The following is a 115343-nucleotide window of genomic DNA, read 5'->3' on the forward strand; positions in this document are numbered from 1 at the left end:
AATACCACTGTGGTGAATTTTGACAATACTATCAACAATCAAACACAAAGCAGAAATTTACTTCAAATGGATTATGTTTTACCTTTTGGAAAAGGAAGCCAGTTTGAAGCAGGTTACCGTGGTGATTTCTCAGAATTACTAACTGATTATAGCGTCGAAAATGATGGAGTAATCAATAACAACTTCACAAACACATTAGAATACAAGGAGAAAGTAAATGCAATTTATACACAATATGGTGTAAAGATTAATAAATTTTCAGCCCTTTTCGGATTGCGTTTTGAGGATTCCAATATTGAAATCAATCAATTAGCAACCAATGATTTCAATACTAAAAAATACAATAATTTTTTTCCAAGTGCATTCTTCACTTATGAAATATCAGACAAAAGCAGCGCTTCGGTAAGCTATAGCAGAAGAATACAAAGACCTAGAGGAAGAATGTTAAACCCGTTCAGCAACCTGTCCAGTAACATCAATATTTTTGTTGGTAATCCAGATTTAGATCCTGCATTTTCAGATGCAATTGATTTTGGTTACATCAAAAGATGGGAAAAATTAACCTTCAATACTTCCTTATATGTAAATAAAACAACTGATGTTTTTCAATTTGCAAGAAGAGAATCTGGTGATTTTGTTAACGGAACTCCTGTAATTATTAGCTCTCCAATCAACTTGGCAACTGAATATAGAACAGGATTTGAATTTACATTAAACTATTCTCCATACAAATGGTGGAAATTAAACAGTAATTTCAATTTCTTCAGAAACGAAACGCAAGGAGATTTTACCTATACTGATTTTAACAATAATGAAATTGTACAAAATTTTGATAACATAGCAACATCTTGGTCCACAAGACTAACTTCAAAAATTACATTACCATACAAAATTGACTGGCAGACTAACGCATCCTACAATGGCCCACAAAATAATGCACAAGGAAGAAGCTTAGGGATTTTTGCAGCAAATATAGCATTCAGTAAAGACGTCTTAAAAGACAAAGGAACACTTTCGTTTAACGTTAGTGATGTATTCAATTCCAGAAAAAGAATGATAGAAAGTAATCTTCCAGGAATTGTAAGTTCGTACAGCGAAATGCAATGGAGAGAAAGACAGTTTAGCTTATCATTCACGTATCGTTTTAACAAACCAAAAAGCGAAAGAGAGCAACCTAAACGAAATCAAAATGAAAATGAAGGTGACTTTCAAGGATAAAAATAAGGACTCGTGAAAACGGGTCCTTCTCTTTTTATATAAAAAGTAAAATAGTAGATGGGTATGAAACATAAAAAAAGGACTCATTTTCACGAGTCCTTTTTTTATTTAACAAACAGATTAAACTGATTGTTCTTTCTTTGCTTTTCTTTCTTTATATATTTCCCATAAAGCGCCGCCAATCCAATATTGAACGAAACCTACAAGAAAAAACATTAACCAAAATCCTATAGTAAGAATGGTTAAGAAAAGTAAAAAGCCTAAGTACTGTGAAAATTCAAACATGTTTTCCGGAATTTTTGAATGTAGCCACAAATGTAAGTTTAATTCCTTTTCGTACCAATAAAAAAACATAAAAACTACCAATCAATTTTTATAAAAAAGGAATTATCCGTATTTTTGAGCTCAGAATTTGGAGCTGTTTCCCGCTGTTCACTCTAATCTTTTCTTTTTGAAAGCAAAAAGAAAAGGATTTCCGTTGCCATCGGGGCTAAACACCTAGTAAACGACATAATTATTTTTAAATAACAACAAATGAAATTCAGAATAGAAAAAGACACCATGGGTGAAGTGCAGGTTCCCGCTGATAAATATTGGGGCGCACAAACAGAACGTTCCAGAAATAACTTCAAAATAGGTCCATCGGCTTCCATGCCAAAAGAAATTATTGAAGGTTTTGCATATCTTAAAAAAGCAGCGGCTTATGCCAATTGTGATTTAGGTGTTTTACCTGCAGAAAAACGCGATGCTATTGGTGCCGTTTGTGACGAAATTCTAGCCGGAAAACTAGATGATGAATTTCCATTAGTAATTTGGCAGACTGGTTCAGGTACGCAAAGTAACATGAACGTAAATGAAGTAGTTGCAAATCGCGCGCAAGTTTTAAAAGGATTCAACATTGGCGAAGGCGAACAATTCATTAAGGCCAATGATGATGTCAATAAATCACAATCTTCAAATGACACCTTCCCAACAGGAATGCACATCGCAGCCTACAAAGCAGTTGTAGAAGTTACTATTCCAGGAGTTGAAAAACTAAGAGACACGCTGCATGCTAAAGCCCTTGAATTCAATACTGTAGTGAAAATAGGTCGTACGCATTTAATGGATGCTACTCCACTTACATTAGGACAGGAAATTTCAGGATATGTAGCGCAATTAAACTACGGATTAAAAGCAGTTAAAAATACGTTGGCACACTTATCAGAAGTCGCTTTAGGAGGAACTGCGGTAGGAACTGGATTGAACACACCAGAGGGGTATGACGTAAAAGTAGCAGAATATATCGCTGAATTTACAGGACATCCGTTTGTAACCGCTGAAAATAAATTTGAAGCTCTGGCAGCACACGATGCCATCGTAGAAACCCACGGCGCCTTAAAGCAACTGGCGGTTTCATTGAATAAAATTGCCAATGATGTACGCATGCTAGCTTCTGGACCACGTTCAGGAATTGGAGAAATCATTATTCCAGAAAATGAGCCGGGATCTTCTATTATGCCAGGAAAAGTAAACCCTACACAATGTGAAGCCTTAACGATGGTTTGCGCACAAGTTATGGGGAATGATGTTGCAATATCTGTTGGAGGAATGCAAGGTCATTATGAATTGAATGTTTTCAAACCATTGATGGCTGCAAATTTCTTGCAATCAGCCAGATTATTAGGGGATGCTTGTTTGTCTTTTGACGAACATTGCGCACAAGGTATTGCACCTAACTACAAACGTATCAAAGAATTAGTTGACAATTCATTGATGTTAGTTACGGCTTTGAATACTAAAATTGGGTATTATAAATCAGCCGAAATTGCTCAAACAGCACATAAAAACGGAACAACATTAAAAGAAGAAGCCGTTCGTTTAGGATATGTAACTCCAGAAGATTTTGATGCTTGGGTTAAACCGGAAGACATGGTAGGAAGTCTTAAATGATGAATTATCAATGATGAATTGTTAATTGAGTTATAAATTAGAAACCCTGCAATGTAACGTTGCAGGGTTTCTAATTTATATGTATATTAAATAGCGAAATCATATAATTTAGCTTTGCAGGACTTATAAGGTTAAAATTTTTTAACATGTAAGTCCTGTAAGTTTTTAAAGTCCTACAGATTCTATTTCTTATTAATTGTATCCATAACTTCTTTCATGATTCGAATGTTTTTCAATTTATCGTCATGATTAAAAATTGGACTAGTAATCATCAATTCGTCTATTTGTGTATACTCTATAAATTGCTTCAATGCTACAACTATTTTTTCTTTGCTGCCTACAAACGAACAAGCGGTCATTTGGTTTACATGAAAATGTTCTTCTTCACTCATAATTCCATCCATAGAATCAACTGGCGGTTGTAACGGTTTTCTATCATTCCGAATCAAATTCAGAAACATTTGAGTTAAACTGGACGACAATTTTTCGGCTTCTTCATCAGTATCAGCAGCTATTGCGTTTACACAAGCCATAGTTTTGGGTTGGTCTAAATATTCAGAAGGTTCAAAATTATCTCGGTAAAATTGAAATGCCTGCTGCATTTGTTTGGGTGCAAAATGTCCTGCAAAGGCATAGGGCAACCCATTGGCTGCAGCCAAAGCAGCACTATCCATACTGGAACCCAAAATCCAAATGGGAACATTAGTCCCTTCTGCAGGAAAAGCTCGTACTTTTGCAGTAGCATTATCCTCCGAGAAAAATTCCTGTAGTGCGGCAACATTTTGAGGAAATCGCTGCGACTGTTCAAAGAAATCTTTCCGGATCGCTTGTGCGGTTAAACCATCTGTTCCGGGTGCTCTTCCCAATCCTAAATCAATCCGATTGGGATATAGTGTTTCAAGTGTACCAAATTGTTCTGCAACGATTAATGGAGCATGATTAGGCAACATGATTCCGCCGGAACCTACACGAATATTCTGGGTTTGACTGGCAATATAACCTATCAAAACAACCGTGGCAGTACTCGCTACGTGCGCCATATTATGATGTTCAGCTAACCAAAATCGTTTGTAATCTAAACTGTCTGCCAGTTGTGCCAGTGCGTTTGTTTTTTGTAATGTTTCGCTTGCATTGCTATCTTCGGTAATTAGTGCTAATTCTAGCAGGGAAATTGGAATATTTTTAGTCATTATAAATTTTGAATTTTGAACAAAATTAGGCAATTCCACAAACTCATTAAATTCTGAGGTGTTAATTGATTTATAATATTTTAAAACGAAGCTGTTTCTTGGTCTATAAATTTCCATAAAAAAACCTGCAACGTTACAGTGTAGGTTTTGTATTACTTGAAAAAGAGTTTATTTACCGTCGACATAATCTTGTAAATAACTAAATCTTGGAGTCAGTTTTCCATTTTCGGTAATTTTGGCTCTTTGTAAAATTCCTTCTTTATCTCCATTAAAAAATGCAGGGATTACATGTTCCATGAACATTTCTCCAAATCCTTCACTGGCATCTTTTGGCAATTCACAGGGCAAATTATCAACTGCCATCACCACAATTGCTGCCGGATGAAAAACATCAACTTCTTTATTTTCAGTTGGTAAATACCCGTATAAAGGTTCTGCAATTGTTGATGATCTTAGCGTGCAGGCTATTGGACCATTGACATCACAAGAAACATCTGCAACAACCTTAATTTTACAATCTTTGGATTGAAGCATTTCTTGTGTAAGAATTACTGGAGCTTCATTGGCATGAAAATGTCCTGTAATATAAATATCCGAAACTTTACTAAATCGTTCAAAATCAGAAATGTATTCCTGTGGATTATCATAAAAATCCGTAAAATCCAATACTTGTCCGTCTTTACGTTTGTTATATCCTAATACATCAATCTGAGTGTAAACGGGTTGTGTGTAGTTTTTTGTTAAATAATTTTCAACTGAAACTTCTTTAACTTTTATGGCATCCAGAATCTCTTTTGCCCCATTGCCTACTTTTCCTGTTCCTGTAATCACAAATTTTAAAGGAGGCAAAACCAATCGTTTTAGATGTGTAATTAAAGCTTCTTTACCGGACAATGTTTCCGCTTTTGGCAATTTAAATAATTCGAATTTTATTCCAAAAGCTCTTGTGCTATTGTACGCACCCACAATTCCGGCATAACGTCCAAAACCAATTAGCCTGTGATTATGAGAATCTACAATGGTTTCATGATCATATAAATCAATTTTTTTTTCTAAAATGGCTTGTAATAACTTTCTATTGTATGGTTGTTTTTTTATAGTGTGCGAAAAAAAGAAATATGCTTTGTTAGCAATTAAATCTTCCACAGGAACTTCTTTTACCCCAAATAAAACATCACAATCACTGATATCATTAGTAACTTCTATTCCTACATTTTTATATTGATCATCCGTAAAAACTCGAATATCAGAACTTTCTACTTTTATAGAAGCACCTTGATATAGCTGTTTTAATCTCGCCAATTCATCTGGTGAGAAAATAACTCTTCTGTCAGGCGGGTTTTTTCTTTCTTTTAAAATTCCGAATTTCATATTAATTTATACTTTTAATTTGTTTTTATTATAACTTTATTTAGTTAATTTGTTACAAATATAACAATTTAAACTAAAAATCCATTTATTTTTTTTTATAAAAAAACCAGCAAAAAACTATTATAAGCTGATGTACAAAATAATACAAAAATTGCTTTTTTTAGTTACTGATAAAATAGTGTTAAGGTTTCAAAAAAACAACGTCTCAAAAGACATTGATTCTATATATTTGCCTTTCTAGCACTACAGAAATGAATTTTATAAAAAAAACAAATATACTACATATATTTCTCCTCTTTTTGGTTTTAAGCTCTTGCAATAAGGAGAAAAAGAAAATAGAATTAAGTGATGCGCAACTCCCGAAGAGTACATTGCCTAAGATGAAGCCGTTACGCAAACCCGAGACAAAATTAACGACTGAATACATCAATTCAAAAAAGACTTCCATTGACTCTTTTTATAAAAAAAACTGGCCCAACAATAGTGCAAACGGTAGCTTTCTGGTTGCTAAAAATGGTCAAATTATTTATGAAAAATATGAAGGCTACTCCAATTTTAGAGATAAAACATTAATTACTAAATCTACTCCGCTACACATTGCTTCTGTAAGTAAAGTGATTACGGCAACGGCTATTTTAAAACTAATAAATGCTAAAAGACTTGACTTAGACCAAAAGGTAAATACCATCTTGAAAGAATTTCCGTATCCTGATGTTACGATAAAAACATTGTTAAATCACAGAAGTGGTATGCGTAATTATGCCTATTTTACAGATCGTGATAAAACGATTTGGGATAGGCACAACATACTTACCAATCAAGATATACTGACTATCATGGCTACAAAGGATATTGGTTTAGAATTTAAAACCGATACTCGTTTTAGTTATTGCAATACTAATTATGCCATGTTGGCATTAATAATTGAAAAAATCACAAAACTTGCTTACAAAGATGCCATGAAACAAATCATTTTTGAGCCATTAGGAATGAAAAATACTTATGTTTTTGACTATGAGAGAGATAAAGATACCGCTGTAACTTCTTATAAAGGAAATAAAGTAGAGATAGGGAAAGATTACTTAGATGCGGTTTATGGAGATAAGAATATCTACTCTACACCGCGTGATTTATTAAAATTTGACAGAGCGAGAAATAGTTCTGATTTTTTAACGCCTAAACTGCAAAGTCAAGTATACAAAGGATATAGTAATGAGCGCAAAGGCACTAAAAACTATGGTCTTGGCATTAGAATGGTCAATTGGGAGACTGGGCAAAATTTTTACTTTCACAATGGTTGGTGGCACGGTAACACATCGGCTTACATTACTTTAAGAAAAGAAAGCGTTACCATCATAGCGTTATCCAATAAATTTACCCGAAAAACATATGACGTCAGGAAATTAGCCGTTTTATTTGGTGACTATCCGTTTAAATTAAAAGACGAATAAAAAAAGGAATGATTTTTGAAATAGAGTTGGAAGTTTAGCACTATTAATTCAAGTTTAAAAGTGTACATTTGCAAACTTAGAAATCCATATTTAGATTTTGAAATAAAAAAGGGGTCGACTGGTTTTGACAGCAAGTCGAATTGAGAAGTAAGCACGTCGAGAACTGGGACAATTCTCGTTAATAAAAGGTTTCAAAACACATACACGGCGAAGGAAACTACGCTCTTGCTGCATAATCTGAATCATAGTAAGATTAGCCTCGTCCCTATCAGATAGGGAAGCAGGATTTACCTCGAAAGCTTTGGTTTATAGCGGTCGACAAAGGTGAATCGTAAATTTAAACCTAGATTTCCATAAGCTTCGGGTGGATTTCGAAATTAAGAAGATACGTTTTGTGCGACTGTTTCTGGTCAAACACAAAATCGAAAATCTAATCAGGAAATAAACGCGTAGAAAGCTTTTTAGTTGCTTGTTTGGACCCGGGTTCGATTCCCGGCGACTCCACTAATTCATTTTCAATTGAAACCAAAAGCCTGTAAATCTTAGGATTTACAGGCTTTTTCGTTTTTATTAATTTCAAATATCATCATTAAATCATAATCGGAAGGGGGCTTATTCGGTTACCCGGGAAAAAGTGATTTTTAGGCATCCGAATTTCAAACAAGACCTTGTTTAACTAGTAGTTTAAATATTGGATATACTAATTTAGTATGAAGACCGATTTATTGAAGAAGAGAGTCGAATAAAAAATAACATAAGATCTATTCTTCAGATCAAAGGTAGATTGTATCCGATTTTAATGATAAAATATTTAAATTTGTAATCTAATATTTGACACAAAAGCCATTTTGAAAAACATACTTATCATTGATGACGAAGAAAAATTACGTCTTCTCCTGTCTAGAATAGTAAGATCCGAGGGGTTCGAAGTTTTCGAAGCACCGAATTTAAAAACAGGTTTCAAAAAATTGGAACACAATGATATTGACGTAGTATTATGTGACGTAAAACTTCCTGATGGCAATGGCGTTGATTTTGTTCAAAAAATTAAAGCACGGTTTCCTTTAACCGAAGTGATTTTACTGACCGCCTACGGCAAAATTTCCGATGGTGTTCAGGCAATGAAAAACGGCGCTTTCGATTATATCGTGAAAGGCGATGATAATGATAAAATTATTCCATTATTGTACAAAGCTTTAGAAAAAGTGATGTTGCAAAAGAAAGTCAAACAACTCGAGAAGAGAATTTCTGATAAATATTCCTTTGATAGCATCATTGGTAAGTCAAAAGTACTGGAACAAGTTATTGATTTGGCTAAAAGAGTATCCAAAACAGATTCCACCGTACTTTTAACGGGTGAGACTGGAACTGGAAAGGAAGTTTTTGCGCAAGCCATTCATGAAAACAGCAATCGGGTTGGAAAATCCTTTGTGGCGTTGAATTGTAGCACTTTCAGCAAGGAAATTCTGGAAAGCGAATTATTCGGACACAAACAAGGTGCCTTTACAGGTGCACTAAAAGATAAAAAAGGATTTCTTGAAGAAGCCAATGGCGGTACCTTATTTCTGGATGAAATCGGTGAAATGCCTATAGAATTACAAGCCAAATTATTACGGGTTTTAGAAACCAACGAGTATATTCCAATTGGTGATACTACCCCAAGAAAGTCTAATTTCCGGCTGATAGCAGCAACTAATCGCGATTTAAAAACCGAAAGCGAAGAACACCGTTTTCGTTCGGATCTATATTTCAGGCTAAATATTTTCGAAATCAAAATTCCACCTTTAAGAGAAAGAATAAAAGATATTGCGCCATTGGCTCATAGTTTTGTCTCTCAATTTTCGGCTAAAACCAATAAAAAAACAGTGAGTATTGATACTGAATTTCTCCATAAACTAGAAACCTATCACTGGCCAGGAAATGTCCGGGAACTTAAAAATGTGATTGAACGTTCCGTTATTTTGGTGAACGGTGAACTATTAACACAAGAGTTGCTCCCGTATGAAATACAACAGCAAACTGACAAAGTCAATAAAATAGTATCCGCTTTTTCCATGGGAAGTGTCGAGAAACTGCACATTCAAAAAGTATTAAATTATACAAAAGGAAACAAAGCCGAAACAGCGCGCCTGCTTGAAATAGGAATTGCAACACTTTATCGGAAATTAGACGAATACAACATTCATTAAAATCATATTATTTTGAGAAAAGCCTATCATTATGATAGGCTTTTTTTATGGCTTTTTTTGGCATAAAAACATCAAAGCTTTGTCAATTAAAGCTTTGATGTTTATGATGACTTTTTGGAATGCATTTTGGCATAAGCGATGAAGAACAAAAAAAAACATACTTATGAAAAATCAAGTCACTACAATTTACAAACAAGCAGAACGCTTTGCCGAAATAACCAAGACTGCCATTATTACGGGGAATATTTCCAGAGCAAAAAAATGCTTGGCACTTGCTGAACAGTTATTGATAACGGGAAGCAACGAAACAAGAATTGCTATTTCGAATGTGTATCTTTTTTCCGTTTCCTCTTTTATGGAACTGCGGCACTGTAACATCTCCAATTTATTTCCAAAATCGTTGAAGGCAGAATATCTCAAACAAATAAATGCCTCAGGAGTTTAATCTTAATTTTTAATCCATGATAGTTACTATTCTTTTAATCGCACTAGCCATTTTGTTATTTGCGATTTGTTTTAAAGCCGTCGAATTTTTTGAAAAAATCTAAATTATGACAGCACTATTTATTATCGCACTTGCCGTTTTCGGCTATTTAGTTTATGTATTAATCAAACCGGAAAAATTTTAACTCAATTAACCTATTTTTTATGAACACAGAATTATTTGGTGTCATTAGTATTTTTATCGTCTCGATCGTTTTGGCTATTCCTTTTGGACGATATATTGCCAAAATATATTCCGGCGATAGAACACTGCTTGACCCGATTTTCAATCCAATTGAAAAATTTATTTTCAAAATCAGCGGCATTAATGCAATTGAAGAAATGAACTGGAAACAGCATTTAAAAGCACTATTGAGTGTCAATATGGTTTGGTTTTTCGTTTGCTTTTTCATTTTATTATTTCAAGGATCTTTATTTTTAAATCCTGATAATAATCCAAATATGTCGCCCGATTTGGCTTTCAATACAGCCATTTCGTTTGTTGTAAATTGCAATTTACAGCATTACTCAGGCGAGAGCGGCGTTTCTTATTTGTCGCAACTGTTTTTAATGTTTTTGCAGTTTGTATCTGCAGGTGTAGGAATGGCAGCCGCAGCGATGGTTTTCAATGCAATGAAAGAAAGGACTACTGATAAATTAGGTAATTTTTATAATTATTTTATCAAAAGCTGTACCCGTATTTTATTGCCGCTTTCTGCTATTGTAGCAATCGCTTTGTTATTTAGCGGAACACCAATGACTTTTGAAGGAAAAGATACGATTACTAATTTACGAGGAGATTCAGTAGAAGTTTCTCGTGGACCAGCCGCAGCATTTATCGGTATTAAACATATAGGAACTAACGGCGGAGGATTTTTTGGAGCCAACTCGGCGCATCCATTAGAAAATCCAACGTATTTCACCAATGCGGTTGAATTGTGGGCACAATTAATCATGCCGTTTGCAATGATTTTTGCACTCGGATTTTATTTAAAGAAAAGAAAATTTTCGTATGTCGTTTTTGGAGTAATGACCGTTGGTTTTTTGCTTTTAGTGGTACCAACCGTTATCAGCGAAATAAACGGAAATCCTGCCATCGAAAAAATGGGGATTTCACAAGTAACCGGAGCCATGGAAGGCAAGGAAGTCCGTTTTGGGCCTGCTATTTCTGGATTTTGGAGTATTGCAACAACGGTAATTTCCACAGGATCAGTCAACAGTATGCACGATAGTTCTATGCCGGTTTCTGGTTCCATGCAATTGCTGGCTATGATGGTCAATGCATTTTATGGCGGTTGTGGAGTAGGATTTTTGAACTTCTATATTTTCATCATTCTGGCAGTTTTCATATCCGGATTAATGGTGGGACGAACACCGGAATTTTTAGGAAAAAAAATTGAAGCTCGCGAAGTCAAAATTGCTGCTTTCATTGCTATTCTTCACCCTTTATTGATATTATCAGGAACGGCTTTGGCTTCTTATTTTGCTGCGAATGATACAGCAATGGGCTATTGGTTTAGCGGTAACGCGACAGGCTGGCTCAACAATCCTAGTCATCATGGTTTTTCGGAAATGCTTTATGAATATACCTCAAGCGCAGCCAATAATGGTTCTGGTTTTGAAGGCTTGGGAGATAACAATCCGTTTTGGAACATCACTACCGGAATTGTGTTGTTATGGAGTCGTTTCCTTCCGATTATTGGTCCTTTGGCTATTGCAGGATTATTAGCGAATAAAAAATACATTCCGGAAAGTGCAGGAACTTTAAAAACAGATACAACCATTTTTGGAATAATGGTTTTTGCCGTAATCGCCATTATTGCAGCGCTATCTTTCTTCCCGGCATTAGCACTTGGACCTTTAGCGGAGTACTTTACATTAAAATAGATTCAATGATTTAAACCACAAACTAAGATGAATTTAATATAAAACCATTAAGATATTAAGGTTAGTTAAGTTAACTAAGGCTTAATTCCTTAATGGTTTAAAGAATATTGAAAACTAAATTAATTTTGAAAAAAGACTAAAAAAATGACTAAAAACAAATCCAAGTCATTATTCGAAGAAAAGCAGGTAAAAGATGCCTTGGTGCAATCTTTTGTAAAGCTTAACCCGAAAATAATGTTCAAAAATCCGGTAATGTTTACCGTAGAAATAGGAACTGCCATTATGCTTGCAGTGTGTATTGCCATATTATTTGGCGCACAAAATCAAGGCAGTTTTATTTATAATTTCATTGTCTTCTTAATTTTGTTAGCAACGTTATTGTTTGCCAATTTTGCCGAGGCTATTGCCGAAGCAAGAGGGAAAGCACAAGCGGACAGTTTAAGGAAAACACGTGAAGAAACACCGGCGAGACAGGTTTTAGCCACTGGTGAAATCAAAAATATCAGTTCTTCTGAATTGAAGAAAGGCGATGTTTTCATCTGTGAAACCGGCGATTTAATAGCCACAGATGGCGAAATTATTGAAGGGTTAGCCACTATCGATGAAAGTGCCATCACTGGAGAAAGTGCGCCTGTCATTCGGGAATCAGGAGGTGATAAATCGTCTGTAACCGGTGGAACGAAAGTATTGTCTGATAAAATTAAAGTTATCGTGACTAATGAACCAGGCGAAAGTTTTTTGGACAAAATGATTGCTTTGGTGGAAGGTGCCAGCCGTCAAAAAACGCCAAATGAAATTGCATTAACCATTTTGTTAGCAGCATTTACCTTAATATTCGTGATTGTTTGCGTGACCTTAAAGCCTTTTGCGGATTATGCCCATGCGCCGATTACCATTGCGGCTTTTATTTCCCTTTTTGTCTGTTTGATTCCAACAACCATTGGTGGTTTGCTTTCCGCCATTGGAATTGCAGGAATGGACAGGGCTTTGCGTGCCAACGTTATTACTAAATCAGGAAAAGCGGTGGAAACTGCCGGAGATATTGATGTATTGCTTTTGGATAAAACAGGAACAATCACGATTGGAAACCGAAAAGCAACTCGTTTTTATCCTTCAAATGGAGTTCCTGAAGCCGATTTTATCAAGGCAGCTGTTTTAAGTTCGCTAGCCGATGATACACCGGAAGGTAAAAGTATTGTAGAACTGGCAGGAATTGAAGTGGCGAATAAATTATCTATCGAAGGAGCTACTTTAATTAAATTTACTGCCGAAACCAGAACGAGCGGTGTTGTTTTAAGAGACGGAACTGATATAAGAAAAGGAGCTCAGGATGCCGTAAAAAATATTGCAAAACAAGCCGGAAATGTATTTCCGGAGGATACAGCACAACAGGTTATCGAAATATCCTCTAATGGAGGAACGCCTTTAGTAGTGGTGAAAAACAACCAAGTTCAAGGGGTTGTAGAATTGCAGGACATCATCAAAACAGGCATGAAAGAACGTTTTGACCGTTTGCGAAAAATGGGTGTAAAGACGGTAATGGTTACCGGAGATAATCCTTTGACAGCAAAATTCATTGCTGAAGCTGCTGGTGTAGATGATTTTATCGCCGAAGCCAAACCGGAAGATAAAATGAACTATATCAAAAATGAGCAACAAAACGGTAAACTCGTAGCGATGATGGGTGACGGAACAAATGATGCTCCCGCTTTGGCGCAAGCCGATGTAGGCGTCGCCATGAATAGTGGAACACAAGCCGCAAAAGAAGCTGGAAATATGGTCGATTTAGACAATGATCCCACCAAGTTAATTGAAATCATAGAAATAGGGAAACAATTATTGATGACCAGAGGAACGCTTACTACGTTCTCAATTGCGAATGATGTAGCCAAATATTTTGCCATTGTTCCTGCACTTTTCATCACGGCAATTCCTGCACTTGAAGGGTTGAACATTATGCGTTTGCACAGTCCGGAAAGTGCCATTTTATCGGCGGTAATTTTCAATGCGATTATCATTCCGATATTAATCCCGCTGGCCTTAAAAGGAGTTGATTATAAACCAATCGGTGCGAGTGCCATTCTAAAAAGAAATTTATTGATTTATGGACTTGGAGGATTAATTATTCCATTTATCGGAATCAAGTTAATCGATTTGGCTGTGGCGTTATTCATGTAAAATCAGACTTAACCCATTTTAAAAAGGGGTTAGGTTTAAAAAAATAAACAAATGAAAAATATATTTTCAATACTTAAATTTACACTCTTTATGGTGGTTTTGTTAGCGGTCATTTACCCAATGGCGATTTTTGGAATAGCACAATTAGCTCCAAACAACGGAAAAGGAGAAACGGTTACCGTAAACGGAAAAGTGGTGGGTTATCAAAAAATCGGACAAGAATTCGATAAATCCAACTACTTTTGGGGTAGACCTTCAGCGGTTGATTATAACGCAGCGGGAAGTGGGGGAAGCAATAAAGGATCGAGTAATCCGGATTATTTAGCTTTAATTCAAAAAAGAATCGACACCTTTTTAATCGTGCATCCTTATCTCAAAAAATCAGAGATACCCTCGGATATGGTTACAGCTTCCGGAAGTGGTTTAGACCCGAATATTTCACCGCAAGGAGCGTTGATTCAAGTAAAACGAGTAGCGGCGGAAAGAAAATTATCAGAAGAAAAAGTTAAAGCTTTGGTAGAAAGCAAAATCAATACACCAACAGTAATGGGAATAGCAACGGTAAATGTTTTAGAGCTGAATGTGGCTTTGGATGAATTGAAATAAAAGAATAAAGTATAAAACAAATTTTTTAGCCCCGATAGAAGGGAAAATCCTTTTGTTTTTTCCTTAAAAAACAAAAGATTTGGAATGATAGCGGGATTAGCTTCAAAAAATAAATAATGAGAATGAGATTACTTCGTTCCTCGCAATGACAAAAAAATGAAAAAAATAATAGGTACCGCTTTAATAGCTTTCGGACTTACAACAGTTAATGCACAAGAAACTGAAAAAACACCAAGTCCTTTCACGTTTTCGGGTTATATAGAAACATATTACAGTTATGATTTTGGCGAACCTGACAATCACATCAGACCCGGATTTTTTTACAGTCATAACAAACACAATGAGGTTAATTTGAATTTAGGATTGGCAAAAGTGAATTATTCGAAAGACAATGTTCGTGGGAATTTTGCCTTGATGGCTGGTACGTATCCCGAATATAATTTGGCCGCAGAACAGGGCTTATTGAAAAATGTATATGAAGCCAATGTGGGAGTGAAAATCTCAGCAACTCACAATCTGTGGGTAGATGCAGGAGTGATGCCCTCACATATTGGTTTTGAAAGCGCGATAGGTAAAGACTGCGCTACTTTGACCAGAAGCATTTTAGCGGATAATTCTCCGTATTACGAAGCAGGAGTAAAAATTGGGTATACGTCAAAAAGCGAAAAATGGTATTTAGCTGCCATGTATTTGAACGGATGGCAACGCATCCAGAAAATTGAAGGAAATCAGACGCCAGCTTTTGGGACACAAGTGACCTACAAACCGAATTCAAAAACAACGTTGAACTGGAGTACCTATGTTGGAAATGAGCAACCTGACTATGACAGAAAATGGCGTTATTTCAGTAATTTTTACGGCCAATTTAAAGTGTCTGAAAAAACAAGTATAACAGCTGGTTTTGATATTGGAGCACAACAGACATTGAACGGAAGCAGTGATTACGATGTTTGGTATTCGCCGGTAATAATCGCACAATACAAGCCTCTAGCTAAAATCCAACTAGCGGCCCGAGCTGAATATTATGGTGATGAAAAAGGAGTTATTATAGCAACGGGAACACCAAACGGATTTAAAACTTATGGTTTTTCGGCTAATTTTGATTATTTGGTTTCTGGAAATGTAATGTTTAGAGTAGAAGCCAGAAATTTGAATAGTAAGGATGCGGTATTTTTGAAAGATAATTTGCCTAGCAATGAAAATTTATTTTTAACGACTTCATTAGCGATTTCGTTTTAGGATTTAAAAATTGATTATTTTTCACCATTGAGAAACGAAGTTGCAGTAAGCTTAATACATCTTAATTTCTTAATGGTATAAATACTAGAAGATTGCTTCGTATCTCGCAATGCCAATGGAACAAGAAAAAGAAAATAACGTTAAGCACTTTCTGGATTTAATCCAAAAATCACGTAAAGGAAAGTTTAAAGTCTACATTGGGATGAGTGCCGGTGTGGGCAAAACTTTTCGCATGCTACAGGAAGCGCATACGCTGTTGAAAAATGGGATCGATTTAAAAATAGGCTATGTAGAAACGCACAATCGTAAAGAAACACACGAATTATTAGAAGGTTTGCCTGTAATTCCAAGAAGGACCCTTTTTTATAGAGGAAAACTATTGGAAGAGATGGATTTGCAAGCCATTATCAATTTGCGTCCTGAAGTCGTTATTGTAGATGAATTGGCGCATACGAACATAGAAGGAAGTAAAAACGAGAAACGCTGGGAGGATGTTTTGGAGATTTTGGAAGCGGGAATCAATGTGATTTCGGCAGTAAATATTCAGCACTTAGAAAGTTTAAATGCTGACGTAAAGAACATTACAAATATTGACGTTCAGGAACGCATTCCGGACAATGTCTTGAAATTAGCAGATGAAGTGGTCAATATTGATTTGACTTCAGATGAATTGATTGCCCGTTTAAAAGAAGGGAAGATTTATACTTCGGATAAAATTCCCACTGCCTTAAGTAATTTTTTTAAATCGGATCAAATATTACAATTGCGGGAACTGGCTTTGAAAGAAGTTGCGAGTCAAGTGCTTCGAAAAGTAGAGAATGAAGTTCCAAACAATAGTGCTTTTAGACATGAAAAACTGCTGGCTTGCATCAGCAGTAATGATAAAACAGCAAAAATTGTAATCAGAAAAACAGCTCGTTTGGCCAGTTATTACAATAGTAAATGGTATGTTTTGTATGTGGAAACGCCAAAAGAAAGCAGCGATAAAATTGCATTGGACAAGCAACGTCATTTGATAAATAATTTCAAATTAGCGACACAACTTGGAGCAGAAGTGATTAAAGTCCAAAATCCTAATATTACAAATGCAATGCTGAAAATTGTGGAGCAAAAAAACATTACAACGGTTTGTATAGGAAAACCACACTTCAATTTATTTAAAGTAATTTTATCTACAACAATTTTCAGACGCTTGTTGAATAGTCTTTCGTCATCAAAAGTTGATTTAGTGATTTTGTCATAAAAGAATGTAGCCACAAATTTATAATTGCAAATAATAGTGCTAAATAAAAAACTAATTAAATAAAAGAGGATGGGATTACTTCATTTCTCGCAGTGACAATATGAAAATTAAAACTAAATTAAATCTGGGTGTCGGCTTACTTTTTCTAATGATAATTATTTTGTCAATAGTAGCTTCGTTTTATATTTTTTCGATAAAAAAAGATACCGAAAATATTCTCAAAGCAAATTATAATACCTTGGAATATTCTCGGAACATGCTTCTTTCATTAGATGAAATTAATGTCGATGAAGGAAAGGCAATTGTTATTTTTGAAACGAATCTTACGAATCAAATTGCCAATATTACGGAGATTGGCGAAGATAAAGTGACGTATAATTTGCAAAAAAGTTTTGATTTTTTAAAAAAGTACAGAACTAATGAAAACATAAAAAGTCAAATACGTCAGGACATTTTCGAAATCATGAAATTGAATATGATTGCGATAAAAGAGAAAAGTGATATTGCTAAACATACTGCTGAAACCGCTAATTTGTGGATAGCCGTTACAGGGACACTTTGTTTTCTGATTGCGTTTAATTTATTAGTGAATTTACCCAATAATATTGCCAATCCAATAAAGGAGCTTACGGCAAGTATTAAAGAAATTGCCAATAAAAACTATTCGCAACGCGTACATTTTATGAATCATAATGAGTATGGCGATTTGGCCAAATCCTTCAATACGATGGCACAAAAACTTGAGGAATACAGCAATAGCAACCTACATAAACTATCTTTTGAAAAGAAACGATTGGAAACGCTGATTAATAATATGCATGACCCGATTATTGGATTGGATAATGATGGTCTTGTATTATTTGCGAATGATGAAGCCTTGAAAATTATGGGATTGAAATCAGAAGATGTGATTGGCAAACTAGCTTCTTCTTTAGCTTTGACAAATGATTTGATGAAATCGTTAATCTTCAACGAACTGGAAAGTAGTAAAACGCATCCTATAAAAATTTTTGCCGATGGAAAAGAAAGTTATTTCGAAAAAGAAACTGTGAATATTACTATACAACCAACAGGAGAATACCAAACAATAGATATTGGAGATGTTCTTATTTTGAGAAATATTACCCTTTTTAAAGAATTAGATTTTGCCAAAACCAATTTTATTGCGACTGTTTCGCATGAGTTGAAGACTCCTATTGCTTCGATTAAAATGAGTTTGCAACTGCTTGAAAAGCCTGAAACGGGAACAATCAATACCGACCAAAAACAGCTTATTGCTGGGATCAAGGAAGACAGCCAGCGATTGCTTAAAATTACTGGAGAATTATTGGAACTGTCGCAGCTGGAAACCGGAAATATTCAGCTGAATATGGAAAAAAGCAATCCGTACGAGATTGTGAATTATGCCATTGAAGCGATAAAAGTTCAAGCTGGACAAAAACAAATTGAACTAATAGTTGACGCTGAGCAAAATTTACCAGATATAAAAGCGGACAGTGAAAAAACAGCTTGGGTTTTGATTAATTTTTTAACTAATGCCATTACTTATTCCTCTGAAAATAGCACCATCACTGTAAAACTTAAAAACGAAAATAATCACATTCTATTTCAAGTAATTGATACTGGAAAAGGAATTGATAACCGTTATAAAAATAAAGTTTTCGATAAATATTTTCAAGTTCCTGGGAGCCATAAATCTGGAACAGGACTAGGTTTAGCAATAAGCAAAGAATTTATTGAAGCGCAAAACGGAGCCATCGGTGTGCAAAGTGAATTGGGCTTAGGAAGTACTTTTACCATTGCATTAAAAACTTTTTAATATTTTTATACATAGTATGAAACTACTGAGCGATACAGACAATTGTACTTTCTAAAAAGTGGCGCCTCAATTAGTATAGACTATTTTTGTTCTCATCCAATTCCGTATCGATAATTTGCATTAATCTTGTCTAAGATCCTGAATTAATGGTTTCTAATTGTCCGATTAAAGCTCCTTCAAATACTATTTTTTGTAAAATACTTGTAACAGTATTTACTAGGATTTTCGAATAGACATCGGAGCCTATTTCACCATGTACATTCTCACGATATGTATTAAATAACAAATGATTATTTACTTAAAAAAAAGGTGTTCGACAGTCAATACCTTGAGTTATTTTGGCAGCGCAATGTTTCACTTTAAAAAGACTATTATAAAAGAATTGTGATAGTAACACTCCGTAATTCTAAATTAAAACTATTCTATAAAAATTTTTAAATCTAAAGTCTAGAAAAAAATAGTACCATAAAATAAACACATAACATTCTCTTAAATGAATTCTATTCTTTTTTTTCTATCCTTGTACCGTTTGAAAACATTAAATACACCTAATTTAAAATCTTCAATGAGTCGAATAATCATCTATTTCTTCTTTTTTCTATGCCTTTTTACTACAGTTTCAAAAGGACAGGCTCCTCCTGAGGAATTAAAAATCGCTTTTCTGGCAGATGTCCATTTTCAGGATTTATATGGGACTTTACACGACAGCGACTACAAAGGAATCATTAATCCTAAAAACGGTAAGCATACTTTATTAAGAACAATGGAATCGCAGTTACATTCGACTCGGATTTTTAATGAAAACTATTTTGCGTTTCTCGCAGCCCTTGATGATATTGTACAACGAGGTATAAAAATCGTGGCGTTTCCGGGTGATTATAGTGATGACGGACAACCGCTTCACATTCGAGGATTGAAGCAAATTCTTACTGATTATACTGTAAAACACGGTATCCAATTCTTTATCACCACAGGCAATCACGATCCTGCTGGACCTTTCGCTCAGGAATCCGGGAAAAATGATTTTTTGGGTATTGGAGGAAAACGCCAACCTATTTTCAGTAAAAAAGGATTCTATGAGCCTAACAGCAACAATGAAAACGCAGTAGTAGTAACCCCGGATATTGCCAAAATGGGATATCTCGGTATTACCAAGGAACTGAAAGATTTTGGTTTTTATCCCAAAGAAAACGATACATTCTGGGCCACTCCTTTCAGCACTTATTCATTAGATACTTACAATTTTGCAAAAGCAACAGAAGCCGCTTCTTTGACTAACAGAACGTATTCCGTAGCACCGGGATATTCCGTACCCGATGTAAGTTATGTGGTAGAACCCGTTTCTGGGCTTTGGTTGATGGCCATTGATGGAAATGTTTATATTCCAAAAAAAGAGGCTGCTAAAAACTCAAAGGACTCCAAAGAGTATTCTGATGCCGGTCAAGGTTATAACAAGGTCCTTTCTCATAAAAAACACCTGATAACATGGATAGAGAAAATAAGTGCTGAGGCTAAAAAAAGAGGAAAAACTCTGATCGCATTCAGCCACTTTCCAATGGTAGAATATAATGATGATGCTTCCCCTGAAATTGAAGAATTAATGGGTAAGGGAAAATGGCAATTAGACCGAGTTCCTAAAGAAGAAGTCGCCCAAACTTTTGCTGATGCCGGATTGAAAATCCATTTTGGCGGGCACATGCACATCAACGATACAGGTATTCGAAAAACAAAAAAAGGAAATACGCTGGTAAACATTCAAACCCCTTCTTTGGCAGCCTACATTCCTGCCTACAAACTACTCACTATCAAAAAAAATGAGGTCATGGAAATTGAAACGATACCAATCAATGAAGTGCCCCGATTTAATGAACTGTTTGATCTTTATAAAATGGAATATGATTTTTTGAAAAGTCAGAACACAGCAGACATTTGGAATACCGGAATTTTAGAAACAAAAAACTATCTTGATTTTACCGATTTTCATTTGAAAGAATTAGTTCGATTGCGTTTTTTACCAGATGATTGGCCTGAATTATTTAAGAATTTTATGTTGAATGTTTCAGGTGAAGACTTACTGATACTCGCTAATTTAGAATCTAAAGCAGATTATGACACAATTATAAATCACAAAAGCAATTTTGAACAGGCTTGGAAAAAAGCAGAAAACAAAGTAAAGCAACAATTAAAAAACAATGATTTCAAAGAAAGTGATTTTAAATGGTCTGGTTTAGAGCTTATCACCGACTTTTATCGCATTCGAAGTGCCGATGAACTCGCTCTTGCCGCCATTGGAAAAGAAAGAATAAAACAATATCAGTTTATTATTGCTTCGTATCTTGACTCTCAAAAGGAAAGAAACTTAAATCCAACAGAAAAAAACACAATACTTTTTCTAACCATTCTGAACAAATTTTTAAACGGAGCTCCGGCAGATCATTTTTTTATTGATTTGAAATCTGGTACAATTCAGAAATAAAAAACAATATTTTCCATAAAAAAAGAGATTTTCCCAACTGGAAAATCTCTTTTTTATTGACTGCTGATACATTTAATCTTCCTATAGAAAGAATAGCACTATTGAAGTTTCAAAACTTGCTTGATTTTATGAAAGACTTCATTGTTTTCATACACTCCCGAAAAAATATCCGATTGAGGTCCATAAGTAAATATTGGTACCATAATTCCAGTATGATCATCGGTTGTAAAATTGCCTTCAATCATTTTCTTTTTTAAATTCCCCTGCGGTAGCGTAAACCCCGAAGTCTCATGATCTGCAGTAACAATGACTAAAGTGTTGCCTGTTTTATCTGCAAATTTAATCGCTTCGGTTATGGCTCTGTCAAAATCAATTCCTTCAGAAACAATTCCGGGTACATTATTGGCATGACCATAGGAATCTATTTGAGCGCCTTCAACCATGAGGAAGAACGGTTTATTCTTGGCATTCAAAAATTCGAGTCCGTTTTTTGTGGCTTCAGCCAATAGGTTTCCACGTCCTTTTAAAACATTGGGAACCTTATTTTCAGAGAAAAAAAGACCAACTTGATTCTTGTTACTTTTGGCAACATCTGCAATGGAATTTAAAATTGAAAAGTCCGTTTTAGAAAAATCAGCAGCAAAATCTCTACTTCCACCCCCCATAAAAAGAGAAACTTTACTGTTTGTAAGTTCATTAGCGATTGCTACTGTCAGATCACGCTCTTTTTGATGGGCGTAAAACGAAGCGGGTGTAGCTCCTGTAATATGATCCGTTGTAATCAAACCCGTACTAAATCCCTTTTTAGTAAGAACTTCCATAATACTTTCGATAGGTTTCCCTAAAGAATCTACTCCAATGGCTCGATTGTAAGTTTTTTGACCAGTAGCAAGAGCCGTTCCTGCTGCAGCTGAATCGGTAGTAAAATCATCTGAAGACTGTGTTTTTAGAAACCCAATAGATTTTAATTGCGTCAGTGTCAATTGTCCGCCGTTAGCCAAAACAGCACTAGAAATTTGAGCAAGTCCATTCCCATCGCCTATAAGCAGAATAACATTTTTTATGGGCGTGTTTTTCTTGTCAGATAAATAAGTAGGCGTGTAAACTGATGAATCAATCGTATTGTAAAAAACTCTGCTGTCTAATGTATTCAGATAGCGGGAACTCTCGTAAGGCATATCGGTGTTTATAAAATCGACTCCAAGATCCTTGAACGTTTTCCATGCGGTTTTAGAATCTGGACATCCCCAAAAACGAAATGGTTTTCCATAACTATGGACCTTTTTAATCGCTTCGGATACCTTTTTATAATCTTCGGCAGTAAGTCGTCCTTTTCCATTCCAAGATGAAAATTCGCCGAAACTTTTACTGATTAGCGCGACCTTTTCCCATTGTTCCTTTTCAGGAATAGAATCTAAACTCTGATAATCAAATTGAATGTAATTGGGGTATTGGGTATATGTTTTTGCTTCTGGTCGGTTTCCCGATATCACAATAGAGAAAATTTTATTGTTTATGACATTAGGATAGGTTTTTAAAATAGCTATCAGTTTTTTCAGCGTAGCAACAGGCTCGGTTTTAATATCAATCAGTAATTGTATCGGTTGCTGATTCCCTAATTTAAGAGCCATTACTTGTTGCAAAGGATCTAAATAAAGCTTTTCCAGAGTGCGTTCTGTTTTGATATCGGTCTCGTTGTGACTTACGTATAAGTGGTTATCCTTTAAAAGAATATCTGCTTCAATCGAATTTAAACCATTGGCGTAAGCACTCCAAAACGGAACTTTTTGCTCATAATCATTATGAGAATGTATTTTATATGTTTGAACTTCTTGTGCCTGAATGAACTGCAAAGAAAACAACACGGCAAGAACTGAAATTTTAATAGATTGGGTCATAGTATAAATTGTCAAGAAAGAGTAGTAGAAATAAACGTATTTAATTATGTAGACCTTTCGGCTACTATTACAGTTCACCGAAAGGCCTTTAATAAAATTATATTTTTGGACGTGAATTCAGTAGTACAGTTAAATTTTTTCCTTCAAAAAAAGCACTAGAAATCACCCTTTTTAATCCAATTAATATCCTGCATTTTGAACCAAATACCCAGGTTTGTCTGAAGCTCCGTCAATAGCAGATTGCGGGATTGGAAAAAGACGTTTCTGAACATTGCCATCCGTTTTTTCTGTCCAAGTTCCTTCATATTTTCCAAAACGAATCATATCAGTACGTCTCAGCGTTTCCCAATAAAATTCAAATCCACGTTCTCTGTACAAAAGATCAAGTGTCATAGCTGTTAATGCTGGCGCTGCAATTCTAGCAGTTCTTGAAGCTCTTACCACATTCACATCTGCAAGTGCACCACCCATATCATTTGATTTACGCAATTTTGCCTCAGCACGCATCATGTAAATATCGGCCAAACGCATGATAACAATATCAGCATCTCCTTTGTTTCTTCCGGTATCCGATTTTTTACTGAACTCATATTTCAATACTCTATACCCGCTGCTGTATCCACTTCCTGCAGCTGTAAAATCTACAAACTGCGTATGGTTTACCAACTTGGTTTTATCCGATCTTGTTATATTTCGAAGTTTACTTATTTTATAGCCTACACCATCCGCACAACGCGCAAATGGTTGTCCGTTTGCAGTAGTTATTAATCCATATTGTTGTCCTCTCAATATGCCTCGATTCACTTCAAAATCTTTTGCAACGATACAGGAATCTGAAGGTATTCTAAGATTTTCTTTAAAAAAACGAGGATCGGCAGTTGCAGGATCTTTAGCTCCATAGGCAGAAACCCATGTTTGATAAAAATCAGAGGTAATTGCGGGTCCGTCAGTTCCATTTGCTCTCGGAAATGTAGGATTAGGGAACATATCACCAGACAAGGAGAAATAAGCCAAACGATTGTGTCCATTTAATTCAGCACGTTGATCAACAGCAAAAATTAATTCTTTATTAGTATGATTTTCATCATCAAAGATTTCAAAATATTCCGAAGAAAGGTTGTATTGACCAGATGTAATAATTTTATCGGTATACGAAATAACTTTATTCATATCCTCTGATTTAAAATCAAAATTAGTCGCATAAGGCTGACGGTAAACTGCAGCATTCAAGTGCAAACGAGCCAGAAGCCCCCATACGGCACCTTTGGTAATACGACCTGGACCTGCCGTTGTAGTCACTTCATTCTCAATTGCTAAAAGTTCCTTTGCGATATACTCTACCGCATCATTGCCACGTACAATAGCGGAAACTTCAGTCGGATTTTCTTTCACAAAAATCAACCCGAATAAGTCCAAACTCAACATCGAATAATAGGCTCTTAATCCTCGGGCTTCTGCTAAATAAATTTTAGCTATTGGATTTGTTTCTGCCAAGGGAGCCAGTGCATTTATTGCAGTTACGGATCGTGAAATCCCTTGAGTAATGGAACCCCAAGTATCTTTTATACGAATATGAGCGCTAGAATAAGTATGGCGGTGCATATCAATAAAGATTCCGTTATCACCCCAATCTGTTCCGCCTCTATACGGCAAAATAGCTTCATCTGTTGATATTTCCTGAAGTGTAAAGTAACTGGTATGCAAAAACAGATTGGGCAAAACTGCGTAAGCCGGCGAAATACTTCCATCTGCAACTGCATCCATTGTTGCTCCTCCAGTCAAGGATTCGTCTAATACCTCTTCCTCAAGATCAGAACACCCAAATTGCAAAAAAGTAGTTAATACTGTAAGTACTATTAAAAATTTATTTTTCATGTGAATTGTATTTTATTAAAATGAAACATTGAATCCGAATAGGAATGTTCTTGCTTTTGGATAACTTAAATAATCGATTCCATAAGAAGTGACACCATCTACTGATCTATCTGTATTAACCTCTGGGTCGTAACCATCATAACCTGTAATGACAAATAAATTTTGTCCTGTTACAGAAAACCTCATCGAACTAACCCAATCTTGGATACCAATCGTTTTAGGATTTAAATTGTACCCTAATGAAAGGTTGTTCAAGCGAACAAAAGCACCATTTTTTAAGTATCGTGTTGAAATCGAAGCCGGATTTGTTATCGATTCCGATGGGTATTGAGCTGCTGCTGCAGTTGTATTCAACGATTTTGCTAAGCGGGCTTTGTAAAAACTAGAATTGGCAGTATTATCATAGATTTTATTTCCTGATACACCATTGAAATTAAAATTCAAATCAAATCCTTTGTATGCGATGTTACCATAAAAACTGTATAATTTGTCTGGTAATGCGCTACCGGCTACTACTCTATCAGCATCGGTATCTAAACCATCACCGTTTACATCTCTAAACATGCTCATTCCTTGATCATTGATACCAATAAATTCTTTCATGTAGAAGGTACCAATGGGTTGTCCGTTCACGTATCCATTAATAGTAGCTGATGAAAGACCGGAGCCTGACGCACTTCCTGTTGTCAAAACTGTAAAAGGAGAATTTTCGATTTTGTTATCTATGAAAGAGACATTGCCGCCTAAACTAAATGAAACTCCATTTTCGTTTTTGTATTCATAAGCAAGCGCTAATTCTAAACCTTTATTTGTGATGGTCATATCCTTTACATTTGTCCAATACGTTGAAGCGGCTTGAATTGGGTCTGACGGTACTACTTCTAATAAAATATTATCTGAAACCTTTTTAAAATAATCTACCGTTCCCGATAAAGCGCCATCAAACAATCCAAAATCTAAACCAACATTGGTTTGTGAAGATACTTCCCACTGAATATCTGGATTAGCAAAACGAGCATAAGTGGTGCCCCCAGGAAAAGTTCCTACTGGATTAAGAGGATAACTCGTGCTTCCTGTGACTGATGTTGTGGAGGATGCCTGTGTTATTTTGGATGGTATTTCCTGATTGCCTGTTCGTCCCCATCCTGCCCTAAGTTTTAGGTTGCTAAACGGTGATGATTTCATAAATTCTTCTTCTGAAATTCTCCAACCAGCGGCAAATGAAGGAAAGTTTCCGTATTTATTGTTGCTCCCAAATTTTGACGAACCATCCCTACGGAAAGTAGCCGTCAATAAATAGCGATCTTTAAGACTGTACCCTACTCTTCCAAAAAAGGATTGTAGTTCATTTTTAACGGCAGATCCTGATGGTAAATTATCTATTAAATCCAATTCTTGTCCCAAACCAGGATTGTATTTTGGGTCAATACCATTATCTTTAAATTTATCAATACTCCAATGTCTGTATTGTACAAATGTCTTTTGATACGAATGACCAGCCAAAAGAGAAAAATTATTCTCTGCTAAATCAAAGTTGTAGGTGATATAGTTTTCAATCAGATTATTTTTATTACTGATATAATACGAGTCTAATCTTCCGTCCTGTTGCGGTAAAGTGCTTGGTCGATTTTGTATGTCTCGGTCAGAATTAGAGTTGTCAACACCTAAATTTAACTTATAGTCCAATCCTTTGATAATTTCAAATGAAGGAGAAATATTAGCAATAATTCGGTTTGTATTAGTCAAATCTTCATACAGATTAAGACGGATCAACGGATTAAAAACATCTGCAAATATGGATGGAGCACCATTTTCATCATACGCAGGATATGTTGGATTCAAGCTTAATGCTGTACCTATAAGGCTTTCTATCGCAGGTCTCTCACTTTTTGTATTGGTGGCATTTAAGTTTAAATCAATCTTAAGCCTGTTGTTAAACATTTTTTGGGTTAGATTAATTCTACCGGAAAGTTTTTTCAGTTCACTATTTTTTAGAATACCTTGTTGATCTTGATGACCAATAGAAGCAAAATAGGTTAGATTGTCAGCACCACCGCTTAAATTTAAGTTATGGTTTTGAGAGAATGCTGTTCGAGTTATTTCTTTCTGCCAATTGGTAGATCCACCCAAATCAATTAGTTGTCCGCCTATTTCAACCACTTTTGCTCTAAAAGCATCTGCACTATAAACAGGGATTTCTTTAGCCATACTAGATGTCCCAAGACTAGTGGAATAGGATACTTTAGATTGTCCTTTTTTACCTCTTTTTGTAGTAATCAAGATAACTCCATTAGCTCCCCTTGATCCATAAATAGCCGTAGCAGAAGCATCTTTCAACACATCGATAGATTCTATATCGTCAGCATTAATAAAACTAAGCGGATTTGTTGCTCCGCCTGTACTTGAATTGTCAAGAGCAAAACCATCAATAACAAATAAAGGTGTACTTCCAGTACGAACTCCACCTTGACCACGTATGCTTATGGCTTGGTTGCTTCCTGGTTCTCCACTTGCAGATGTGATATTAACCCCAGAAACCTTACCTTGTATCAATTGTTCCGGTGAGGTAACTATACCTCGATTAAACGCGTCATTTTTAACTGAAGTGACTGCACCTGTAACATCTTTTTTTCGTTTTGAACCATATCCCACTACTACCAAATCTTCCAGTTGCATAGCGCTAGATTGTAACTTTATATCTAATTTATTATAGTTTTTAAGGGTTACTTCTTGTGTTTCTAAGCCTATATAAGAAAACTCAACAACATCTCCAACTGATGCTTTAATACTAAAACGACCATCAAAATCGGTTACTATCCCTTTTTTACTTCCCTTCACTAATACATTAACTCCCGGTAACGGAAAATTGGCATCATCTAATACTACTCCTGTTACTTCTGTTTGAGCCCAAGCAGCAACAGAGAAAACGGTTAAAAAGAATAGCATCAAAAATCTAATTTTTTTCATATTTTATCAATTTGTTTATAATGGACAAATAGAGTCGTTATTCGCTAAATTTATGTTAATTAGGAAATAACAAAAAGTAAATTTTTCAAAAACAAAAAGTATATTTTGGTACAAAAAGAAAAAAAGAGAAAACATTAAATCATTGCTAAACTGGATAGAAATTAAGTGTTTAAAAAGGCATTTTAACCGCTATTTTTTTTAGATGGATTGGATTAAAATAGAATTTTCGAACACTAATTCAACGCTACTAAAAATTGAATTAAACTAAAAAAAATCAGCAAGCAACTGATTAAAAGAACCTATTCATACATTATAAATATTTACCTGACTAATAAAGAAACCTTCCTTAGGACTAATTCGGTCTGTTTCTGATTTAAAAAAAGTATTTAATATCATGATAATGATAAAAATACTTGATGAAAAATGGCTGGAAATTAAATACAAAGAGCACCATCAACAAATATTTTTCAGATAACAAAGAGTTAACATTTGTATAATACAAACCCTCGTTTTATAATGGAATAACTTCTTTATTTACTGTTAAACGTTACCAATAATCTAAAGGATTAGATTTTACAACCGAGAAAAAATAATCAAATTGACCAGCACTTTTCATTGGAAATTGAATATCCAATTTTAGGACGATACACCAAACAAAAAAGCCAGTCAAAACGGACTGGCTTTTCTGCTACGGTATTTTTTTATTTCCAACCACCTCCTAAATCCCTGTAAACATGGACTACAGCATTAAGCTGCTCTTTTTTGGTTTCTATAAGTTCAAGTTTAGATTCCAGTGCATCGCGTTGGGTCATCAGCACCTCAAAATAATCAGCTCTGGCCGATTTAAACAAATCACCTGCGATATCAATCGATTGATTCAGAGCATCAACTTGTTGCGATTTCAGGTCGTAACTTTTCTCTAGATTGTTAATTCTGGAAAGCTGATTAGACACTTCCAGATATGCATTTAAAAGTGTGCGCTGATAATTATACATCGCCTGAAGTTGGCGCGAATTGGCGTTATTAAACTCGGCTTTAATCGCATTCCGGTTGATCAACGGCCCTGCTATATCTCCCGCCAGTGAATAAAGTATTGACTCTGGAAACTTAAAAAAATAAGAAGGTTTAAACGCCTGTAATCCTAATGCTACCGAAATATCAAGTGAAGGATAAAATTCTGCCCGAGCCACTTTGACATCCAGTTTTGCAGCAACCAATTCTAATTCCGCTTGTTTAATATCCGGACGATTCGCTAATAATTGCGATGGAACTCCTGAATTAATTCCCGAAGACTTTACACTTAAAAAATCACTTTTATCTCTGGTTATTTCTTGTGGATAACGCCCCAGCAAAAAGTTGATCCTGTTCTCCGTTTCGTTTATCTTCTGAAGGATTTCAAACTCCATACTTTTCGAAGTCAACACTTCGGCCTTGAATTTTTGAACGGCCAATTCAGTGGTTCTGGCGGCTTGTTTCTGAATTCTAACAATTTCCAAAGCATTGTTTTGCAAATTGATATTCTGTTTTACAATTCCCAACTGGCTATCCAGTGCTCGCAATTCGTAATACGAATCAGCAACCTCTGATATCAGGTTCGTTATCACAAAATTTTTCCCTTCCACGGTAGACAAATACCTGTTTACGGCAGCTTTCTTGGAATTGCGCAGTTTCTTCCAGATGTCTACCTCCCAGTGTGCGTAGGCGGCCACAGTATAATCCTTCAACGGATCTGGTACTTCGATACCCGGAGCAATTTCTGTAGAAGCGTCTCCAGCTCCTTGGCTGGTATACCTTCCTACCTTTTCAACACCTGTACCAGACCGAATACCAACAGCTGGCAACAGCGCTCCTTTTTTGATTCGAATATCATTCCTTGCAATTTCAATTTCCTGCAAAGTGATCCTCAATTGCTGATTATTCTTTAAAGCAGTATCGATCAAATTTATCAGATACTTGTCCTTGAAAAAATTCTCCCACTGAATGGTTGCCATATTAGTGGTATCCCGAGTACTTCCGAAAGATTCCGGAACATTCCCATTGGCTTGAGAAGTCGCAATTGCAGGAGCCTTACAATTTACCAGTGTCAAACAAATACCTGCCACAACGAGGTATCGATATAGTTTACATTTATACATTATGATCAATTTCTTCGGTTAATGGATTTTCTTTTTCGTTTTTTACCAACTTATATTTTTCTGAGATTCTACCAAATATATAATACAACCCTGGAATAACAAATACGCCACAAATGGTTCCGATAAACATCCCTCCTGCAGCGGCTGTACCAATGGTTCTGTTTCCTATTTTGCCTGGACCCGATGCAAAAACTAACGGGATTAAACCCGCAATAAAGGCAAATGAAGTCATTAATATAGGACGAAATCTGGCTTTAGAACCTTCCATAGCTGCCTCCAGTACCGATTTTCCGGCTGCATGCCGCTGTATGGCAAATTCCACAATCAGAACTGCATTTTTACCTAACAACCCAATAAGCATCACCATGGCAACCTGAGCATATATATTATTTTCCAATCCTGTAATTTTCAGCAAAAGGAATGCGCCAAATATACCCGCAGGTAGCGAAAGCACTACTGCCAATGGCAAAATAAAACTTTCGTATTGTGCTGCTAACACCAGATACACAAATCCCAAACAAATTAGGAAGATATAGATTGCTTGATTTCCTTGTGCCACCTCATCAGCAGAAATACCCGCCCAATCAATGCCAAAGCCTCGAGGCAGTTTTTTCTCAGCTACTTCCTGAATAGCTTTAATGGCTGAACCACTGCTGTATCCAGCGGCTGCAGAGCCACTAATTTCAGCAGAATTATACATATTATGCCTTGTAATTTCCGAAAGTCCATAAACTTTTTCCATCTTCATAAAAGCAGAAAAAGGCACCATTTCATCCCGATCATTTTTTACATAGAGTTTTAATATATCTTCCGGCAAAGCCCTGTATTGTGGTGCAGCCTGAACAATAACCTTGTAATTAAATCCATATTTAATAAAGCTAATTTCATAATTACTGCCCACAAGAGTAGACAGCGTATTCATGGCATTATCAATTGAAACACCCTTTTGCTGAGCCAAATCATTGTCGACTTTCAACATAAACTGTGGAAAACTAGCACTATAAAAACTAAATACCGATGCTAATTCCGGGCGTTTGTTCAGTTCTTTTACAAAATCATTATTAACCCTTTCCATTTTTTTATAATCCCCTGAACCCGCTTTATCCAGTAAACGTAGTTCAAACCCACCAGCAGCTCCATATCCTGGCACTGCAGGCGGCTGAAAAAATTCGATATTAGCACCCGGAATGTCTTTAGACTTCTCCTCAAGCTCTTGCATAACCTCTTGTACAGAATGTTTTCTTTCGCTCCAGTCTTTAAGATTTATCAAGCAAGTCCCAGCGTTAGCACCAGTACCTTCTGTAAGGATTTCATAACCCGCCAGAGCCGAAACTGATTGGACACCATCAACCTCTTCTGCAATTTTCTGTAGTCTTTCAGCAATATTATTTGTTCTTTCTAAAGAGGAACCGGGTGGCGTTTGGATAATTGCATAAAACATCCCCTGATCTTCATTAGGAATAAATCCAGAAGGCACAGTACTACTGATTAGCCACGTTCCAGCACAAAATACCAGAAGCGCAATAAAAGTGATTGACCTTCTGCTGATGATACGTCCCAATACGTTTTGGTACTTCTCTGAAATAATACCGAACTTATTATTAAAACCATCCAATACCCTATTTATAGGTGTTTTCTTTTTTGGCTTTCCGTGATTATTTTTTAACATCATGGCACACAAAGCTGGAGTAAGCGTTAATGCCACAACACCAGACAAAATAATCGCCGTTGCCATAGTGATCGAGAACTGACGGTAGAAAATCCCTACTGGACCGGACATAAAAGCAACCGGAACAAACACAGCCGCCATCAAAAAGGTAATCGCAATAATAGCCCCGGCAATTTCATGCATGGCTTTTTTAGTTGCCTTTAAAGGCGAAAGGTGTTCTTCTTCCATCTTGGCGTGTACGGCTTCAATGACGACAATGGCATCATCAACCACAACACCGATGGCCAATACCAATGCGAATAGCGTAATTAGGTTTAGTGTAATCCCAAAGAACTGCATAAACATAAATGTCCCTATCAGCGATACTGGAACTGCAATTGCCGGTATGATAGTTGATCTCCAGTCTCCCAAGAAAAGAAACACGACCAAACCAACCAAAATAAAGGCTTCTACCAAAGTGTGAATTACTTTTTCGATAGAGGCATCCAGAAATTTAGAAACGTCATAACTGATTTCGTAGTCCATCCCTTTAGGGAAAGAACTTTTCTTGATTTCTGCTAATTTTGCCTTTACATCCTTGATAACCTGACTTGCATTACTACCGTAGGATTGTTTTAATACAATTGCTGCAGAAGGCTTCCCATTTAAATTTGAATAAATATCATACATCGAGCTTCCTAACTCAATAGTGGCAATATCTTTTAGGCGTAAAATTTCACCAACTGCACTAGCTCTTAAAACTACATTACCATACTGCTCTTTTGTGGTAAATCGTCCGGAATATTTCAACACATATTCAAAAGACTGCGACCGTTTACCTGAACTTTCACCTGTTTTACCTGGCGATGCTTCTAAACTTTGACTAGCCAAAGCTTCCATAACTTCATCGGCAGATATTTTATAGGCTAACATGCGATCCGGTTTTAGCCAGATTCTCATCGCGTACTCACGTGTACCGAGAATATCAGCATATCCAACCCCATTTACCCTTTTTAACTCTGACAGAATATTAATATCCGCAAAATTGTATAAGAATTTTTGGTCTGTTTTTGGGTCCTTACTAAAAAGATTTACATACATAAGCATGCTGGATTCTTCTCTGGTAATTTTCACCCCCTCTCTTACCACAAGTGGCGGTAACTTGTTAATTACTGAGGCCACACGGTTTTGGACGTTTATCGCAGCCTGATTAGGATCCGTTCCAAGATTAAATATTACTTGTATACTGGCTTCACCGTCATTACCGGCATCGGAGGTCATGTATTTCATTCCAGGAACACCATTTAGGGCTCTTTCTAAGGGAATAATTACCGATTTAATCATAAGTTCTCCATTGGAACCGGGATAATCTGCTGTCACATTTACCTTTGGAGGAGAAATAGATGGAAATTGAGTCACCGGCAGATTTGTAATGGCCAGGGCTCCCAGAAAGACTATTATCAGCGATATTACTATCGACAACACAGGTCTTTGAATAAATTTATTAAACATTTATTTATTTTTTAATGGTTAAACCAAATTGAAAATTAGGAACCTATTCTGCTTTTAATTGTAAATGGGCAATAACCTCTTTAGGTGATTGGTATTCATATTGGATTTTTTCATCCTCTTTTACTTTCTGAATACCATCCAACAAGATTTTGTCATTCTCAGTAATACCGCTGCCTACAACATACAAATCTGATATTTCACTACTGATGGTAATCTCTCTGGCTTTAACAACATTTTTTTTATCAATCACAAAAACATATTTTTTATCTTGAATTTCATACGTTGCTTTCTGCGGAATTACAATTGCATTTCGAAGCGGAACAAGCATCTGAACCTCTCCCGTTTCACCGTTTCTTAACAGCTTATCCGAGTTTGGAAATTTGGCCCTGAACGCTATATTCCCTGTCTCATTATTGAATTCCCCTTCAATAATCTCAACTTTTCCTTTGTATTTAAAAGGCTCATTATTTGCTAAAATCAAGACTACATCCGTTACTGCTCTATTCTTCACATTAGTCTGATAATCAATATATTCTGGTTCGGAAACATTAAAATAAGCAAACATCTGACTGTTATCTGAAAGGCTGGTCAGCAATTCGCCTTCTTCAATAAGACTTCCTATTTTCAGGGGAATGCGGTCAATAGTTCCGTCAAATGGGGCTCTGATTTCAGTAAATGACAAATGGAGTTTTGCTAACGATACCACGGCCCTGGCCTGGTCTAGCTTAGCTTGTGCCATAGCCTGCTCATTTTTTGAAACCACATTTTTATCGGCTAAGGTTTTGGCATTCTGTAATTCAATTAATGCTGCTTTTTCTTCTGCTTTTGCTTTAAGCAATTCAGCCTCATACATTTTTGGCATGATTTTAAACAACAGTTGGCCAGCTTTAACAAACTGTCCCTCATCTACATAGATATTTTGTAAGAATCCTTTTTCTTGTGCCCGGATTTCAATGTTTCGAACAGATTTTATCTGTGAAACATATTCCTTAGTAAAGGAAGTATCAATTTTTATTGGATTGGTAACCGTAAATTTATCGGCTTCTTCTTTTTCTTCTTTTTTAGATGTACAGCTTGTAAGGCACAACAAGGCAATTAAGCCCGTGAAAACGAGTATTTTATTCATGATGTAAAAATGGAAATTAAGCGATTTAATACTTGGAATTAAGAATTCCTTCGGACGTAAAAGTCATCAGTTTCCGGAAAGGATCACAACTATATTATAAACACAAAACACAAGGGTATTATGCATTCATAATGTAGGCAGCATCAAAAATTTGGCAACTGATTGCGGTAAGAATCAAATTCTTAAAACTCGTTGTGTAATATAAATAGGGTTTGACTGGCCACAGGATGGCGCGAAGATTTTAAAATTCTTGTAATAATAGTTTAAAACAGACTGGCACGAAAATGTCAGATACCAACCTTTTGATACCTCGAATTTTTTAGTAAAAATTGTTTTTGAATCCCTGTTTTTTAATCGATCTCCATTGGAGCATTCCTCTTCTAGATCAAAGCTCGCTCCAATAATTATAATACTGCCTTGACTGGTTTTTGCAAATTTTACGTGCTCGGTTTTTACAAGATTGGATATTTCAGCCTTGCAAATATTAGTGTCATGCAAAGCTGCATGCATATAATTTACTCCGCCGAGCAGGAGGAAAAACAGGTATAGAAAAAATACAGTTACTCTCATTTGGAGGCCAAAAGTAATGAAAGTAATGAAAGAAAAAAAAAATTTAAATTATGTTTAACAAGTAAAAGCAAACGAAAACGATTGCATTGCTTTGACAAAAAAAATAATTGCAAAAGAGTTGACATAATTTCAACGTATTAAATATATAAGGCACAGCGAACCGCATTTCTTTGTTTTTAAAATAGTTTACACAAATCATTTATAAAGAACACATTTTCTTTAGATTAGCTGTAAAATAGTTTAAACTTGTTTTTACAGTTTCTTATTATGAAGATACTTTTGATGGAATAGATTTACTGCTTACACCAGTTTCCTGCAAAGCATTTAATTTCATACAGACAAAATATTGGGAACAGTGTACAAACTGTAAAATGGATTTTTTATATCATCAATACTCATCAAAGTATTATTTACCAAACAAAATAAAGGCAATAAGAAGTGTAATAATAATGTTGAACACCTGTGCAATTAGGAAAGCATAAAGCGGTTTTTTGCTGTTTTTACTGAATAAATCTTTAAAATTAGTTTCTAAACCAATACTGGTAAACGCTAAAGCAAACCAAATCCCTTGTAAATTCTTTAATCCTTCTTTGACTTCATCGCGAACATCAGATGTAAGTAAAAAAGAAAAAAGTAATGAAGCGGCAATAAAGCCTATGACAAATTTTGGAAAACGTTCCCAAATCACTTTTAAAGTAGGTTTAGACACAGTAGTTCCATCAGATGTATTTTGCCTGTACGTCCAATAAACCGAAATAGCAAAAGCGGCTAAACCCAGTAATACATTCTGAGAAAATTTAACAATAGTACTAATTTTCAAAGCCGTTTCTCCCACCAATGAACCTGAAGCTACAACAGCTCCCGAGGTATCAATACTACCTCCTAGCCATGCCCCGGTAACTTCTTCGGGAAAATTAAAATATTTGGCAATAATGGGCATAAAAATCATCATTGGTATCGCTGTTACCAAGACCATTGAGATAACATACGAAAGTTTTTTTGAGTCTCCCTTAATGGCACCTGAGGTGGCAATAGCTGCCGAAACTCCACAAATGGAAACCGCACTGGATATCATCATGGTCAACTCGTCATCTACTTTTAGTTTTTTACACAACCAAAAAGCAAAATACCAAACCGATAATACTACTATCAAAGCTTGTATAAGCCCCAAAGAACCAGCTTTAAGAATATCTGAAAATATGACACTAGTTCCTAATAATACCAATCCAATTTTTACAAAAATTTCTGTAGAAAGGGCTGTGCGAAACCATTCTGGAAGTGGAAAAAAATTACCTATAGACAAACCGATAATCAAACTAAAAATCACAGCTTCTAAATTGAGTGCTTTTATTTGACTGTTTCCTGCAATAATCAATGCAATGACAGTTAATAAATAAACAGCAGGGAAACCCATCAAGAAATTTTTTACTGACTTTCCAGTCAAAAAAGCCCCAATACTCCCAATGGAAATAAGATAAATAAATTGCAATAGGATGATTTGTAAGTTCCCAAAATCGAAGACATCATTCCGTAAACCCGATGCATTTGTCCACTTGAATACAGGAACTGAAGGGAGGAAAATAAAAAGGGATAACCCAATAATTAGGAAACCTAAAAGTACTACTGTCCAATCTTCATGAATTATAAATTGTTTTTTTTTTTGTGACATTCTGATAAATAGTTATTGTTTTTTGTGTCAAAATACAAATTATTTATTTGTAGATACCTAAACAACGTTAATTTTTGTTGACCACTCAGGGAACTACCTCATTTTCAGATATAATTGCGCTAAACTTTATAACTATAGTCGCAAAAGAGTTTTTCCTTCAGAAGATCCTGTAGCACTATCAATAAAACCGTTGAATATTGTACACCTGACAAATCAATACAATGTCCTGTTACTTTATCAATTTTCCAACTTTAATCTTACATGAATACCATGCTATCAAAGGGAAACTGAATCCATTTCCCAATATATTATTTCATACCTGCGCAATTGCATGTTCGATAAATAATCCCCATTTAAATTTTCAAAAATCATCTTTCATCATAGGTTTGATATTACTACAAGATAAAATTTTCTGTTTTATACAGCACTTTATAAATTCATTTTTTAATTCAAACCAAAAGCCTATAAACAATAGCGTTAACAAGCTTTTTTATTTGCATTATGCTACAAAATTAAAAAAAACAGGAAAAATTTTTCTTGTAAAAATAATTGGCAGACAAAAAATCCACGATCCTATTTCTTAAATATTACTTAAAATTTTTTTAATAAATTGATATATCGGGAAAAGTCGATATATTTGCACTATGGATCACATAGAAATATTTAAGGCACTATCAAACAAGTCGAGATTACAAATGCTCGAATGGTTAAAAGATCCTGAAATAAACTTCCCGGAACAATTGTCTGTCGGTTTTGAACACGGTGTTTGCGTAGGACAAATACAGGCCAAAGCAGGACTAACCCAATCAACGGTTTCAGAATATTTATCAATTTTACAACGCGCTGGATTTATAGAATCTACTCGTGTTGGACAATGGACCTATTACAAACGCAACGAAAAAGCATTTACAGCACTGAGTAAAATAATTGAATCTAATCTATAAAACAATATGAATACAAATAGCTTATTTACGCCCTTCAAATTGAAGACGCTAAATCTTAAAAATAGAATTGTAATGGCGCCGATGACGCGTTCTTTTTCTCCAAATGGAGTACCAACAGATGCCGTAGCTGCTTATTATCAAAAAAGAGCTGAAGGCGAAGTAGGTTTAATATTATCTGAAGGAACTGTTATTAATAGACCTTCTTCCTCCAATGATGCGAATGTACCTCACTTTTATGGTGACCAATCTTTGGCGGGATGGAAACAAGTGATTGAGGGCGTACACTCCGCTGGTGGCCAAATGGGACCACAAATATGGCACATGGGTATTATGGACAACCATCATTCCGGTTGGGTTCCACCAGTTCCATTTGAAGGACCATCAGGATTAAACAGACCGGGTTTTAGCAACGGTACTACGATGACAACAAATGATATCGAAAATACTATTATAGCTTTTGGAAAAGCTGCGGCTGATGCCAAAAGATTAGGTTTTGATTGTATTGAAATTCATGGCGCTCACGATTATCTGATTGATCAATTTTTCTGGGATGCCACAAATTTACGTACTGATAATTATGGTGGTAAAACCTTAGCAGAGCGTACTCGTTTTGCCGTAGCTGTAATTAAAGAAGTTAGAAAACAAGTAGGTGAAGATTTTGCCATAATCATGAGACTTTCTCAGTTCAAACCATCTGATTATAACTTCAAATTAGCAAAGACACCTCAAGAAATGGAAGCTTGGCTTAGCCCTTTAATTGATGCTGGTGTCGATGTTTTACATTGTTCACAACGCCGTTTTTGGGAACCAGAATTTGAAGACAATGACCTTAATTTTGCAGGTTGGGCAAAAAAAATAACTGGAAAACCAACTATTACAGTAGGCTCCATTGGACTTTCAGGAGATTTCTTCGGGGCATTTGCAGGCGAAAGTTCACAGCCAACACCTTTAGATGAATTAACAAGACGTTTAGACAGAGGTGATTTTGACCTTATAGCGGTAGGAAGACCACTTTTATCTGACCCGAATTGGGTTACAAAAATTAAAGCGGGAAAAAACGATCTACTAAAAGGTTTTAGCAAAGAAGCTTTGAATGAATTAGTTTTAGAATAAATTTACGATCCAAAATAATATTTATAAGAAAGTCTTCCAGTGATTTCAATAATCAAATAAATGTCTTCATTGGGTTCTAAATGACTAATTTCTGTAAATAAACACACACCATTTTACCAATTAATATAATGACAATAACTGAAAGAGAGAAATTTTAATAATTTCTCTCTTTTTTTATGCTTTACAAACTATTTAACAAGTACCCTAGCTTATTCTCTTTTAAACGTAGTGTTTTTTATATTTGAAATTCGTAATTTTATAAAATGAACAAAGTAGAAACAATTGAGGCCTTTTATCATCGAAATTATACCTTCATGCCTGACAACCTACACAAAGAAATCGGGCATTTTAATGTGTTCAAACTAGAACCTTTTACTGGTAATAGTACTAAACCAGTTCCTTATAAAAAAAGAGATTATTTCAAAATAACTTTATTAGTAGGCAAAAGTACTATTCAATATGCCGATAAAGCGATACAAATACAAAAACAGGCAGTAGTATTTTCTAATCCTCAAATTCCATATAGTTGGGAACATACGGATAAAATTCATCATGGATACTTTTGCATTTTTGATCAGGCTTTCTTCCATCAATATGGAAACCTCAACCAATATTCCCTTTTTCAACCGGACGGCAACCACGTTTTTGAAATCACTGATGAGCAATTAAAACTTTTAAGTGCAATCTATAAACGTATGTTTGAGGAAATCAATTCTGATTACATCCACAAACACGATGTCCTTAGAACCATTATTTTTGAAATCGTACACTTTGCTTTGAAAATGGCTCCTTCGGATAATGTAACTAAGCATCCGATTAATGCTGCCCAACGCATTTCTACCTTATTTTTAAAATTATTAGAACGTCAATTTCCTATTGATGATACACATCAAATATTAAGTTTCCGCTCTGCTTCTGATTATGCCGAAAAATTAAACATCCATGTCAATCATCTGAACAGGGCCATAAAAGAATCTACTGATAAAACGACTTCTCAAATTATTGCGGAACGTGTCGTGCAGGAAGCCAAGATTCTTTTAAAACAAACTGTTTGGTCAGTATCCGAAATTGCTTACGCTTTAGGTTTTACTGAAGTAACTCATTTTAATAATTTTTTCAAAAAACACGTCCAACTGAGTCCTATGAAGTTTAGAAATGTTTGATTTTCGTAACTTATAGTTTCTTTTTCGTTATTCTATTACCCTGTCCCACTCTATTTTTGTATTCTAAGTATCTACTTGAAATTGTAAGGATATGGAGTTGGCAGCAGTTTACAAACGATAAAAGAACTTTGTCCTAATAGTATAATACTCGATCGTTTTGTAATGGAGGGCGGAAAAGAAAAAGAGGGAAAACTTTTAACGATTCACATAAAAAAAGAAATGAAGCCGAAACTGGAGTAAAGAAATGGTTAGAGAAACTAAAAAAATGAACAACGTAGAAACCATAGCTGATTTTTATACTCAAAAATACGATTGGATGCCCGAAAATATCCTTAACGAAACAGGACATTTTAATGTATTCAAACTGGAGAATTACATAGGAAAACAAGCAAAACCAGTACCTTATAAACGTAGGGATTATTTTAAAATAACGTTGCTTATTGGCGAAAGCAAAATAGAATATGCCGATAAAGTAATCGAATTGACAAAACAAGCATTGGTATTTTCTAATCCTCAGATTCCATACAAATGGGAACACACTGACGGAATCCGGAGTGGCTTTTTTTGTGTATTTGACCAAGCCTTTTTTCATCAATATGGAAACCTGAACCAGTATTCTATTTTTCAACCTGAAGGCAATCACGTTTTTGAACTAAACGATGAACAAGTAAAACTATTGAATGACGTATACCTGCGGATGTTTGATGAAATCGATTCTGATTATATTCATAAATATGATGTCCTTCGAACGGTAGTAAGTGAGATTATTCATTTTGCAATGAAAATTCAACCTGTTTCACCGATGAACAAACAGCCGTTCAATGCTTCGCAAAGGATTTTAGCGCTGTTTTTAGAACTATTGGAAAGGCAGTTTCCTATTGACGATGCCCATCAAAGTGTAAACCTGAAATCGGCTTCTGATTTTGCCGAAAAATTGAATGTACACGTGAATCATTTAAATCGTGCCATCAAAAAAACTACCGATAAAACTACGTCAAAAATTATTGCTGAACGGGTATTGCAGGAAGCAAAAACACTTTTGAAACAAACCTCGTGGTCGGTATCCGAAGTTGCTTTTGCATTGGGTTTTAATGAATTAACCCACTTTAATAATTTCTTTAAAAAACACGTTCAAATAAGTCCCGTCAAATATAGGAATGTTTAATTTTCATACAAACAATATATTTTTTATTACACTAATAATCAAACTATTTACTAAATTTATTTTTTATAAACTAACCGAACAAACTATAACCTATAAACACTTTTTTTTAATAAAACACTTTAAAAATGAACGCAACAACAAATGTGAAAGCTTACGGTACAGTAGCTGCCGATGCTCCTTTAAAACAAATGGATATTCCACGCAGAAATGCTACTGCAAAAGACATTGAAATCGAAATTTTGTTTTGTGGTGTTTGTCACTCGGACTTACACACGGCAAAAAATGATTGGAAAAACACCATTTATCCTGCAATTCCCGGACATGAAATTGTTGGAAAAGTGATCAAAGTAGGAAATGAAGTTACTAAACTAAAAGTAGGCGATTTTGCTGCTGTAGGTTGTTTAGTAGATTCTTGTAAGACCTGCGATAATTGCAAGCAAGATTTGGAACAATACTGCTCTAACGGTTGGGTTGGTACCTATAATGGAGAAGACAAGCATTTAGGCGGAATGACTTTTGGGGGTTATTCTGAAAAAATTGTGGTTGACGAAGCCTACGTTTTGAAAGTACCTGCTAATCTTGATTTGGCTGCTACAGCTCCTTTATTATGTGCTGGAATAACCACTTGGTCACCACTTCGCCATTGGAAAGTTGGAAAAGGCAGTAAAGTTGCCGTTGTAGGTTTAGGAGGACTAGGACACATGGCCATAAAACTAGCCAAAGGTTTGGGTGCCGAAGTAACACTTTTCTCCAGAACACCAGACAAAGAAAAAGACGCATTAGAATTAGGCGCAGATGCTGTTGTTATTTCAACTGATGAAAATCACATGAATTCAGTAAATGGGAAATTCGATTTAATCATTGATACCGTTCCTTATGTTCATGATGTAAATCCGTATGTAGGAACTTTAAACACTAATGGAACTTTGGTTTTAGTAGGTTATTTGGGTGGTTTGGAACCAATTTTGAATACTGTTCCAATGATTATGGGAAGAAAATCCGTAGCCGGTTCTTTAATTGGCGGAATTGCAGAAACTCAGGAAATGCTTGATTTTTGTGGGGAACATAATATTGTATCCGAAATCGAAATAATCAAAATCCAGGATATCAATGAAGCCTACGAAAGAATGCTAAAAAGCGATGTTCGCTATCGTTTTGTAATTGATATGGCTTCGCTAAAAAGCTAAAATAAAATACTTTTAGCAATATGCTACAGTAAGAATTGTAAGAAGAACGATGGTACTAATTAGTATTATCGTTCTTTTTTATTTTAAAAATAATACGCCTGTCCATTAAACGGATCCTGATTATTTTTTTTCTATAATCGACAAAGAGATTAAGAGATTTAAAAGTCAATATTATCAAAAAAATCTAAAAAAAATACTGAATGTCGCGAATGCCGCTTAATATCTTTATTTTTTTGTTTAAAAAAAAGCTAAACCTCATTGTTAAAACAGAACAAAGCCAGCATCTCTTAACCTCACTGTTTAAAAATCATACTGTTTTCTTTATTAAATTAAATATTTAGAAGTCGTTACAAAGTGGTTCTCTGAGTTTTTAATTAAGAGATTGAACTATTTTTTTGGTATAAGTAACGGACAGTAATAAAAATAATATAAAAACATATCTTTTTATTTGGTTTAAAACCAACGTTTTTTCAAATTTTGAATTGTTTGATTTTAGTAATATATTGTTTGAATTGTATAAATTTTAAATTATTAAATTCATTAACTTGCAATAACAGAAGCGTTGATTTTCATTTACTTAAAAAAAATAATATTATATGGCATTAATTAATCTTAAAATCAATAGTAAGGAGTATTCAATAGATGTAGACCCTCAAATGCCACTTCTTTGGGCAATCAGAGATTTTGTTGGCTTAAAAGGGACGAAATACGGTTGTGGTATAGCGCAATGTGGTGCCTGCACGGTTCATTTAAACGGTCAGCCAGTTCGCTCCTGCTCCCTGCCTGTTGCAGCGGTTGCAAATAAAAACATAACGACCATAGAAGGATTATCAGAAGACAATTCGCATCCGGTTCAAAAAGCTTGGATAGAAGAACAAGTCCCTCAATGTGGGTATTGTCAATCGGGTCAAATCATGGCTGCCGTAGCATTATTATCCAAAAATGCTTCTCCTAATGATGCCGATATTGATGCCGCAATGCAAGGGCATATTTGTAGATGTGGAACGTATCCGCGCATCAAACGCGCTATCAAGAAAGCATCCGAAAACAAGCCATAAAAAGAGTGCTAAAATAACCTATTCTTATATTTTATATGGACATAGATACTATATCAAGAAGAAAATTCTTAAAACTATCTGGTTTAACAGGAGTTGCTCTTACTTTAGGGTATTATTTGCCTGTGGATGCCAAAGAACCTAAATTAATCACTGCCTTTGATGCTGAGAATCTTGGAATTGAGCTTAATTCATGGATATTTATTGATGTTTCAGGTAAAGTAACACTCTATAGCCATAAAGCCGAAATGGGACAAGGAGTCTATCAATCCATTCCTCAAATAATCGCCGAAGAACTTCATGTTGATCTTGATAAAGTAAATATAGTTTTCGCTCCAGGCAATAATGTGAAGTATGGAAGTCAGATTACAGGAGGTAGTTCTAGTATTAGAGGATCCTATAAGAACCTTTTGAATCTTAGTGCCACTGCTCGAGTAATGTTAATAAAAGCAGCCAGTAATAAATGGAATGTTTCTGAATTGGAATGTTATGCTGAAGATGGTCGTGTAATTCACAAACCAAGTGGTAAAAAATTACATTATGGTGAATTAGTCTTGGAAGCATCAAAACTTGATATTCCGAAAAATGTTGTTTTAAAGAACAAATCCGAATATAAATTAATTAGAAAACCACTTCAAAGACAAGATACGCCTTTGAAAACAAATGGCACAGCCGTTTTTGGCATCGATAAAATGATTCCGGGAATGCTATATGCCATGGTGGAACGAAATCCCAGACTTCGTGGAAAGGTAAAGAGTTTTGACGCTACTGAAACGCTTAAAATTCCGGGAGTAAAACAGGTTTTTGTAGTTCGCATGGGCGTTTTTAATACGTTCAGAGAAGGTGTAGCGGTTGTGGCTGATTCTGTTTGGGCTGCTATGAAAGGGAAAAAAGCCTTAAAAGTGGACTGGGACGATACCGGATTTGAGCATTTGAATACAGAGGATATTTATCGTCGGATGGAAGAAGCGCTTGAAAAAGACGAGGGACTTTCTTTTATTTCAAAAGGAGATCCAAACGCCATTATAAAATCTGCAGTAAAGAAAATTGATGTTGTATATACAACACCGTATCAATCGCACAGTTGTATGGAACCACTGAATTGTATTGCACATTATCAAAAAGATAAAATAGAAATATGGGGACCAATACAAGCACCGGAATGGGTTCAAGATTACATCAGTAAAGAGTTAGGAATTGCCAGAGAAAAAGTCATTGTGAATATGACTTTCCTTGGAGGCGGATTTGGTAGAAAAGCCTTTATGGATTACCCTCATGAAGCCACGATGATTTCTAAAGAAATAAATGCGCCGGTTCAGATTATCTGGTCCAGAGAAGACGATGCCACGCAAGGTCCTTATAGACCTGGCATTTCATACCGTTGTCAAGGCGTAGTTGCAAATAGTGAAATAAGTGCTTTCAAAGTATCTATTGCAGGGCAGAACAATAGTCACTGGAGGGGCGGAGCAAAAGATATTCCCAACAGAAGTGCTACGGAAGGGTTTTTAAAACCATACGTAGACAACATCCAGAATTTAAGTATTGTTGATATTCCTTTTGAAACACCAATTCCCACAATGTGGTGGCGTTCCGTATATGCTTCTACCAATGGTTTTGCGTATGAAAGTTTCATGGATGAGTTGGCCGCTGAATCAGCGGAAGACCCAATAACTTTTAGAAGAACCTATCTTAAAGACGAGAGAAGTCGGGAATTACTGGATAAACTGGAAGAGGTTTCCGGATGGAAAAACAGAAGCAAAGGATATGGTGTCGCTGTAACGGAATGTTTTGGCAGTACCGTGGGACAAATTGTGAAAGTTTCCAGAAACGCAGAAAATCAAATTCAAATCGATCAAGTTTGGGCGGTAATTGATTGTGGATGGTATGTAAATCCAGATATAATTAAAGCGCAAGTAGAAGGCAGTATTGTAATGGCATTGGGCGCTGCAACGATTCATGAAATCACCTTCAAAGATGGAAAAACGGTTCAAAATAATTTCAATACGTATAAAATGCCCCGCATATCAGATATTCCACCAATAGAAGTGCACATCATGGAAAATGATGCAGATGCCGGGGGTGTTGGAGAACCTGGATTACCTCCATTTGCTCCAGCTTTAACAAATGCAATATTTGATTTGACAGGAAAGCGTATTAGAAAGCTTCCTTTCGAATTAGCAAAAGTTTAATTTTAAAAAATAATAACAAATGAAAATAATTTTTTCAATAGCAGTCCTTTTCATATTGGCGTTTACGCTGCAATCATTCAATCAGAATTTTGATTTGAAAGCAAGTATTGTTCGCGGTAAAACGATCTATAATACACAATGTGCATCCTGCCACATGGAAGAAGGCAATGGTATAGAAGGTGTTTTTCCAACATTAGTAAAATCGGATTATTTTGCAGATAAAAATCGATTGATAAAAGTTGTCACAACTGGATTACGTGGACCAATAGTAGTTAACAGTGTAAACTATGATGGACAAATGCCCGCTACTGATTTAACTGATGAACAAGTGGCTGATGTTTTAAATTATGTCAGAAATTCATGGGGGAATGAAGCTAAGGCCGTTTTGCCAAGTGAAATACAACAAGCTAAAAAAGCGGTTTCTAAAGATTATCACGCCTATTAGTTTAATATATTTTAAACCGTTGGGTTTAATTTTTTAACCACATAGAAACATAGATTTTAAAATTTTGGAAGGCATTTCACTTTTTTAGAGAAATTCATAGGCTATGTGAACCCTAGAATTGGGCTATCTAGCTCTTTTTTTCTATGTTTCTATGTGGTTCAGTTTTTTTATTTTAACATTAATTGAATTTTTTATTAATTACATCCAACGGGTTATATTTTAATTCGTTGCATAACAGAATTATAAATTCTAAATACTAACTAAATGGTATCAAGACGTCAATTTATTAAAAATACAGGTAAAGTAAGTTTTGCATTGTGGTTAGGAGCTACTTCTAATGGTTTTGCAAACGCAGCTTTTATTACAGATGCTCCCAGTAATTTTACTCCTTTTATAAAGATCGAGAAAAGTGGAAAAATAACAATTTTCAATACTAAACCTGAAATGGGTCAAGGTACTTTTCAATCTGTTCCAGCTCTTATAGCCGAAGAATTAGAAGTTTCGCTTGATGCAATAACCATTGTTCAAACTAGTGGCGAGAAACAATTTGGCGGTGGTCAATCTGCTGGAGGAAGTTCTTCCATCAGAGGAAATTATGATGCGTATAGAAAAATTGGCGCTGCCGCAAAAGAGATGCTGATTAAAGCAGCCAGTATTAAATGGGGAATTGGAATTGAGTCTTGTTATGCCGAAAATGGAAGTGTACATTCCAAGTTATCCAAGGAACATCTTTCTTATGGCGAGTTAATCGAAGAAGCTTCTAAATTAGAAATCCCTAAAGAACCGAAACTTAAAAACAAAAGTGATTTTAAGATCCTCGGAAAATCCATTCAACGACCAGATATACCTTTAAAAGTTTCTGGAAAAGCGGAGTTTGGAATCGATGTAGAATTACCTAACATGGTTTATGCTACAGTAGTTCGTTCCCCTGTAATTGGTGGTACTTTAAAAAGTTTTGACGCTGATGCAACTTTAAAAATTCCCGGAGTCATCAAAGTTGTGGAAGCCAAAAGAACGGTTGGGAAATATCAATATTCCGGAGTGGCAGTTATTGCTAAATCGTACTGGTCTGCCCTTCAAGGCAGGAAAGTATTAAAAGTGGAATGGGATACAAATGGGTATGAAAATTTCAATTTATCCGAGTATGAGGATAAGTTGCGAAACCTTTCTAAAGAAGCCGGTGTAGTGGATAAGAATATAGGAAATGTAGAAAGCGTTAAAACGGAACCTGAAAATTCTGTTGAATCCTTTTACGAAACTCCTATGGTGGCTCACCATACTCTTGAACCGATGAATTGTGTAGCACAGGTAAAGGGTGAAAAGGTAGATATATGGACCTCTACTCAGGTTCCTAGCGCTATTACCGGTTCAGGACCAAATGACCTTCATAGCCAAATTGGCATAAAACCAGAGAATATTACCTTGCATTCCAAATTTATTGGCGGCGGATTTGGAAGAAGATTGTATACGGATTATGTCATTGAAGCCGTAAATATTGCAAAGCAAATAGAGCAACCGGTAAAAGTAATTTGGTCTCGAGAAGATACCACACAACATAGTGCGTTACGCCCTATGACTTTCTCACAGTTGAAAGGTGGTTTCTCAAAAGAAGGGGAATTAATTAGCTTTCAACATAAAGTGATAAGCCCTTCTTATTTTGATTCGGTAGGTTCAAATTTCGATAAAGCAAAAGTCGATGCGATCATGGTGGAAGGAATTGGAGAACAAGCTTATCAAATTCCAAATATTAAAACGTCGTATGTGTATGCTGATTTTCATATTCCTGTGGCTGCATGGAGATCGGTAACCAGTTCAACAGTCGCTTTTGCCCACGAATGTTTTATTGATGAATTAGCGCATAAAGTCAAAAAAGACCCTTTGGAATTTAGATTGCAAATGCTAAACAAAGATTCCGATACCAAAAGAGTTTTATTGAAATTAAAAGAAGTTTCCAGTTGGGACAAACCATTGCCAAAAGGAAAAGGACGAGGTGTTGCGCAATGGGAATTTTTTGCGGGATTGTGTGCCCATGTAGTCGAAATATCTGTTACAAAAGACAATACTATAAAAATTGACAAAGTGTATGCAGTAATTGACTTGGGAGAAGTCGTAAACCCTGATAATGTAAAAAATCAAATCGAAGGATCTATCGTAATGGCTTTGACTGCTGCTATAAAAACAGGAATTACCATTGAGAACGGGAAAATAAAGCAAAGTAATTTTAACGATAATCCAATGATACGAATTCATGAAACACCCGAAATTGAAGTACACATTCTTGCAGATGGCGGAAAAATAAAAGGTGTGGGTGAACCCGGCTTACCTCCTTTTGCACCAGCATTAGCAAATGCAATATTTTCAATTACCGGAAAACGCATAAAAAAGATGCCTTTTGATCTTAAATTATCCTAAATATTTATTTATAATTCCATTAATTTTCACATGAAAGAACTTCAAGAAATTATTAAAAAATATGACGTTGCCAGTCAGAAAAATATAAAATCAGCTCTAGTAACCGTAGTTCATTTAGATGGTTCTTCCTACAGAAGACCCGGAGCAAGAATGTTAGTGAATGACGATGGAAGAATTACCGGTGCCATAAGTGGCGGTTGTTTAGAAGGTGATGCGTTAAAAAAAGCCTTATTTGCTATTTCTGAGCAAAAAAACACACTTTTTACTTATGATACTTCAAAAGAAGATGACTCAGAAATGGGAATTCACTTAGGATGTGAAGGTCTTATACAAGTATTGTTCGAAAGCATCGATTCTGAAAAAGAAGAAAACCCAATACAATTGCTGAGTAAAGCATTAGCCGTTCGTCAAAAAGCGGTTCTGGTTACTTTATTTGATTTGAATAAAAATCAAAATGTTCAGCATGGTACTTGTTTACTTTTAGAAGAAAATGGCACACTTTCCGGTAAAATACCGCTACAACAATTTGAAGATGCGGTTTTAAAAGACACAGCGGATGTCATGCAAAACGGCGAATCCGTTTTCAAACAATATAAATCAGGTGACCTATCAGTAACCGCTTTTTTTGAATTCTTACATCCGCCTGTGTCGCTTGTGGTATTAGGAGCAGGAAACGATGCCATTCCGCTGATGAAGTTTGCAGATGTCTTGGGATGGGATTTTAGAATTGTAGACCGAAGAGATACCCATGCTAACAAAGAAAGATATCCTACAGCTTCACAGATTTTAGTGGCTAATCCAGATGTTGCTTTACAGCATCTTACGTATGATAATCGTACTTTTTTTGTTTTAGTAACGCACAGTTACAAATGTGATTATTATATGTTAAAATCATTATGTGCAGCTGCTGTTCCTTACATAGGTATTTTGGGACCTAAAAAGAAGTTGCATCGCATGCTGGAAGAAATACAACATAATGAAGGCATCCATTTAAATGAGGATAAAGTGGCCACAATTTATGGTCCAACAGGTTTAGATATTGGAGCAGAAACTCCCGAAGAAATTGCACTTAGCATCATAGCGGAAATTCAAGCCGTATTGACTGGAAAAATGGGTGGCATGCTAAAAACGAAAAATGAAGTCATACATTCCAGAGACTCATTAGACATTCAAATAGAAGATATCAAAATTTATAATGCATCATAATATAAAACAATGTGGCATAATTATTTTGGCAGCAGGTTCAAGCAGTCGCATGGGGAAACCCAAACAATTACTCGAATTTGATGGTATGACACTTTTAACACGGGTCTCAAAAATGGCTTGTCAATCAAAATTATATCCTGTAATTGCTGTTCTGGGTGCCAATGCTGATATGATTCAAGCTCATCTCGATGTTCCGGGACTTGATATCGTACTTAATGAAAACTGGAAACAAGGCATGGCCAGCTCTTTAAGAAAAGGGCTTCAGGCCATGAATGAAATGCATCTTCATGTTGATGCTGTAATAATACTCGTTGGGGATCAACCATACATAAACAATCAGCATATAGAACAACTGATTGATGCTCAAAAAAAATACGGATTACCCATTTCTGCCTGTTCCTACGCAGGAATTATGGGAACTCCTGCCCTTTTTTACAAAACGATTTTTCCAGAACTGATGTTGCTTGAAGGAGATATTGGTGCGAAAAAAATCATCGAAAAAAGAAAACAGGATGTAGCTACAGTATTTTTCGATAAAGGAGTTATTGATATTGATACTGAAGAAGATTATGAAAAATTACGCAACGAAAAAAAACAAATATGCTAGTCGATACATTCAATAGAAACCATGATTACCTGCGCATTTCGCTGACCGATAAATGCGATCTTCGTTGTTTTTATTGTATGCCTGACGAAGATTATGAATTTACTCCTAACAGTCATTTGATGCAGGCCGATGAAATAGATGCAATTGTAAAAATATTTGTTGACCAAGGGGTTAAAAAAATACGATTAACAGGCGGAGAACCTTTGGTTAGAAAGGACGCAGCTGCTATCCTACAACGATTATCAAAATTTGACATCAATCTCACCATGACAACTAATGGTACCCGATTGCATCATTTTGTTGAGGTCATTAAAGAATCTGGTATTCGTTCCTTGAATATCAGTTTAGATACGTTGAAAAAGGACCGTTTTAAGGCAATGACGCGACGCGATGTACATGACAGAGTGATGAGTAATATTGAGTTAATGATTTCGATTGGGATTTATGTTAAAGTCAATATAGTTTTGATTAAAGGAACCAATGATGATGAAATCAATGACTTTATTCGTTGGACTAAAGACAAACCGATACAGGTTCGTTTCATTGAATTTATGCCGTTTGACGGGAATCGATGGAATAGCGAAAAAGTGGTGAAATTACAAGAAATCCTTGAAATCGTTTCTAATGAATTCGATTTAATACCATTAGAACGAAAACAACATGAGACTGCCAAGAAATTTATGATTCCGGGGCATAAAGGAACATTTGCTGTTATTAGCACAATGAGTGCACCGTTTTGCGGAGATTGCAATCGAGTGCGTTTGACCGCAGATGGCAAAATGAAAAATTGTCTTTTTTCACAGTCAGAAACAGATTTATTGTTGCCTTTTAGAAACGGAGAAGATATTCTACCTTTAATTCACCAAAATATAAGCACAAAAAAAGAAGCTTTAGGAGGTCAATTCACCACTGCATTAGAAAAAATTAAAACTTCTCAATTACAAAACAGAAGTATGATTAGTATTGGAGGATAATTGATTTTATTTGCATCTTACACCTATTAAAATATAGTATAAATGGAAACAATGATTTCGGTACATAGCGCTTTGGAGTTAATAACGAAGCACGTTAAAGCACTTCCAATTGTAGTAATGCAATTAGAAAAGGCAAACGGATTGGTTTTGGCTGATGACATTTACGCTCCAGAAAATGTACCTGCATTTCCTCAGTCTAGTATGGATGGATATGCTTTTGCCTTTGACGATAATCGTTCGGATTATAAATTAGTGGGAGAAATTGCTGCTGGCAGTAAACAAACTTTTGAATTAAAGCCGGGCGAAGCTGTCCGGATTTTTACCGGAGCGGCCGTTCCGTTAGCAGCTGATACGGTTTTAATGCAAGAAAAAGCATTCGTAGTATCAGATAAACTAACTGTAAATGATGAAAATCTAAATAAAGGAACTAACCTCAGAAGTATTGGTTCTGAAATAAAAAAAGGAACAAAAGCACTTGAAAAAGGAACCGTTTTAAGACCGACAACTATAGGTTTTCTGGCGAGTATGGGCATTGCTAAAGTCAAAGTACATCCTAATCCCAGCGTTGGGATTTTAGTCACTGGTAATGAATTGCGATTACCTGGAGAAGATTTAGAATATGGTCAAGTATTTGAATCCAACTCATTTACCTTGTTATCCGCATTAAATCAAATGAATATTAACAACATAACTATTTACAGATCCGGGGACAATCTGAATCAATTACAGACTCTTTTATCACAAATATTGGAAGTAAATGATCTCGTTTTAATTTCGGGTGGCGTAAGTGTTGGAGATTATGATTTCACCATGGATGCATTGGAGAAATGTGCTGTAAATACCATTTTTCATAAGATAAAACAGAAGCCCGGTAAACCATTATTATTTGGAATAAAAGCAGAAAAAGTTATTTTTGGTCTTCCTGGAAATCCAGCATCTGTATTAACCTGTTTTTATGAATATGTGCTTCCCGCCATTGGAATTATGACCGAACGCAATGTTACATTGCAAACCAAAAAAATGACTCTTAAACAAGAATATCAAAAACAGGCAGGAATGACCCATTTTTTAAAAGCGTCGCATGATAATGATTTGGTTTATCTTGAAACTGGTCAAGAATCTTATAAACTTTCATCGTTTGCTAACGCTAATTGTCTGGCAGTAATTCCAGAAAACGCATTAAAAATTGAATCAGGTCAGGAAATAGAAGTACATTTATTTCCTTTTTAAAATTACAAAATGACATTATCCGTTTACTTTTTTTTAGTATTGTTTGTTATAGCATTTTTATACGCAGCTGTGGGTCATGGTGGAGCAAGCGGTTATTTAGCACTAATGGCTATTTTTAGTTTTGATCCAAATTTTATGAAACCTACCGCTTTGATATTGAACTTGTTTGTATCGCTGGTTTCGTTTACGTTGTTTTTTCGAGAAGGGCATTTCAAATGGAAACTATTTCTCCCCTTTGCCCTTGCCTCTATTCCTTTTTCCTTTTTGGGGGGAATGATATCAATAGACGGAGATATTTATAAAAAAGTGTTGGGATTAATTCTATTAATACCAGTTATAAAATTTTTTGTATATCCTAATACAAATGATTCAGAATTAAAAAAAAACACGCTTGGTTTGACAATTCTTATCGGAGCCAGTATAGGATTTCTTTCTGGTCTTATTGGTATCGGAGGGGGAATACTTCTTTCTCCAATACTTTTAATGTTGCATTGGTCAAACCAAAAACAAACTGCGGCCATTAGCGCATTGTTCATTTTTGTAAATTCAGCATCCGGTTTAGCGGGACAAGTATCTAAGGGTGTCAAATTTGAAAACGATATGCTCACTTTTGTTGCTATCGCTTTGATTGGCGGGTTGCTGGGTGCTTGGTTAGGTGCAAAAAAGTTCAATCAGTCAGTCCTTAAATATATTTTAGCAACAGCTTTATTAGTGGCTTCCATCAAATTATTACTCACCTGATTAATTTTACTTTATGAAAATAGAAGTGCTTTTTTTTGGACAATTAACGGATAGTACCGGTTGCTCAAAATTAGTGATTGATTATGTCGACACTACTGACAACTTAAAAAAAATAATACTAGAGAAATTCCCGGCTTTATCATCCTCTAAATTTGCAATAGCAGTAAATAATCAAATGATAACAGGCAATATTTCAATAGCAAAAAACAGTAGCATCGCCTTTATGCCTCCATTTTCTGGGGGTTAAAATAATAGTATATGAAACATTTACAAGAACGATATCAACGCCAACTCCTACTAAATGAATTTGGAATTGAAGCACAAGAAAAACTTTCAAACGCTAAAGTATTGGTTATTGGAGCGGGTGGTTTAGGCTGCCCTATTTTACAATATTTAGCTGCTGCAGGTGTTGGTCATATTGGGATTGCGGATGATGATATCGTAAGTTACTCCAATTTGAACCGACAGATTTTATTTGGTCAACAAGATGTGGGACGCTTCAAAGTGGATATTGCCAGAGAAAAACTTCTTTTGATCAATGATACAATTGCTATTAAAACCTGGAAACTGCGCTGGTCGCAAAAGGACTGTATCAATCATTTCAAAGATTATGATATTATTGTTGATGCTACAGATAATTTTGCCAGTAGGTATTTGATAAATGACGCTTGTGTATTATTTGGAAAGCCATTAGTATTTGGAGCAGTTTCAAAATTTGAGGGACAGGTGGCTGTATTTAATGTTCCAATAAATGAAAAGGAAAAAACAGTCAATTACAGAGATTTATTTCCTGAACCGCCAAACAATAATGAAGTTTTAAATTGTTCCGAAGCTGGAGTTTTGGGAGTCTTACCCGGTATGATTGGAGTTTTACAGGCAACCGAAGTGATTAAACTTCTAACAGGCATTGGAAAACCATTAACAAATAGAATCCTGACATATAACGCATTAAATCAGGATTTTTTTACCATGTATTTGACTCCAAATCCCGAAGCTTACAACTCTATTCCTGCTTCTATTGAAGCATTTGAAAATACGGATTATGAATGGTTGTGCAACTATAGCCCAATCAACGTTACAGAAATTGAAACGGAAAAATGGCTGAAAATTAGAGAAAACACTATTTTAGTTGATGTACGGGAACTTATAGAAAAGCCCCGTTTAGATTGCTATCCGCATTTATCGATCCCTTTGGCAACACTACCTTCTAATTTGGATAATTTATCAAATAAAGAGATTGTATTTGTTTGTCAGTCTGGAAAGAGAAGTTTAAAAGCCGCATCATTATATTTGTCATTCCTGCCAAATGCAAAAGTATATTCACTCGCAGGTGGAGTTAATGAACTGGTAAAAAACAAATTAATTTAATTTTATGGAACATAAAAAGGAGAAAAATATTTTTGTTGATGGAGCAATACCTGCTTCATTTATTAGTGATAGTATTGTAAAACATGCTACCAAAACCACAATTGGTGGTCACAGTATATTTTTAGGACAAGTAAGAGCAGATGAAATAAACGGTAAAAAGGTAGCTGCAATTGAATATACAAGTCATACAGAAATGGCACTTGAAAAAATGACTGAAATCAGAGAAGCCATTTTTTCGAAATATCCATTAACATGTATGCATATATACCATAGCATTGGGACTGTAAAAGCTGGCGAAATTTGTCTTTTTGTATTCACTTCATCGGCACATAGAAAACCCGCAATAGACGCTTGTGCTGAATGTGTTGAACGCATCAAAGCAGAACTGCCAATATGGGGCAAAGAACTGTTTGAAGGCGATTCCTATCAGTGGAAGGTAAATTCTTTATAATTTATATCATTAGCAATCTAGTCTGATAAAAGCCATTGCAATAGTTGTTTTATTATCCAATGATTATTTACATCACGACCTGCTTTAAATTATATATTTTGTAGTTTTACCCGTCTCTATTAGAACCTTCATGAAACTTAAACAGATTAACATTCCCCCTTTACCTGCCGTACTTTTAGCAATAATAAGCGTGCAATCTGGGGCAGCTATCGCGAAAGGTCTTTTTCCTGCTATTGGCGCTGCCGGAACGGCTTCTTTGAGAATTGGCATCTCCGCATTGCTATTATTGGCCGTTTATAGACCAAACGTAAAAAAAATAACTGTTAACCAATGGAAATTGGTAATCCCTTACGGTTTATCATTGGGAGCTATGAATTTAATTTTTTATCTTTCCATTGAAAGAATTCCAATTGGACTTGCTGTTACGCTGGAATTTATAGGGCCATTATTAGTCGCTGTTTTTGGTTCAAAACGCATAATAGATTTTTTTTGGGTACTTCTTGCTGCAACTGGAATTGTTTTGATTGCTCCATGGTCAAATAATGGATTAGACCTCTTAGGCGTACTTTTTGCACTATTAGCAGGAAGTTTATGGGCGGCTTACATAGTATTAGGAGGTAAAATTTCAAAAATAATGAAAGGTGGAGATGCTGTTACCATAGGAATGCTATTTGCTTCTATATTAATTGTCCCTTTTGGAATTTTAGGAAATGGATTAAGCAACCTTACGCCTCAACTTTTAGGTTTAGGTTTTGCTCTTGCATTATTATCAAGTGCAATTCCTTTTACATTGGAGATGAAAGCGCTCGGACAACTTCCTGCACGTACTTTCAGTATTTTAATGAGTTTAGAACCTGCTGCTGCATCAATTTGTGCTTTTATTTTTTTACAAGAATACCTTACTTTTAATGAAATTTTAGCGGTTTTTTTTGTAATAATCGCTTCAGCCGGATCCACAATTACATCAAAAACACAAGAACATTAACTTTTGTAGCCTAATTTACTGAATACTGCCGATGATTTAATTTAAGAAAAATCTAAATGTTTTAATTTTCCACCGCAACAAATAATATGTAATCAGGTGCTTTTATTTGGTTTAAACAAATAAAATAAAGACCTTTTTGATGACCAATGTTTTGTGACAATATAAAAATAGCTACTTACCATTTAAGCAGCTGGAACTATAGAAATCTTCATTGGTACTGCAGTATCAGAAAAAATTAATGGTGACAAACTGAGACCAGCACTTCATTGGTTTGTTTTGGAGACGGTGCGCTATACTATCACCAAAGCCCTTTTTCTAAAATAAAACTTTACTACAAAAAGTCTAGTCTAAATTGAATTTTGAAAGTCACTTTTTGATTCCATATTCATTTATTTTTAATACTAAAACGGATTGAATTTTTAGTTTCAATTGCGTTTAAAATAAAAATTAAAATATTCATTTAAGAAGAAAAACATAGCTAAGTGATAGGTGAAATTTAATGAAGTATTTTATTAAAACTCTAAATTTATTTGCTAAAGGTTTCAAAGATTAGCACTGATTAATTCGTCAAGTTACTTTAAAAATCTTTTTTAATCCTTCCCATCTGTTGCAAAAAAATCTTTTTAAATAGTGCTACATTATATCTTTTATGCTACTTATCTGTCTATTTTGAAAATAATTAATTAAAAAAATATTTTATTTAAACATCTCATTAACAGTACTATATATGCTTTAATACTTGTGAAATCTTTTTTTAACAGCATGTTAAAAGCAACCTTTCATTCTCTTTTACATCCTTAGAGCAACAAATAAATTTAATAATTATGAAAAATTTCAGATTACAAGCAGCAGTCATTGTACTATTAATTTCAACAGCTTTCGCATCATGCAGCGATGATGACAACACACCAAATACGGTGACCAAAAGTTCATTGGTAACAAATGTTGAAGGCGCTGTAACCGGTGACATTAATGTTGAAGTGCCGCTAACTGTGACTTTTTCAGTGGACAATAATTGTGGTTCTTATAACAATTTTATTGAAACTACTGAAGCGAACACAAAAACGATTGAAGTAGAATCAAAGTATGAAGGAACAGATTGTGGAACGACTCCAACAAGCAAAACTGTAGTTTACAAGTTTAAATCGACTACTGTGGGAACTTACAATTTAAAATTCAAAAAAACGGCTACTGAGTTTGTAACACACACTATAGTTATTGATTAGTTTTTTTAGTTTGGTTAATTAATGATATAAACACCAGTTAATAGCTGGTGTTTTTTATTTTTTAAAAGTAATGATGCGTTTCAATTCCCAGAAAACTCAAAATTATATTTTAAAAAATTTACAATTACAGAAGCTATTTTTGTTGTGTAACATTTGTCACCATCAACCTTAAATTGATGCTATATCTTTATATTATAATTTATTACCAAAAAAGTAAGAATATGAAAATAGAGCAAATATATACAGAATGCTTAGCTCAAGGTGCTTATTATATTACTCCAAATAAACAAGCTGTCATTATTGATCCGCTTAGTGAAACAGAACCTTACATGAAAAGATTGGAAAAAGACGGTATGAAACTGAAATATTGAAGAAAGTTTGATTTTTCATTCTTACAGAGGTTTTTAATATGCCTCGATAACAATTAGAAGGTTTTGACGTGCTACTATTGTATGTACACAAATTCAAACTGGTTGAAAATTAAGGCTATAAAAGTTGTATTTTCAATAAAACGAATTTGAGTATAATCAATTTTATACTCAATTTTAATTTTTAAAACACCTTTATTTTAGTCCAAATGATAAAATTTCATTATCAAATAATTTAGGAGTAAATACAATAATGTCCCTACCACAGCAAGTGTAATGACACAGCTAATCAAGTTGAGTACAATATTAGGTATAAATTTCAATCGAGAATGTGTAATGAAAGGTTCCCGATGCAACCTTTCATGAATATTTTCCTTTACTATTTTGATTTTCTTTTTGATAGCTCTCGAGTTTTAAAGACAATAGTGATAAATGATTTCCTATTTTGAATACTCTAAATTACGTATTATTATTAAGATAAAGAAGTTACACAAGTAAAAAGAGCATTTCGGATTGAAATGCTCTTTTCAGTTTATCATTATTATTAAATAGCTTCGATGTGTTTTAAGTATTTATGTACTTGAATTACCAATTTATATTCCTTTAATGTTGCCTTTATTTTTTAAGAAAATTACTTCAATTATTTTACTAGTCATTTCAGCCTCTAATTTTAGTCGGTTTGATAAAATTTCAATCACGTTTTTTTCTTCTTTTTCCAATGTTCCGTCAGCAAGTAAGACTTCTAATGCAAGCGCAAATACTGTTTCTTTATCTTCTTCGTTAATCAGTTCACAACAAGCAGAAATGTATTTTAATTGTCCCAGTTCTATTCTTAAATTGAATGATTTTGCATAAAGAGGAGCAATATCAATTCCAATAAATTTCTGTTTCGAATGCAATACTCGGGATAACGATGCTGTTTCCGAATCCGTAATTTGATTATCCGCAGAAATACAAGAATATAAAATACCAACCCAAGCTTCAAACTCAGAGGTTACAGGATTTTGATCCGTATTATTTTTATCTTCAAATGAACTCATGTTTTTTTTGTTAAAGTTACTCCTAACCATTTCAAGGATTACAGGATTTAGTACTAAATTATGATTTATTTCTTAATTATCAATAAACTTCTCAATTCTAGCCCAATATTCCATTACAGTTTTATAACTATCATAGAAAAAACAATAAAAATCTGGAGTATGATTCTCAATAATTTGCCAACTTAATATTTACGAATTACACCTATGTTATTAGAAAACAGATATTTAAAAATTATTAATGAATTTATGCATCTAATACCACTAGTGACTATAGTTTTTATCTATTAAAAATACAATTAGGTGAGGATAGTTTTTGGTAAATTCGCTTACAGTAAATAAAAAATCAATCATAATATGGAAAATAACACAAACACAGGAACAACGTCCTATAATGTGAACAGTGAAAGTAAATGCCCGTTCAATCATGGAGCTAGTGCTGGTACTCCTGCAAAGCAAGGTGCAGGTTCAGCTCCTACAAATCGGGAGTGGTGGCCAAATCAATTAAAATTGAATATTTTACGCCAACACGGTGCATCATCTAACCCAATGGGAGAAACCTTCAACTATGCGGAAGAGTTCAAGTCTTTGGATTTTGCTGCTTTAAAGCAAGATATCTTAGATTTAATGACGACCTCTCAGGATTGGTGGCCAGCAGATTATGGCTTTTATGGAGGATTATTTATTAGAATGGCATGGCACAGTGCGGGAACCTATCGCATCGCAGACGGACGTGGAGGTTCTGGAGCTGGTACACAGCGTTTTGCCCCATTAAACAGTTGGCCGGATAATGCTAACTTAGATAAAGCACGTTTGTTATTATGGCCAATCAAACAAAAATATGGTAGAAAAATTTCTTGGGCTGATTTATTAATCCTAACTGGTAACTGTGCTTTAGAGTCGGCTGGTTTTAAAACTTTTGGTTTCGCTGGCGGACGTGAAGATGTGTGGGAACCAAATGAAGATATCTATTGGGGTTCAGAGCGAGAGTGGTTAGGAGACAATCGGTACAACGGAGAGCGTGAATTAGAACAACCTCTTGCAGCGGTTCAAATGGGGTTAATCTATGTAAATCCGGAAGGACCTAATGGAAATCCTGATCCTGTATTAGCAGCTCATGATATTCGTGAAACTTTTGCCCGTATGGCAATGAATGATGAAGAAACAGTAGCATTAAGTGCTGGTGGTCACACCTTAGGAAAAACTCATGGCGCAGCAGATCCAGAGAAATACGTTAGTGCTGAACCAGCAGGAGCACCTATCGAGGAGCAAAGTCTAGGTTGGAAAAACAGTTTTGGTACAGGTAATGCTGGCGATACAATTACCAGCGGTCTAGAAGGAGCTTGGACTACTACTCCGTCAAAATGGAGTAATAATTATTTTGAAAATTTATTTGGATTCGAGTGGGAATTGACAAAAAGTCCAGCAGGTGCACATCAATGGAGACCAAAAGATGGCGCAGGAGCTGGTTTAGTTCCAGATGCACATGATCCTTCAAAGACGCATCAGCCGTTTATGTTAACAACAGATCTTTCCTTACGTTTTGATCCAGCTTATGAAAAAATTTCAAGACGTTTCTTAGCCAATCCATCTGAATTTAATGATGCATTTGCTAGAGCATGGTTCAAACTTACACACCGAGATATGGGTCCAAGAACTCGTTATTTAGGACCTGAAGTTCCTGCTGAAGAATTAATTTGGCAAGATCCTATTCCAGCAGTATCGCATGAGTTGATAGATAATGAAGACGTTGCTTCTTTAAAGGCAATCATTTTAGCTTCAGGATTATCCGTTTCTCAATTGGTATCTACTGCTTGGGCATCTGCATCTACTTTCCGTGGTTCAGATAAACGTGGGGGGGCTAACGGTGGCCGTATTCGTTTAGAACCTCAAAAAGATTGGAAAGTTAATAATCCATCTCAATTAGAAAAAGTTCTAGAAATACTTGAGAAAATTCAAAAAGATTTCAATAGTGCTCATTTTGGTGGTAAGCAAATTTCAATTGCTGATTTAATAGTTTTAGGTGGTAGTGCAGGAATTGAACAAGCAGCAAAAAATGCTGATCATGAAGTGAGAGTACCTTTTACCCCTGGAAGAACTGATGCTTTACAAGAACAAACTGATGTAGCATCTTTTGCAGTTCTTGAGCCACAAGCTGATGGTTTTCGTAATTATGTTAAGACAAAATATACGGTTTCAGCTGAAGAACTGCTTATTGATAAAGCACAATTGTTGACATTGACAGTACCGGAAATGACAGCTCTGGTAGGTGGTATGCGTGTGTTAAATACAAATTTTGATCACTCCCAAACTGGAGTTTTCACAAAACGCCCAGAGGCTTTAACAAATGATTTCTTTGTAAACTTACTTGATTTAGGTACTACTTGGAAAGCAGTTTCAGAATCTGACGATGCATTTGTAGGTACTGATCGCAAAACAGGTGCAATCAAATGGGTTGGAACTCGTGTCGATCTTATTTTTGGTTCTAACACAGAACTAAGAGCTATTGCTGAAGTTTATGGCTGTGTAGATTCACAAGAAAAATTTGTGAAAGACTTTATTGCGGCTTGGACTAAAGTGATGAACTTAGACCGTTTCGACTTAGTTTAATTTTAGAATTTATAATTTGTATAAAAAGGTGGTCTGGTAACGGATCACCTTTTTTGTTTTATAGTTTGATTTAAAGGTTGATCAAAATTTTATAAGTTGAAATTAATTCAGATTTATCATTTTTACTAATAATTCTATACGGGGCTTACAGACTGTAGTGCTAAAACTTATTCCTTCATAATTATTATTTTTATGGTGAATAATTTAAGGAAATTCTTCCCATATATTTTCAACCAACAAAATAATCAAATTTGTATCAAAAGTTGAATTGGATTCAAAATTTTACTTTTTATCTTCTTTAATAAAAACTCCTAAAATCACATCAGCTCCAATATATTTTAATTGTTTCAAATGTTTATTTTCAATGATAAATTTAGGATTTAATGTTTCCCATTTACTAACTAGTAATATACTAAACGATTCAGGATTATTCACATCATAAGAAAAATAGAATTTCGGGTCGAATAATCCATATTTCTTGAATCTCTTTTCTATCAGCCATAAAGTGGCACTAATCCCTCTTTTTTGGATGGCTTCGTGCCATTAAATGACTTCTGCTAATTATAGATAATTAACCATCAATTAATCTATATCAACAAATCTAAATAGTTTCATTTTCATTACTTTACGGTTTCCCGTAAAGTAATGAAAATTTGTAATTATTTAAAAAGACTAGACACACTACATATTTTTTGAGAATAAATATTTCATCACCAAACTAAATCCCATAAAAAACCACGTCTCATTATAATAAACAAGATGGTTTCTTTATATTTTCAAACGTATGCATCAATCTGTTATCTTATAAAAAAATAGTTGAGGAGTGCCTTCAACACCGGCATCCATCATCAGTTTCTTCTTTGCTTCGGAGGTGATATTTTCTTTTGCTTTTTTCATATCCGTAATGGCAAATACCAGCGTCACCATATTGGGATCGTCAATACTCCTGGCCATTCCTCTGTCTATGAATCCTTCTTCCATTCTTTTGGCAGTTCCTTCGGCATCATACACTTTAAGCCAAGCATCAAAATCTTTTACACGATGCGTTACCATTAATCGGTCTTTTTGATTAATCGGTGAGTCGTCATTTCGTATTACCTCATAATATGTAAATTCAGGTTTACCGGTAACCCCTGCTTTTTTCATCTTCTCTTTGAGATCCGCAAGCATACTAAACTCTTTTGCTTTTTGGACATCATTAATTTTATCTATTATCATAATCATATTTGCATCATCAATTCCTCTTCCTACCATATAATGTGTGATTCCATAAACCATTCGCATAGAATCATGTGCATCATATTCCTTTCTCCATTTTTCATAATCCGCTATTTTATGCTTTATTCCAATTACTTTAAAAGGTTCAAATACAGTAACAGCCGTAGCAGTATCTTTTTGCATAGCTTCTTCAGGTTCTGTTTTCTCCGTTTTATTGTTTTTACAAGATAAAAATGCAACAGTAAAAACTAATATCAAAACTGGTTTCAAAAAAAAATTAATGTTTTTCATAGTCTTATTATTTAAGTTATTTTTATTACGTAAATATAATAATAAATACTGATAGTCAGGTTATTACAAATAAATTAGTGTTTAAAAAAAATATAAAAACACGTTTTACGATTCTTTTACGTTTTATTTTTCTTTAAAATAGAATTTATTTGACACAGAATCCCATAAAAAAAGCCGTATCGAAAAAACGAAACGGCTTAAATTTTTTAATAATAAAAGATTACAAAATATAATCGGTATTGATGAAATTAGATTCTTTGCTGCTTAATAATTCCTGCAAAATAGCATTGTTATACTCATTGTCTTTTGAGGCTACAAAAGTTCTAATCGAGAACGAACGTAAGGCATCGTGAATACTCAATGTTCCTACAGCTGAATCTTTTCGTCCCGTAAATGGGAAAACATCCGGTCCTCTTTGGCAAGAACTGTTCAAGTTTACCCTACACACTAAATTGACCAAAGCATCGATAAGTGGTGCAATTGTTTTAATGTCTTTTCCAAACAAACTCACTTGTTGCCCGTAATTTGATTCGGCCATATCGTTCAAAGGCTCTTGAATGTCTTTGAAAGCTATAATAGGCACAACCGGACCAAATTGCTCTTCGTGATACACACGCATTTCTTTATTTATAGGGAATAAAACTGCCGGAAAAATATAATTAGACGAATGCTTTCCTCCTTTTTCATTGATTATGGCTGCTCCTTTACTGGTTGCATCATCAATCAATTCCTGAATGTAAGCCGGTTTTTCTTTTTCTGGTAATGGCGTAAGAAATACAGATGCATCCCACGGATTACCAAAAACCAACGCATCAACTTTGGCTGCAAAACGTTTGTTGAACTCATCTGCGATAGACTCATGTACATACAACACTTTCAAAGCCGTACAACGCTGTCCATTGAACGATAAAGAGCCAGCAATACACTCTTGGATAGCCAAATCTAAATCAGCATCTGGAAGGATTATCGCAGGGTTTTTTGCCTCCAAACCTAATATCAAACGCAATCTGTTTTTATTAGGATGTTGGTCTTGTAATGCAATCGCTGATTTACTGTTTCCTATTAAAGCCAAAATATCTACTTTTCCGGATTTCATTATTGGCGCAGCTACTTCACGTCCGCGACCATACACAATATTGATGGCTCCTTTTGGAAAACTGCTTCGGAAAGCTTCCAATAAGGGAGAAATCAATAAAACACCGTGTTTAGCAGGTTTAAAAATCACTGGATTCCCCATAATCAAAGCAGGAATCAACAACGAAAAAGTCTCATTTAATGGATAATTATAAGGTCCTAGACAGAGAACAACACCAAGCGGTCCTCTACGAACCATGGCATTTATTCCTTGTACTTTAGAAAAATGAGCGCTGCGACTGTTTAATTCTTTTAAGCTGTCGATTGTATCATAGATATATTCAACGGTTCTGTCAAATTCTTTTTCAGAATCACCCAATGATTTTCCAATTTCCCACATCAATAATTTAACAACTTCTTTACGGGTTGTTTTCATTTGAGTAACAAAATTTTCCATGCATTTGATACGATCCGCCACTTTCATGGTGGGCCATAATCCTTGACCATTATTATAGGCTGCACTGGCTGCATTAACTGCTTCCAGCGCTTCAGTTTCTCCCATAAACGGGATTGAACCCAAAATTGTTGGGCCGTATTCTTCCGTGGATGAAATTGTTGAAAAAACCGGAGTAGTCTGGCCAGTCCATTTTTTTAATTCTCCATCAACTAAATACGTATCTTGATTTAATAAAGTACTGATTTGAAATTCTTCTGGTATTACATTCATACTAAAGTATTTTATGTTTTTAATTTAATTTTAAATAAACAAAGAGGAACCAGCCTCTTAGTGTTTTATGGAGCAATTACTTCTCCATCCCATTCTACAATACCTCCAACTAAGTTATATGCATTTTCAAAACCCAGCTCATTCATTATTTCGCAGGCTTTTGCACTTCGCATTCCGGAGCGGCAATACACATAATAATTTTTTGTTTTGTCCAAAGCTTCAATTTCAGAGATAAAACCTTGTCCCAAATGAATATCAATATTGATGGCATTGGCTATAATTCCTTCATTAAATTCGGCTTCGGTTCTCACGTCTAAAATTACTGCGTTTTCGTCAGTTTCAAATTGAGAAACCCAATCTTCTTGTGTTAAATTCATAGTGATGTTTTTTGTAAAAATACAAAGATTTTAGCTAATAATAAACGCACGATTTGTTAATTGAACAATATTTATAAGAAAACGTTTTCGCAAAACATTAACTATCAATAAAGTATAAAATGAGCATCTATTTTTATTAAAAATAGCCCATTAAATCCATAGGAAATAAGCAAACAATATGCGATTAATCAAGGACTTGCCTTTTTTTTTAACGCTAAAAATTACCATTATTTTTGAGTTTTTTAGACTACTTTTACACTACTAACAATAGAAAAAAGACTAAAAATGCTTGATCCTATAAAGAATTTTTTTCCTTCATTCTCTAATGAATTAGTGAAAGAAATCGAAGTTAATGCCACTATTCATTCCTACCAGGCTGGTGATGTAATTATACGAACAGGACAATACATCAAAAACACCGTTTTAGTAATTAGCGGGAAAATAAAAATTTACCGCGAAGATGAAAATGGAGGTGAATTCTTCCTATATTATTTGCAACCCGGACAAGCCTGCGCCATTTCTATGATCTGTGCCACTAAAAACGAAAAAAGCCAAATAATGGCTAAAGTTGTCGAGGATGCTGAATTAATGATGGTTCCGCTTTCTTTAATGGACAAGTGGATGATGCAGCACCGCAGTTGGTATGAATTTGTGATTGGTTCGTATCGCAGCCGTTTTGAAGAAGTCTTGGAAGTGATTGACAGTATAGCCTTCAGAGCAATGGACGAGCGCTTGGAATTTTATTTAAAACGCCATGCAGATGCTTGTGACTGTAAAGAATTGAAATTGTCCCATCAGGAAATCGCATCTGAATTAAACACTTCAAGAGAAGTAATTTCCCGTTTGTTGAAAAAAATGGAACAACGCGGTATCGTTTCCTTACACCGCAATAACATTGCACTATTGAAAAGGTAACCACTGGTCAGTTACTAACTAAATGAGCACTGAATCGGATCACTGAACACTCCATTTAACATAAAATACAAATGACTATCCGTAACTAATACCAACAATAATTTTGCCCCAGATTTAAAGGATTTTAAAGGATTTCTCCAATAAATCTAATTCACTTTTTCTTTAATCTGTGGGAATCTTTTAAATCTGTAGCTAAAAACAAGGCGCGTCCGCAAAGTGGACTAAATTTACAGGACACAAATGTTTTGAAATAGTTAGCCCCAAATTACACAAATAGTCACTTTTTTTTTAGAATTAAAATAAGAATTCGGGACTATTTGCATAATTCGTGGCTGAAATAATTAATTTGGTATTAATTACGGACAATCATAAAATACAATCAGTGTGATAAATGTTACCGTTTGTAAATAATTTACAAACAACCTTTGCAATAAAAAAATTAAGATGGAATATTTAGGCTATTTAGCTTCAATAATTATTGGACTTTCATTAGGATTAATTGGAGGCGGAGGATCGATTCTTACTGTTCCTATTCTAGTTTATCTCTTTAAAATAGATCCTGAAACTGCTACCAGTTATTCGCTATTTATAGTAGGAATTACGGCTTTATTTGGCTGTATCAGTCATTATAAAATGGGAAATCTTAAAATTAAATCGGCATTATATTTTGCCATTCCTTCGGTTTTTTCTATCCTGATCATTCGAGAAGTTATTTTCCCAAAAATAGCAGCAACAATTTTCTCCATTGCTTCCTATCAGGTATCAAAAAATTTTCTGATAATGATTGTTTTTTCCGTACTCATGATAGCAGCTGCTATAGCTATGATACGCAAAAGAAAAACAGTGACAAATCCTCCAAAAACAAATTATACACAGCTGGGATTGATTGGATTTTTAATCGGAATTGTAACTGGATTTTTAGGAGCCGGAGGTGGATTTTTAATCATCCCAGCTTTATTATTTTTTGCTAATTTACCAATGAAACAAGCCGTTGGCACCTCATTATTGATTATCTTTATAAACTCTAGTATCGGTTTTGGAGGTGATTTATATATTGGTACACCTATCGATTATTCTTTTTTACTGATGATTACAAGTATGGCATTTATAGGAATGCTTATTGGCATCAAGCTTTCAAAAAAAATAGATGGAACTAAACTAAAACCAATCTTTGGTTGGTTTGTATTAGTAATGGGAATTTATATAATTATCAAAGAATTTTTCTTCAATTAAAAATTGGAATGTAACAATTGTCACTGTTTATCCTAAAAAACAGAAGTACATTTGTACTATAAAATTAAAAAATACAATCATGCAAATAGAACAAATATATACGGGATGTTTAGCCCAAGGTGCTTACTATATCACTTCAAATGGTGAAGCGGCAATTATAGATCCGTTACGTGAAACCCAACCGTATCTGGATCGATTGGATAGAGATGGCGTAAAATTAAAATACATTTTTGAAACCCATTTTCATGCTGATTTTGTTTCCGGTCACGTTGATTTAAGCCGCCAAACGGCTGCTCCAATTGTTTATGGTCCAAATGCAACTTGTGAATTTGAATGTGTTTATGCTAAAGACGGACAGGAATTCACTATTGGAAACATCAAAATAAAAGTATTGCACACTCCTGGACATACCATGGAAAGCTCCACTTTTTTATTGATTGACGAAAACGGAAAAGACCATGCTATTTTCTCTGGAGACACTTTGTTTATTGGAGATGTGGGAAGACCAGATTTAGCCCAAAAAGCAGCACACATGACTCAAGAGCAATTAGCGGGGCTTTTATTTCATTCTTTAAGAGATAAAGTGATGACTTTGGCAGATGATGTAATTGTTTATCCGGCTCACGGTGCAGGAAGTGCCTGTGGAAAAAACATGAGTAAGGAAACCGTCTCTACTATTGGTGACCAAAAAGCGACCAATTATGCGTTGCGAGCCAATATGACTGAAGCCGAATTTATACAAGAAGTTACTGAAGGTTTATTGCCGCCTCCAGCCTATTTTGGAATGAATGTGGCGATGAATAAAAAAGGATATGACAGTTTTGAAAACATATTGCATTTAGGAATGCGCGCGTTATCTGTAGTAGAATTTGAAGTGGAAGCCGAAGAAACAGGAGCGTTAATTCTGGATACCCGAAAAAACGGAGAATTTGCCAAAGGATTCATTCCTCAATCGATAAACATTGGAATTGATGGTGATTTTGCTCCTTGGGTAGGTGCTTTAATTGCCAATGTAAAACAACCTATTTTAATTGTTTGTGAACTGGGACAGGAGGAAGAAACCGTTACGCGTTTAAGCCGTGTGGGTTTTGATAACTTGATTGGTCATCTGGAGGGTGGTTTTGATGCTTGGGCAAAAGCCGGAAAAGAAATTGATACTGTAAATAGAATTACAGCCGAACAATTTGCTACAGCTGTAAAAATTGGCGAAAGTAAAATAATCGATATTCGGAAAGAAAGTGAATATTGCGCGGAACATGTTGAAGATGCCTACAACAAGCCATTAGCGGCTCTCAATGAATGGATAAAAGATATTAATCCAAAAGAACATTTTTATTTGCATTGCGCCGGCGGATACCGCAGTATGATTGCTGCTTCGATACTGGAAGCTCGTGGTTTTAGAAATTTCACCGAAATTGAAGGTGGTTTTAGTGCTATTGCAAAAACGGATGTTCCAAAAACGGATTTCGTTTGCCAAAGCAAAGTTTTGAAATAAAAGCATTTTCAAAAAAAATGAAATTATGGAAGATACAAAATGTTGTATAGTTTCCTGCGATAAACCCCTAGACGTATCCTATTGGGAATCGCAATACAAAGCCAAAACTACCGGTTGGGATTTAGGCAAAGTATCGCCGCCTATACAAACATATGTGGATACGATTGCTGATAAAAACTGCAGTATTTTGATTCCCGGTTGTGGCAACAGTTATGAAGCTAAATATCTTTTGGAACAAGGTTTTACAAACATAACTGTTGTAGATATTGCGCCAACACCAGTGGCAGTTTTAAAAGAAAAGTTCAAAAACAATACTACTATTCAAATTATATTGGGTAATTTCTTTGAACATCAAGGAAAATATGATTTGGTTCTTGAGCAAACTTTTTTCTGTGCATTGCCTCCAACAATGCGTCAAAAATATGTGTGGAAAATGCACCAACTTTTAGCAGATAAAGGCATTCTAGCAGGATTATTGTTCAATAGAACGTTTGAATCCGGTCCTCCTTTTGGCGGAAGCAAAGAAGAATATGAGCTACTTTTTGGGGTCGCTTTTGACTTTTTAAAAATGGATGTTTCTGAAAATTCAATTGCACCAAGAGCGAATTCTGAATTGTTTATCGAATTGCAAAAGAACAATCAGGTTGTGGTAAATTTATATGAATTTGAAGGTATTACTTGCAGTGGCTGTAAGGAAATCATCGCAGAAAGACTACTAACAATTGAAGGTGTTTTAAATGTAAGCATGAGCAGTAATTTTGCTGAAGTATTAATTGTCAGTAAAAATGAAATTGCAATCAAAGTATTGCAAGATGTGATTTCTTATGATGAGAAGTATAAAATCAACAAAATAAATCCGTAAAACTAAATTCTTTTTTTCGAAAAAAATGAAAGCATTATTATTTACAAATTGGCATCTTATGCGCTGGGTTCGTCTGGTGTTTGCCTTATTTTTATTTGCTCAAGCCTCTATTTTAAAAGAATGGATGTTCATTGGTTTTGGACTATTTTTCTTGATTCAGGTCGTTTTTAATTTGGGTTGTGGTTCTAATGGTTGTACTATTCCTAACAATAAATACAATAAAGATGAGTAATTTCGATACGATTATCAATTCAGACAAACCAGTTTTAGTAGACTTTTTTGCCACATGGTGCGGACCTTGCAAAATGCTCAGTCCTATTTTGAAAGCAGTAAAAGACAGTTTGGGAGAGAACGTTTCCATCATCAAAATTGATGTAGACAAAAACCAACAAATTTCAAGTCAGTATCAGGTTCGTGGCGTTCCAACTATGATTTTGTTCCAAAACGGAAAACAATTATGGAGACAATCCGGTGTGGTATCCAAAGAGGAAATCATTAAAACTATTTTGGAAAAAAGCAATAAATAGCTAAAAGTATTTGCTACATATCAATTTTGGATATAATTGATAAATTATATTCTCATAGTTCGTGTGTTTTTTAAGTGCCTTTTTAGTTTAGTTTTATACTTGTAGAATTCAACTGTTATTTTTCCTAACTTAGTGTAACGATGGAAAAACCACGCCAATATAGACTTTCAAGATCCGAATCTTTATTCGTAAGAGGGCCTTTGACACGATTAAAAAACTTGATTTTCATTTTCAAAGTCCAATATAACTTTATACGAGCTTTTCAAAAAATGCATTTTATTGGACCCTGCGTTACTGTTTTTGGCTCTGCCAGATTTGGTCCGGAAACTGCGCATTATAAAAATGCAGAACACATTGGTGCCGAAATAGCAAAATTAGGGTTTACAGTAATGACAGGTGGCGGTCCTGGAATTATGGAAGCGGCAAATAAGGGTGCGTATGAAGCAGGAGGTTATTCTGTGGGGTCAAATATTGTTCTTCCAATTGAACAAAAACCAAATTCTTATTTGCACAAATGGATTTACATTCCGTACTTTTTCGTGAGGAAAGTTATTTTAATAAAATATTCCTATGCTTTCGTTGTTATGCCAGGAGGAATAGGCACGCTCGATGAATTATTTGAAGCGTTGACACTGATTCAAAATAAAATAATCAATAATTTCCCGATAGTAATTTTTGACACAGAATATCATAAAGAATTGTACCATCATATTCAAGTCATGTCGCAAAACGAGAGCATCAGTCCTGAGGATATGAGCCTGTTATTTGTAACGGACTCCGTAGAGGAATTGATTGAGCATCTTGATAAACATGCTATCAAAAAATTTGGTTTAAAAAAACAGGAGTACAAGCCAAAACGGTGGTTTGGATAAAATTTTTAATTTTTTATCCATTTAAAGAGCACCTTTTCTAAGTTAGATCGTATAATGGGTTTCGAAACATAATCATCCATTCCTGATTCTAAGCACTTTTCCTTTTCGCCTAACATTATTCCGGCTGTTAAGGCAATAATAGGAATATTATTGTACTTCTTTAATTGTTTAATTTCGGCAGTGGTTTCATATCCGTTTTTATGTGGCATTTGAATGTCCATTAAAATTAAATCCAGATTCTCTTTTTTATATAATTTAATTGCTTTCTTTCCATCAAAAGCTTCTAATATTACACAACCCGGAAGTATTGATTTAAGTAATGTTTTTACCAAAAGCATATTGATTTTATTGTCCTCGACTACTAAAATTTTCTTATTTAATAGATTTTTGATTGAAGAAATTTCTTCCTTTACCTCAACAGTATTATCTAATTTTTTTGAATCGTAATCATGATTTGATTTTTCTAAATCAACCGTAAAGAAAAACTCACTTCCTACTCCATAATGACTATTTAGTTCTAATTTACTGTTCATTAAAGCTAAAAGTTGGTTTGTAATAGCCAATCCTAAACCTGTTCCTCCAAATTTTCGAGTAATTGAACTATCTTCTTGTATGAATGATTGGAATATTTTTTCATGATTTTCGCCCTTAATTCCAATACCGGTGTCTTTTACCGAAAAAATTAAATGACATTGATTTTCATTTTCAGAATCAGTAGTATTACTAACGTTTATCTTAACATATCCGTCTTTTGTGAATTTCAACGCATTGCCAATTAAATTTACCAAAATTTGTTTCAATCGAATAGAATCTGTTAAAACATAATTGGGGACATTTTGGCCAATGTTAACGATTAAATCTATATCGTTTAAATCTGCGTGGTATTTGAAAATATCGATTACGTGATGAATTAGTTCAAAAAGATTAACTTCTTCAATATTCAATTCTAATTTACCGGATTCAATTTTTGAAAAATCTAAAATATTATTAATAATCTCGATTAATATTGTAGCTGATTCATGAACCGTATTCATATATTCCGTCTGATTTTTATCCAGATTTGTTTTCATTAACAAATCCGTAAAACCAATGATTCCGTTCAAAGGTGTTCTAATTTCATGGCTCATATTAGTCAAAAAACTAGATTTTGCTTGGTTTGCTGCTTCAGCTTGATCTCTTGCTTTAATCAATTCAATTTCTAATTTTTTAAACACCGTAATTTCAATAAAACTGATCATAACTTCAGCTATTTCTCCTGAATTATTGAACATAGGAAAACCATTTATCAAAAGCCATTTGATAGACGTATTCTCACTTTTTTGAATTCCAATTATAAAATTTTTTATGGGTTTTTTATTATTTAGAATCTCGTTTACCGGGTAATTCTCTTGAGCCAAAGGTTTATAATCTTCTTTTATAAATTCCCACACTGAATTATAAATCTGTTTGCCGTTCATTTGATTTTTATTCAAACCTATCAATCGAGAAGCCTTAGGATTAGAGAAAATTATTGAAGCATCCTTGTTATGCAAGATAACGCCTACATCTAGGTTGTTTAATAATTCTCGATACCGTTGCTCACTTTCTTTAAGAGCAGATTTGGTTAACTTGATTTGTGTTATATCTACTGCGGTAATTAGAACTTCGTTCCTGTTTTCAGTGAGAACTGCTGTTAGATATACAGCTACGGTAAGGTCATTCTCTAAAAGTAATTTAACTTCGCAGCATTCTTTTACATTCGTATTTATAACAGTATTCATGAAGGCATCAAAGATTGATTTTGTATCCTTAGAAATAAAAAACCTAAATTGACTGTTTATTAATTTTGATCTTTCTTTTTGTAATAATTTTGAACCGGTGAGATTGAGTTGCGCTATTTTTCCTGAATTTGTTAGTGTAAAATAACCTGAAGGGGCAAAATCATATAGTTCAGTATATTTTTGCGTAGCAATTTCAGCTTGTTCTTTGGCTAGAATAAGTTCTTTTTTTTGCTTCTCCAATTCTATCTGCTGAACTTCTAATTCATGAACCAGTTTTAATGTTTTCACTTCTAAAAGTTTAGAATCGGTTATTGAATGTTTTTTTTGTTGGAAATCATCCCTGTAATCTTCAATATTTTCCATACCTACATCTTTATAAATACTTTTTTATATTTCCTAATAATTGAAAATTCAATACTTATTCTTTTACTTATGTAATGTTATATCATTTATAAAAACTAAAAATTATTTGATTGAGACCTAAAGCCAAACTAACAAGCTTCTTATTCCTTTTTGCGGCCTATTTTTCTAGTAAGTAATTGCTGAAATTTAATATCCCTCGATAAAATATTCGAGTATAGCAATTTGTTTAGTAAGCAAATCTTTTGGAGGAGAAATTACACGCGTGCCATTACAGCTTGAATTGTATTGAGTTGTAAAATATTAAATTTTGCCAAGGTAGGTACTTGGATACGTACAAAACCATTTTTTCTGTATCGGATTTCATTCCGGAAAAATAATTCCAACACTTTTTTCTATTCTATTTGATAGCTCAAGGATGCCTTTTAATACTCCAATACTAAGTATTTAAAATCACTATTAATGGCAATCTACAAACTTTAATTTAGTTTCAAATCAAGAATTTCGCCCTCCCCTTGGCTAATTCGATTACTTTTTATCATCTTGAAATCAGAATTTCTTTATCTTATTAATAGTTGAGTCATATTATAGCTTCAATAATTATACTTTTAACTTTGAGTACTATTAAAGTGTTGTTTTAAAAATTGTTAATTCTTTTTTAAAAAAAATAATTAAAATATCAACACCAATTACATATTTTAATAGTTTTTGAAATACATTATAATTAATTAAAATATTTAACTAAAATTATTCATAAACCATGTTAAATGTAATAAAAAAATACACTTTGAACAAACAAACTTAAAACTAAATCGATAAACATTCTATAAAAAAGAGATAAGTGGGACAATACTATCTAATTTAGAAAATTAAATTTCATTAAAAAAGGAAACGTTAACTGAGTTCCTTAACTTATTATCATAAAAATTTAATTAATTATTAATCAACCATTTGTATACTATTTTTTCTAAATCTAATTGAATAATAGGTTTAGGCAGGTAATCATTCATTCCTGCTTCAAGGCATTTTTCTTTATCTCCAACCATTATTCCCGCAGTAATTGCAATTATAGGAATATTTTGAGCATCTTTTAATTGTCTAATTTCTGCTGTTGCTTCATATCCATTTTTATTTGGCATTTGAATATCCATCAGAATCAAATCTGGTTGTTCTTTTTTATAAATCTCAACAGCCTCATTACCATCTTTAGCTTCAAAAACAGTGCAATTACCGATAATTTTCTTGACTAAGGTTTTGGCTAAAAGCATATTAATTTTATTATCCTCAACTATTAAAACTTTTCTATCACTCAAAGTATTTTTAGGTATAATAGTATCATCAGGAATCGTTTTTGCAAATAATAGAGCTGCATTTTTTTTATGGTTTGCCTTTTTGAATTTAATGACAAAGAAGAAATCACTTCCATCGCCATATTTACTTATTAATTGCAATTTACTTTCCATTAAAGCCAATAACTGATTTGAAATAGCCAATCCTAATCCTGTACCGCCAAATTTTCTATTGGTAGAATTATCTTCCTGAACAAACGAATTGAATATTTTCTCGTTATTGCCTGTTTTTATTCCTACGCCGGTATCTTTTACAGAAAACTTTATGGTTGACCGTTTTTTATCTGAAACATCAATTTCATCAATATCCAACCTTATTTCTCCAAAATTTGTAAACTTTATAGCGTTACTTAATAGGTTGACCAGTATTTGTTTCAATCGCACGGAATCAGCAAAAATATATTGAGGAACGCTGTTATCAATATCAAGGATTAAATCTATATTTTTTTGATTTGCTTGAAATTTAAATAAATCTATGACCTGATTTGTCAATTTAAAAAGATTTACTTCCTCTACATCTAACTCTAATTTCCCAGATTCAATTTTAGAAAAATCAAGAACATCATTAACAATATCCATCAATGAAGTCGCAGATTCGTTGATTGTAGTCATATATTCTGCCTGATTTTTCTTCAAATCAGACTTCATTAATAAATGAGTAAATCCAATTATTCCGTTTAATGGAGTTCGTATCTCATGACTCATATTAGCAAGGAAATCCGTTTTAGCTTTATTGGCACTTTCGGCTTGTTGTTTGGCATTTATTAGTTCCATTTCCATCAATTTTTGCTCGGTGATGTCAATAAAACTAATTACAATTTCATTAATGTTGCCAGTAACATCAATATCGGGAAATCCATTGATTAAAATCCATACAACGTCATTAGACATTGGTCGATTGACGCCAAGTGTGAAATTTTTTATAGGCTGTTTAGTTGCTACAATTTGGTTTACAGGATAACTTTCAAACTGCATTACGGAATTATCTTCATTGAAAAACTTCCAAGCCGGATCAAACGCTGTAATGCCTTTCATTTGATCATCCGTTAATCCTAATAATTCTGAAGCTATTTGATTATTTACAATAATTGAAGTATCCGATGCATGAACAACGATACCTGCTTCAAGATTATTTAGCAAACCACGGTATCTTTCCTCACTTTTAAAGAGCGCATAATCAGATTGTTTTGCATCGGTAATATCTCTGGAAAGACATATAAAATGAATATCATGATCCAGACTTTCTTGCATAGGCGCTACAGAAAGTTCAAACCAATACAACCCGGTTTCTAATTGTAATGAATACTGTTTTCCTGCTGAAAATCCTTTTTCTGAAGTCTCTCGTATCGCAGACAAACATATATTTGCAGCATCGAGAGGCAATATTTCAGTAAATTTTTTTCCTAAAAACAGTTTGGCCGGCATAGCCAATAAATCATCCCTACGGGAATGGTAATTATAAATTTCACCTTTCAAATCTACTTCAAATAACAAATCAGGAATGGCGCCAAGTATAGCCTCCAATTTTTTATGCATTTTCTTAAACTCGTCGTCTATTTTTTTACGCTCGCTGACATCTCTTACAATGGCTACAATTCGCCCATCAGCAATCATTTTAGCAGTGATTTCTACAGAAACAAGGAATCCGTTCTTGTGAATCAAATTCCGTTCAAGCAACGTTTGTTCTCCATTTAGCAATTCTTTATACATTATGGGTCTGATGGCAAGTTCCTCCTCAGTATATAAATCTGTTAAGTTTTTTGTACACAATTCCTCTTTAGTATATCCTAGCATAACACAGGCACTTTCATTTACCTCAAGTAAATTTCCGGAAATAGCACTAATAAAAATAGCATCTGAAGCCTGCTCTATAAGACTTTTATATTTCTCATTAGTGTTGAATAATTGCTCCTTAATGTTTTTTAATTCCGTGATTTCTGTTAATGCTCCATTGAAACGAATTGCTTTTCCAGATTCGTCCCTGGATATAAATCCTCTTTCGTAAAATATACCATAACTCTCATCACTTTTTTGAAAACGAAATTCGTCAGACCATAAATTTCCCGACCCTGAATATGATTCTTCTAATTTTTCAATAACTCTTTCTCTGTCATCTGGATGGAGCTTTGATTGCCAAATAATACTATTGTTAATACCATCTAATTTACTGCTACCAAAACCTAAAAGGTCAATAAATGCTTGATTATTCCAACTTTCTCCTGTCAATAAATTCATTTCATAAATGGCATCATTAGTCGCCGCAGAAATCATTTCAAATCGTTCATTAGCAATCCTGATTTTTTCTTCTGCTTTTTTAATTTCAGAAAGATCCAATCCCATTCCTAAGAGGCATTTTTTTCCATCATAATAAACTACATGAGAGCTTATATAATAAGGAACTTTATTTTTATTTTTGGTGTAAAACTCAACTTCTATTCCCGATAATTTATTTTCCACAACTGCTGGCTTATCCTCCAGTACCGCTTTTATTCGTATTCGTATTTTTTCTTTTTCATCTTCATCAAAGAGGTCTATCGGATTCATTCTTGCGATTTCTTCTTTATTGTAACCTGTAACCTCTTCAAAATTTTTATTCCATTTCACAAACTTTCCAAATTCGTCATAAAGATAAAAAACACCCGGTAGATTATTAATTATTATTTCCGATAATTGTTTTTCTTTCAAAATTACATCTTCAGCAATCTTACGTTCAGTAATATCAGTTATTGTACCAATATATCCTACAATTTCATTTCTGGTATTTCTCTCCGGAATAGCCTGTCCCATAACCCAGGCTATTGACCCGTCAGGACGAACAAAACGGTATTCTGACAATGATTTTTCTTGATCATTTGAGGCATTTTCCCATCCCGAAATTAATATTTTTTTATCTTCTTCATGAACTGCTTTAAACCAACCGTTGCCTAAAGCTTCTTCAAAAGACAATCCCGAAATTTGACACCAATATGGATTAACATAAGTGGTATAACCTGTTGCATCCGTGCGAAAGATTCCTACAGGCGAAACCTCAGTTAGGGTATGATACCGTTGCTCACTTTCAAAGATGTCCTCTTCATTTTTTTTGCGCAAAGCTTCTTTTTCAAAAATTTCTAATGCAAAAGCTATATCGCCAGTAGCTTCTTCTAATAAAGTGATTTCCTCTTCATCAAAAAAATTTTTTTCATCTGCATAAAAAGAAAAAGCTCCAATTACCTTTCCGAATTTTTTTATTGGAACTGACATTGTAGATAAATAGCCGCGTAATAAAGCTTCTTCTTTCCAAGTACCCATCATGGAATCATTTTCAACATCATTACATATAACCGATTTTCCTTCTCTAATTGCATGGTCTGTTGGATCTCTTCCTTCTAATTTATCATCTGCTGAAATCTTTTTTATTTTAGAAAAATAACCTTTATCATCTCCCGCTATCATTGCAGGAAATACCGTTTGAGTGCTTTGGTCTATCATTCCTATCCATACCATTCTATACTTTCCAAAAGCAACCGCAATAGAACATGCCTCTGTAAACAAGGTTTGTTGATCAATTGTTCGCACAATCATTTGGTTTATCTGACTGATAAATAAATACAGTCGATTGACTTTAATGATTTTCTGTTCAGCCAAAATTCTTTCGGTAACATCCGTAATAATCCCATGACAAATCACTGTTCCTTCCGGTTCAATGACCGGCAAAGAATTTACTTCATGCCAAACCAATCCTTTTGTGGGATGAAAATAACGGTATTTTTCTTTCAGAGGAATTAATTTTGATTTAGTAGCAATGATGCTTTTCATGACAAAATCTGAATCATCCGAGTGAATCAACTCAAAAATTTTATTTGCATTATTTTCAATTTCTTCGAAAGTAAAACCATAGACTTCCTCAACAGCACTACTGGCATAAGAGTAACATAAGCTTCCATCTTTGTTTTGACGCATGGAATAGATTAATCCGGGCGAGGTTTCTGCAATTTTAGAAAATTTATCTCTTTCGGATTTAAGTAGTTCTTGTGCCTTTTTAGTTTCAGTAACGTCCCGCATATTTGTTACAACACTCCTTACTTTAGCATCTTGCAACAAATTATTAACGAAACCTTCTATCCAAATATAATGTCCTTTTTTATGTTTTACATGAAATGAAATAGGTAAATCAACCCCAGGATTAGCTATAGCTTTCTCCATAAACCTATGAACTTTTTCAATATGATCTGGGTGAACAAAATCAATTGCTGGTATTATTTCAAACTCATCATGAGACCATCCTGTAATTCTCTTTGCAGATTCACTTCGAAAAAGAACATTCAAATTGCCGTCCACTAATGAAACAATATCTTGATTGTTTTCTACTAAAGCTCTAAAACGTTTTTCATTTTGAATAATCTTCTCTTCTGAATTTTTCTTTTCGGTTATGTTTTTAACAAATCCGAGAAATCTATTTTCAGAAATTTTTACGGCGTCGACAAAACACCATATTTCTACTCCTTTTTTATGAACAATTTTTATTTCTCCTTTAATGCTTCCTGTATTTTGAAGCATCCGGAATTTAGTATTCGTTTGATCGACTTGCTCTTTTAAAGATAAATCTCCAAATTTCATTTCTAAAAGTTCCTCTCTTGAATATCCGGTTAATTGAACTGCCGCTTCATTAACTTCTAAATAGTTTCTTTGTCCATCTATGACAAAAACTCCATCAGGAGCTTTTTCTATGTAATTTTTGAATTTAGCATTACCTTCCTCTTCAATTAATTTTAACTTATATTCTAATTTTGCAGCTTCTTGGTTTTTTTTTATTTCTGAAATATTGCTACCAATTCCATAAATAAATTCTTGTGTAGGAGAGACATTAATTGTCCATTGAATAGTTAGAATATCTGCATTTTTTTTTAGGTATCGGTTTTCAAATTTTACTGATGATTGAGATTGAGACAAAAATACCACCACCTGATTAGTTTTATCAACATCTTCCGGATGTATACATGTTGCAATAGGATTAATTAATAACTCTTCCTCTGTGTAGCCTAATATTTTTACAAAAGCGGGATTAATTTCTTTAAAAAAACCGTCAAAACCAGCAATAAAAAATAAATCCTGAGATTCTTTTAGGGAGAAATCAATATCAGTAATGAATTCTTGTATTCCTAATAATCGATTTATTTCTGATTCTTGCTCTTTTGATTTACGGAGTAGATCGTCATAGGATAGTTTGGCATTATTCATACTCTTTTGATTCAAATAAGTTTTAAATGTAATGAATAATAACTACAAAATGAAAAAGCCTAAACATATAAGTAACGCCTAAATGATTAAATAAAATTTCCACAACTTTTATTTAAGATTTAGACCTAAAACACCCATTTTTTTTATCTACAAACACTAAAAACCGAAACTTTCATTTCGGTTTTTAGTGTTTAATGTAATATTTAAATTAATTGCATTAAAGTGCTGCTTCTCGATTCCAAAAACGATGCTGCCCCATAGCTTCTATAAAAGATTTTGTAAAGGCTTTATTTGAATTTAAAACAATTCCTTTTTTACTATCATTAGTATCTAGTCCATCTCTAACATTCGTTTTAGTAAATATATCAGCTTCATCAGCTGCAATAACTTTGCAGTGTTTATAAGCTTCATTAATGAACTCAATTGCTTCTGGTTTTGAACTCAAAAAACCAATGTTTTTTCCTCCAGGAATATATACTGCATCAAATAAAACCGATGAAGCCATCAAGAAACTTTGATCTACTTTTATTTCACTTCCATCATTTGCTTTTATAGTTCCTAAATGTGGTGCTATAATTTTCATACTTGCACCTTCTTTTTCCAATGCAGCCTTCATTGCATTGATCGAAGCCCTGTCAGTTCCCTCCGAACATAAAAAAGCAACCTGACGTGTTGCTATTGTTTTGGACAATGTTTTATTTTTAAGCATGCTTAATGCATCCGAAGATTTCACGCTTTGAACTACTTTTTTAGGTTCAAACTTTTGCTTATCCGCATTTGCACCAACTCCATGATTCATTGGTTTTTCTGGGTTTTTAGGCACTTTTATTCCTAAACCTTCTGCTACTTTCGTCGCTAACTCTAACTCTATTTGAGATAATAATCCCAACATACGGGATTGAATAGCCAAAGTTTCCAGTTTACCCAGTTCAAAACGTAAAGCATTTATAATATGGTTTTTTTCTGTTTGGGTCTGACTGTTAAAGAACAAGGTAGCCTGACTAAAATGATCTGAAAAACTTTCGCTGCGGTCACGCACTTTTTGCGCATCGATTCTTTCGTTAAAACTGGTAAATCCACCTTCTTCAATTTTTGCCTGAAAAGGACAGCCACCTCCAAGAGAATTTGGGTGATAACTGACTCTGCCTACGTTAATTTCCTGACGCATGTGTCCATCACGCTGATTATTATGCATGGACGCAATAGTTCTATTGATTGGAATTTCATGAAAATTAGGACTTCCTAAACGTGATAATTGTGTATCAGTATAAGAAAATAAACGCCCTTGTAATAATGGATCGTTTGTAAAATCAATGCCAGGTACAATATGACCCGGATGAAAAGCAACTTGCTCTGTTTCGGCAAAAAAATTATCTGGATTTCGGTTGAGGACCATTTTTCCTATTATGGTAACAGGAACTAATTCCTCAGGAACAATTTTAGTTGGATCCAATAAATCAAATTCGTATTTATGTTCATCGGCTTCCGGAATAATCTGAACACCTAATTCCCATTCAGGAAATTGCCCGTTCTCAATGGCTTCCCATAAATCCTGACGGTGAAAGTCGGAATTTTTACCTGATATTTTTTGTGCTTCATCCCACACCACAGCATGAGTTCCTAGTTTTGGTTTCCAGTGAAACTTTACAAAATGAGATTTGTTTTTAGCATTTATAAACCGAAATGTATGAACTCCAAAACCTTCCATCATTCTTAAACTTCTTGGAATTGCTCTATCAGACATGACCCACATAATAGTATGCATGGTTTCTGGCATCAAAGAAATAAAATCCCAAAAGGTATCGTGTGCGGAAGCCGCTTGAGGCATTTCGTTATTGGGTTCTGGCTTCACAGCATGAATCAAATCAGGAAATTTGATGGTGTCCTGAATAAAAAAAACAGGCACATTATTCCCTACTAAATCATAATTTCCTTCCTCCGTGTAAAATTTTACAGCGAATCCTCTAATATCTCGCGCCAAATCAGTTGATCCTCTTGAACCTGCAACAGTAGAAAATCTGGTAAAGACAGGTGTTTTAATACTTGGATCTTGAAGGAATCCTGCTTTAGTATATTTCTCCATAGATTCATAAACCTGAAAATAACCATGGGCAGCTGAACCGCGTGCATGTACAATTCTTTCTGGAATTCTTTCGTGGTCAAAATGGGTGATTTTTTCTCTTAAGATAAAATCTTCCAGCAATGAAGGTCCGCGTTCGCCAGCCTTTAAGGAATTATTATCATCGTTGATTTTAAGTCCTTGATCAGTGGTCATAAACTCATTCTTTGCATCGGATTTATTGACTTCTAAATCCTGCTGTTTCCTGTTTTCAGAATCCTGTGCATGTTTTTTTACGTTTTTCATTTTAATAATTTTTAAAGTTTTTAAAATCTTATAAATTTACACTTTTAAACAATAATTTATTTACATAATTCCAATTAAAATTTTAAATTTAATTAATTTTAAAATTTTAAAATATTGAATTTCAAATAATTAAAATTAAATTTAAAATTTACGAGTGAGAATCTCGACTTTATTTCAAATTAAATTTTAGTCCAAATACAATGGCTTTTGTTCGTTTTGGTCAAAAAAAGGAAATTTGGATTTTGCGATTATATTACCAATGCTTACTGATATTTTAACAAAAAAATAACTCACACTTGTATATACAACTATAAAACATGTTACATTTGTACCAACAAATTACATATATACAAATATGAAAATTGAAGAAATTTTAAAATCGACTGTAACAATGGATAATTCGAAAAAAATTATCCTGAATGTTTTGTACACACAAAATGTCATTGCAGAAAATTTTAATGAACTATTAAAGCCTCATGAAATTTCCGGAGAACAATACAATGTACTTCGAATACTAAGAGGCCAGAAAGGAAATCCTGCAAACATGTGGGCAATACAAGAGCGGATGGTAGCTAAAACCAGTAATACGACTCGATTAGTAGATAAGCTACTGTTGAAAGAATTAGTCACTCGAAAAGTATGTCCGGAAAACAGACGCAAAATTGAAGTACTGATTACACAAAAAGGACTTGCTGTTTTAAAGGAATTAGATCCAAAAGTTATCGCTCACGAGCAGTTTTTTTCAAAAAATTTAAATGCAGAAGAAATAGATCAATTAAATCAATTATTAGAAAAATATAGAAATCAATAAATAACAATACATTATGAGTACTTTCCTAGAAAATCAAAATTGGAGATATGCAACAAAAAAGTTTGATGCAACAAAAAAAATAACTACTGAAGATTTAAATACCTTAAAAGAAGCCATTCGTTTGAGTTCTTCATCTTATGGATTACAACCATACAAGGTTATCATTGTTGAAAATCCAGAATTGAGAGCAAATCTTCAACCTGCAGCATGGGGACAATCGCAAATTGTTGAAGCTTCACATCTAATTATCTTCGCAAATGAAACTAATCTTAACGATTTAGCTGTAGATGATTATATTAAAAACATCAGTCAAACCAGAAATACTCCAATTGAAGCTTTAGCTGGTTACGGTGACTTTATGAAGTCTAAAATTACGTCTCTTACAGCTGAAGAAAAAAATATTTGGACAGCAAAACAAACTTATTTAGCTTTGGGTAACCTATTGAATGTAGCAGCAGAACTTAAAATTGATGCTACTCCAATGGAAGGTTTTGTTCCTGAGCAAGTCAATGAAATTTTAGGACTAGACAAATTAGGATTAAATGCTACTTTAATTACAACTCTGGGATACAGACATGATGAGGATGCAACACAACATTACAAAAAAGTTAGAAAATCAAACGAAGATTTATTCATAACACTATAAATTACTAATTCAAAATCAAATATTAATCTAAATTCAAAATCAAACACATGAAAAATTTAAAATCAATCGCATTGGCATTAGTAGTAGTTTTATCTACTTTATCAGTAACAGCTCAAACTAAAAAAGTTGATGTTGCACAAAGTTCGATCAACTGGACTGGAAAAAAAGTAACAGGACAACATGAAGGTACAATCAATCTTAAAGATGGTGCTTTAGTTTTCAAAGGAAAAAAATTAATTGGTGGTACATTCAATGTAGACATGAATTCACTTGTGACAACTGATTTAAAAGCGGGTCAAGGTAAAGAAAAATTAGAAGGGCATTTAAAATCAGGAGATTTCTTTGGAACTGAAAAATTTCCAACTGCAACATTAATTTTCAAAAAAATAGCTCTAAAAGCGCCTAATGTTTACACAGTAACTGGAGATTTAACTATTAAAGGAAAAACAAACCCAATTACATTTGATCTTGTAACTACAAAAGATAGTGCTGCAACTTCATTGAAAATTGACAGAACAAAATATGATATTAAATATGGTTCTGGAAGCTTTTTTGACAACTTAGGAGACAAAGCAATCAATGATGATTTCAATTTGGCTATAGCCTTGAAATTCTAATTTCATCCCAACAACAATATCTTAAAACCCTAACAAGCAATTGTTGGGGTTTTATGGTTTGTAAACCTACCTAAATTAGTCTATTTAACAAAAAAATCGAAAAATCATTGATTTTTTTGTTTAAATCTATTTGGAAAACCAAATTACCTTTATATCTTTGTTCCAATATATAAAACATGAAAACAATTTTAAACAATACTTGGTGGTGGAACAATTTACGTCAGTAGTCGTGAACAAAGCTTCCAATAGTATTATTAAACTATACATATAAAAGGCTTGTCATCACGACAGGCCTTTTTTTTGTGCCCATTTTATCACTATCACACAACACTAAAAAACATATAAATTGAAACCTTTTATACTCAATACACATTACAAGCAAATCCTTGCAGATACAATTACTCCTGTAAGTGTGTATCTCAAAATTCGGGATAAATTCCCAAATAGTTTATTACTCGAAAGTAGTGATTATCATGGGAATGACAACAGTTTTTCCTATATCTGTTGCAATCCGATTGCTTCTATAAAAATAGAAAATGAAATCATCTACAAAACCTTTCCTGATGGCAGTTTTGAAAAAATCAATATTGATGAGACTACCGATATTCCACAGGTAATTCAAGAATTTTCGCATCAGTTTAAATCGGAGAAAAATAATTTCAAATTCATCAATAATGGTTTGTTTGGTTACATTTCGTACGATGCGGTTCGTTATTTCGAAAAAGTAACGATTGCCAAAAAAGACAATAGCATTTCTATTCCTGATGTTTATTATGCCGTGTACCAAAATATTATTGCCATCAATCATTTCAAAAATGAAGCGTACATTTTCTGTCACAGTTTAGACGGAAGAAACAATATTTCAGAAATCGAACAATTATTACAATCCCGAAATATTGCTTCTTATAAATTTGCTAAAGAAGGAGCCGGTTTTTCGAATTTGACAGACGACGAATTCAAGCATAATGTGGCTTTGGCCAAAAAGCATTGTTACCGTGGTGATGTGTTCCAATTAGTTTTGTCCAGAAGGTTTACCCAAGGTTTTAAAGGCGATGAATTCAATGTATACCGAGCACTCCGAAGCATTAATCCTTCCCCCTATTTATTCTTTTTTGATTATGGTGATTTCAAAATATTTGGTTCTTCACCGGAAGCCCAAATTATTGTAAAAGACCGTAAAGCCGAAATTCATCCCATCGCAGGAACTTTCAAACGTACGGGCGATGATGAAAAAGACGCTATTCTTGCTAAACAATTATCAGAGGACAAGAAAGAAAATAGTGAACATGTCATGTTGGTGGATTTAGCCCGAAATGATTTAAGCAGAAATGGTCATAATGTTAATGTCGAAAAATATAGAGAAGTGCAATTTTTCTCCCATGTTATTCACTTAGTTTCAAAAGTCACAGGACATTTGCACCCAAGCGCAACAACGATGCAAGTCGTAGCCGATACTTTTCCGGCAGGAACATTGAGCGGTGCGCCAAAACACCGAGCGATGCAACTGATCGAAGAGTATGAAAAGACGAATAGGACTTTTTATGGTGGCGCTATCGGTTTTATGGATTTTGAAGGTAATTTTAATCATGCCATCATGATTCGTACTTTCCTGAGTAAAAATCATCAATTGCATTCTCAGGCCGGAGCGGGAATTATAGCCAGTTCCGATGAAGAAAGCGAAATGCAGGAAGTATATAATAAATTGAGAGCGTTGAATGCCGCTTTGGATTTGGCAGAAACAATATAAAATAATTTAAAGATTCCATAATTTAAGAATTTAAAGATTGCTGAAACGCAAGAATTTTTCACCCTTTAAATCTTTCAATTTTTCAATAATAAAACATGAAAAAAATACTAGTTATAGACAATTACGATAGTTTCACTTATAATTTGGTGCATTATCTCGAAGATTTAGATTGTGAAGTAACCGTTTACCGGAACGATGAATTTGATATTGATGAAATTGCAGTTTTCGATAAAATCCTTCTTTCCCCAGGACCTGGAATTCCTGATGAAGCAGGATTATTGAAAGAAGTCATTAAAAAATACGGCCCAACAAAAAGTATCTTTGGAGTATGCTTGGGCCAACAAGCGATAGGCGAAGTTTACGGAGGAACGCTTTCGAATTTGGATAAAGTATATCATGGTGTGGCAACGATGGTAAAAACCGTAGTGGACGATGAACTTTTATTCGAAGGATTAGGAAACGAATTTGAAGTAGGACGCTATCATTCTTGGGTGGTAGACACCAATTTACCCGATGTTCTGGAAGCAACTTCATTCGACGAAAACGGACAAGTGATGTCGTTGCGCCACAAAACCTACGATGTGCGCGGGGTACAATTTCATCCAGAAAGTGTGTTGACTCCAAACGGAAAAAAGATATTGGAGAATTGGGTGAAAAATTAGTCATACTGTCAAATGTCATATAGTCGAAAGACTTTAAGACTTTAAGACTTTCAACTTTAAGACATATATAAAAATGAAAAACATATTAAACAGACTGATCAATCACGAAATGCTTTCGCAAGAAGAAGCAAAAAACGTATTGGTAAATATCTCCAACGGAAGTTATAACACCAGTCAGATTGCTTCTTTCCTTACCGTTTATATGATGCGAAGCATTAGTATCGAAGAGCTTGCCGGTTTTCGTGAGGCGTTGTTGGAACTGTGCATCCGCGTGGATTTATCAGCCTACAACACCATCGATTTGTGTGGAACGGGCGGTGATGGAAAAGACACCTTCAACATCTCGACTTTATCTTCATTTGTAGCTGCGGGTGCAGGCATAAAAGTGGCAAAACACGGAAATTATGGTGTTTCTTCTATTTCTGGTTCTAGTAATGTGTTGGAAAAAATGGGAATCAAGTTCAGCAATGACACTGATTTTCTGAAGAAATGCATCGATAAAGCTGGAATTTGTGTTTTACACGCACCGCTATTTCATCCCGCTATGAAAAATGTGGGACCCATTCGAAAAGAATTGGCTGTAAAAACATTCTTCAACATGTTAGGCCCAATGGTAAATCCATCATTCCCAAAAAATCAATTGGTCGGTGTTTTCAATTTAGAAATGGCCAGAATGTATGCGTATTTGTACCAAAATACCGATGTGAATTTCACCATCTTACATTCGCTTGACGGCTATGACGAAGTTTCCTTGACAGGAGCTACAAAAATGATTACCAGTTCTAAGGAAGGAATGCTAAATCCAGAAGATTTTGGTGTTCGTCTTTTGTTCCAAAGCGAAATCGAAGGTGGAAAAACTATCGAAGAAGCAGCTCAACTATTTACGGATATCATATCTGGAAAAGGAAACGAAGCTCAAAATAATGTGGTTTGTGCCAATGCTGCAATGGCAATTGCAACCGTTACAAAATGTTCTCCTTTAGAAGGATTTCAAATAGCAAAAGAAAGTTTATTATCTGGTAAAGGACTTGTAGCTTTGAAAACATTACAAGAATTGAGTAAATAAAATAGTTTAAAGTTTAAGGTTTAAAGTTGTGGAAATGGATTATTACAAACGATGAGCAACTTTAAACGTCAAACAAAGAAAACGTTAAACAAATAAGAATGAATATTTTAGATAAAATAATAGTCGACAAAAAAAGAGAAGTTATTCTCAAGAAATCCATCATTCCCGTTTCGCAATTGGAAGCTTCGGTTTTCTTTGGAAAAAAAACTATTTCTTTGAGCGATAATTTAAGAAACAGCACATCCGGAATTATTGCTGAACACAAACGCCGTTCGCCTTCTAAAGCAGAAATAAATTATAGTTTTACGGTGGAAGAAGTAACTAAAGGCTATGAAAATGCTGGCGCTTGTGGAATTTCGGTATTGACGGATGGAAAATATTTTGGTGGTTCGTTAGACGATTTACTTTTGGCAAGAGCCACAGTCAACATTCCTTTATTGAGAAAAGAATTTATTGTTGATGAATACCAAATCTTGGAAGCCAAAGCACATGGAGCCGATTTAATTTTGCTAATTGCTGCGGTTTTAACAAGAGACGAAATCAAATCATTATCTGAATTTGCTAAAAATTTAGGACTGGAAGTATTATTGGAAGTTCACAATCAAGAAGAATTGGAAAAATCGATTATGCCATCATTGGATATGATTGGTGTGAACAATAGAAACCTAAAAACATTTGAGGTAAGTTTAGATTTCAGCAAACAATTGGCTGCACAAATCCCGAATGATTTTGTAAAAGTTTCCGAAAGTGGGATTTCATCAGTTGAAGCGATTAATGAATTAAAGCCCTACGGATATAAAGGATTTTTAATTGGAGAAAACTTCATGAAAACGGATAATGCGGGTAAAGCGGCAACCGAATTTATTAAACAATTAGCCCCCTAACCCCCGAAGGGGAACAAGCAACTAATAAATATGAAATCCGTGTCAAAAAAAACAGCAAAAACTAATCAACTAACAGCTCCCTTCCCTTCGGGGAGGGCTAGGGTGGGGATAAAAATCTGCGGCATGAAACATCCCGATAATATACTCGAAATAGGTTCGCTCCTGCCCGATTATATGGGCTTTATATTCTGGGAGAAATCAGCTCGGTATTTTGATGGCGTGATTCCAGATTTACCAAAATCAATCAAGAAAGTGGGCGTTTTTGTAAATGCTTCACAAGATGAAATTCTTGAAAAAATAGCAAAATACGATTTGCAATCCGTTCAATTGCACGGACAGGAATCAGTTGAATTTTGTCAAGATTTAAAGGTTGAAATGGATAATTCAATTGAAATTATAAAAGTATTTTCTGTTGATAATTCTTTTAATTTTGAAGTATTGGAACCCTTTGAAGCCGTTTGTGATTATTTCCTTTTTGATACCAAAGGAAAATTACCGGGCGGAAACGGAACCACATTCGATTGGAAAGTATTAGAAAACTATCCTTCGACCAAACCATTTTTTTTGAGTGGCGGAATCGGAATTAATGAAATGGGCGCTGTAAATGAAATCTCTAAAACCAATTTACCGCTTTACGCCATTGATGTAAACAGTAAATTTGAGATAGAACCCGGCTTAAAAAACATACAATTATGTAGAGACGCAGTACAATGCATCTGTACAGATAACGAAATAAAAAAATAAAATTATGTCATACAACGTCAACGAAAAAGGTTATTACGGAGAATTTGGAGGCGCCTTCATTCCTGAAATGTTATATCCAAATGTAGAAGAATTACGTCAAAATTATTTAAAAATTACCGCTGAACCAGAATTTCAGGCTGAATTTGATGCTTTGCTTAAAGAGTATGTTGGTCGCCCGACGCCTCTTTATTTTGCCAAACGGCTATCAGAACAATACAATACTAAAATCTATTTGAAAAGAGAAGATTTATGTCATACTGGCGCGCATAAAGTGAACAATACGATTGGACAAATTTTATTAGCCAAACGTTTGGGTAAAAAACGAATCATTGCCGAAACCGGTGCCGGTCAACATGGTGTTGCCACAGCAACTGTTTGTGCGTTAATGGGATTAGAATGCATCGTGTATATGGGGGAAATTGACATCAAACGTCAAGCGCCAAATGTAGCTCGTATGAAAATGTTGGGTGCCGAAGTGCGTCCGGCGCTTTCAGGATCAAAAACCTTAAAAGATGCCACTAACGAAGCCATTCGCGACTGGATTAACAATCCCGTAGACACCTATTATATCATTGGTTCTGTAGTAGGGCCACATCCTTATCCGGATATGGTGGCGCGTTTCCAAAGTGTTATTTCTAAGGAAATTAAAGAACAATTATTAGAAAAAGAAGGTCGTGAAAACCCTGATTATGTAATCGCTTGTGTAGGTGGCGGAAGCAACGCTGCCGGAGCTTACTATCATTTTCTTGATGAACCATCCGTAAATATTATTGCTGTTGAAGCGGCAGGATTAGGAGTAGATTCGGGCGAAAGTGCCGCTACATCTGCATTAGGGAAAGTAGGTGTTATTCACGGCAGTAAAACCTTGTTGATGCAAACTACTGATGGCCAAATCACCGAGCCCTATTCCATTTCGGCAGGACTGGATTATCCTGGCGTAGGTCCTATGCACGCTAATTTATTCGCTACTGGCAGAGCACAATTTATCTCCATTACGGATGATCAAGCCATGCAATGGGGATTGAAATTATCACAAATGGAAGGCCTTATTCCTGCTATCGAAAGTGCGCATGCCTTTGCTGTTCTAGACGAAATGAAATTCAAACCAGAGGACATTGTAGTCATCAATCTTTCCGGTCGCGGTGACAAAGATTTGAATACCTATATTGATTATTTTAAATTATAAGTGGGTTTATCCCGAATTTATTTCGGGGCGTTCCCTCGCTTTCACTATCGTTTCAGTGCGGTCAGGCTTTCCGTTACAATCTTTTTTATCTCGTTAAAAAAACGAGAAAAAAAAAGGATTTTCACTATAATCCTTAACGCAAAGTAGACAATACGAAATGAAGTTCTGTTCACATTTTCAAAATAGAAACTATGGAAAAATTATTCGCTTACGGCAGTTTACAAAATGAGGATATTCAAAAAGATCTTTTTGGACGTATTCTTGAGGGAACTCCTGAAACATTGATTGGTTACATCGTGAAAGAAATCCAAATTGAAGAGGAATTTGGTTTAGTTCATTATCCCATTATTACCGAAACCCAAATACCGGAAGATACCATCAACGGAATGGTATATTCCGTTTCTTCACAAGAACTTCGCCAAACAGATCTGTACGAAGGATTGCATTACAGACGTGTTGAAGTACATTTAGAATCAAACCAAAAAGCTTGGGCTTACAGTGCCGCTATTTAAGCTCTTGAATTAATAAAAAGGTAAGATTTCAAAAACCTTGCAAATCTGATAAAAAACATAAAATGAACAGAATAAATCAAAAATTACAAGAAAGTAAAAAGATACTTTCTATCTATTTTTCGGCAGGATATCCTAACTTAAATGATACGGTACAAATTATTCAGGATTTAGAAAAAAGCGGTATTGATATGATTGAAATCGGATTGCCGTTCAGCGATCCTTTGGCCGATGGACCAACGATTCAGGCCAGTTCAACTCAAGCGTTGCATAACGGAATGACCACTCAAGTGTTGTTTGACCAATTAAAAGACATCCGCAAAACAGTATCTATTCCTTTAGTAATTATGGGGTATTTCAATCCAATGTTACAATACGGAATCGAGAATTTCTGCCAAAAATGTGCGGAGATTGGAATCGATGGATTAATTATTCCTGATCTTCCGGTTGATGTGTATGCCGATGAATACAAAGCAACTTTCGAGAAATACGGATTGAAAAATATATTCTTAATTACGCCACAAACATCCGTTGAAAGAATCAATTTTATTGACAGCGTTTCCGATGGATTTATTTATATGGTAAGTTCTGCTAGTGTTACAGGATCACAAACTGGTTTTGGAAGCGTTCAAGAAGCGTATTTCAAACGCATTGCCGACATGAATTTAAAAAATCCACAAGTAATAGGCTTCGGAATCAACAATGCTGAAACCTTCAACCAAGCCACACAATTTGCCAAAGGAGCGATTATAGGAAGCGCTTTCATTCAGCATTTAACCGAAAATGGAACTGGAAAAATTGCCGAGTTTGTGAAAGCGATTCGATAAATACCTTCTTTTATATAAGATTAAACGGCGTTTAAACAAGTTTTAAACGCCGCTTTTTTTTAGACTAAACTAATTCAATTTTAATTTTTTTATAAGATTATTTCTATATATTTGATTTGGTTATTAAAAGAGATAAGCCTTCGCCAATCTACCCATATTTGGGTGTATATACGAAGATTTGTTTCGCATATATACTAATCATGCGATATTTTGACCGAAATCGAACAAATTAATAATTTATGAAAATTAGAAAAGTCCAAATTTCAAAATTTAGATCAATTGAAAATGGTGAATTTGAGTTGATCGATATTTTGGGTATCGTAGGTCAAAATAATTCGGGAAAAACTGCAATTTTAAAAGCTCTGAATTCTTTTTTCAACCCAACTTTAGAACTAAGTAACTATATAAATCTTACTAATTTATATTCTACGAATAGAGCTGTACCGCGAATTACAATCACATTCAATAACATTAATAATAAATCTGTTTACTTACCTTTTATTACAGATGAGCAGATTACGATAAAGCAAGAATACTCTAGAAGAAAATTAGATTATTATGTACTTAACAATGGAATATTCGAAGCCGCAAGTGAAATTTTCGTAAATACTTTACTAAGTGATGTTCAATTTGTCTTAATCCCAACCGAAAGAACTTCAAATTTAATTGGAGAAACAGATAATTCAATTTTAGCTAAATTATTAAATTCTTTTTTTGCAAAATATACAGCTAAGAGAGATACGTTAACACCTAAAGTTAAATCTGCATTTGAGTACTTACAAAATAATGCACTGAAAAAAGTTGTATCAGGCATTGAAGGTAAGTATTTATCAAACAAAGGTTTTCATATTAAAATTGATAGCGCAAAACAAATATCTTATGATTTATTTATAAATCATTTAGATATTAGAATTATAGAAGATGAAAAAGAATTTAATATTAAAGAATGTGGAAGTGGAATTCAAAGCTTAATAGCAATTGCAATTCTTAGATATTTAGCTGAATTAAATCATACAAACTTTATAATAGGAATTGAAGAACCTGAAATCAATCTTCACCCACAGGGACAAAAAGAATTAATATATTCGTTACTAGATGAAGTTGCAAATAATAATATCCAAATAATTTTTTCTACACACTCTACAGTACTAATTGATCAACTTGATCATACAAAAATAGTCTTAGTTCGAAAAGTTAGCGACACAAAGAGAAAGTTTAAAAGTAAAATATTACAATTAAAAATTAATTTCTGGACAACAAATAATTTGCAAAGACTACAATATGATAAATTTCACAAATTTAAAAATTCAGAATTCTTTTTTGCAAATCATGTTATAGTTTCTGAAAGTTCAACTGATTCAGAAATATTCAGAGTATTACTGGATAACAAAGGTGTAAAATTAGAAAGAAAAGGAATTTCAGTTCTTGAACTAGGTGGGATAAAGTCATTAAAATATGCATTCTATCTACTGAGAGATTTAGAAATTCCAAAAACTATTATTGTTGATAAAGATTTCTTCTTCGAATATCAAAATGGTTCTAAAAACTTAAGCCGATATGGATCAGGTTTCTTTAATTATAGAAATGTTTATAAAAACGAACCATTAATAAATGAAATTTTCAAAAATGTTGTTGATCGTAATTTACTTGAAGGTTTACTAACATCTAATAATAGCAGAGCATTGGATATTAGTATAAAATACGATATAATATTTATGAAATATAACCTGGAAATGGATTTAATAGCATCAAGGATTGCGCAAAATCTAATCTATATTTTTTTAAACATTCCGGCAGCAGACCGCAATACTTTTTATCTTCTTTCAAATAATGAAAATGCATTAAAAGGAATAGAGTTACTAACAAATGTGATAACTACTTTAGCTCATAAAAATTTACCAAACTCATATAAAAGATTAATTAGACGAATAAAGGACCTATAAAAAAACATCCCTGCTAGCGCGAGCGTCCCGCTCGTGAACACAAACAAAAAAACTATAAATTTGTGTCTCGTCCTGAAAAAAGTTTACATATTTACACTTAATCTTAAAATAGATTTACAACTCATTTTTAGTCCTGTCATTGGTTTACAATAATAGTTTTTTTACGTAATAATTCTTCCATAATTTTTCTGCAATTATATTGTTTTGATGTACTTGATTCGGTGTAAGATTACCTATATTTATAAGTGATCTTTCATTATTATGTAGTTATTCCTATCGCTCTGGTGAGTTCTGATCTTTTGGATCTCTCATAACTCAATTGGACAGCTTTTTCTTTGAAAGCTTTGTCATAAATTTTGCGCACTTGTTTCATAGGTTAAAATTAAGATTATTTCTTAACTTTCTGTGCCGGCTAAGTTTACATGCCCAGACACAACAGATCGATTTTTAACTTCTGTTTACAATATTGCTCCTTTTAACTTTACGCCTTTCAAACTTTTGACTTACTTATAACTATATTTAATTTTATAAAAACTTGATAATGTGTAAATAAAGAAACTTTTTAACAGAATTTTATAACAGATTTTAACATTGTAAATCGAACTTTACATCTGTATAATAAAGACAGTTCTAAAAGTTAATGTCTTCTTGCTCTGTTATTTAGATAAGCCATTAAAAATAAGGAATTATGATAGAAAGAGTACTATTTATCAGGTTGCAAAGTATTATTAAACTTATAAAATCCGATAAAAAAATTGCTTGATTACCTCAACTTCCAATTAAACCCAACTTGATAAGAGAATTGAAAGAAAAAGTAAATAATGTTTGTTTCCCTACTATTCAGCATTATTTGGAGTTACATTTTACCTTTATTAAAGCCCTAAAAAACGGATAGATTGTCCATCGGAACTATCTTTTACTGAAAGAATTAATGCTTAATACAAAAAAAATGAAAAATAGAGTCACCACTAAAAGTTCCAATATACGATCTGCAGGAAGTCAAAAAAAAGAGGATTTTTCTGTTTCGAATGCTACATATATTCAGGGGACTAAAGAAAAGTTGCCTGAAATTTTATTTATCACTTCGTATCCTCCTCGCGAATGTGGCATTGCTACTTATTCTCAAGATTTAATTAAGGCATTAAACAACAAATTCAAACATTCGTTTAAGATAAAAATCTGTGCGTTAGAATCCAAAAACGAACAACATCTTTACCCTGAACCAACACAGTACATTCTGAACACCGATCATTCAAATTCTTTCCAAAATTTAGCAGCCAAAATTAATTATAACGCTAGTATTCAAATTGTATTGATACAACACGAATTTGGGTTATTTAGAAAAAATGAGGCCGATTTTAAACAGTTTTTAAATACGGTTCAAAAACCGGTAATCATTGTTTTTCATACTGTATTGCCAAATCCAAATGAATTGTTAAAAGAAAATGTTAAAAAAATAACCGGATTAGTACATTCTATTATTGTAATGACCAGTTCGTCTGCAAAAATTTTAATCAACGATTATGGGGTTCCTTTGGAAAAAATCACCATTATTGCGCATGGAACACATTTAGTCCCTCACTCTGAGAAAGCACTTTTGAAGGAAAAATATAAATTAACGGATAGGAAGATACTTTCTACTTTTGGGTTACTTAGTTCTGGAAAAAGCATTGAAACCACCTTAGATGCATTACCAAATATAATTAAAGAAAATAACGATGTACTGTTTCTAATTATTGGAAAAACACACCCATCTGTCGTTAAAGAAGAAGGGGAAAAATACCGATTAATGCTTGAAGCAAAAATTGAAGCCTTACAACTGCAGAATCATGTACAATTTATAAACTGCTATTTGTCCTTATCGGATTTATTAGAATATTTACAGCTTACCGATATTTATTTGTTTACTTCCAAAGATCCAAACCAAGCTGTGAGTGGCACTTTTTCCTATGCTATGAGTTGCGGTTGCCCTATTATCTCTACTCCTATTCCGCATGCATGCGAAGTATTGTGTGGGGATTCTGGAATTATTGTCGATTTTGGAAACGTTCAACAATTAGCTACAGAAGTAAACCGTTTGTTACTTAACGAGCAGTTAAGAAAAAACATCAGTGCCAATGGATTGCACAAAATAGCACCAACAGCATGGGAAAATGCTGCAATTGCTTTCGCTTTATTATTCGAAAAAATCACAAAAGACACGCTCTCTTTGTATTATGATATTCCTGAAATTAATTTGGATCACATGAAGAAATTAACAACTTCTTTTGGAATGATTCAGTTTTCAAATATCAATCAACCTGATATAAATTCCGGCTATACATTAGATGATAACGCTAGAGCTATGGTTGCAATGTGCCAACATTTTGAACTGACAAAAGACGTAACCGATTTAGAATACATCAATATCTATTTTAATTTCATCAAATATTGTATACAACCTAGAGGAAATTTTTTGAATTATGTAGATAAACACCACCAATTTACAAATCAAAATAAGACAACTAATCTATCCGATTCTAATGGAAGAGCGATATGGGCATTGGGATATTTAATCTCAATAAGCGATTTGATTCCCCAAGATTTAGCAAAAACGGCGCAAACAATACTCCATACCGCTTTGTTAAATGTAAATAAAATTCATTCCACTAGAGCGATGGCATTTGTGATTAAAGGCCTGTATTATAGCAGCATAAAAAATGAATCAGAACAAAACACAGCTTTGATAAAAGAACTGGCCAACCGATTAGTTCAAATGTACAGACACGAATCTGACAAAGATTGGGCTTGGTTTGAGAGCTATCTTACATACGGAAACAGCATATTGCCTGAAGCCTTATTGTGCGCTTGGTTAGCAACAGGAGATTTAATTTATAAAGAAACTGCTAAATCCTCATTTGATTTTCTTTTGTCAAAAATATTTATAGGAAATTCTATAAAAGTAGTTTCTAATAAAGGATGGCTGCAAAAAGAAAATGAGTCTATCCCCCCACCTATAGGAGGCGAACAGCCCATAGATGTAGCCTACACCATTTTAGCATTAAGCAAATTCTATTATACCTTCAAAGAAGAGGCCTATTTACAAAAAATAAAAATCGCTTTCAGCTGGTTTTTAGGAAACAATCATTTACAACAAATAATTTACAACCCCTGTACTGGAGGATGTTATGATGGACTAGAGGACACTTACATCAATTTAAATCAAGGAGCAGAGTCTACAGTAAGTTATTTGATGGCAAGGCTAACTGTTAAAAAAACATTAAAAAAAATACATAAATATTCCAGTAAAACGGAAACTCAAATGGAATTTTATTTTAAATTAAATAGTAAAAACCACTTTGCATAATGTGTTAATGATGTGATAGTTCTTAGAAGTAAAAGAACGCTTATCCTGATAAAATATTCTCAAATAGTGATTCGTCCTGAAATAGATCGAAATTAAAAACGGCAATAAAATGATTTCAGAACAAAAAAATAAAATATTTTTTACGTTTGAATTATAATAATTCATTCTTCATCAATGACTTGACTTGAGTATCAAAACTCTTTGAACAAGTTTTAAGATAGAAGAACTAGGAACGAGAATGGATGCGTTTCAAACAAATACCGTTGTGAATTCCTCTAAAACAGGAAGGAGAGACGAGTAAAATACCTTAAACGACTTTTTATCACGAGATAAAAAGCGCACTTAATTTAATTATAATTTAAAAATAAATTTATGCGAGTTCCTGTAATCCGAAAAAATATAACATTTACCCCTGATTCTAAAAGGGTTGTTGCCAGATATTTTATAAATGGTGATCAACGGACTCAAAAAATGGTGAGCCGAATAATGATGTTGAATGAAAAACAAGTCATTGACACCTTGGAACATACCCTTCGTGAGTTTGCCAGACGGCATCGAAATATTTCAAGTATATTTTTTAGGCATTGCGAAAAAATTAGAAGCATAATCGAAGGAATGCAAATCAACTATGACGAGCTGTCACAGGAACGAAAAATGCTCATTGGTTCCTACTGTACAATGGAGTATGCCATAGAATCTGCCGCAATTTTTAACCCGTCTATAGTCGAAGATTTCGATCAGTCTGGTCTTGAAAAAGGAGAGAAGCGTGTCATTATTTCTTTCCGTGCTACCGGCGAAGGTCATATCTCATCCATTGTTTTTAGAAGAGGAATCCTGGATAAGGATAATAATCTCCATGTAATGAAAATTGGCAATAACATCGATAAAGCAGAGATTGTACACAAAACCTTATACAATAAAGAACGATTTCTGATGAAATTGTCAGAAATGCACACTTCTGACAAATACTCAACACGAATTATGCAGGACCTTCCAGACGAATTTGAGTATGCCGTATTAAAAAGTTTGGTACATAAAGCATTAAGCGATCCAATGATCCGCCAGGAAAGAAGAACAGCTCTCGAAGAAGTGATCTGGCTGGCAGATTCATTTTATGATTTACAATTTAAACACGATTCTGATATCACCGAACGTGTTATATTTCCCATATCAGATTCTGAAAGCCGTGGTATTGAAGATGCCCGTTTTGTTCGCTTTGTGGACGATGATAAATCAGATAAAGTGATGGCTACTTATACGGCATATAATGGTCATGTCATTCTTCCAAAACTTATTTCTACTGAAGACTTTTATACGTTCCGAGTAATGCCCTTATATGGAGCCGGTGCCCAAAATAAAAATTTGGCATTATTCCCCAGAAAAATCAAAGGAAAGTATGCCATGCTGTCTAGAATTGATGGTGTCAACAATTACCTTATGTATTCCGAGAGGCCTACACAATGGAATAATCCCGTACTCCTTCAAGAGCCACGCTATACTTGGGAATTTACACAAATTGGAAACTGTGGATCGCCACTTTGGACCGAAGAAGGATGGTTAGTTATTACTCATGGTGTAGGTTCCATGAGGCGATATTGTATTGGTGCCTCGTTATTTGATCTTGATGATCCTTCGAAAGAGATAGGAAGACTTAAAGAGCCCTTGCTTTCACCACTAGAAGATGAACGTGAAGGTTACGTACCTAATGTAGTCTATTCATGCGGTTCGATTATTCATAACAGCAGCCTTATACTGCCTTATGCTGTATCAGACTATTCATCTACTTATGGTGTAGTTGATTTGGTAGAATTAATCGAGGCTTTGAAAAAAAGTTAATAATCAAAAAGGTTATTAATACTTGACTAATTTCATTGACAAGAATTAAAATTAGGTTATTAATTGTTATAAAAAACTTGCAAAATTTGAATCGCAATAACATCAGCCATTCAAGGAAGACAGTTGTAGCTGATGCTGAGACAGGCTTACCTATTTTTGTTTATTTTGTTCAGATTCCTATCTTATTTATACCTCAAAAACTGAAACCTAGGTAAACACTGGGTTGTTAGGCAACGCTTATGAAAATTTATTCTATCAAATTCTGATCGCTTACGGTTGCATAGTTACCAATAAAACTCTCAGAGTCTGGTAATCCTGTTCTTAAAAAAATCTGGTAAACCCAGAATTTACTACAAATATCATAAAGGGATCGCAGACTCTTTGTGCGCCAGTAGAGGTACAAATTGAATTAAATCCTTCTAATCGTATGATTTAAAGAATTTTTTCATCTGTAGAAATCAAAAGCTAACTAATTATTCTTGTCTATTTACCCCTAAATACTGTTGAGCCATAAATTATACAGATAACAGGTTTTTATTTTCTATTTTTACTAAATAAGAGCATGATATTAAGCCAATGAATGAAAATCAAATTGGACTCAATTGTTTTTAACTAATAATAAACAACCATCACCTATAAAATCAACTATGAGAAAATTTTCAATCCTACTATTGTTTTTAATTCAATTACAATTTTTAATCGCACAAAATGGAACCGAAGCTGTTGACATTACAGATATGTTGAAAATCAAAACTGTTAGTAATATAACGCTGACAAAAGATGGGAAACGAGCTGCTTTTACGGTGACTGCTATTGAAGCCGATGAAAACAATAAATTAGATTACAAATACCGCACACAGATTTTCACCACAACTACTTTAAAAAATTCCGTACCGGTACAACTAACCACTAATAAAGATGGCGCCACAAGACCGGCTTGGAGCCCGGACGGCAAACAAATTGCTTTTATACGTTCTGTAGAGGACAAAATGCAAATTTTTATATTATCTATGGAAGGTGGTGAACCCATGCAATTGACAAAACATAAATACGGTGCAACCAATCCAAAGTGGTCGCCTGATGGCAAAAGAATACTTTTTTCATCAAGTATCCCTTTAAAAGACTTGCTTCAGGACTCTATTGTAAACATATCGAAAACAATTCCTACTTGGAAGATGGAAAAACCTGGTTTTGATAAAAACGAACATTTACTTACAAATAAAGACAAACCAAATCCAAACGGAAATTTATCCGAAATTAGAGCCTATTTAGATAAAAATACAACGGACAAAAAAGCAATTGTCTTGAATAAATTAAACTTCCAAAGCGAGTCAAATGTTTCTTCAGAAATGAATTTCAATCACTTTTTTGAAATAAACGTTTCCAAAGATGCAGAGCCTCGTTTAATAACTAAGGGATTTTATAGTTTTACTACTGCTGACTACACCCCAAACGGGAAGCAAATAATTGTATCAGGAGACTTAGACACTGTAGAAAATGCTGATCGTTCATTAGAAAGTGAGATTTTTATAGCTGATACAAATGGTGAAAATTTTAAAATGATATTAGGCGAAAACGGAAAAAGATACAACAGTGCCACTATATCTCCATCAGGAAAATGGCTGGCATTCTTATCCGGTAATACTTCTTTTATTAGTGTTCCTTCCTTGTCAATAATGCCTATGAATGGCACCGAAAAAGATATTGTAACAATCCCTTTTGATCGAAATAAATCGAATCTTACCTGGAGTAAAGATGACAAATACTTATACTTCACCTCTCAAATGAACGGCGGTAATGTATTGCACCGAATTGACCGATTAACAAAAAAAATAGAGCCTTTATCCAGCGTTGATACTGGTATTTCTAGTTTTGACATTGCCAATAATACGATTGTATTTTCTAAAACTCAGGTATCAAATCCTTCTGAACTTTATTTTGCTGATGCCAATTTTAAAAATGAAAAAAAAGTAAGTAATTTTAATGATTGGGTTGCAAATAAAAAATTATCCTTTCCTGAAAAGAAAACATTTATCAATGATTTAGGAATGACTGTAGAATATTGGATCATGAAACCATCAAACTATATGCCAGGAGAAAAATATCCGTTGCTGTTAGAAATTCATGGCGGTCCATCGGCAATGTGGGGCCCAGGCGAAGAAAGTATGTGGCACGAATACCAATATTTTTGCAGTAAAGGATACGGCATCGTTTATAGTAATCCAAGAGGTTCTGGGGGATATGGTTTGGATTTTTTGAGAGGTAATATCAACGATTGGGGCAAAGGTCCCGCAAGTGATGTATTAACAGCATTAGACAAAACTATTGAAGAAGGTTGGGCAGACAACTCCAAGTTACTTATTACGGGAGGTTCTTACGCAGGTTACCTGACAGCATGGATAATAAGCCATGACAATCGTTTCAAAGCGGCTTGCGCCCAACGTGGGGTCTATGATCTTAATACCTTTTTTGGAGAAGGAAACGCCTGGAGATTGGTTCCAAATTATTTTGGAGGATATCCATGGGAGCCAAAGGTAAAGGAAATTTTAACTCGCGAATCACCTATAAACTATGTCCAAAACATCACAACACCTTTCATTATTTTTCATGGCGGCAACGACCGTCGTACCGGTTTTATTCAGGCCGAAATGATGTTTCGCAGTCTAAAAGTATTGGATCGTCCTGTTGAGTTTGTAGTGCACCCGGGTGCAACCCATGAAATTACTAGAAATGGTGACAATCGCCAACGAATGGATCAAATGTTGCGAACGTATGAATTTTTTGAAAGATCGGTTGAATAAAAATAAAAGCAACTGATTCCTATACCTGCATCTGCAGGAATTTAAATCTTATAAAACTAAAAAGCCCTGTATATTATAAAATGACAGGGCTTATTTGTGATAAGAAGATTGTTCTCGAAGCATTCCTAATACGTTACCAAAACCTAAATGGAATTGGACTTCATGTAAATCAAGTATTGTTTTTTTTATCCTCAGAATACCAAAACTTATATAATTTTGGTATTCTTATAATTAAAAAACCTGTTATCTTTAAAATACGTTGTTTTGACTATCTTTAAAAAACTTTAAAAGAAAATCATGGAAGTACAATCGTATAAAAATCACATCCGGTACTACCCACCGCATCACTTTGTTTACTACCCAATAATAATGACATTTCTGGCATTCAGCATGTATTTTAGTTGTACCTCAGAAGACAAATTGATTTGGACTTTCATCAGTGTTATTTTTGTTGTGCTTGTTGGTCTGGCTTTCATGTTGCGCCAACATTATGCATTGACGCTACAAAACCGAATAGTACGGTTAGAGCTTCGGTACCGTTATTTTTCTATTACAGGAAAAAGATTGGAGGATTTTGAACACCAGTTAAATGACAACCAGTTATTTGCCTTGAGATTTGCGCCAGATAAAGAACTTCCTGCACTTATAGTAAGAGTGTTGACGGAAAAACTTTCGGGAACAGCAATTAAAAAAGCTATTATTAATTGGAAAGGAGATTATGACAGAGTGTAATATTTTAAAAATAATTATTATAAATTCTGAATTGTATCGCTCTAGAATTTTGTTTCTTTGTTTCGAAAATAATAGCCTCAAACCTGAATTTAAAACCTATAAATGCCAGAATATTTTCTAGATATTGAATACAACAACATCACTTATAGCGAAGAAGAAGTCAATCTTAAGGAATTTGAGTGCTGTACTTTTACCAGTTGTAATTTCTCACAGTGTGCCTTTGTAGCGGTTACTTTTATTGACTGCACTTTCAATGATTGTATTTTTAGTAACGCCAAAATAAATTATGTAGCCTTTAGAACCGTGACTTTCAATCGATGCGAAATCAAAGATGTTAATTTTTCTATGTGCGATAAATTGATTTTCGAAATTGATTTTAATGATTGTATTTTGGATTTCTCCAAGTTTTATACTTTAAAAATCAAAGGAACATCATTTACCAATTGCAGTATTATTGCCGTTGATTTTATGAGTACTGATTTGACTGAAGTGGTTTTTGACAATTGTGATTTATACCGTTCTGAATTTGCAAAAGCAATTGCTAATAAAGCAAATTTCCAGACAAGTTACAATTATACCATCGATCCGAAGACAACAAAATTAAAAAAAGCCGTTTTTGCTTTAGAAGGATTAAAAGGATTGCTCTACAAACATGAAATTATAGTGCAATAATTACAGCTTTTTTTCCATTTTGTAGTCTTCCATCAAGTACCCATTACCAATCTCAATATTTTCTTCGGCAATGATTTCAAACCCTAATTTTTGATAAAAAGCCAGTGCTTTATTAAAACGATTTACGTTTAAGGAAAGTGATGTCGACTTATTTTCGGTGGCTAATTTTTGTACTGCATCAATTAATATTTTACCAATTCCTTTTCCTTGTGCTTCTGGCAAAATATAAATTTTATGAATTCGGGTTACCGCTTCATTCTTATAATTATGCTCGATTGCTATGAAAGCTAAAATAGAAGTCTCCTCATTAACAATATAAAACAATTGCTCTTTCTTTTGAATTTGTTTTATTAAAGATTCATCTGAATAAATCAAATCCATCATATAGTTTAATTGTTCTTTTGACAAAATTTCACCGTATGTTATTGGCCAAGTTATATTGGCAATCTCTTGAATTGTATTTAAGTCAGCTATAGAAGCTTGTTTTAATGAAATCATTGTACTTTATTTACGTAAATTATTAAATATTAAAGCAAATCACCTTTTGGAATAAAAACATAGAATGTAGCCCCTGTGCCAAGCTCCCCTTTTGCTTTTATGAATCCTTTATGGTTCTCTACAATTCTATTGCAAATAGCCAGACCAAGTCCTGTTCCTGAGTATTTAGGATCTGTTTCTAAACGTTTGAATAATAAGAATATTTTATCCGAATACTCTTGCTTAAAACCAATTCCGTTATCCTCAATGGCAATTTTATAATAATCCGCTGGATTCGTTATCTTATAATCCACTACTTCTTTTTCAGTAATTGCTTTAGAAACAATATTTATTTGAGGCGGCACATCGTCTTTACTGTATTTAAGAGAATTTGAAATTAAATTTATAAAAAGCTGTTTAACCTGAAAAGGTATTGCTTTAATTATAGGTAGATTTCCAATTGTAACGATGGCTTTTTTATCTTCAATAGTAGACGATAAATCTTGAAGTATTTCCTCCAATACTTTGCTTAAATTAGTTTCTATAAAAATTTTATCCCCTTTTATTGTTCTGGAATAATTCACTAAATCAATTAATAGTGTCTGCATCCTATTAGCCGTTACACGAATTTTAGAAAAATAGTCTTTTCCTTGTTGGGTAAGTAAATACAATTCTTTTTCTTCTAATCTGGAAATAAACATTTGAATCTTACGAAGTGGTTCCTGTAAATCGTGACTTACAATATTATTAAAAGCCTCGAGTTCTGTGTTAATATATTTAAGTTCTTTATTATTTTTTTCTAATTCAAGAGTTTTTTTGTATTGATTTGTAATATCATAGTTCACTCCTATTTTTATCAAACCACCGCTCCCATTCTTAGTAAAACTTCCTACACCTAAAATATATTTCACTTCTTCTTTTGGAGTTAAAAACCTAAATATCATCGAAGTAGACTGGTGATTTATTAAAGAATCTTTATGCACTTTCGTTACATAAGCTAAATCATCAGGATGAATAAATTTAATTGTATTTTTTATATTGGGTTCAAATGCATTGGGTTCAACCCCCATTAGACGGAACAAATTATCTGAAAAAGTATAGGTATTCGTTTCCAGATTAACCATCCAGTGTCCAAAACCTGCTGTCATTTCAGCAGTATTGTAAGACTCATTCACTAGTTTTAATTGGTCATTCGCCTTTTTGAGTTCATCAATATCAACATTCATTTTTTGGAACGAAAGCAATAATATTAGAAGAGAAAGAATCACTAATAAAAAAGCGGTAATGATTGAATCTTGCAATTCAAATTGATGATTACTATTTTCAAATTCTGTTTTTGTACTTTCAGAGTATATTATTTTAGTGACAAAGGATTTCATCATTTCTGTAACATGACTGCTCTCCAATAACATCTCATTTAATGCTAACGGGCCAGAATTTTTACTTTTTGCAAGAAGTAATGTCTTCCTGAATAATTTGAATCTAAGGTCAATAAGTTTTTTTAACTGGCCTATATCATTACCTCTGGCGGTATCATTTACAGTTAACAGCTTTAGCTTTGTTATGCTTTCCTCAATTTTACCTCTACTCAAAAATCGGTCTTCTAGATAGGTATCCTCTTTTGTAATGATATAACTTCGTAAACTCGTTTCGTAATTACTGATTACAGATAAAAGTTTTTCTAATTCGAGTTGGACTTGATTTGAATTTGCAATTACTTCAACCGTTGAATCAAGCTTTTTCATTTGGGAATAAAACATCGAGGCTATATAACAAACTACAACAATTGCAATAGCTAAAGCTATTTTAAACACTTGCGAATTTTTATATAGTCCCAGAATTTTCATTTATTCCTTATTATATGCTAAAGAAAAAAGTTTCAATATTTAAACCTGACGTATGAAATTGCCAATTCATATTTACAACTTCCTTGATTACTTTTTTTAGTTTAGAAAAATCATTGGGTTTTTTTATGTAGATATTTGCGCCTTCTACAAAAGTATCTTCAATATCTTTTTCTGAGGAAGAAGTCGAATATATTGCAATCGAAACATCTTTAAAACGAGTGTTTGATCTAATCTCTTTCAGACAGTCTATTCCTGTTTTTCCGGGCATATTCAAGTCGAGAAATAAAACATGAGGCAACTTAATTTCAGGATGCACTAAATAATCCATTAGATCATTCCCATCTTTAAATAGAGTCAACTTATTATTCATTTTAAGCTCTTGTATAGCTTCACTAAAAAAAGTGCGATCATCTTCGTCATCGTCAGCTAAAAGAATGTGCATTGAATCTTGGTGTGTAATCATAAAATATGGGGTGTTTTATAATTTTATTTAATCGTTATTAGATAACTCTCTCTTCTTACCTACAATCCTTTTAAACATTGAGGGAGTTAATCCTGTTACTTTTTTAAATTGGGTTGATAAATAAGCAACACTACTATAATTTAATTCATGAGAGATTTCGGTTAATGTGAGTTTCTCTTCAATTATCAGTTTTTTGGCTCTTTCAATCTTTTGAATAATAATAAAATTCTCAATAGATGTAAAAGTATATTCCGAAAAAACATTAGTAATATAACCGTACCTAAAATTCAATTTATCCGATAAATATTGAGAAATTGTTATGTTTGGAAACTTATCTTTTTCATAAACAATCTCAATTATAGCGTCTTTAATTTTTTGGATTAATTGTCCTTTTGGATTATCAATAATCTGAATGCCATACTTGGTTAAACAAACCTGAAGTTCTGTTAAAACATCCTCAGAAACATTATCTCCAATTTCAATTTGTCCTAAGTCCAACAGCTGATATTTAATATCAAATTTTTCTAATTGATCTTGTAATATTGCCTTACAAGCAACATTTCCATCATAATTAAAATTGAGCTTCATATCAATAAACAAGTATTAAGGTTAAATTAAGTTATAAATGTAAATTAAAAAACATTAATCTGTCACAAATAATTTAATTTAAATATAAAAACGGTATCCTTTTTTGGATGCAGTAACTATAAATAACTGATTATTAAGGCTCTTAAATGGTTCGGTATTCACTAAAAATTAGAACCAAAAGTATCCTTAATAAAAAAATTACCCATGAATTGTTTCATTTTTACCGTAATTTGTTATAATATTTTCTTCAAATTCAAGCCATTCTCTCCAGCGCTTTTCAACGTCAATTCCTACACCATATTTCCTTGCATAGGTAATAAAAGTAGTGTAATGTCCCGCTTCACTCTCCATCAAATCTCTATAAAAAATCGATAATTCTTCATCGTTTATATTTTCAGAAAGGACTTTGAAACGCTCACAACTTCTGGCTTCTATCATAGCTGAAAACAACAACCGTTCCACTAAACTTGAAACTCTGCTTCCGTTTCCACTTTTTTTCATGTACAAATACAATTCGTTGACATAATCATCTTTGCGTTCACGACCCAATTTCAAGCCGCGTTTGATGATGATGTTGTGTACTTGCTCAAAATGGTCGATTTCTTCTTTGGCCAAAGCCAATAAATCCTTTACTAAATCCTGATGCTCTGAATTGTTTGTGATAATTGTGATGGCATTTGTAGCTGCTTTTTGTTCGCACCAAGCATGATCTGTCAAGATTTCCTCGATGTTCTTTTCTACTATATTGACCCACCTTGGATCTGTTGGTAATTTTAATCTTAGTACAGACATTTTTTTAGTCTTAAAGTTAGAAAGTCATAAAGTCATAAAGTCGAAAGCCAAAAACTAAGACAGAATATTAAATTCTATTCAAAGACTTTCGACTTTCGACTTTAAAAACTTTACGACGTATTTTTTAGTATACGAAAATAGCTCTTTCGCTCATCATTTCGTTCACTTCATTTGCTACCGCCTCGATAACATCTTCGTTAGTGTGATCCACTAAAACTCTGTCAATTAGAGCAACAATCGTTTCCATATCCTCTTCAACCAGACCACGAGTGGTAATAGCTGCAGTTCCTACACGAATACCTGAAGTTACAAATGGTGATTTATCATCAAATGGAACCATGTTTTTATTTACTGTTATTTCTGCTTTTACTAATGCATTCTCAGCATCTTTTCCAGAAATATTTTTGTTTCTCAAGTCAATCAACATCATGTGATTGTCTGTTCCACCAGAAATAATTTCATAGCCTCTTTTTACAAAAGCATCAGCCATTGCATTTGCATTTTTTTGTAACTGTAAAGCATACGTAAAAAATTCATCTTTCAAAGCTTCACCAAAAGCTACGGCTTTTGCAGCAATAATGTGCATCAACGGACCACCTTGATTCCCTGGGAAAACCGCTAAATCCAATAGGGAAGACATCATTCTGATTTCTCCTTTTGGTGTAGTTAAACCAAATGGGTTTTCGAAATCTTTACCCATCAATATTAATCCACCACGAGGACCACGTAATGTTTTGTGGGTTGTAGTAGTTACAATATGACAATGAGGCAATGGATCATTCATTAAACCTTTAGCAATAAGACCTGCAGGGTGAGAAATGTCAGCTAGTAAAATAGCGCCAACACTGTCAGCAATTACTCTGAAACGCTCAAAATCCATATCACGAGAATAAGCCGAAGCTCCTGCAATAATTAATTTTGGTTGCTCTCTAGTCGCTATTTCTTGAATTTTATCATAATTTAATCTTCCTGTTTCCTTATCTACACCATAAAAAGAAGGTGTGTATAAACGTCCTGAAAAATTAACTGGTGAACCATGTGTTAAGTGTCCGCCATGTGACAAATCAAAACCTAAAATTTTATCACCTGGTTTGATACAAGCGTGGTAAACCGCTGTATTAGCTTGTGAACCGGAGTGTGGCTGCACATTTGCATAAGCAGCTCCAAATAACTCTTTGGCTCTATCGATAGCAATTTGTTCAACAACATCAACTACTTCACAACCGCCATAGTATCTTTTGCCAGGATATCCTTCCGCATATTTGTTAGTTAAAACAGAACCAGCTGCTTCCATTACTTCGTCACTTACGAAGTTTTCCGATGCAATAAGTTCTAATCCGTGAATTTGTCTTTCTTGTTCTTCTAGAATAAGGTCAAAAATTTGTTCGTCGCGTTGCATTTTTTTGATTTTCGTTAATTTGATGCAAAAATACGAAAAAACGTTTGGTTAATAGTTAGATTATAATATATTTGATGAGTAATTTTTTAACAAAATAATTAACAAAATATGCCAATAACAGCTAACGATACCAATAGAAAATCATGGCTTGAAGTACCTGCCAACAGTGATTTCCCTATTCAAAATATTCCTTTTGGAGTTTTTCTTACCAAAGAAAATATAGTAACCGTAGGAACTAGAATTGGAGATTCTGCCATAGATTTGGGAGCTTTACAACAATTAAATTATTTTGAAGGCATTGAACTGACGGATGATATGTTCATGCAGGATACTTTAAATGATTTTATTTCTGATGGTCAAAAAACATGGCGTTTAGTTCGAAACCGAATCGCAGAGCTATTTGACGTGACAAATTCGAAACTACAAGATAATGCAAAAGACAGAGACATTATAATATTTAAAATGGAAGATGTTGAAATGCAATTACCAGTACTTATTGGTGATTACACTGATTTTTACTCCAGCAAAGAGCACGCAACTAATGTAGGCAAAATGTTCCGTGACCCTGAAAATGCATTATTACCAAACTGGCTTCACATTCCTGTAGGCTACCACGGCAGAAGTTCTACCATAGTTCCATCAGGAATTCCAGTACACAGGCCAATGGGACAAACGTTACCAAACGGAGAAACAACACCGGTGTTTGGCTCTTCTCGTTCAGTAGATTTTGAACTTGAAACTGCTTTTATTACTACGGATGTAAATATAATGGGCGAAAACATTGCTGTAACCGAAGCTGAAGATTATATTTTCGGAATGGTTTTACTGAATGACTGGAGTGCCCGTGACATTCAAAAATGGGAATATGTGCCCCTGGGACCATTTTTAGCAAAAAACTTTGCGACTTCAATTTCACCTTGGATTGTTACAATGGATGCTTTGGAACCTTTTAGAACCAAAGGACCAAAACAAGAGCCTACTCCACTTCCTTATTTGCAACAAAAAGGAAAACATTCTTTTGATATCCATTTAGAAGTGGCGATTCAACCTGAAAATGCAAAACCAACAGTTGTTTCACGCTCTAATTTTAAATATTTATATTGGTCAATGTGCCAACAATTAGCACATCATACCTCTAATGGTTGTCGCGTAAATTCTGGCGATATGATGGGTTCGGGAACTATTTCCGGTCCAACTGAAGATAGTTTTGGTTCTATGTTAGAATTGACTTGGGGCGGTAAAAATCCAATAAAAATGAGCGACGGAACGGAGCGTAAATTCATCAATGATAATGACACGGTAATCATGAAAGGTTTTTGCCAAAATGGAAAGGTTCGAATTGGTTTTGGTGAAGTTTCCAGCAAATTACTTCCTCCTTTTGTGAGAAAATGAAAGATCAAAAATACCCTTTTTAAAACCTAACATTTATTCTATTTTTGTTAGGTTTTTTTATGGCATTATTTTATGAATTTTGAATTTAAAAAACAAGATTACAGCTTCAAATAAACCACTATGTACTAAAAATCCATAGATTTGGTATGCAGACTAAATAGTAGCCACGAATTTTATCAATTAGCACAAATTAATTAGTGGAAATTCGTAGAAGTCGCAGCTACTATTTTTTAGAAGCTAAAACAAAAGATATTGAAGTACATAGTTTTAAAATTTTAGACCAACAATTACTTTTTTGCTTATGAAAAAAATCACTCTTTTAATATCCTTATTTCTCCTTATTTCCTCCTGTGGCTTGAAGCAAACCCAAAATTTATTAAGCTCCGGAAATTACGATCAAGCCATTGATAATGCTGTTTCAAATTTGCGAACCAATAAAGACAAAAAAGGCAAACAAGATTATGTTTACTTACTGGAAGAGGCTTTTGCCAAAGCAAAAGAACGCGATTTGAATGCTATTAATTTATCAGCAAAAGATGCTAATCCTGCTCAATTGGAAAAAATGTACAACACGTATTTACAATTGAATTCCCGTCAGGAAAAAATCAAACCTTTACTTCCCTTGAAAATACTTAAAGAAGGGCGAAATGCCATTTTCCCATTTGACAATTATAACGACCAAATCATTGACAGCAAAAATGCCTTATCAGCTTATTTGTATGCTAATGCCAAAAAATTAATGGGAACTTCAGACAAAATGAATTACCGAAAAGCGTATGATGACATGGTATATTTAAACCAAATAACTCCAAATTATAAAAACGTTTTACAACTCATCGATGAAGCCAAATTTAAAGGTTCTGATTATGTTTCGGTTTACACCAAAAACGAAACGAATATGATTATCCCGGTTCGCCTTCAAAATGACTTATTGGATTTTAGTACATTAGGATTGAACGACAAATGGACTGTATACCACAGCAACAAACAAAAAGGAATTGATTATGATTATGGAATGGTAATCAACTTTAGACATATTTATATTTCGCCTGAGCAAATAAAAGAAAGAGAATTTGTAAAAGATCGCGTCATAAAAGATGGTGTCAAAAAACTCATTGATGCCAACGGAAAAGAAGTTCTGGACGAAAAAGGCAAAGTGGTGATGGTAGATAATATGAGAAATGCAACAGTGCGCATTTATGAATTCAGACAGTTTAAATCCTGTCAAATTACTGCTAAAGTAGATTACATCAACTTTAAAAGCAATCAATTATTACAATCTTTCCCTATAACTAGTGAGTTTATTTTCGAAAATATTTATTCCACCTATAAAGGAGATCGACGCGCTTCTGATGATAATTATTACTCGTATTTTGACAAAAGAGCAGTCGTTTTCCCTAGCAACGAACAAATGGTTTATGATACCGGAGAAGATTTAAAAGCAAAAATAAAAGATATTATAAACGGAAACAGGTTTAGAAACTAATGCTATAAAATCAATACTGTTTTACAAAACTCCTTGATATTTAAACCTATCAAGGAGTTTTTTATTTAAAAAAATCAACAATACATTAAAATTTTGTTACAAAATACAAAATTAGTGTTGTGTTTTAAAAATATGTGTACTTTTACACCGATGAATAAAACAAGTTTACATATAACTTCTTTGTCACGGACAAACAGACCTACCACTTCTCCCGAAGTACGGATGCTATCACTATAGTACCCAAAAGCTGTTTCGTATCTATATTCATTTTTCATTTTTTTCGTTTTGAAATTACCGCCATTTTATATTCATTCAACACATCCAAAAACTAACACTAATTTATCACTATTGTATTGTAGTTCAACTTATTGCGCAACAATCAACTGTTTTAATATTATAATTGAATGTGACAAAAAAGTATTTCAAAAACAAATACACAAATCATTTTATAACTCAAAAATTCAGCTTTTGAAATGAATATTTCTATCATTATAACTCAGGAAGAACAGTATAAGTATTCGCAAGAAATATGTGACACCATAGAATTGTCCGCACTATTGAGAGGTACTGGGATTGCCAAAAGAACTCCTGAATACATCCAAAAAAAGATGGAAAACAAAGATGCTGTCATTGCATTAGACAATGGGAAATTTGCTGGTTTTTGTTATATCGAAAGTTGGCAACACGGAAAGTTTGTCGCACATTCTGGGTTAATTGTACATCCTGATTACAGAAATTTAGGTTTAGCCAAAAAAATCAAATCATTTGTTTTTGATTATTCATTGGAAAAATATCCAGAGGCTAAGGTTTTTGGAATCACGACTGGTTTGGCTGTAATGAAAATTAATTCAGATTTAGGTTACAAACCGGTTCCTTTTTCAGAATTGACCAGCGATCCAAGTTTTTGGAAAGGATGCCAAACCTGTACCAATTATGAAATCTTAAAAAGTAAAGATAACAAATTGTGCTTGTGTACCGGAATGCTTTATGACCCAAAAGAAAAGCCTAAAGACCCGCCTAAACATCCCTTTAACATTAGAGTCTTAAACCGATTAAAATCAATTAAAGAAGCCCTATTCTTAAAAAAATAATATCATGAAAAAAGTTGTATTAGCTTACAGTGGAGGACTAGATACCTCCTATTGCCTAAAATATTTAAAAAACGAAAAAGGATATGAAGTTCATACCGTTCTTATAAATACAGGCGGATTTGATGAAGAAGAACTAGCCGCTATTGAAGAAAGAGCCTACAAATTAGGAAGTGCCCAACATGCAAATCTTACCATTGTAGATAAATATTACGATAAAGCCATTAAATATTTGATTTATGGAAATGTATTAAAAAACAATACGTATCCATTATCTGTAAGCGCTGAGCGTGTTTTTCAAGCAATTGAAGCAATAAAATATGCAAAATCTGTGGGTGCCGAAGCGATTGCTCACGGAAGTACTGGTGCAGGAAATGACCAAATTCGTTTTGATTTAATTTTCCAAACCATTGCTCCCGAAATTGAAATCATCACTCCAATCAGAGATTTGAAATTATCAAGACAGGAAGAAGTTGATTATTTAGCTCAAAATGGAGTTCATTACTCTTGGGAAAAAGCACAATATTCCATCAATAAAGGATTGTGGGGAACAAGTGTAGGTGGTAAAGAAACATTGACATCAAATCAATCGTTACCAAGTGAAGCGTACCCTTCGCAATTGCAAAAAACAGGTGAAGAGAAAGTGACGCTACAATTTGAAAAAGGAGAATTAGTAGGCATCAACGGGACATTGGACACACCAGCAAAAAACATCGTTGCATTAGAAAAACTGGCAAACGCATATGCTATAGGTAGAGACACGCACGTGGGTGACACCATTATCGGAATTAAAGGAAGAGTTGGTTTTGAAGCTGCTGCACCTTTAATCATTATCAAAGCACACCATTTATTAGAGAAACATACGCTGGGTAAATGGCAACAATACTGGAAAGAACAACTAGGAAACTGGTACGGCATGTTATTTCATGAAGGACAATTCTTAGACCCTGTGATGAGAAACATTGAGGCTTTCCTTGAAGACACTCAAACCACTGTAAACGGCACCGTTATCGTTTCTCTAAAACCATATCACTTCACATTGGACGGAATTGAATCTGAAAATGATTTAATGAATACCTCTTTTGGTCAATACGGGGAAATGAACAACGCTTGGACATCTGACGATGCCAAAGGATTTATCAAAATTCTTGGGAATGCCCAAAACATATTTTCATCTGTAAATAAACTGACACATGATTAATATTGGAATAATAGGTGGTTCTGGTTACACCGCTGGGGAACTCATCAGAATATTGATGTTTCATCCCAATGCTACACTTGATTTTATTTACAGCACAACAAACGCTGGAAAACCACTTTCGGTGGCGCATCATGATTTGATGGGCGATATCGAGATGAATTTTACCGATACGGTGAATCCAAATGTGAATGTTGTTTTCTTGTGCTTAGGACACGGTAAATCAAAATCGTTTTTAGAGCAAAATCAATTTGCGAGTCATACCAAAATCATCGATTTAGGAAATGATTTCAGATTGACAAAAGACAAAGATTTTGACAGTAAAACTTTCGTTTACGGTTTACCTGAATTAAATAAAGCGGTTATTAAAAACGCTCAATTTATCGCTAATCCAGGTTGTTTTGCAACAGCGATTCAATTGGCATTATTGCCTTTAGCCAAAAACGAAATGCTTACGACCGACGTTCACATCAATGCCACAACCGGAAGTACAGGAGCTGGAGTTTCCCCTTCGGAAACGACGCATTTTAGTTGGAGATCAAATAATATGTCACATTACAAAGCTTTTGAGCACCAACATTTGGGTGAAATAAACCAAAGTGTCGACCAATTGCAGGCGGATTATACCAATGAATTGATTTTTGTACCCAACAGAGGGGATTTTGCGAGAGGGATTTTTGCAACATTATACACAACAATCGAAGAAAATCTGGAAGATGTAGTAGCAAAATACGAGGCTTTTTACAAAGACCAACCTTTTGTAACGGTTACTACCACTGGAATCAATATGAAACAAGTGGTTCAAACGAACAAGTGTATTATTAGTTTAATGAAAAAAGGAAACCGGTTATTGATTACTTCAGTAATTGATAATTTAACAAAAGGAGCCTCAGGACAAGCCATTCAAAACATGAATTTAATGTTTGGATTGGATGAAACCACGGGATTGCATTTGAAACCATCTGGATTCTAAAAATTTGTTTCAAGTTTAAAGTTTAAGGTTACATACGTAACTTGAAACTTTAAACCTTAAACCATTTAAACAAAAAAAGAAAATGAACTTATTTGACGTTTACCCATTATACAATATCACTCCTGTAAAAGCACTGGATTGTACTATTACAGATGAAAAAGGAGTGGAATATTTAGATTTATATGGTGGTCATGGAGTAATTTCCATTGGACACACACAACCGGATTATGTAGCCAAATTAAAAAATCAATTGGATAACATTGGTTTCTATTCGAATGCGATTCAGAATCCATTGCAAGTAGAATTAGCAGAGAAATTAGGGAAACTCTCCGGATTGGAAGACTACACTTTATTCTTGTGCAGTTCTGGAGCTGAAGCCAATGAAAACGCCTTGAAATTAGCCTCTTTTCACAACAATAAGTCGCGTGTAATTGCTTTTGATAATTCCTTTCATGGAAGAACTTCGGCGGCAGTTGCGGTAACAGATAACAAAAAAATTGTTGCGCCAATCAATGCACAACAAATCGTTACTTTTTTACCACTGAATAATATTGAGTTGGTAGAAAACGAACTAAAAAAAGGAGATGTTTCTTCTGTAATTATTGAAGGAATTCAAGGAGTGGGCGGTTTAGACCAAGGTACAACTGAATTTTTTCAGGCATTAGAAAAAATATGCGAAGCATACGATGCCGTTTTGATTTTGGATGAAGTGCAATCAGGATATGGAAGAAGCGGAAAGTTTTTTGCACACCAACATCATGACATCAAAGCAGATATTATTTGTCTGGCGAAAGGAATGGGCAATGGA

Annotated in this window: 85 protein-coding genes, 1 other RNA gene and 1 pseudogene (2 of these 87 only partly in view); 65 read left to right on the plus strand and 22 right to left on the minus strand. The window is 34.2% G+C overall.

From position 1 onward, the window contains the following. On the plus strand, window positions 1-1218 hold the final stretch of the coding sequence (locus ACNQGD_RS07550; protein ID WP_417998866.1) for a TonB-dependent receptor. It extends 1233 nt beyond the left edge of the window; the window shows 1218 of its 2451 coding nt (coding positions 1234-2451); the start codon falls outside the window, past its left edge; its stop codon occupies window positions 1216-1218. A gap of 534 nt (window positions 1219-1752) precedes the next feature. Continuing rightward, complete coding sequence (gene fumC / locus ACNQGD_RS07555; RefSeq protein WP_417996838.1) at window positions 1753-3150, plus strand: class II fumarate hydratase; 1398 nt, start codon at window positions 1753-1755, stop codon at window positions 3148-3150. A 182-nt stretch (window positions 3151-3332) separates the two neighbouring features. Here the strand turns inward: fumC and ACNQGD_RS07560 are convergent, their stop codons facing one another. Continuing rightward, the gene (locus tag ACNQGD_RS07560) at window positions 3333-4340 is read right to left on the minus strand and encodes an LLM class flavin-dependent oxidoreductase (RefSeq protein ID WP_417996839.1); all 1008 of its coding nucleotides are present in this window, start codon (window positions 4338-4340) and stop codon (window positions 3333-3335) included. Between the two features lie 168 nt (window positions 4341-4508). Then, entirely contained in the window at window positions 4509-5711 is a 1203-nt protein-coding gene (locus tag ACNQGD_RS07565; RefSeq protein ID WP_417998867.1) for an NAD(P)-dependent oxidoreductase, read from the minus strand. Window positions 5712-5962: 251 nt separating this feature from the next. Between ACNQGD_RS07565 and ACNQGD_RS07570 the strand changes: the two genes are divergently transcribed. From ACNQGD_RS07570 to ACNQGD_RS07625, 12 genes are all read left to right on the plus strand, one after another. Next, the gene (locus tag ACNQGD_RS07570; RefSeq protein ID WP_417995456.1) at window positions 5963-7162 is read left to right on the plus strand and encodes a serine hydrolase domain-containing protein; all 1200 of its coding nucleotides are present in this window, start codon (window positions 5963-5965) and stop codon (window positions 7160-7162) included. Between the two features lie 110 nt (window positions 7163-7272). Next, window positions 7273-7669, plus strand: a transfer-messenger RNA (tmRNA) gene (gene ssrA / locus ACNQGD_RS07575). 338 nt (window positions 7670-8007) lie between these two features. Then, window positions 8008-9351 carry a sigma-54-dependent transcriptional regulator gene (locus ACNQGD_RS07580; RefSeq protein WP_417996918.1) on the plus strand — a complete coding sequence of 448 codons (1344 nt, stop codon included), beginning with the start codon at window positions 8008-8010 and terminating at the stop codon, window positions 9349-9351. 163 nt (window positions 9352-9514) lie between these two features. Next, complete coding sequence (locus tag ACNQGD_RS07585) at window positions 9515-9796, plus strand: DUF7674 family protein (protein WP_417993617.1); 282 nt, start codon at window positions 9515-9517, stop codon at window positions 9794-9796. A gap of 106 nt (window positions 9797-9902) precedes the next feature. Continuing rightward, window positions 9903-9980 carry a K(+)-transporting ATPase subunit F gene (kdpF, locus tag ACNQGD_RS07590; RefSeq protein WP_016362011.1) on the plus strand — a complete coding sequence of 26 codons (78 nt, stop codon included), beginning with the start codon at window positions 9903-9905 and terminating at the stop codon, window positions 9978-9980. A gap of 19 nt (window positions 9981-9999) precedes the next feature. Continuing rightward, window positions 10000-11721: a potassium-transporting ATPase subunit KdpA gene (kdpA, locus tag ACNQGD_RS07595; RefSeq protein WP_417998868.1), complete on the plus strand. Its 1722-nt coding sequence runs from the start codon at window positions 10000-10002 to the stop codon at window positions 11719-11721. Window positions 11722-11865: 144 nt separating this feature from the next. After that, window positions 11866-13899 carry a potassium-transporting ATPase subunit KdpB gene (gene kdpB, locus ACNQGD_RS07600; RefSeq protein WP_417996910.1) on the plus strand — a complete coding sequence of 678 codons (2034 nt, stop codon included), beginning with the start codon at window positions 11866-11868 and terminating at the stop codon, window positions 13897-13899. 51 nt (window positions 13900-13950) lie between these two features. Continuing rightward, window positions 13951-14505 (plus strand): K(+)-transporting ATPase subunit C, encoded by a 555-nt coding sequence (locus tag ACNQGD_RS07605; RefSeq protein ID WP_417998869.1) that lies wholly within the window; start codon window positions 13951-13953, stop codon window positions 14503-14505. 156 nt (window positions 14506-14661) lie between these two features. Next, a complete protein-coding gene (locus ACNQGD_RS07610) occupies window positions 14662-15744 on the plus strand; it encodes a porin (protein ID WP_417998870.1) in 1083 nt (360 codons plus the stop codon). Between the two features lie 115 nt (window positions 15745-15859). Further along, on the plus strand, window positions 15860-16987 hold the full coding sequence (locus ACNQGD_RS07615; RefSeq protein WP_417998871.1) for a sensor protein KdpD: 1128 nt from the start codon (window positions 15860-15862) through the stop codon (window positions 16985-16987). Between the two features lie 100 nt (window positions 16988-17087). Beyond that, window positions 17088-18806 (plus strand): sensor histidine kinase, encoded by a 1719-nt coding sequence (locus ACNQGD_RS07620; protein ID WP_417998872.1) that lies wholly within the window; start codon window positions 17088-17090, stop codon window positions 18804-18806. 565 nt (window positions 18807-19371) lie between these two features. Continuing rightward, on the plus strand, window positions 19372-21282 hold the full coding sequence (locus ACNQGD_RS07625) for a metallophosphoesterase (RefSeq protein WP_417998873.1): 1911 nt from the start codon (window positions 19372-19374) through the stop codon (window positions 21280-21282). Window positions 21283-21380: 98 nt separating this feature from the next. Here ACNQGD_RS07625 and ACNQGD_RS07630 read toward each other — a convergent pair whose 3' ends face one another. From ACNQGD_RS07630 to ACNQGD_RS07660, 7 genes are all read right to left on the minus strand, one after another. Next, window positions 21381-23180, minus strand: coding sequence for an alkaline phosphatase (locus ACNQGD_RS07630; protein WP_417998874.1), 1800 nt, complete (start codon window positions 23178-23180; stop codon window positions 21381-21383). A 180-nt stretch (window positions 23181-23360) separates the two neighbouring features. After that, window positions 23361-25055 carry a RagB/SusD family nutrient uptake outer membrane protein gene (locus ACNQGD_RS07635; protein ID WP_417998875.1) on the minus strand — a complete coding sequence of 565 codons (1695 nt, stop codon included), beginning with the start codon at window positions 25053-25055 and terminating at the stop codon, window positions 23361-23363. A gap of 15 nt (window positions 25056-25070) precedes the next feature. After that, a complete protein-coding gene (locus ACNQGD_RS07640) occupies window positions 25071-28022 on the minus strand; it encodes a SusC/RagA family TonB-linked outer membrane protein (protein ID WP_417998876.1) in 2952 nt (983 codons plus the stop codon). A 701-nt stretch (window positions 28023-28723) separates the two neighbouring features. Next, window positions 28724-30157, minus strand: coding sequence for a TolC family protein (locus ACNQGD_RS07645; protein ID WP_417998877.1), 1434 nt, complete (start codon window positions 30155-30157; stop codon window positions 28724-28726). Continuing rightward, window positions 30150-33317, minus strand: a complete 3168-nt coding sequence (locus ACNQGD_RS07650; RefSeq protein WP_417998878.1) for an efflux RND transporter permease subunit — start codon at window positions 33315-33317, stop codon at window positions 30150-30152. The genes ACNQGD_RS07645 and ACNQGD_RS07650 overlap by 8 nt, the downstream gene beginning before the upstream one ends. A 43-nt stretch (window positions 33318-33360) precedes the next feature. Next, entirely contained in the window at window positions 33361-34443 is a 1083-nt protein-coding gene (locus ACNQGD_RS07655) for an efflux RND transporter periplasmic adaptor subunit (protein ID WP_417998879.1), read from the minus strand. A gap of 976 nt (window positions 34444-35419) precedes the next feature. Further along, a complete protein-coding gene (locus tag ACNQGD_RS07660) occupies window positions 35420-36682 on the minus strand; it encodes a YeiH family protein (RefSeq protein ID WP_417998880.1) in 1263 nt (420 codons plus the stop codon). 644 nt (window positions 36683-37326) lie between these two features. On the opposite strand from ACNQGD_RS07660, the gene ACNQGD_RS07665 reads away from it, so the two are divergent. The 20 genes and pseudogenes from ACNQGD_RS07665 to ACNQGD_RS07760 form a co-directional block, all read left to right on the plus strand. Next, window positions 37327-37626 carry an ArsR/SmtB family transcription factor gene (locus tag ACNQGD_RS07665; protein WP_417993602.1) on the plus strand — a complete coding sequence of 100 codons (300 nt, stop codon included), beginning with the start codon at window positions 37327-37329 and terminating at the stop codon, window positions 37624-37626. Window positions 37627-37632: 6 nt separating this feature from the next. Continuing rightward, entirely contained in the window at window positions 37633-38739 is a 1107-nt protein-coding gene (locus ACNQGD_RS07670; RefSeq protein WP_417998881.1) for an NADH:flavin oxidoreductase, read from the plus strand. Window positions 38740-39002: 263 nt separating this feature from the next. Further along, window positions 39003-39902 (plus strand): helix-turn-helix domain-containing protein, encoded by a 900-nt coding sequence (locus tag ACNQGD_RS07675; RefSeq protein WP_417993600.1) that lies wholly within the window; start codon window positions 39003-39005, stop codon window positions 39900-39902. Window positions 39903-40167: 265 nt separating this feature from the next. Continuing rightward, a complete protein-coding gene (locus tag ACNQGD_RS07680) occupies window positions 40168-41067 on the plus strand; it encodes a helix-turn-helix domain-containing protein (protein ID WP_417993599.1) in 900 nt (299 codons plus the stop codon). 125 nt (window positions 41068-41192) lie between these two features. Beyond that, window positions 41193-42254 (plus strand): NAD(P)-dependent alcohol dehydrogenase, encoded by a 1062-nt coding sequence (locus tag ACNQGD_RS07685; protein WP_417993598.1) that lies wholly within the window; start codon window positions 41193-41195, stop codon window positions 42252-42254. Between the two features lie 596 nt (window positions 42255-42850). Next, on the plus strand, window positions 42851-43312 hold the full coding sequence (locus tag ACNQGD_RS07690; RefSeq protein WP_417993597.1) for a (2Fe-2S)-binding protein: 462 nt from the start codon (window positions 42851-42853) through the stop codon (window positions 43310-43312). Window positions 43313-43347: 35 nt separating this feature from the next. Further along, window positions 43348-45498, plus strand: coding sequence for a molybdopterin cofactor-binding domain-containing protein (locus ACNQGD_RS07695; RefSeq protein ID WP_417998882.1), 2151 nt, complete (start codon window positions 43348-43350; stop codon window positions 45496-45498). Window positions 45499-45517: 19 nt separating this feature from the next. Further along, window positions 45518-45943 carry a c-type cytochrome gene (locus ACNQGD_RS07700; protein ID WP_417998883.1) on the plus strand — a complete coding sequence of 142 codons (426 nt, stop codon included), beginning with the start codon at window positions 45518-45520 and terminating at the stop codon, window positions 45941-45943. Window positions 45944-46207: 264 nt separating this feature from the next. Next, the gene (locus tag ACNQGD_RS07705; RefSeq protein ID WP_417998884.1) at window positions 46208-48355 is read left to right on the plus strand and encodes a xanthine dehydrogenase family protein molybdopterin-binding subunit; all 2148 of its coding nucleotides are present in this window, start codon (window positions 46208-46210) and stop codon (window positions 48353-48355) included. 30 nt (window positions 48356-48385) lie between these two features. Continuing rightward, window positions 48386-49561, plus strand: coding sequence for an XdhC family protein (locus ACNQGD_RS07710; protein WP_417998885.1), 1176 nt, complete (start codon window positions 48386-48388; stop codon window positions 49559-49561). Then, complete coding sequence (locus ACNQGD_RS07715; RefSeq protein ID WP_417998886.1) at window positions 49551-50168, plus strand: nucleotidyltransferase family protein; 618 nt, start codon at window positions 49551-49553, stop codon at window positions 50166-50168. Before ACNQGD_RS07710 ends, ACNQGD_RS07715 begins: the two co-directional genes overlap by 11 nt. Next, on the plus strand, window positions 50162-51142 hold the full coding sequence (gene moaA, locus ACNQGD_RS07720; protein WP_417993591.1) for a GTP 3',8-cyclase MoaA: 981 nt from the start codon (window positions 50162-50164) through the stop codon (window positions 51140-51142). Before ACNQGD_RS07715 ends, moaA begins: the two co-directional genes overlap by 7 nt. Before the next feature lie 42 nt (window positions 51143-51184). Next, the gene (locus ACNQGD_RS07725) at window positions 51185-52372 is read left to right on the plus strand and encodes a molybdopterin molybdotransferase MoeA (RefSeq protein WP_417998887.1); all 1188 of its coding nucleotides are present in this window, start codon (window positions 51185-51187) and stop codon (window positions 52370-52372) included. Between the two features lie 9 nt (window positions 52373-52381). After that, window positions 52382-53113 carry a sulfite exporter TauE/SafE family protein gene (locus ACNQGD_RS07730; protein ID WP_417998888.1) on the plus strand — a complete coding sequence of 244 codons (732 nt, stop codon included), beginning with the start codon at window positions 52382-52384 and terminating at the stop codon, window positions 53111-53113. A gap of 13 nt (window positions 53114-53126) precedes the next feature. Then, window positions 53127-53360 carry a MoaD/ThiS family protein gene (locus ACNQGD_RS07735; protein ID WP_417993588.1) on the plus strand — a complete coding sequence of 78 codons (234 nt, stop codon included), beginning with the start codon at window positions 53127-53129 and terminating at the stop codon, window positions 53358-53360. A gap of 11 nt (window positions 53361-53371) precedes the next feature. After that, complete coding sequence (moeB, locus tag ACNQGD_RS07740) at window positions 53372-54481, plus strand: molybdopterin-synthase adenylyltransferase MoeB (RefSeq protein WP_417998889.1); 1110 nt, start codon at window positions 53372-53374, stop codon at window positions 54479-54481. Between the two features lie 4 nt (window positions 54482-54485). Continuing rightward, window positions 54486-54932, plus strand: a complete 447-nt coding sequence (locus tag ACNQGD_RS07745; RefSeq protein WP_417998890.1) for a molybdenum cofactor biosynthesis protein MoaE — start codon at window positions 54486-54488, stop codon at window positions 54930-54932. Window positions 54933-55062: 130 nt separating this feature from the next. Then, entirely contained in the window at window positions 55063-55917 is an 855-nt protein-coding gene (locus ACNQGD_RS07750; protein WP_417998891.1) for an EamA family transporter, read from the plus strand. An 824-nt stretch (window positions 55918-56741) separates the two neighbouring features. Continuing rightward, a complete protein-coding gene (locus ACNQGD_RS07755; RefSeq protein ID WP_417993584.1) occupies window positions 56742-57143 on the plus strand; it encodes a hypothetical protein in 402 nt (133 codons plus the stop codon). Window positions 57144-57364: 221 nt separating this feature from the next. After that, a pseudogene (locus ACNQGD_RS07760) lies at window positions 57365-57511 on the plus strand (MBL fold metallo-hydrolase); the annotation flags it as partial. Window positions 57512-58104: 593 nt separating this feature from the next. Here ACNQGD_RS07760 and ACNQGD_RS07765 read toward each other — a convergent pair. After that, window positions 58105-58551, minus strand: coding sequence for a tellurite resistance TerB family protein (locus tag ACNQGD_RS07765; RefSeq protein WP_417998892.1), 447 nt, complete (start codon window positions 58549-58551; stop codon window positions 58105-58107). A gap of 354 nt (window positions 58552-58905) precedes the next feature. Between ACNQGD_RS07765 and katG the strand changes: the two genes are divergently transcribed. Beyond that, window positions 58906-61158 carry a catalase/peroxidase HPI gene (katG, locus tag ACNQGD_RS07770; protein WP_417998893.1) on the plus strand — a complete coding sequence of 751 codons (2253 nt, stop codon included), beginning with the start codon at window positions 58906-58908 and terminating at the stop codon, window positions 61156-61158. 789 nt (window positions 61159-61947) lie between these two features. On the opposite strand, the gene ACNQGD_RS07775 is transcribed toward katG, so the two are convergent. The 3 genes from ACNQGD_RS07775 to ACNQGD_RS07785 form a co-directional block, all read right to left on the minus strand. Further along, window positions 61948-62667 carry a hypothetical protein gene (locus ACNQGD_RS07775; protein ID WP_417998894.1) on the minus strand — a complete coding sequence of 240 codons (720 nt, stop codon included), beginning with the start codon at window positions 62665-62667 and terminating at the stop codon, window positions 61948-61950. A 220-nt stretch (window positions 62668-62887) separates the two neighbouring features. Further along, the gene (locus tag ACNQGD_RS07780) at window positions 62888-64468 is read right to left on the minus strand and encodes an NADP-dependent glyceraldehyde-3-phosphate dehydrogenase (protein WP_417996089.1); all 1581 of its coding nucleotides are present in this window, start codon (window positions 64466-64468) and stop codon (window positions 62888-62890) included. Window positions 64469-64533: 65 nt separating this feature from the next. Then, window positions 64534-64845: a rhodanese-like domain-containing protein gene (locus tag ACNQGD_RS07785; protein WP_417993576.1), complete on the minus strand. Its 312-nt coding sequence runs from the start codon at window positions 64843-64845 to the stop codon at window positions 64534-64536. 285 nt (window positions 64846-65130) lie between these two features. On the opposite strand from ACNQGD_RS07785, the gene ACNQGD_RS07790 reads away from it, so the two are divergent. The 7 genes from ACNQGD_RS07790 to ACNQGD_RS07820 all read left to right on the plus strand — a co-directional run bounded on the left by ACNQGD_RS07790 (window position 65131) and on the right by ACNQGD_RS07820 (window position 70749). Beyond that, window positions 65131-65760, plus strand: coding sequence for a Crp/Fnr family transcriptional regulator (locus tag ACNQGD_RS07790; RefSeq protein ID WP_417993575.1), 630 nt, complete (start codon window positions 65131-65133; stop codon window positions 65758-65760). 444 nt (window positions 65761-66204) lie between these two features. Beyond that, entirely contained in the window at window positions 66205-66993 is a 789-nt protein-coding gene (locus ACNQGD_RS07795; protein WP_417998895.1) for a sulfite exporter TauE/SafE family protein, read from the plus strand. Window positions 66994-67072: 79 nt separating this feature from the next. Beyond that, window positions 67073-68488 (plus strand): MBL fold metallo-hydrolase, encoded by a 1416-nt coding sequence (locus ACNQGD_RS07800; RefSeq protein WP_417998896.1) that lies wholly within the window; start codon window positions 67073-67075, stop codon window positions 68486-68488. 25 nt (window positions 68489-68513) lie between these two features. Further along, window positions 68514-69350: a methyltransferase domain-containing protein gene (locus ACNQGD_RS07805; RefSeq protein WP_417998897.1), complete on the plus strand. Its 837-nt coding sequence runs from the start codon at window positions 68514-68516 to the stop codon at window positions 69348-69350. A gap of 25 nt (window positions 69351-69375) precedes the next feature. Then, window positions 69376-69582 (plus strand): hypothetical protein, encoded by a 207-nt coding sequence (locus ACNQGD_RS07810; protein ID WP_417993571.1) that lies wholly within the window; start codon window positions 69376-69378, stop codon window positions 69580-69582. Beyond that, window positions 69575-69877 carry a thioredoxin gene (trxA, locus tag ACNQGD_RS07815; RefSeq protein ID WP_417996093.1) on the plus strand — a complete coding sequence of 101 codons (303 nt, stop codon included), beginning with the start codon at window positions 69575-69577 and terminating at the stop codon, window positions 69875-69877. Before ACNQGD_RS07810 ends, trxA begins: the two co-directional genes overlap by 8 nt. A gap of 269 nt (window positions 69878-70146) precedes the next feature. Then, on the plus strand, window positions 70147-70749 hold the full coding sequence (locus ACNQGD_RS07820) for an LOG family protein (protein WP_417998898.1): 603 nt from the start codon (window positions 70147-70149) through the stop codon (window positions 70747-70749). 5 nt (window positions 70750-70754) lie between these two features. On the opposite strand, the gene ACNQGD_RS07825 is transcribed toward ACNQGD_RS07820, so the two are convergent. The 3 genes from ACNQGD_RS07825 to ACNQGD_RS07835 form a co-directional block, all read right to left on the minus strand. Next, window positions 70755-72872 (minus strand): response regulator, encoded by a 2118-nt coding sequence (locus tag ACNQGD_RS07825; RefSeq protein WP_417998899.1) that lies wholly within the window; start codon window positions 72870-72872, stop codon window positions 70755-70757. A 929-nt stretch (window positions 72873-73801) separates the two neighbouring features. Next, a complete protein-coding gene (locus ACNQGD_RS07830) occupies window positions 73802-79438 on the minus strand; it encodes a PAS domain S-box protein (RefSeq protein ID WP_417998900.1) in 5637 nt (1878 codons plus the stop codon). 217 nt (window positions 79439-79655) lie between these two features. Further along, the gene (locus ACNQGD_RS07835; RefSeq protein WP_417998901.1) at window positions 79656-81803 is read right to left on the minus strand and encodes a catalase; all 2148 of its coding nucleotides are present in this window, start codon (window positions 81801-81803) and stop codon (window positions 79656-79658) included. A gap of 355 nt (window positions 81804-82158) precedes the next feature. On the opposite strand from ACNQGD_RS07835, the gene ACNQGD_RS07840 reads away from it, so the two are divergent. From ACNQGD_RS07840 to ACNQGD_RS07920, 17 genes are all read left to right on the plus strand, one after another. Further along, the gene (locus ACNQGD_RS07840; RefSeq protein ID WP_417993564.1) at window positions 82159-82614 is read left to right on the plus strand and encodes a MarR family winged helix-turn-helix transcriptional regulator; all 456 of its coding nucleotides are present in this window, start codon (window positions 82159-82161) and stop codon (window positions 82612-82614) included. Between the two features lie 13 nt (window positions 82615-82627). Further along, window positions 82628-83260, plus strand: coding sequence for an NAD(P)H-dependent oxidoreductase (locus ACNQGD_RS07845; protein ID WP_417996098.1), 633 nt, complete (start codon window positions 82628-82630; stop codon window positions 83258-83260). A 47-nt stretch (window positions 83261-83307) separates the two neighbouring features. Beyond that, window positions 83308-83877 (plus strand): YceI family protein, encoded by a 570-nt coding sequence (locus ACNQGD_RS07850; RefSeq protein ID WP_417998902.1) that lies wholly within the window; start codon window positions 83308-83310, stop codon window positions 83875-83877. Window positions 83878-84223: 346 nt separating this feature from the next. After that, complete coding sequence (locus ACNQGD_RS07855; RefSeq protein ID WP_417998903.1) at window positions 84224-85624, plus strand: anthranilate synthase component I family protein; 1401 nt, start codon at window positions 84224-84226, stop codon at window positions 85622-85624. Window positions 85625-85719: 95 nt separating this feature from the next. Continuing rightward, window positions 85720-86286, plus strand: a complete 567-nt coding sequence (locus ACNQGD_RS07860; protein ID WP_416856606.1) for an anthranilate synthase component II — start codon at window positions 85720-85722, stop codon at window positions 86284-86286. Between the two features lie 73 nt (window positions 86287-86359). Further along, window positions 86360-87352 (plus strand): anthranilate phosphoribosyltransferase, encoded by a 993-nt coding sequence (gene trpD / locus ACNQGD_RS07865; protein WP_417998904.1) that lies wholly within the window; start codon window positions 86360-86362, stop codon window positions 87350-87352. Between the two features lie 98 nt (window positions 87353-87450). Beyond that, window positions 87451-88236 carry an indole-3-glycerol phosphate synthase TrpC gene (gene trpC, locus ACNQGD_RS07870; protein ID WP_417996102.1) on the plus strand — a complete coding sequence of 262 codons (786 nt, stop codon included), beginning with the start codon at window positions 87451-87453 and terminating at the stop codon, window positions 88234-88236. Window positions 88237-88359: 123 nt separating this feature from the next. Beyond that, window positions 88360-88980 (plus strand): phosphoribosylanthranilate isomerase, encoded by a 621-nt coding sequence (locus ACNQGD_RS07875; RefSeq protein ID WP_417996103.1) that lies wholly within the window; start codon window positions 88360-88362, stop codon window positions 88978-88980. Window positions 88981-88984: 4 nt separating this feature from the next. Continuing rightward, window positions 88985-90166, plus strand: coding sequence for a tryptophan synthase subunit beta (gene trpB, locus ACNQGD_RS07880; RefSeq protein ID WP_417996104.1), 1182 nt, complete (start codon window positions 88985-88987; stop codon window positions 90164-90166). A gap of 191 nt (window positions 90167-90357) precedes the next feature. Continuing rightward, window positions 90358-90678 carry a gamma-glutamylcyclotransferase family protein gene (locus tag ACNQGD_RS07885; RefSeq protein ID WP_417993556.1) on the plus strand — a complete coding sequence of 107 codons (321 nt, stop codon included), beginning with the start codon at window positions 90358-90360 and terminating at the stop codon, window positions 90676-90678. A 62-nt stretch (window positions 90679-90740) separates the two neighbouring features. Continuing rightward, entirely contained in the window at window positions 90741-91502 is a 762-nt protein-coding gene (gene trpA / locus ACNQGD_RS07890; protein ID WP_417998905.1) for a tryptophan synthase subunit alpha, read from the plus strand. 239 nt (window positions 91503-91741) lie between these two features. Continuing rightward, window positions 91742-93445 (plus strand): ATP-dependent nuclease, encoded by a 1704-nt coding sequence (locus tag ACNQGD_RS07895; RefSeq protein ID WP_417998906.1) that lies wholly within the window; start codon window positions 91742-91744, stop codon window positions 93443-93445. Between the two features lie 949 nt (window positions 93446-94394). Continuing rightward, the gene (locus tag ACNQGD_RS07900; RefSeq protein WP_417998907.1) at window positions 94395-96791 is read left to right on the plus strand and encodes a glycosyltransferase; all 2397 of its coding nucleotides are present in this window, start codon (window positions 94395-94397) and stop codon (window positions 96789-96791) included. A gap of 372 nt (window positions 96792-97163) precedes the next feature. Continuing rightward, a complete protein-coding gene (locus ACNQGD_RS07905; RefSeq protein ID WP_417998908.1) occupies window positions 97164-98627 on the plus strand; it encodes a glycoside hydrolase family 130 protein in 1464 nt (487 codons plus the stop codon). Window positions 98628-99274: 647 nt separating this feature from the next. Further along, window positions 99275-101428, plus strand: a complete 2154-nt coding sequence (locus tag ACNQGD_RS07910) for a S9 family peptidase (RefSeq protein WP_417998909.1) — start codon at window positions 99275-99277, stop codon at window positions 101426-101428. Between the two features lie 297 nt (window positions 101429-101725). Continuing rightward, entirely contained in the window at window positions 101726-102160 is a 435-nt protein-coding gene (locus ACNQGD_RS07915; protein ID WP_417998910.1) for a DUF6526 family protein, read from the plus strand. A gap of 102 nt (window positions 102161-102262) precedes the next feature. Further along, on the plus strand, window positions 102263-102832 hold the full coding sequence (locus ACNQGD_RS07920) for a pentapeptide repeat-containing protein (protein ID WP_417998911.1): 570 nt from the start codon (window positions 102263-102265) through the stop codon (window positions 102830-102832). Here ACNQGD_RS07920 and ACNQGD_RS07925 read toward each other — a convergent pair whose 3' ends face one another. From ACNQGD_RS07925 to glyA, 6 genes are all read right to left on the minus strand, one after another. Continuing rightward, entirely contained in the window at window positions 102833-103330 is a 498-nt protein-coding gene (locus ACNQGD_RS07925; RefSeq protein WP_417998912.1) for a GNAT family N-acetyltransferase, read from the minus strand. Between the two features lie 29 nt (window positions 103331-103359). Beyond that, the gene (locus tag ACNQGD_RS07930; RefSeq protein ID WP_417998913.1) at window positions 103360-105156 is read right to left on the minus strand and encodes an ATP-binding protein; all 1797 of its coding nucleotides are present in this window, start codon (window positions 105154-105156) and stop codon (window positions 103360-103362) included. Window positions 105157-105166: 10 nt separating this feature from the next. Further along, complete coding sequence (locus ACNQGD_RS07935; RefSeq protein WP_417993546.1) at window positions 105167-105619, minus strand: response regulator; 453 nt, start codon at window positions 105617-105619, stop codon at window positions 105167-105169. 27 nt (window positions 105620-105646) lie between these two features. Further along, window positions 105647-106207 (minus strand): helix-turn-helix domain-containing protein, encoded by a 561-nt coding sequence (locus tag ACNQGD_RS07940; protein ID WP_417993545.1) that lies wholly within the window; start codon window positions 106205-106207, stop codon window positions 105647-105649. Window positions 106208-106405: 198 nt separating this feature from the next. After that, a complete protein-coding gene (locus ACNQGD_RS07945; protein ID WP_417993544.1) occupies window positions 106406-106999 on the minus strand; it encodes a MiaE family protein in 594 nt (197 codons plus the stop codon). Between the two features lie 124 nt (window positions 107000-107123). Then, the gene (glyA, locus tag ACNQGD_RS07950; protein WP_417996113.1) at window positions 107124-108398 is read right to left on the minus strand and encodes a serine hydroxymethyltransferase; all 1275 of its coding nucleotides are present in this window, start codon (window positions 108396-108398) and stop codon (window positions 107124-107126) included. Between the two features lie 108 nt (window positions 108399-108506). Between glyA and fahA the strand changes: the two genes are divergently transcribed. The 6 genes from fahA to ACNQGD_RS07980 form a co-directional block, all read left to right on the plus strand. Continuing rightward, window positions 108507-109790 (plus strand): fumarylacetoacetase, encoded by a 1284-nt coding sequence (gene fahA, locus ACNQGD_RS07955; RefSeq protein WP_417998914.1) that lies wholly within the window; start codon window positions 108507-108509, stop codon window positions 109788-109790. Window positions 109791-110091: 301 nt separating this feature from the next. Next, on the plus strand, window positions 110092-111276 hold the full coding sequence (locus ACNQGD_RS07960) for a hypothetical protein (RefSeq protein ID WP_417998915.1): 1185 nt from the start codon (window positions 110092-110094) through the stop codon (window positions 111274-111276). Window positions 111277-111749: 473 nt separating this feature from the next. Continuing rightward, window positions 111750-112367: a GNAT family N-acetyltransferase gene (locus tag ACNQGD_RS07965; protein ID WP_417995251.1), complete on the plus strand. Its 618-nt coding sequence runs from the start codon at window positions 111750-111752 to the stop codon at window positions 112365-112367. 4 nt (window positions 112368-112371) lie between these two features. Then, a complete protein-coding gene (locus tag ACNQGD_RS07970) occupies window positions 112372-113565 on the plus strand; it encodes an argininosuccinate synthase (RefSeq protein ID WP_417998916.1) in 1194 nt (397 codons plus the stop codon). Beyond that, entirely contained in the window at window positions 113558-114535 is a 978-nt protein-coding gene (gene argC, locus ACNQGD_RS07975) for an N-acetyl-gamma-glutamyl-phosphate reductase (protein WP_417998917.1), read from the plus strand. The genes ACNQGD_RS07970 and argC overlap by 8 nt, the downstream gene beginning before the upstream one ends. An 82-nt stretch (window positions 114536-114617) precedes the next feature. Then, window positions 114618-115343 carry the 5' portion of an aspartate aminotransferase family protein gene (locus ACNQGD_RS07980; RefSeq protein WP_417998918.1) on the plus strand. 411 nt of this gene lie beyond the right edge of the window, so the window shows 726 of its 1137 coding nt (coding positions 1-726); it begins with the start codon at window positions 114618-114620; the stop codon falls past the right edge of the window.

Origin of the sequence: Flavobacterium glucosi, assembly GCF_048286535.1 — a bacterium.
Classification (GTDB): domain Bacteria; phylum Bacteroidota; class Bacteroidia; order Flavobacteriales; family Flavobacteriaceae; genus Flavobacterium.

Bases quoted from the DNA above. Each gene is read 5' to 3' on its own strand.
- ACNQGD_RS07715 (WP_417998886.1), top strand. From the start codon at position 49,551: ATGCATCATAATATAAAACAATGTGGCATAATTATTTTGGCAGCAGGT.
- ACNQGD_RS07675 (WP_417993600.1), top strand. From the start codon at position 39,003: ATGAACAAAGTAGAAACAATTGAGGCCTTTTATCATCGAAATTATACC.
- ACNQGD_RS07820 (WP_417998898.1), top strand. From the start codon at position 70,147: ATGCATTTTATTGGACCCTGCGTTACTGTTTTTGGCTCTGCCAGATTT.
- ACNQGD_RS07635 (WP_417998875.1), bottom strand. From the start codon at position 25,055: ATGAAAAATAAATTTTTAATAGTACTTACAGTATTAACTACTTTTTTG.
- ACNQGD_RS07735 (WP_417993588.1), top strand. From the start codon at position 53,127: ATGAAAATAGAAGTGCTTTTTTTTGGACAATTAACGGATAGTACCGGT.
- ACNQGD_RS07940 (WP_417993545.1), bottom strand. From the start codon at position 106,207: ATGAAGCTCAATTTTAATTATGATGGAAATGTTGCTTGTAAGGCAATA.
- ACNQGD_RS07695 (WP_417998882.1), top strand. From the start codon at position 43,348: ATGGACATAGATACTATATCAAGAAGAAAATTCTTAAAACTATCTGGT.
- ACNQGD_RS07650 (WP_417998878.1), bottom strand. From the start codon at position 33,317: ATGTTTAATAAATTTATTCAAAGACCTGTGTTGTCGATAGTAATATCG.
- moeB (WP_417998889.1), top strand. From the start codon at position 53,372: ATGAAACATTTACAAGAACGATATCAACGCCAACTCCTACTAAATGAA.
- ACNQGD_RS07800 (WP_417998896.1), top strand. From the start codon at position 67,073: ATGCAAATAGAACAAATATATACGGGATGTTTAGCCCAAGGTGCTTAC.
- ACNQGD_RS07835 (WP_417998901.1), bottom strand. From the start codon at position 81,803: ATGAAAAACGTAAAAAAACATGCACAGGATTCTGAAAACAGGAAACAG.
- ACNQGD_RS07840 (WP_417993564.1), top strand. From the start codon at position 82,159: ATGAAAATTGAAGAAATTTTAAAATCGACTGTAACAATGGATAATTCG.
- kdpA (WP_417998868.1), top strand. From the start codon at position 10,000: ATGAACACAGAATTATTTGGTGTCATTAGTATTTTTATCGTCTCGATC.
- ACNQGD_RS07965 (WP_417995251.1), top strand. From the start codon at position 111,750: ATGAATATTTCTATCATTATAACTCAGGAAGAACAGTATAAGTATTCG.
- ACNQGD_RS07850 (WP_417998902.1), top strand. From the start codon at position 83,308: ATGAAAAATTTAAAATCAATCGCATTGGCATTAGTAGTAGTTTTATCT.
- ACNQGD_RS07655 (WP_417998879.1), bottom strand. From the start codon at position 34,443: ATGAATAAAATACTCGTTTTCACGGGCTTAATTGCCTTGTTGTGCCTT.
- ACNQGD_RS07765 (WP_417998892.1), bottom strand. From the start codon at position 58,551: ATGAGTTCATTTGAAGATAAAAATAATACGGATCAAAATCCTGTAACC.
- fahA (WP_417998914.1), top strand. From the start codon at position 108,507: ATGCCAATAACAGCTAACGATACCAATAGAAAATCATGGCTTGAAGTA.
- ACNQGD_RS07960 (WP_417998915.1), top strand. From the start codon at position 110,092: ATGAAAAAAATCACTCTTTTAATATCCTTATTTCTCCTTATTTCCTCC.
- ACNQGD_RS07905 (WP_417998908.1), top strand. From the start codon at position 97,164: ATGCGAGTTCCTGTAATCCGAAAAAATATAACATTTACCCCTGATTCT.
- trpA (WP_417998905.1), top strand. From the start codon at position 90,741: ATGAACAGAATAAATCAAAAATTACAAGAAAGTAAAAAGATACTTTCT.
- ACNQGD_RS07945 (WP_417993544.1), bottom strand. From the start codon at position 106,999: ATGTCTGTACTAAGATTAAAATTACCAACAGATCCAAGGTGGGTCAAT.
- ACNQGD_RS07560 (WP_417996839.1), bottom strand. From the start codon at position 4,340: ATGACTAAAAATATTCCAATTTCCCTGCTAGAATTAGCACTAATTACC.
- ACNQGD_RS07900 (WP_417998907.1), top strand. From the start codon at position 94,395: ATGAAAAATAGAGTCACCACTAAAAGTTCCAATATACGATCTGCAGGA.
- ACNQGD_RS07885 (WP_417993556.1), top strand. From the start codon at position 90,358: ATGGAAAAATTATTCGCTTACGGCAGTTTACAAAATGAGGATATTCAA.
- ACNQGD_RS07805 (WP_417998897.1), top strand. From the start codon at position 68,514: ATGGAAGATACAAAATGTTGTATAGTTTCCTGCGATAAACCCCTAGAC.
- ACNQGD_RS07700 (WP_417998883.1), top strand. From the start codon at position 45,518: ATGAAAATAATTTTTTCAATAGCAGTCCTTTTCATATTGGCGTTTACG.
- moaA (WP_417993591.1), top strand. From the start codon at position 50,162: ATGCTAGTCGATACATTCAATAGAAACCATGATTACCTGCGCATTTCG.
- ACNQGD_RS07645 (WP_417998877.1), bottom strand. From the start codon at position 30,157: ATGTATAAATGTAAACTATATCGATACCTCGTTGTGGCAGGTATTTGT.
- ACNQGD_RS07785 (WP_417993576.1), bottom strand. From the start codon at position 64,845: ATGAATTTAACACAAGAAGATTGGGTTTCTCAATTTGAAACTGACGAA.
- ACNQGD_RS07610 (WP_417998870.1), top strand. From the start codon at position 14,662: ATGAAAAAAATAATAGGTACCGCTTTAATAGCTTTCGGACTTACAACA.
- ACNQGD_RS07585 (WP_417993617.1), top strand. From the start codon at position 9,515: ATGAAAAATCAAGTCACTACAATTTACAAACAAGCAGAACGCTTTGCC.
- ACNQGD_RS07845 (WP_417996098.1), top strand. From the start codon at position 82,628: ATGAGTACTTTCCTAGAAAATCAAAATTGGAGATATGCAACAAAAAAG.
- argC (WP_417998917.1), top strand. From the start codon at position 113,558: ATGATTAATATTGGAATAATAGGTGGTTCTGGTTACACCGCTGGGGAA.
- ACNQGD_RS07750 (WP_417998891.1), top strand. From the start codon at position 55,063: ATGAAACTTAAACAGATTAACATTCCCCCTTTACCTGCCGTACTTTTA.
- ACNQGD_RS07875 (WP_417996103.1), top strand. From the start codon at position 88,360: ATGAAACATCCCGATAATATACTCGAAATAGGTTCGCTCCTGCCCGAT.
- ACNQGD_RS07640 (WP_417998876.1), bottom strand. From the start codon at position 28,022: ATGAAAAAAATTAGATTTTTGATGCTATTCTTTTTAACCGTTTTCTCT.
- ACNQGD_RS07710 (WP_417998885.1), top strand. From the start codon at position 48,386: ATGAAAGAACTTCAAGAAATTATTAAAAAATATGACGTTGCCAGTCAG.
- ACNQGD_RS07660 (WP_417998880.1), bottom strand. From the start codon at position 36,682: ATGTCACAAAAAAAAAAACAATTTATAATTCATGAAGATTGGACAGTA.
- ACNQGD_RS07630 (WP_417998874.1), bottom strand. From the start codon at position 23,180: ATGACCCAATCTATTAAAATTTCAGTTCTTGCCGTGTTGTTTTCTTTG.
- ACNQGD_RS07810 (WP_417993571.1), top strand. From the start codon at position 69,376: ATGAAAGCATTATTATTTACAAATTGGCATCTTATGCGCTGGGTTCGT.
- ACNQGD_RS07825 (WP_417998899.1), bottom strand. From the start codon at position 72,872: ATGGAAAATATTGAAGATTACAGGGATGATTTCCAACAAAAAAAACAT.
- ACNQGD_RS07895 (WP_417998906.1), top strand. From the start codon at position 91,742: ATGAAAATTAGAAAAGTCCAAATTTCAAAATTTAGATCAATTGAAAAT.
- ACNQGD_RS07730 (WP_417998888.1), top strand. From the start codon at position 52,382: ATGACATTATCCGTTTACTTTTTTTTAGTATTGTTTGTTATAGCATTT.
- ACNQGD_RS07565 (WP_417998867.1), bottom strand. From the start codon at position 5,711: ATGAAATTCGGAATTTTAAAAGAAAGAAAAAACCCGCCTGACAGAAGA.
- ACNQGD_RS07910 (WP_417998909.1), top strand. From the start codon at position 99,275: ATGAGAAAATTTTCAATCCTACTATTGTTTTTAATTCAATTACAATTT.
- ACNQGD_RS07685 (WP_417993598.1), top strand. From the start codon at position 41,193: ATGAACGCAACAACAAATGTGAAAGCTTACGGTACAGTAGCTGCCGAT.
- ACNQGD_RS07795 (WP_417998895.1), top strand. From the start codon at position 66,205: ATGGAATATTTAGGCTATTTAGCTTCAATAATTATTGGACTTTCATTA.
- ACNQGD_RS07620 (WP_417998872.1), top strand. From the start codon at position 17,088: ATGAAAATTAAAACTAAATTAAATCTGGGTGTCGGCTTACTTTTTCTA.
- ACNQGD_RS07780 (WP_417996089.1), bottom strand. From the start codon at position 64,468: ATGAATGTAATACCAGAAGAATTTCAAATCAGTACTTTATTAAATCAA.
- ACNQGD_RS07790 (WP_417993575.1), top strand. From the start codon at position 65,131: ATGCTTGATCCTATAAAGAATTTTTTTCCTTCATTCTCTAATGAATTA.
- ACNQGD_RS07920 (WP_417998911.1), top strand. From the start codon at position 102,263: ATGCCAGAATATTTTCTAGATATTGAATACAACAACATCACTTATAGC.
- ACNQGD_RS07755 (WP_417993584.1), top strand. From the start codon at position 56,742: ATGAAAAATTTCAGATTACAAGCAGCAGTCATTGTACTATTAATTTCA.
- ACNQGD_RS07915 (WP_417998910.1), top strand. From the start codon at position 101,726: ATGGAAGTACAATCGTATAAAAATCACATCCGGTACTACCCACCGCAT.
- trpB (WP_417996104.1), top strand. From the start codon at position 88,985: ATGTCATACAACGTCAACGAAAAAGGTTATTACGGAGAATTTGGAGGC.
- trxA (WP_417996093.1), top strand. From the start codon at position 69,575: ATGAGTAATTTCGATACGATTATCAATTCAGACAAACCAGTTTTAGTA.
- trpD (WP_417998904.1), top strand. From the start codon at position 86,360: ATGAAAAACATATTAAACAGACTGATCAATCACGAAATGCTTTCGCAA.
- ACNQGD_RS07705 (WP_417998884.1), top strand. From the start codon at position 46,208: ATGGTATCAAGACGTCAATTTATTAAAAATACAGGTAAAGTAAGTTTT.
- ACNQGD_RS07665 (WP_417993602.1), top strand. From the start codon at position 37,327: ATGGATCACATAGAAATATTTAAGGCACTATCAAACAAGTCGAGATTA.
- ACNQGD_RS07690 (WP_417993597.1), top strand. From the start codon at position 42,851: ATGGCATTAATTAATCTTAAAATCAATAGTAAGGAGTATTCAATAGAT.
- ACNQGD_RS07775 (WP_417998894.1), bottom strand. From the start codon at position 62,667: ATGAAAAACATTAATTTTTTTTTGAAACCAGTTTTGATATTAGTTTTT.
- ACNQGD_RS07615 (WP_417998871.1), top strand. From the start codon at position 15,860: ATGGAACAAGAAAAAGAAAATAACGTTAAGCACTTTCTGGATTTAATC.
- ACNQGD_RS07605 (WP_417998869.1), top strand. From the start codon at position 13,951: ATGAAAAATATATTTTCAATACTTAAATTTACACTCTTTATGGTGGTT.
- ACNQGD_RS07830 (WP_417998900.1), bottom strand. From the start codon at position 79,438: ATGAATAATGCCAAACTATCCTATGACGATCTACTCCGTAAATCAAAA.
- ACNQGD_RS07745 (WP_417998890.1), top strand. From the start codon at position 54,486: ATGGAACATAAAAAGGAGAAAAATATTTTTGTTGATGGAGCAATACCT.
- fumC (WP_417996838.1), top strand. From the start codon at position 1,753: ATGAAATTCAGAATAGAAAAAGACACCATGGGTGAAGTGCAGGTTCCC.
- ACNQGD_RS07725 (WP_417998887.1), top strand. From the start codon at position 51,185: ATGGAAACAATGATTTCGGTACATAGCGCTTTGGAGTTAATAACGAAG.
- katG (WP_417998893.1), top strand. From the start codon at position 58,906: ATGGAAAATAACACAAACACAGGAACAACGTCCTATAATGTGAACAGT.
- ACNQGD_RS07680 (WP_417993599.1), top strand. From the start codon at position 40,168: ATGAACAACGTAGAAACCATAGCTGATTTTTATACTCAAAAATACGAT.
- glyA (WP_417996113.1), bottom strand. From the start codon at position 108,398: ATGCAACGCGACGAACAAATTTTTGACCTTATTCTAGAAGAACAAGAA.
- ACNQGD_RS07570 (WP_417995456.1), top strand. From the start codon at position 5,963: ATGAATTTTATAAAAAAAACAAATATACTACATATATTTCTCCTCTTT.
- trpC (WP_417996102.1), top strand. From the start codon at position 87,451: ATGAATATTTTAGATAAAATAATAGTCGACAAAAAAAGAGAAGTTATT.
- ACNQGD_RS07925 (WP_417998912.1), bottom strand. From the start codon at position 103,330: ATGATTTCATTAAAACAAGCTTCTATAGCTGACTTAAATACAATTCAA.
- ACNQGD_RS07935 (WP_417993546.1), bottom strand. From the start codon at position 105,619: ATGATTACACACCAAGATTCAATGCACATTCTTTTAGCTGACGATGAC.
- ACNQGD_RS07670 (WP_417998881.1), top strand. From the start codon at position 37,633: ATGAATACAAATAGCTTATTTACGCCCTTCAAATTGAAGACGCTAAAT.
- ACNQGD_RS07970 (WP_417998916.1), top strand. From the start codon at position 112,372: ATGAAAAAAGTTGTATTAGCTTACAGTGGAGGACTAGATACCTCCTAT.
- ACNQGD_RS07625 (WP_417998873.1), top strand. From the start codon at position 19,372: ATGAGTCGAATAATCATCTATTTCTTCTTTTTTCTATGCCTTTTTACT.
- kdpB (WP_417996910.1), top strand. From the start codon at position 11,866: ATGACTAAAAACAAATCCAAGTCATTATTCGAAGAAAAGCAGGTAAAA.
- kdpF (WP_016362011.1), top strand. From the start codon at position 9,903: ATGACAGCACTATTTATTATCGCACTTGCCGTTTTCGGCTATTTAGTT.
- ACNQGD_RS07860 (WP_416856606.1), top strand. From the start codon at position 85,720: ATGAAAAAAATACTAGTTATAGACAATTACGATAGTTTCACTTATAAT.
- ACNQGD_RS07930 (WP_417998913.1), bottom strand. From the start codon at position 105,156: ATGAAAATTCTGGGACTATATAAAAATTCGCAAGTGTTTAAAATAGCT.